The sequence below is a fragment of the Pseudomonas batumici genome (assembly GCF_000820515.1).
Classification (GTDB): domain Bacteria; phylum Pseudomonadota; class Gammaproteobacteria; order Pseudomonadales; family Pseudomonadaceae; genus Aquipseudomonas; species Aquipseudomonas batumici.
This window is the reverse complement of the sequence record NZ_JXDG01000012.1, coordinates 1-115,343: the sequence shown is the minus strand read 5'-3', so window position 1 is coordinate 115,343 and position 115,343 is coordinate 1. Positions and strand designations below refer to the sequence as shown.

87 protein-coding genes and 4 pseudogenes (1 of these 91 running past the window's edge) are annotated in these 115,343 nt (G+C 63.4%); 27 read left to right on the top strand and 64 right to left on the bottom strand.

Annotated features, from left to right (window positions below; translation table 11 throughout):
- Window positions 1-271: the start of a LysR family transcriptional regulator gene (locus UCMB321_RS06260; RefSeq protein WP_040064584.1), read on the bottom strand. The gene continues 593 nt to the left of window position 1, outside the view; the window shows 271 of its 864 coding nt (coding positions 1-271); it begins with the start codon at window positions 269-271; its stop codon lies beyond the left edge, outside the window.
- A 95-nt stretch (window positions 272-366) separates the two neighbouring features.
- Between UCMB321_RS06260 and UCMB321_RS06255 the strand changes: the two genes are divergently transcribed.
- Entirely contained in the window at window positions 367-1,353 is a 987-nt protein-coding gene (locus UCMB321_RS06255; protein ID WP_040064586.1) for a threonine ammonia-lyase, read from the top strand.
- Window positions 1,354-1,412: 59 nt separating this feature from the next.
- Here the strand turns inward: UCMB321_RS06255 and UCMB321_RS31335 are convergent, their stop codons facing one another.
- Window positions 1,413-1,655, bottom strand: a complete 243-nt coding sequence (locus UCMB321_RS31335) for a helix-turn-helix domain-containing protein (RefSeq protein ID WP_483414360.1) — start codon at window positions 1,653-1,655, stop codon at window positions 1,413-1,415.
- Window positions 1,632-2,357: pseudogene (locus UCMB321_RS31330) on the bottom strand (AAA-type ATPase lid domain-containing protein); the annotation flags it as partial. The pseudogene UCMB321_RS31330 and the gene UCMB321_RS31335, both read right to left, overlap by 24 nt.
- 125 nt (window positions 2,358-2,482) lie before the next feature.
- On the opposite strand from UCMB321_RS31330, the gene UCMB321_RS06245 reads away from it, so the two are divergent.
- Both UCMB321_RS06245 and UCMB321_RS06240 read left to right on the top strand, forming a co-directional pair.
- On the top strand, window positions 2,483-3,373 hold the full coding sequence (locus UCMB321_RS06245) for an ATP-binding protein (protein ID WP_040064691.1): 891 nt from the start codon (window positions 2,483-2,485) through the stop codon (window positions 3,371-3,373).
- The gene (locus UCMB321_RS06240) at window positions 3,370-3,852 is read left to right on the top strand and encodes a GAF domain-containing protein (RefSeq protein WP_040064690.1); all 483 of its coding nucleotides are present in this window, start codon (window positions 3,370-3,372) and stop codon (window positions 3,850-3,852) included. Before UCMB321_RS06245 ends, UCMB321_RS06240 begins: the two co-directional genes overlap by 4 nt.
- A 6-nt stretch (window positions 3,853-3,858) precedes the next feature.
- Here UCMB321_RS06240 and UCMB321_RS06235 read toward each other — a convergent pair whose 3' ends face one another.
- From UCMB321_RS06235 to UCMB321_RS06195, 9 genes are all read right to left on the bottom strand, one after another.
- A complete protein-coding gene (locus UCMB321_RS06235; protein WP_040064688.1) occupies window positions 3,859-6,810 on the bottom strand; it encodes an HD domain-containing phosphohydrolase in 2,952 nt (983 codons plus the stop codon).
- A 62-nt stretch (window positions 6,811-6,872) separates the two neighbouring features.
- Window positions 6,873-10,520, bottom strand: coding sequence for a transporter substrate-binding domain-containing protein (locus UCMB321_RS06230; RefSeq protein WP_052451085.1), 3,648 nt, complete (start codon window positions 10,518-10,520; stop codon window positions 6,873-6,875).
- 8 nt (window positions 10,521-10,528) lie between these two features.
- Complete coding sequence (locus UCMB321_RS06225; protein ID WP_040064687.1) at window positions 10,529-11,158, bottom strand: response regulator transcription factor; 630 nt, start codon at window positions 11,156-11,158, stop codon at window positions 10,529-10,531.
- 304 nt (window positions 11,159-11,462) lie between these two features.
- The gene (locus UCMB321_RS06220; protein WP_084614816.1) at window positions 11,463-11,915 is read right to left on the bottom strand and encodes a response regulator; all 453 of its coding nucleotides are present in this window, start codon (window positions 11,913-11,915) and stop codon (window positions 11,463-11,465) included.
- Window positions 11,916-12,155: 240 nt separating this feature from the next.
- Window positions 12,156-13,487, bottom strand: a complete 1,332-nt coding sequence (locus UCMB321_RS06215) for a deoxyguanosinetriphosphate triphosphohydrolase (RefSeq protein ID WP_040064686.1) — start codon at window positions 13,485-13,487, stop codon at window positions 12,156-12,158.
- 81 nt (window positions 13,488-13,568) lie between these two features.
- Entirely contained in the window at window positions 13,569-14,732 is a 1,164-nt protein-coding gene (locus UCMB321_RS06210) for an EAL domain-containing protein (RefSeq protein ID WP_040064684.1), read from the bottom strand.
- Between the two features lie 113 nt (window positions 14,733-14,845).
- On the bottom strand, window positions 14,846-15,187 hold the full coding sequence (locus UCMB321_RS06205) for a hypothetical protein (RefSeq protein ID WP_040064683.1): 342 nt from the start codon (window positions 15,185-15,187) through the stop codon (window positions 14,846-14,848).
- On the bottom strand, window positions 15,184-15,561 hold the full coding sequence (locus UCMB321_RS06200) for a phage holin family protein (protein ID WP_040064682.1): 378 nt from the start codon (window positions 15,559-15,561) through the stop codon (window positions 15,184-15,186). The genes UCMB321_RS06205 and UCMB321_RS06200 overlap by 4 nt, the downstream gene beginning before the upstream one ends.
- Window position 15,562: 1 nt before the next feature.
- Window positions 15,563-15,877, bottom strand: coding sequence for an ElaB/YgaM/YqjD family protein (locus tag UCMB321_RS06195; protein ID WP_040064680.1), 315 nt, complete (start codon window positions 15,875-15,877; stop codon window positions 15,563-15,565).
- 345 nt (window positions 15,878-16,222) lie between these two features.
- On the opposite strand from UCMB321_RS06195, the gene UCMB321_RS06190 reads away from it, so the two are divergent.
- From UCMB321_RS06190 to UCMB321_RS06165, 6 genes are all read left to right on the top strand, one after another.
- Window positions 16,223-17,431: an ammonium transporter gene (locus tag UCMB321_RS06190; RefSeq protein ID WP_040064677.1), complete on the top strand. Its 1,209-nt coding sequence runs from the start codon at window positions 16,223-16,225 to the stop codon at window positions 17,429-17,431.
- Between the two features lie 72 nt (window positions 17,432-17,503).
- Entirely contained in the window at window positions 17,504-18,598 is a 1,095-nt protein-coding gene (locus UCMB321_RS06185) for an acyltransferase family protein (protein ID WP_040064676.1), read from the top strand.
- 74 nt (window positions 18,599-18,672) lie between these two features.
- Window positions 18,673-18,912, top strand: coding sequence for a glutaredoxin family protein (locus tag UCMB321_RS06180; RefSeq protein ID WP_040064675.1), 240 nt, complete (start codon window positions 18,673-18,675; stop codon window positions 18,910-18,912).
- Window positions 18,913-19,076: 164 nt separating this feature from the next.
- Window positions 19,077-19,277 carry a hypothetical protein gene (locus tag UCMB321_RS06175; RefSeq protein WP_040064674.1) on the top strand — a complete coding sequence of 67 codons (201 nt, stop codon included), beginning with the start codon at window positions 19,077-19,079 and terminating at the stop codon, window positions 19,275-19,277.
- Between the two features lie 150 nt (window positions 19,278-19,427).
- Window positions 19,428-19,760 (top strand): hypothetical protein, encoded by a 333-nt coding sequence (locus UCMB321_RS06170; RefSeq protein WP_040064672.1) that lies wholly within the window; start codon window positions 19,428-19,430, stop codon window positions 19,758-19,760.
- A gap of 62 nt (window positions 19,761-19,822) precedes the next feature.
- Window positions 19,823-20,713 carry a pseudouridine synthase gene (locus UCMB321_RS06165; RefSeq protein ID WP_040064671.1) on the top strand — a complete coding sequence of 297 codons (891 nt, stop codon included), beginning with the start codon at window positions 19,823-19,825 and terminating at the stop codon, window positions 20,711-20,713.
- 12 nt (window positions 20,714-20,725) lie between these two features.
- Here UCMB321_RS06165 and UCMB321_RS06160 read toward each other — a convergent pair whose 3' ends face one another.
- The 3 genes from UCMB321_RS06160 to mobA all read right to left on the bottom strand — a co-directional run bounded on the left by UCMB321_RS06160 (window position 20,726) and on the right by mobA (window position 22,261).
- Window positions 20,726-21,169 carry a type II 3-dehydroquinate dehydratase gene (locus UCMB321_RS06160; RefSeq protein ID WP_040064670.1) on the bottom strand — a complete coding sequence of 148 codons (444 nt, stop codon included), beginning with the start codon at window positions 21,167-21,169 and terminating at the stop codon, window positions 20,726-20,728.
- 156 nt (window positions 21,170-21,325) lie between these two features.
- Window positions 21,326-21,547 carry a YgdI/YgdR family lipoprotein gene (locus UCMB321_RS06155; RefSeq protein WP_040064669.1) on the bottom strand — a complete coding sequence of 74 codons (222 nt, stop codon included), beginning with the start codon at window positions 21,545-21,547 and terminating at the stop codon, window positions 21,326-21,328.
- A 99-nt stretch (window positions 21,548-21,646) separates the two neighbouring features.
- On the bottom strand, window positions 21,647-22,261 hold the full coding sequence (gene mobA / locus UCMB321_RS06150) for a molybdenum cofactor guanylyltransferase MobA (RefSeq protein ID WP_040064667.1): 615 nt from the start codon (window positions 22,259-22,261) through the stop codon (window positions 21,647-21,649).
- A 92-nt stretch (window positions 22,262-22,353) separates the two neighbouring features.
- Here mobA and moaB point away from each other — a divergent pair, with 92 nt between their 5' ends.
- Both moaB and UCMB321_RS06140 read left to right on the top strand, forming a co-directional pair.
- A complete protein-coding gene (gene moaB, locus UCMB321_RS06145) occupies window positions 22,354-22,893 on the top strand; it encodes a molybdenum cofactor biosynthesis protein B (protein ID WP_040064666.1) in 540 nt (179 codons plus the stop codon).
- Between the two features lie 22 nt (window positions 22,894-22,915).
- Window positions 22,916-24,103, top strand: coding sequence for a molybdopterin molybdotransferase MoeA (locus tag UCMB321_RS06140; protein ID WP_167337426.1), 1,188 nt, complete (start codon window positions 22,916-22,918; stop codon window positions 24,101-24,103).
- A 47-nt stretch (window positions 24,104-24,150) separates the two neighbouring features.
- On the opposite strand, the gene fnr is transcribed toward UCMB321_RS06140, so the two are convergent.
- The 16 genes from fnr to UCMB321_RS06060 all read right to left on the bottom strand — a co-directional run bounded on the left by fnr (window position 24,151) and on the right by UCMB321_RS06060 (window position 47,244).
- The gene (gene fnr / locus UCMB321_RS06135; RefSeq protein ID WP_040064664.1) at window positions 24,151-24,885 is read right to left on the bottom strand and encodes a fumarate/nitrate reduction transcriptional regulator Fnr; all 735 of its coding nucleotides are present in this window, start codon (window positions 24,883-24,885) and stop codon (window positions 24,151-24,153) included.
- A 127-nt stretch (window positions 24,886-25,012) separates the two neighbouring features.
- Entirely contained in the window at window positions 25,013-26,395 is a 1,383-nt protein-coding gene (gene hemN, locus UCMB321_RS06130; protein ID WP_040064663.1) for an oxygen-independent coproporphyrinogen III oxidase, read from the bottom strand.
- 82 nt (window positions 26,396-26,477) lie between these two features.
- Window positions 26,478-27,161, bottom strand: a complete 684-nt coding sequence (locus tag UCMB321_RS06125; protein ID WP_040064661.1) for a sulfite exporter TauE/SafE family protein — start codon at window positions 27,159-27,161, stop codon at window positions 26,478-26,480.
- A complete protein-coding gene (gene ccoS, locus UCMB321_RS06120) occupies window positions 27,154-27,360 on the bottom strand; it encodes a cbb3-type cytochrome oxidase assembly protein CcoS (RefSeq protein ID WP_040064659.1) in 207 nt (68 codons plus the stop codon). The genes UCMB321_RS06125 and ccoS overlap by 8 nt, the downstream gene beginning before the upstream one ends.
- A gap of 22 nt (window positions 27,361-27,382) precedes the next feature.
- Complete coding sequence (locus UCMB321_RS06115) at window positions 27,383-29,833, bottom strand: heavy metal translocating P-type ATPase (RefSeq protein WP_040064657.1); 2,451 nt, start codon at window positions 29,831-29,833, stop codon at window positions 27,383-27,385.
- A 168-nt stretch (window positions 29,834-30,001) separates the two neighbouring features.
- Window positions 30,002-30,541 carry a FixH family protein gene (locus UCMB321_RS06110; RefSeq protein WP_040064656.1) on the bottom strand — a complete coding sequence of 180 codons (540 nt, stop codon included), beginning with the start codon at window positions 30,539-30,541 and terminating at the stop codon, window positions 30,002-30,004.
- 11 nt (window positions 30,542-30,552) lie between these two features.
- Complete coding sequence (gene ccoG / locus UCMB321_RS06105; protein WP_040064654.1) at window positions 30,553-31,968, bottom strand: cytochrome c oxidase accessory protein CcoG; 1,416 nt, start codon at window positions 31,966-31,968, stop codon at window positions 30,553-30,555.
- Window positions 31,969-32,304: 336 nt separating this feature from the next.
- Window positions 32,305-33,279 carry a cytochrome-c oxidase, cbb3-type subunit III gene (gene ccoP, locus UCMB321_RS06100; RefSeq protein WP_040064653.1) on the bottom strand — a complete coding sequence of 325 codons (975 nt, stop codon included), beginning with the start codon at window positions 33,277-33,279 and terminating at the stop codon, window positions 32,305-32,307.
- Window positions 33,276-33,461 carry a CcoQ/FixQ family Cbb3-type cytochrome c oxidase assembly chaperone gene (locus tag UCMB321_RS06095; RefSeq protein ID WP_040064652.1) on the bottom strand — a complete coding sequence of 62 codons (186 nt, stop codon included), beginning with the start codon at window positions 33,459-33,461 and terminating at the stop codon, window positions 33,276-33,278. The genes ccoP (UCMB321_RS06100) and UCMB321_RS06095 overlap by 4 nt, the downstream gene beginning before the upstream one ends.
- 5 nt (window positions 33,462-33,466) lie before the next feature.
- On the bottom strand, window positions 33,467-34,075 hold the full coding sequence (ccoO, locus tag UCMB321_RS06090; RefSeq protein ID WP_040064650.1) for a cytochrome-c oxidase, cbb3-type subunit II: 609 nt from the start codon (window positions 34,073-34,075) through the stop codon (window positions 33,467-33,469).
- Window positions 34,075-35,517, bottom strand: coding sequence for a cytochrome-c oxidase, cbb3-type subunit I (ccoN, locus tag UCMB321_RS06085; protein WP_040064649.1), 1,443 nt, complete (start codon window positions 35,515-35,517; stop codon window positions 34,075-34,077). The genes ccoO (UCMB321_RS06090) and ccoN (UCMB321_RS06085) overlap by 1 nt, the downstream gene beginning before the upstream one ends.
- Before the next feature lie 332 nt (window positions 35,518-35,849).
- A complete protein-coding gene (gene ccoP / locus UCMB321_RS06080) occupies window positions 35,850-36,788 on the bottom strand; it encodes a cytochrome-c oxidase, cbb3-type subunit III (RefSeq protein ID WP_040064647.1) in 939 nt (312 codons plus the stop codon).
- Window positions 36,785-36,982: a cbb3-type cytochrome oxidase subunit 3 gene (locus UCMB321_RS06075; RefSeq protein ID WP_040064645.1), complete on the bottom strand. Its 198-nt coding sequence runs from the start codon at window positions 36,980-36,982 to the stop codon at window positions 36,785-36,787. The genes ccoP (UCMB321_RS06080) and UCMB321_RS06075 overlap by 4 nt, the downstream gene beginning before the upstream one ends.
- Before the next feature lie 3 nt (window positions 36,983-36,985).
- The gene (gene ccoO, locus UCMB321_RS06070; RefSeq protein ID WP_040064642.1) at window positions 36,986-37,594 is read right to left on the bottom strand and encodes a cytochrome-c oxidase, cbb3-type subunit II; all 609 of its coding nucleotides are present in this window, start codon (window positions 37,592-37,594) and stop codon (window positions 36,986-36,988) included.
- A 10-nt stretch (window positions 37,595-37,604) separates the two neighbouring features.
- A complete protein-coding gene (gene ccoN / locus UCMB321_RS06065; protein ID WP_040064640.1) occupies window positions 37,605-39,029 on the bottom strand; it encodes a cytochrome-c oxidase, cbb3-type subunit I in 1,425 nt (474 codons plus the stop codon).
- A gap of 223 nt (window positions 39,030-39,252) precedes the next feature.
- On the bottom strand, window positions 39,253-47,244 hold the full coding sequence (locus UCMB321_RS06060) for an Ig-like domain-containing protein (protein WP_209437130.1): 7,992 nt from the start codon (window positions 47,242-47,244) through the stop codon (window positions 39,253-39,255).
- 189 nt (window positions 47,245-47,433) lie between these two features.
- On the opposite strand from UCMB321_RS06060, the gene UCMB321_RS06055 reads away from it, so the two are divergent.
- Window positions 47,434-48,114 carry an alpha/beta family hydrolase gene (locus UCMB321_RS06055; protein ID WP_040064638.1) on the top strand — a complete coding sequence of 227 codons (681 nt, stop codon included), beginning with the start codon at window positions 47,434-47,436 and terminating at the stop codon, window positions 48,112-48,114.
- Window positions 48,115-48,155: 41 nt separating this feature from the next.
- On the opposite strand, the gene UCMB321_RS06050 is transcribed toward UCMB321_RS06055, so the two are convergent.
- From UCMB321_RS06050 to UCMB321_RS06040, 3 genes are all read right to left on the bottom strand, one after another.
- Entirely contained in the window at window positions 48,156-48,881 is a 726-nt protein-coding gene (locus UCMB321_RS06050) for a hypothetical protein (protein ID WP_040064637.1), read from the bottom strand.
- 32 nt (window positions 48,882-48,913) lie between these two features.
- The gene (locus tag UCMB321_RS06045) at window positions 48,914-50,719 is read right to left on the bottom strand and encodes a hypothetical protein (protein ID WP_040064636.1); all 1,806 of its coding nucleotides are present in this window, start codon (window positions 50,717-50,719) and stop codon (window positions 48,914-48,916) included.
- 119 nt (window positions 50,720-50,838) lie between these two features.
- Window positions 50,839-52,743 (bottom strand): hypothetical protein, encoded by a 1,905-nt coding sequence (locus UCMB321_RS06040; RefSeq protein ID WP_040064634.1) that lies wholly within the window; start codon window positions 52,741-52,743, stop codon window positions 50,839-50,841.
- Window positions 52,744-53,157: 414 nt separating this feature from the next.
- Between UCMB321_RS06040 and UCMB321_RS06035 the strand changes: the two genes are divergently transcribed.
- On the top strand, window positions 53,158-55,320 hold the full coding sequence (locus UCMB321_RS06035) for an autotransporter outer membrane beta-barrel domain-containing protein (RefSeq protein WP_245220730.1): 2,163 nt from the start codon (window positions 53,158-53,160) through the stop codon (window positions 55,318-55,320).
- 77 nt (window positions 55,321-55,397) lie between these two features.
- On the opposite strand, the gene UCMB321_RS06030 is transcribed toward UCMB321_RS06035, so the two are convergent.
- The 5 genes from UCMB321_RS06030 to acnA form a co-directional block, all read right to left on the bottom strand.
- A complete protein-coding gene (locus UCMB321_RS06030) occupies window positions 55,398-56,915 on the bottom strand; it encodes a hypothetical protein (RefSeq protein WP_245220729.1) in 1,518 nt (505 codons plus the stop codon).
- A gap of 690 nt (window positions 56,916-57,605) precedes the next feature.
- On the bottom strand, window positions 57,606-59,171 hold the full coding sequence (locus UCMB321_RS06025) for a methyl-accepting chemotaxis protein (protein ID WP_040064630.1): 1,566 nt from the start codon (window positions 59,169-59,171) through the stop codon (window positions 57,606-57,608).
- 215 nt (window positions 59,172-59,386) lie between these two features.
- Window positions 59,387-60,178 (bottom strand): CPBP family intramembrane glutamic endopeptidase, encoded by a 792-nt coding sequence (locus UCMB321_RS06020; protein ID WP_040064629.1) that lies wholly within the window; start codon window positions 60,176-60,178, stop codon window positions 59,387-59,389.
- A gap of 130 nt (window positions 60,179-60,308) precedes the next feature.
- Window positions 60,309-65,189, bottom strand: coding sequence for a hypothetical protein (locus tag UCMB321_RS06015; RefSeq protein ID WP_040064628.1), 4,881 nt, complete (start codon window positions 65,187-65,189; stop codon window positions 60,309-60,311).
- 247 nt (window positions 65,190-65,436) lie between these two features.
- A complete protein-coding gene (gene acnA / locus UCMB321_RS06010; protein WP_040064627.1) occupies window positions 65,437-68,178 on the bottom strand; it encodes an aconitate hydratase AcnA in 2,742 nt (913 codons plus the stop codon).
- 163 nt (window positions 68,179-68,341) lie between these two features.
- On the opposite strand from acnA, the gene rlmM reads away from it, so the two are divergent.
- Complete coding sequence (gene rlmM / locus UCMB321_RS06005; protein ID WP_040064626.1) at window positions 68,342-69,409, top strand: 23S rRNA (cytidine(2498)-2'-O)-methyltransferase RlmM; 1,068 nt, start codon at window positions 68,342-68,344, stop codon at window positions 69,407-69,409.
- A gap of 26 nt (window positions 69,410-69,435) precedes the next feature.
- Window positions 69,436-69,687, top strand: coding sequence for a sulfurtransferase TusA (gene tusA / locus UCMB321_RS06000; RefSeq protein ID WP_040064622.1), 252 nt, complete (start codon window positions 69,436-69,438; stop codon window positions 69,685-69,687).
- A gap of 102 nt (window positions 69,688-69,789) precedes the next feature.
- Here tusA and UCMB321_RS05995 read toward each other — a convergent pair whose 3' ends face one another.
- Window positions 69,790-71,160 carry an MATE family efflux transporter gene (locus UCMB321_RS05995; protein ID WP_209437132.1) on the bottom strand — a complete coding sequence of 457 codons (1,371 nt, stop codon included), beginning with the start codon at window positions 71,158-71,160 and terminating at the stop codon, window positions 69,790-69,792.
- Between the two features lie 250 nt (window positions 71,161-71,410).
- Here UCMB321_RS05995 and pdxB point away from each other — a divergent pair, with 250 nt between their 5' ends.
- Window positions 71,411-72,553 (top strand): 4-phosphoerythronate dehydrogenase PdxB, encoded by a 1,143-nt coding sequence (gene pdxB / locus UCMB321_RS05990; RefSeq protein WP_040064619.1) that lies wholly within the window; start codon window positions 71,411-71,413, stop codon window positions 72,551-72,553.
- Window positions 72,554-72,614: 61 nt separating this feature from the next.
- Here the strand turns inward: pdxB and UCMB321_RS31020 are convergent, their stop codons facing one another.
- Entirely contained in the window at window positions 72,615-72,788 is a 174-nt protein-coding gene (locus UCMB321_RS31020) for a PA1571 family protein (RefSeq protein WP_040064618.1), read from the bottom strand.
- A gap of 264 nt (window positions 72,789-73,052) precedes the next feature.
- Here UCMB321_RS31020 and UCMB321_RS05980 point away from each other — a divergent pair, with 264 nt between their 5' ends.
- Window positions 73,053-74,858 (top strand): ABC transporter ATP-binding protein/permease, encoded by a 1,806-nt coding sequence (locus tag UCMB321_RS05980; protein WP_052451082.1) that lies wholly within the window; start codon window positions 73,053-73,055, stop codon window positions 74,856-74,858.
- A gap of 54 nt (window positions 74,859-74,912) precedes the next feature.
- On the opposite strand, the gene ppnP is transcribed toward UCMB321_RS05980, so the two are convergent.
- From ppnP to UCMB321_RS05950, 8 genes and pseudogenes are all read right to left on the bottom strand, one after another.
- A complete protein-coding gene (gene ppnP, locus UCMB321_RS05975; protein ID WP_040064616.1) occupies window positions 74,913-75,194 on the bottom strand; it encodes a pyrimidine/purine nucleoside phosphorylase in 282 nt (93 codons plus the stop codon).
- Window positions 75,195-75,308: 114 nt separating this feature from the next.
- On the bottom strand, window positions 75,309-75,851 hold the full coding sequence (locus UCMB321_RS05970; protein WP_040064847.1) for a 3'-5' exonuclease: 543 nt from the start codon (window positions 75,849-75,851) through the stop codon (window positions 75,309-75,311).
- Window positions 75,852-75,920: 69 nt separating this feature from the next.
- A pseudogene (locus UCMB321_RS31700) lies at window positions 75,921-76,247 on the bottom strand (acyl-CoA carboxylase biotin carboxyl carrier protein subunit); the annotation flags it as partial.
- Window positions 76,233-76,430, bottom strand: a pseudogene (locus UCMB321_RS31970) (3-methylcrotonyl-CoA carboxylase); the annotation flags it as partial. The pseudogenes UCMB321_RS31700 and UCMB321_RS31970, both read right to left, overlap by 15 nt.
- Window positions 76,415-77,888, bottom strand: a pseudogene (locus UCMB321_RS05965) (acetyl-CoA carboxylase biotin carboxylase subunit); the annotation flags it as partial. The pseudogenes UCMB321_RS31970 and UCMB321_RS05965, both read right to left, overlap by 16 nt.
- Window positions 77,889-77,920: 32 nt before the next feature.
- Window positions 77,921-79,078, bottom strand: coding sequence for a citronellyl-CoA dehydrogenase (gene atuD / locus UCMB321_RS05960; RefSeq protein ID WP_040064612.1), 1,158 nt, complete (start codon window positions 79,076-79,078; stop codon window positions 77,921-77,923).
- A 24-nt stretch (window positions 79,079-79,102) separates the two neighbouring features.
- Window positions 79,103-80,719, bottom strand: a complete 1,617-nt coding sequence (gene atuC / locus UCMB321_RS05955) for a geranyl-CoA carboxylase subunit beta (protein ID WP_040064611.1) — start codon at window positions 80,717-80,719, stop codon at window positions 79,103-79,105.
- 73 nt (window positions 80,720-80,792) lie between these two features.
- Entirely contained in the window at window positions 80,793-82,583 is a 1,791-nt protein-coding gene (locus UCMB321_RS05950) for an acyclic terpene utilization AtuA family protein (protein ID WP_040064610.1), read from the bottom strand.
- Between the two features lie 282 nt (window positions 82,584-82,865).
- Between UCMB321_RS05950 and UCMB321_RS05945 the strand changes: the two genes are divergently transcribed.
- Window positions 82,866-83,489: a TetR/AcrR family transcriptional regulator gene (locus UCMB321_RS05945; RefSeq protein WP_040064609.1), complete on the top strand. Its 624-nt coding sequence runs from the start codon at window positions 82,866-82,868 to the stop codon at window positions 83,487-83,489.
- 100 nt (window positions 83,490-83,589) lie between these two features.
- On the top strand, window positions 83,590-84,399 hold the full coding sequence (locus UCMB321_RS05940; protein WP_157015855.1) for a substrate-binding periplasmic protein: 810 nt from the start codon (window positions 83,590-83,592) through the stop codon (window positions 84,397-84,399).
- Window positions 84,400-84,406: 7 nt separating this feature from the next.
- Here UCMB321_RS05940 and dsbG read toward each other — a convergent pair whose 3' ends face one another.
- The 3 genes from dsbG to dsbD are packed head-to-tail and all read right to left on the bottom strand — an operon-like array spanning window position 84,407 to window position 87,764.
- Entirely contained in the window at window positions 84,407-85,186 is a 780-nt protein-coding gene (gene dsbG, locus UCMB321_RS05935; protein ID WP_040064607.1) for a thiol:disulfide interchange protein DsbG, read from the bottom strand.
- Entirely contained in the window at window positions 85,162-86,031 is an 870-nt protein-coding gene (locus UCMB321_RS05930) for a TlpA disulfide reductase family protein (protein WP_040064605.1), read from the bottom strand. The genes dsbG and UCMB321_RS05930 overlap by 25 nt, the downstream gene beginning before the upstream one ends.
- On the bottom strand, window positions 86,031-87,764 hold the full coding sequence (dsbD, locus tag UCMB321_RS05925) for a protein-disulfide reductase DsbD (RefSeq protein ID WP_040064603.1): 1,734 nt from the start codon (window positions 87,762-87,764) through the stop codon (window positions 86,031-86,033). Before dsbD ends, UCMB321_RS05930 begins: the two co-directional genes overlap by 1 nt.
- Before the next feature lie 200 nt (window positions 87,765-87,964).
- Here dsbD and UCMB321_RS05920 point away from each other — a divergent pair, with 200 nt between their 5' ends.
- A complete protein-coding gene (locus tag UCMB321_RS05920; RefSeq protein WP_040064602.1) occupies window positions 87,965-88,645 on the top strand; it encodes a response regulator in 681 nt (226 codons plus the stop codon).
- A complete protein-coding gene (locus UCMB321_RS05915) occupies window positions 88,642-89,967 on the top strand; it encodes an ATP-binding protein (RefSeq protein ID WP_209437129.1) in 1,326 nt (441 codons plus the stop codon). Before UCMB321_RS05920 ends, UCMB321_RS05915 begins: the two co-directional genes overlap by 4 nt.
- 15 nt (window positions 89,968-89,982) lie before the next feature.
- Here UCMB321_RS05915 and UCMB321_RS05910 read toward each other — a convergent pair whose 3' ends face one another.
- The gene (locus tag UCMB321_RS05910; RefSeq protein WP_157015854.1) at window positions 89,983-92,829 is read right to left on the bottom strand and encodes a membrane-targeted effector domain-containing toxin; all 2,847 of its coding nucleotides are present in this window, start codon (window positions 92,827-92,829) and stop codon (window positions 89,983-89,985) included.
- Between the two features lie 112 nt (window positions 92,830-92,941).
- Window positions 92,942-96,424: a hypothetical protein gene (locus UCMB321_RS05905; protein WP_052451080.1), complete on the bottom strand. Its 3,483-nt coding sequence runs from the start codon at window positions 96,422-96,424 to the stop codon at window positions 92,942-92,944.
- 432 nt (window positions 96,425-96,856) lie between these two features.
- On the opposite strand from UCMB321_RS05905, the gene UCMB321_RS05900 reads away from it, so the two are divergent.
- Entirely contained in the window at window positions 96,857-97,480 is a 624-nt protein-coding gene (locus UCMB321_RS05900; RefSeq protein WP_040064601.1) for a response regulator transcription factor, read from the top strand.
- 4 nt (window positions 97,481-97,484) lie between these two features.
- Here the strand turns inward: UCMB321_RS05900 and dkgB are convergent, their stop codons facing one another.
- The 3 genes from dkgB to UCMB321_RS05885 form a co-directional block, all read right to left on the bottom strand.
- A complete protein-coding gene (dkgB, locus tag UCMB321_RS05895; RefSeq protein ID WP_040064599.1) occupies window positions 97,485-98,288 on the bottom strand; it encodes a 2,5-didehydrogluconate reductase DkgB in 804 nt (267 codons plus the stop codon).
- A 187-nt stretch (window positions 98,289-98,475) separates the two neighbouring features.
- Complete coding sequence (locus UCMB321_RS05890) at window positions 98,476-99,612, bottom strand: thiolase family protein (RefSeq protein WP_040064598.1); 1,137 nt, start codon at window positions 99,610-99,612, stop codon at window positions 98,476-98,478.
- Between the two features lie 136 nt (window positions 99,613-99,748).
- Window positions 99,749-100,288: a PaaI family thioesterase gene (locus UCMB321_RS05885; protein ID WP_040064597.1), complete on the bottom strand. Its 540-nt coding sequence runs from the start codon at window positions 100,286-100,288 to the stop codon at window positions 99,749-99,751.
- Window positions 100,289-100,483: 195 nt separating this feature from the next.
- Here UCMB321_RS05885 and UCMB321_RS05880 point away from each other — a divergent pair, with 195 nt between their 5' ends.
- Window positions 100,484-101,350: a pirin family protein gene (locus tag UCMB321_RS05880; RefSeq protein ID WP_040064595.1), complete on the top strand. Its 867-nt coding sequence runs from the start codon at window positions 100,484-100,486 to the stop codon at window positions 101,348-101,350.
- Window positions 101,351-101,473: 123 nt separating this feature from the next.
- A complete protein-coding gene (locus UCMB321_RS05875; protein ID WP_040064594.1) occupies window positions 101,474-102,916 on the top strand; it encodes a mechanosensitive ion channel family protein in 1,443 nt (480 codons plus the stop codon).
- 4 nt (window positions 102,917-102,920) lie between these two features.
- On the opposite strand, the gene pdxR is transcribed toward UCMB321_RS05875, so the two are convergent.
- Window positions 102,921-104,357: a MocR-like pyridoxine biosynthesis transcription factor PdxR gene (gene pdxR, locus UCMB321_RS05870; RefSeq protein WP_040064593.1), complete on the bottom strand. Its 1,437-nt coding sequence runs from the start codon at window positions 104,355-104,357 to the stop codon at window positions 102,921-102,923.
- 176 nt (window positions 104,358-104,533) lie between these two features.
- Between pdxR and UCMB321_RS05865 the strand changes: the two genes are divergently transcribed.
- Entirely contained in the window at window positions 104,534-104,974 is a 441-nt protein-coding gene (locus UCMB321_RS05865; RefSeq protein ID WP_040064592.1) for a carboxymuconolactone decarboxylase family protein, read from the top strand.
- A 143-nt stretch (window positions 104,975-105,117) separates the two neighbouring features.
- Here UCMB321_RS05865 and UCMB321_RS05860 read toward each other — a convergent pair whose 3' ends face one another.
- Genes UCMB321_RS05860 through UCMB321_RS05850 form a run of 3 tightly spaced genes read right to left on the bottom strand, consistent with a single transcriptional unit; the run spans window position 105,118 to window position 108,096 of the window.
- On the bottom strand, window positions 105,118-105,939 hold the full coding sequence (locus UCMB321_RS05860) for a sulfite exporter TauE/SafE family protein (protein WP_040064591.1): 822 nt from the start codon (window positions 105,937-105,939) through the stop codon (window positions 105,118-105,120).
- Window positions 105,936-107,195, bottom strand: coding sequence for an NAD(P)/FAD-dependent oxidoreductase (locus UCMB321_RS05855; RefSeq protein ID WP_040064590.1), 1,260 nt, complete (start codon window positions 107,193-107,195; stop codon window positions 105,936-105,938). The genes UCMB321_RS05860 and UCMB321_RS05855 overlap by 4 nt, the downstream gene beginning before the upstream one ends.
- Before the next feature lie 16 nt (window positions 107,196-107,211).
- Window positions 107,212-108,096, bottom strand: coding sequence for an MBL fold metallo-hydrolase (locus tag UCMB321_RS05850; RefSeq protein ID WP_040064588.1), 885 nt, complete (start codon window positions 108,094-108,096; stop codon window positions 107,212-107,214).
- A 285-nt stretch (window positions 108,097-108,381) separates the two neighbouring features.
- Here UCMB321_RS05850 and UCMB321_RS05845 point away from each other — a divergent pair, with 285 nt between their 5' ends.
- Window positions 108,382-109,701 carry a sigma-54 interaction domain-containing protein gene (locus UCMB321_RS05845; protein ID WP_040064587.1) on the top strand — a complete coding sequence of 440 codons (1,320 nt, stop codon included), beginning with the start codon at window positions 108,382-108,384 and terminating at the stop codon, window positions 109,699-109,701.
- Window positions 109,702-109,760: 59 nt separating this feature from the next.
- On the opposite strand, the gene UCMB321_RS05840 is transcribed toward UCMB321_RS05845, so the two are convergent.
- Window positions 109,761-110,747, bottom strand: a complete 987-nt coding sequence (locus tag UCMB321_RS05840) for a threonine ammonia-lyase (protein WP_040064586.1) — start codon at window positions 110,745-110,747, stop codon at window positions 109,761-109,763.
- 95 nt (window positions 110,748-110,842) lie between these two features.
- Here UCMB321_RS05840 and UCMB321_RS05835 point away from each other — a divergent pair, with 95 nt between their 5' ends.
- Entirely contained in the window at window positions 110,843-111,706 is an 864-nt protein-coding gene (locus UCMB321_RS05835) for a LysR family transcriptional regulator (RefSeq protein WP_040064584.1), read from the top strand.
- A gap of 35 nt (window positions 111,707-111,741) precedes the next feature.
- Here the strand turns inward: UCMB321_RS05835 and UCMB321_RS31325 are convergent, their stop codons facing one another.
- Window positions 111,742-112,695: a hypothetical protein gene (locus tag UCMB321_RS31325; protein ID WP_040064583.1), complete on the bottom strand. Its 954-nt coding sequence runs from the start codon at window positions 112,693-112,695 to the stop codon at window positions 111,742-111,744.
- Window positions 112,686-115,343: toxin VasX (locus UCMB321_RS31015; RefSeq protein WP_040064581.1), on the bottom strand; the 2,658-nt coding region annotated here is incomplete at its 5' end. The genes UCMB321_RS31325 and UCMB321_RS31015, both read right to left, overlap by 10 nt.

Genomic DNA, 115,343 nt, shown 5'->3' with positions numbered 1-115,343 from the left:
GGCCGGCCGGCAGCACGCCGCTGGAGGCACTGGCGCACAGGTCGCGGGCTTCGCGGACAATCAGCCGGGCCCGCTCGACGATCCGATGGGCCGCCGGGGTCGGCTTCACGGTATGGCCGCTGCGCCTGAGCAAGGCATTGCCAAGCTGTTTTTCCAGGGCCTTGATCTGCTGGGCCACGGTGGTCGGCGCCAGGTCCAGCTGGCGCGCCGCCGCCGCGATGGAACCACAGTCGATCACGGCCAGGAAGGTTTCGAGAAATTGAGTATCCATCGACGGATTTTACGTTTTTCAATAGCGCTAACAAGCGCTTTTCAAGGGTCGTGGAAAACCGCAGATTAGCCCTTTGCAAACCTCAGGAGCGCCATATGACCTCACATCCCATTCAACTGGCCGATATCGAACAGGCTGCCCAGCGTATCCAGGGACACGCCGTGGAAACCCCACTGCTGGAATTCCACAGCCTGAACGAACAGTGCCAGGGCCGGGTGCTGATCAAGCCGGAGGTGTTGCAAAGAACCGGTTCGTTCAAGTTCCGGGGTGCCTACAACACCCTCGCCAGCCTCAGCCCCGAAGAACGCGTACGTGGCGTGCTGGCCTTCTCCTCCGGCAACCACGCCCAGGGCGTGGCCTGCGCGGCCAGGCTGCTGGGCATCGGGGCAACCATCCTGATGCCCAAGGATGCGCCACCATTGAAGATCCGCCGCACCCGCGAATATGGCGCACAGGTGGTGCTGTTCGACCGCGAGACGGAAGACCGCGAGGCCATCGCCGCGACGCTGACCGCCGAAAGCGGCGCGGTGCTGGTCAAGCCCTACGACGACCCACGGGTAATGGCCGGCCAGGGCACCCTGGGGCTGGAAATCGCCCGCCAGGCCCAGGCGCTTGGCCTGCGCCCCGAGGTGGCCCTGGTGCCCTGCGGCGGTGGAGGCCTGATTGCTGGCGTCAGCGTGGCCCTGCACAGCCAGTTTCCACAGATCGCGGTGTATGCGGTGGAGCCGGACGGCTTCGACGACACCGGCCGCTCCCTGGCCGCGGGCAGCCGACAAACCCTCGCACCGGGCGGACACTCCATCTGCGACGCTATCCTGACCGCGGCACCGGGCGAGTTGACCTTCGAGATCAATCGCCGACTGCTCAGCGGCGCGCTGACGGTGACCGACGCCGAAGTCCGCTTCGCCCTGAGATGGGCGTTCGAGAACCTCAAGCTGGTGGTCGAGCCGGGCGGCGTGGTCGGCCTCGCGGCCCTGCTGGCCGGACGCATCGCGCTGGAGGGCCGCTGCGCGGTGGTGGTGTTGTCGGGGGGCAATGCCGACCCGGCGCTCTTCGCCGAGACATTGTTGACGACCGATTGAACGCCGCCGTTGCAGGAGCCCCGAACGGCGGTTCCTGCACCTGGGCGGATCCGCGACCGTCAGCCCTTCCCTTCCAGCGCCTGCAAGCGCCGATACAAAGTGCGCTCGCTCATCCCCAGGGTTTTCGCCAGTTCGCTGCGCGGTCCGTCGAACACCGCCAGCGCGTGGGCCAACTGTTCCAGCTCGTTACGCCCGCGCCGCCCCTGCGCTGCCACCATCGGTGTTTCACGGCGCAGTTCGGCAGGCAGGTCGGCTACGCGAATCACCCCGTCATCGGTAAACAGGCGGGCCCGCTCCAGCACATTGCGCAGTTCGCGGATATTACCCGGCCAGTCATGCAGCCCCAGGGCCTTCATCGCCGACGGATCGATACGCGGCACCGCCGTCGGCGCCAGCCGCTGCAACAGGCTGTCGAGCATCGTGTAGAACAGCACGAGCAGGATGAGGGTCAGGATCAGGCTGCGGGCAAAGCCGTTGATCAGGGTGACCTCGGCCCGGTGCAGGAAACGGATGCCGAAGGTGTAGGTGTCGATATCAAGGTGCAGGGTGCCCAGGGATTCGTCGGGCAAATGGCTGAGAAAAAGCCGGTCTTCGAAGCTGCGATTGGCGCCGAACAGCCAATCGCTGATCAGGCGGTAGCTGCCTTCCTGGCGGGGCCGTTCGACGCTGGCCAGGACGACATTGTTGTTATCGATCAATTGCGCGCGCAACACGGCCGGCGAGCGTAGCAGTCCCAGGGCCAGTTCCTGCGCCAGTTCGGCGTCGATGTTGTAGGCGATCCTCGACGCCGGGTTGTGGCTGATTTCCATCAGGGAGAGGATTTCACCGTTGATCGAGGCGCTTTCGCTGGCATAATCGATGCCGATTTGCAGCAGACTGAGCAGTGTTCCCAGAATGAAACCGACCAGTACCGTCAACCGGGCTTGCTTGTAGGACAAGCGGTGGGTGAATTTTATATCCATGGGGTGCTGTACCACTTTCCTTTCCCTTCGCCCGGCAAGCATAGCCGATCCGGTATGCGCACCGTCAGGGGGGAACTCGATACGCGTGGCGTGCGGTCTGCCAGCGCTTGCCGGCGCCCGGGGGCGCCAACGCGACATCATCGTATGAATTTGCCTGAGGAAAAGTCGTGGATTCTCGATTGAATGCCTTTCTTGAGCGTGCCGAGGCGGTGCTCGCCCGTCTCGAACCGCTGTTGCCCGCACCGCGCCAGGCCATCGACTGGAGCGGCTGCCTGGCGGCCCGCTGGCAGCGTGAAGGGCGCAGTGGCTATCTGTTGCCGCTGGAGGTCAGCCTGGACATGCGTCTGTCCGACCTGATCGGTGTCGACAAGCAGCGCGAGCAGTTGGCGCGCAACACCCGGCAGTTCCTCGACGGCTTGCCGGCCAACCATGCCTTGCTCTGGGGTTCGCGCGGGACCGGCAAATCCTCGCTGGTGCGCGCCTTGCTCGCCGAACATGCCAAAGCGGGCCTGCGCCTGATCGAGATCGAGCGCGATCACCTGGCGGACCTGCCGCGGGTGGTGGAACAGCTGCACAAGCTCCCCCAGCGCTTCGTGCTGTTTTGCGACGACCTGTCCTTCGAGGCCGGAGAGGGCGACTACCGCGTGCTCAAGAGCGTGCTCGACGGGTCCCTCGAACAGGCTCCGGACAACGTCCTGCTGTATGCCACCTCGAACCGCCGGCACCTGGTGCCGGAGAAAGAGAGCGACAACGAAAACTGGAAGCGCGTCGACGGCGAGCTGCACCCCAGCGAAGCCGTGGAGGACAAGATCGCCTTGTCCGACCGTTTCGGTCTGTGGCTGTCGTTCTACCCCTTCACCCAGGAGCACTTCCTCAGCGTGGTCGAGCACTGGGTGGGCGAGTTGGCGCGCAAGGCCGGGCTGACCTGGCAGCGTGACGAAGAACTGGATATCCAGGCGGTCCGTTGGGCGACCGGGCGGGGCAATCGCAATGGGCGCTGTGCCTATCAGTTTGCGCGCTACTGGGTGGGATTGAAGTTGTTGGAGCAGACACCATGATCGATTTGCAGAACGCGGGTGCGGGCCTGGACGGCTACGGGCTGTTGCACGCCCAGTTGGAATCGCTGCTGGCGGATGAGCGGGATTTCATCGCCAATGCCGCACAGTTCTCGGCCTTCCTGTTCAATCAGCTGGATGACCTGAACTGGGCCGGTTTCTACCTCAATCGCGACGAGGAGCTGGTGCTCGGGCCGTTTCAGGGCCAGATTGCCTGCGTGCGCATTCCCTTCGGACGCGGTGTCTGCGGCACGGCCGCGGCCAGCCGGCAAACCCAGCGGGTCGAGGACGTGCATGCGTTTGCCGGGCATATCGCCTGCGACAGCGCCTCGAACAGCGAACTGGTGGTGCCGCTGGTCAAGGACGGCCGCCTGATCGGTGTGCTCGACCTGGACAGCCCGCGGCTGGCCCGGTTCACGCTGGAAGACCAGGCGGGTATCGAGCAACTGGCGGCGATTTTCCTGCGCCTGACCGACTGCTGAGGCGGTTCAGGCGACCAGGCCGGCCTTTTCCAGCAGCGACTCGGCATCCACCGTGTCGATCTGCTGGGGCGGGACGTACTGCCGGGCGTATTCCAGGTAGATTTCTTCGCGGATAAACAGCTGGAACAGTTCCGGATCGATATGGGCATCGCGGCACATGCCGGCCATGATGCCCAGCGCTTCGCTCAGGGTCTTGCCCTTCTTGTACGGGCGATCGGCGGCGGTCAGCGCCTCGAAGATATCGGCAATCGCCATCATCCGCGCCGGCAGGCTCATGTCTTCGCGCTTCAGGCGCTTGGGGTAACCGGTGCCGTCCATTTTTTCGTGGTGGCCGCCGGCGATCTCCGGAACGGCGGTCAGGTGCCCGGGAAACGGCAATTGATCGAGCATCAGGATGGTCTGCACCATGTGATGGTTGATGATGTAGCGCTCTTCGCGGGTCAGTGTCCCGCGGCCAATGCTCAGGTTGTACAACTCCCCTCGATTGAATTTGTAGGGCGGCACGTCCAGTTGGAAACCCCAGCGGTTGTCGGTGGGGATCAGTTCGGCCTCGTTGCGTTCGAACAGGTGCTCGGGCTTGTCCGCCAGCAAGCTTTCGGTGGCCGGCAAGGGGACGGCCGGGCGGCGTTCCTGGCGTTGCTTCTCTTCCCAGGAAACCCCGAGGCGGTCGTCCAGCGTGCGGGTCCAGGTGCGTTGGGCAATGCGCTCCAGGCGTTCCTGGTCGGCCTCGGCCATGGCTTCGCCGCCCAGGTTGCAGTGAGCGACGAAGGCGAAATCCTCGTCCAGGGCAGTGAGGCTGGCATCACGGGCCTGGCTCAAGGCCGCTTCGTTGCCACCTTGCGCCCGGCCTTGCCAGTAATCGACCCAGGCATCGCGCTTGAGCACTTCGAAGCGGGTGCGGATTTCGTGAATGCGGTCGTACAGGGTTTCCAGCTTGGTGGCCTTGTCGACCACGTATTCGGGGGTGGTGACCTTGCCGCAGTCATGCAGCCAAGCGGCGACGTGCAGGGCCTCCCATTCGTCTTCCGTGGGTTGGTAGCCCTTGAACGCGGGCGTCTGGCTGGCCGCGGCGGCCTCGGCGAGCATCAGCGTCAGCACCGGGACGCGTTGGCAGTGGCCGCCGGTGTAGGGACTCTTGGCATCGATGGCGCCGGCCAGCAACTGGATGAAGGCGTCCAGCAGCTGTTTCTGGCGGGCTTGCAGGCGCTGGCTCTCGATGCAGGCGGCCGCGGTGCCGGAAATCGCGCTGATGAAGGCGATCCGGTCGGGCTGCAGGTTCTCCAGGTCCGCCTCGGTGCCGGTGTCCGGCAGCAGCAGGGTGAGGACGCCGACGGTTTCGCCATGGCGGTTGTGCAGGCGAATACCGATCAGGTGAATGCGCGGACTTCCTAGGGCGAGCATCACCTGTTGCAGGTCGGCCGCCTGCTCGAAGCCCAGGGTGGCGACCACATTGTCTTGCTTATCGAGTGTCTTGAGCCAGGCCGGGCGCTGTTCGTCGGCCTCGGCGGCGTTGCGGATATCGAATCGTCGGGGCTCCTGCGACAGGCCATCGATGACCAGGGCATGGGCCTCCAACTGGCGGCTGTCGCTGTCCAGCAGGTAGATCAGGCCGGCCCGGGCCTGGGCGATTTTCAGGGTCTCTTCGAGCACCCGTTGCAACAGCGGGTCGAAGCGGGTCTGCGCCGAGAGGCTGGAGGCGATTTCGAAGAAACTCGCCAGGGTCTGCTTCATGCGGGTCATCGAGATCGCCAGCCGGTCCACTTCCAGCACCGGCGAGCGCGGCGTCGCCGGGTGGTTGAAGTTGAAGCTGCGAATCGCATCGGCCTCCTGCACCAGGGCGTGCAACGGCTTGACCAGCAGCCTGGAGGTCAGCCAGCCGAGGGGCAGGCACAGCAACAGGATCGTCAGGGTGATCAGCGCGCCTTGCCAGCGGATCCGGTAGGCGTCCGCCAGAAGCTCATCCTCCGGCACCAGCAGGGCCAGTTGCAGGCCCTTGGGACCGCCTTCGGCCAGTTGCGTATGGGCGACTATCCATTGCCGCTGCTGGGTGTCCAGGTGGTGGTCGGTGGTGCTGCCCGGCTCCATGAAGCGCCGCAGGATCGGGCTCAGGTCCCGGACCCGGGGCAGGTCTGCGTAGTGGCTGCCGCCGATCAGCCTGGCGTAGTCGGGGTAGGCCACCGCGGTGCCGTTTTCATCGAACAGGACGATCTCGGTCGAGGGCGTGACCTTGTGCTTGTCCAGGGTGGCGGAAAGCTCGGCCAGGGTCAGGTCGGCGGCGATCACCACGTTCGGGCCGCCGCGCCGGGCAAGGGTGGTACCGACATTGTGGGTGGAGAAAAACAGGTAGGGCGCGGTGGTGATCTGGTCGCTGTCGTTCAGGGCGCTGTTGAACCAGGATCGCACGCGGGGATCGAAGGCTTCGCGGTGATTGTCCTGGCGGCTGATCAGTTGCAAGGCCGCGTCGTAGAACAGCGATTCGGACTTGACCTCGTCGACCCCGGGGTCGCGCTCGATGCTCCAGACCTGGAAGGCGGCGTTGTCCGGTGCCTTGAAATAGGCGCGCAGGGCGCTGTCGCGCAGCGGCCGGACCATGAAGAAATCGCCATCGGCGTAACCGAGGTACAGCGACGCCAGGTTCGGATTGTCCTCCAGTGCCTGGGTGAAGGGCTTGAGCAGTGCCAGCCGTTGCGCAAGCGTCAGGGCCTGGGTGCGATCGTCGATGGCCAGCAGGCTCAGCAGATGGCGAATCGGCTGGTAGGTGTTCTGCAGATCAAGCTGCACATCTTCCTGGACCCTGCCGAAGAGCTTCTCGCTGCTGGAGAGAATGATCTGCGTGGTTTGCCTGTAGTTGAACAGCCCCAGCAGGGTGCCGGTCAACAGCAGCAGGCAGGTGAACAGGATACTGATGTGCACGTGCAGCGCCAGCCGACGTCTTTCGCGTTGCATGGGACGGGGCATCGCCTATCTCCCTGGGTGATGGGGTGCACTGCTCAGCGCCCAAGGATAGTCAATGTCGGCTGTCAGGTGGTGTCCTGGCCGGGCATTTTTTCAAGTGGCCGATCCGTGTGTTCGCGCAGGGCCGTTTCGAGTTCGCGCAGCGTGCGCACAATGGCCTGCCGGGCGGCTTCGATCCTCGCTGTCGGGGCTTCCTGCTGGCATTGCTGTTCCAGGGTTTCGCAGTGTTCCACCAGGTCGTTGGCCTGGGCGATTCGTGCCGCGCCCTTGATCTTGTGGGCCATGTCGATCAATGGAATCAGGTCGCCGCTGATGGGCAGCACTTGCAGTTCCTCGCGGTCGGACTGGCAACTGCTCAGCAGCTCGTCGATCAGGCGGCGCAGCAGCAGCGGTTCGCCCCCGGTCAGGGCGTTCAGGCCGTCCAGGCTGAAGGCGCTCTGGCGTGGGCGCGGTGTGACGTCGGCCAGCTTCTGGTTGAGGGTGGTCAGGCTGATGGGTTTGAACAGGCAGTCATCCATGCCGGCTTCCTTGCAGCGGGTGCGTTCCTCGGGTTGGGCGTTGGCGGTGAAGCCGAACACTGCGCAGGGCGCGAGCCCCTGGCTGGCTTCATGTTGGCGAAGCTGGCGGGTCATCTCGTAACCGTTCAGGACCGGCATGTTGCAGTCGACGATCACCAGGTCGAAATGCCCGTCTTTCCAGGTCTGCAATCCGATCGCGCCATTCTGCGCGGTGCTGAACGAGTGGCCGAGAAATCCCAGCTGCTGGCACATCAGCAAGCGGTTGGCGGGATGGTCGTCCACCACCAGGACATTCAGGGCCTGGAGCGGCAGGGCCAGCTCCGGATCGCGGCTGGCGACGCCTTGCGTGGCTTCGAGGCTGTCCAGCTCCAGGGTCACCACCACGCGGGTACCTTCGCCGGGCTGGCTGGAGAGGCTCAGGGTGCCGCCCATCATTTCGCACAGGCTGCGGCAGATCACCAGGCCCAGGCCGGCCCCGCTGCGGGCCAGGTGTCCCGAGTTGTCGGCTTGCACGAAGGGTTCGAAGAGCCGGGCCTGGTCGGCGGGGGTGATGCCGATGCCGGTATCCTGGACGGTCAGGGTCATGTTCGTCCGTTGCGCGACACCGGTGGGCTGCATGAGCAGCCCGATCGTGACCTGGCCCTGCTCGGTGAACTTGATGGCGTTGCTGATCAGGTTGGAAAGGATCTGCTTGAAGCGCAAGGGATCGATCAGGATGTCGCCGATGCTGTGCCGTTCGGGCAGCTGGACCACCAGGTCCAGCTGCTTCTGGCGCGCCAGGCCATCGAAGACCCTGACCACCGACTCCACCAGCTCGCTCAGGTTGACCCGCTCGGGGGACAGGCTCAGGCGTCCCGACTCGATGCGGGCGATATCGAGGATGTCGCCGATCAGTTCCAGCAGGTCCTTGGCCGAGTTGTAGGCGACTTCGATCGCAGGGCGATCCAGATGGCCCTGGTCCGCCCGCTTGAGGGTCAGCTCGAGCATGCCGATCACCGCGTTCATGGGGGTGCGGATCTCGTGGCTCATGGTCGCCAGGAACGTGCTCTTGGCGCGGTTGGCGCTGTCGGCCTGATCCTTGGCCGCGCGCAGTTCTTCGAACAGTTCGCGGCGGTCGCTGATGTCGATCCAACCGCCGATGATGCCTTGCACCTCGCCCAGCGAGTTGCGGTAGGGCAGGATCCAGTGATAGAGGGTCAATCTCCGGTCGCCGATATGCAGCGTGCGGTCGCAGATCTGCGCGGTGCCTTCGTCCATCACCCGCTGGTAGTCGGCCTGGTATTCCCGGGCTTCGAAGGCATTGCCCTGGTAGGCGTCCGTGACCCGCTTGCCGATCACATCCTCCAGTTTGCTCGAGAAGGCCTGCAGGTAGCTGTCGTTGCAGGTCTGCAAGCGGCCTTCGCGATCACGCACATAGATCGGGTGCGGCGTGCCGTTGACCAGCGCGCGCATGAATTCGAACTGGTCGCTCAGGGCCCGTTCGGCCAGTTGGCGTTGCCGGATCTGCCGGCGCATGTAGGCGTTCCAGCCCAGGGAGAGCAGCAGCAGCGCACCGGCCCCGATGACGATCTGCAGGATCAGCCGATGGTAGTTGCGCCAATAGCTGTCGGAGGCCGGTGAGTAGCCGCGCCAGCGGCTGTTGATGATGCCCAGTTCGTCCGGGGCGATGCTCAGCAGCGCCTTGTCGAGAATCGAGCTCAGTTCCGTGGCGCCACGGGCGGTGGCCAGGGCGAAAATGGCCTGCTGGGTGCCGATGGTCGCGCTGATCTGCAGCTTGTCGTCGAAGGTCTGCGAGGCGATCAGGTAGTTGGCGATCACCAGTGAACTCACCGCGCCGTCTGCCTGGCCCTGGGCGAGCAATTCGACCGCCTTGAGGCTGTCGTCGGTTTCGATCAGCTTGATCTGCGGGAAGTCGTTGCGCAGGTAGTCGAGCAGCGGGTTGCCGCGGATAACGGCCAGGCGCCGGCCTTGCATCTGCTCCAGGTTGCTGGCGCTGTCACGACCCTTGGCGGTCAGCAGCACGAACGAGTTTTCCATGTAGGGCCGGCTGAAATGCAGGACGTTCTCGCGTTCATTGGTCGGGCTGACGGCGGCAATGATGTCGGCCTGGTTGTTGTTCACCCGATTGATCATGTCTTCCAGGCTGCGCGAGCGTTGTATTTCGAAACGCAGGCCGGTGCGCAGGCGGATCAGTTCCAGCAGGTCGGCGGTGACGCCACGGAAGGTGTTGTCGGCGTCGAAGAACGTGATCGGCGCCAGGGCTTCGTTGACCACCACGCGAACCACCGGGTGCTCCTTGAGCCAGCGCTCTTCGCGCGCCGTCAGTTGCAGCTTGTGGTCGGTCAGCAGGATGTCGCTGCCGGCGCTCCAGCGGTGGGCGATGCTCTCGCGTTCGCTGGTGGGGATCGCCTTGAGGGTCGCGTTGACGGCGCCGAGCAGGGCGGCATTGTCACCGCGTACGGCAAAACTGAAACCGTAGGCCTCGTGCTTGCCGAAATTGGCCATTTTCACATTGCGCAAATAGCCCTTGTTGATCAGGTAGTGGGTCGAGATGGTGTCCCCCAGGAACACGTCGGCCTGGTCGAAGGCCACGGCGTTGAGCGCGTTCAGGTAGGAGGGGTAGAACTGCAGCGTGGCATTGGGATACAGCGCCTTGATCTCGTCCAGCGGCAGGTAGTGGTAGACCATGCTCAGGCGCATCCCGGCCAGGCCATCGCTGAGGGTGCGGGTCTCGTCTTCACGGGTGACCAGCACCGGCTGGTCGATGGCATAGGGGGTCGAGAGCGCGATGTTCTTGTTGACGGCCTCGAAGCCGTTGGCGCTGCCGAGCAGGTCGATCCGGCCTTGTTCGAGGGCGCTGATGGCGGCTTCCCGGGTGGCAAAGCTCTGGACCTTGATGGACAGGCCCAGGGCCCTGCCCAGAATGCCGGCGTAGTCGGCGGTGATGCCTTCGTAGTCACGCCCGCTGACGGTCATGTCGAAGGGCGGGTAGTCCGGGACGGAGGTGCCGAGCACCAGTTCACGCCTGTCCTGGATCCAGCGCCGCTGATCCTTGTCCAGCGCGACCTCCATGTGGCTGGCGCTTGAGCGGCTGAGTAACGAGAAGTGGGTGACACCTTGGGTATCTGCAAGCGCTGACAGGCACAGGCACAAGCCTGTGATCACCATCAGATAGTCCTTTATGCGCATGGGCATTGGTTTTCTCACACTACCGCGTTGCGTTTGGCCATCTCGATAAGCTCTACCAGGGATTTGGCCTTGAGTTTTTGCATGAGTCTCTTCTTGTAGGTGCTGACAGTCTTGTTGCTGAGAAACATGCCCTTGGCAATTTCCTTGTTGGTCCGTCCCTGGGCGAACAGTTGCAGGACCATCAGTTCCCGGTCGTTCACGAGTTTGAATAATTCGATCTCCGGGTTTTCCGGCCCCTCTTTTCGCGCACCGATCAGCGCCTGGCTCGGGAAGTAATTGTAGCCGGACAACACCGCCTTGATCGCGCTCAGGAGTTCGCTCAAGTCTTCGGCCTTGCAGACATAACCCGAGGCGCCGGATTGCATGCAGCGCATCGCGAACAGGTTGGGCGTCTGGGCGGTCAGCACCAGGGTCTTGAGTGGCGAGTTCATGGCATTGAAGCGGGCCAGGACCTCCAGGCCGTCCAGTTTGGGGATGCTGATATCCAGGATCACCAGGTCCGGCATGCACTCGCGGACCATTTGCATCGCGTCGACACCGTTATCGGTTTCCCCGACTATTTCATAACAATCCTCCTGTTCCAACAATATCCTGATGGCCAGGCGGACAACGGGGTGGTCGTCGACGATAAAAACCGAGTTCATAATAAAGTCCCATACGAGCTGCTTGGAAAGCGCGAACCTTAGCTCAGTTGGACAAGCAGGCGCATGAAGGGAGGGCCCTACAGAGGTAGTATAGGAATATTCCTACTCTAAATAGGGTTTTGACTTACGATTGATACAAGTTTGAAAGAGAAGAACTATTTAAGTCTTGAGTTAAATGGTTATACGGAAAGATGAGTTCTTTGTAAGGTCTTAGGGTTCTTTGGGAAATATCCTACTTATAGGTCGGCGTGCTTTTGCAGTGATCCGCCCCCGGGGTAGAAACCCGGGGGCTGGCGAGTGGGCGTCACGAAGACGCGGTGGGGCGAGGCAGGTCGGACCGTTCGGGAGGAGCGGCTGTCCCATGGGCATCGTTGTCCAGGCCCAGTGCGGCCTCCAGGGCGTCGCCGTTCAGCGGTTTGCTCAGGCAGCCGAGCAACGGCAGGCGCCGCTCCAGCGCAAGCGCGCTGAGGACAGCGAGTTCTTCGCTGCTGAGACTGCTGAGCAGGATCGCTTGCTTGATCATGCCGCTACGGCAGGCGGTTTCGATCAGGTCCAGCCCCAGCACGTCCGGCAGGCACTGGTCGCACAGCATCAGGTCGAACGGCGTGTGTGCCGAATCCAGCGCGTTCAAGGCTTCCCGGGCCGTGAGCGTCGGTGTCAGGGCGTGGAAGCCATAGCTGTTGAGCAGGCTCTGTGTGGCGGCCAGTTGAAAGGGATGATCCTCTACCAGCAACACGCGTAAGTTGTGTTTGGGCATGGTGTTTTCCGGGCGACCTGTCGACTCGGGAAAGGCTACATAGGTAGGCGCTGTGTAGGAAAATATGCCTGGAATCGGGCGCTTGTTGAATGGCAGGTCAGCTTGAGTGTGGGCGGCAGACATAAGAGGACAGCAATTATTTCAGTGGGCCGGAGCCACGATCAATCAGTGGATTCTCTCGCCTGTGTAGGCGTTGTCGCGCCAAGCGGCCCGCCTTGATCAAAGGCGGGCGCCATGGGCTTACACCGGACTGGAACGACCGGTCATTTCCCGGGCCATTTCACTGGCGTAGCTGTCCGTCATCCCCGCGATGAAATCGATCACCCGCAGGAACGAAGTGTGCAGTGGCCACTCGGGCCGTGGGGCGTTGTTGCCCAGCAAGTCGAGGATGCGCCGATGCTTGAACGATGGCGTACGTCCGCCGTGTTGTTCCAGGGCGGCGCCACAGAAGGCGTTCAAGAGGATTTCCAGGGTGGTGTAGGCACCGATCTCATGGAGCGTCTTGCGCTTGTCCTGGAAGATCTTCTTGCGGGCGATGTCCTTGGCATTGAGGACGCAGCGTTTGGCCGGACCATGCATGTGTTCGACCAGGTCCCCCGGCAGGGTCCCGGCCAGCAGCGCGTCCTGTTGCTCGACGAAGGCCCTGGCCGCGGCGTTGGTCAGGTGTTCGATGGCCTTGCCGCGCAGGATCGCCAGCTTGCGCCTGCGCGAATCCTGCGGCCCGAGTTGCCGGTAGGTTTCCGGCAGGTCGTCGCCCACCAGGCCCAGCAGCAGGGATTCGACCTCGGCATAGTCGAGCAGCCCCATTTCCAGGCCGTCTTCCAGGTCGATCAGGGCGTAGCAGATATCGTCGGCGGCCTCCATCAGGTAGACCAGCGGGTGGCGTGCCCAGCGTTGCTCCTCCAGCTGCGGCAGACCGAGCTTGTGGGCGATCTGCTCGAGGATCGGCAACTCGCTCTGGTAGCAACCGAACTTGTGCTTCTTGTAACCCAGCGAATCGGCGTGCCGCGCGGTCCACGGGTACTTGAGGTAGGTGCCGAGGGTGGCGTAGGTCAGGCGGGTACCGCCTTCGAACTGGTGATACTCCAGCTGGGTCAGCACCCGGAAGCCCTGGGCATTGCCTTCGAAGTTGAGGAAGTCGTTGGCCTCGGCCGTGCTCATGGCGTCCAGCCAGCCGCGTCCGGCCGCCTGATGGAACCAGTGGCGAATGGCGTCCTCGCCGGAGTGGCCGAACGGCGGGTTGCCGATGTCGTGGGCCAGACACGCCGATTGCACCACCATGCCCAGGTCGCTGGGCTCGCACCAGTCCGGCAGGGCGTCGCGCAGGGTTTCACCGACGCGCATGCCCAGGGAGCGTCCGACGCAACTGACTTCCAGCGAGTGGGTCAGGCGCGTATGGATATGGTCGTTACTGGTCACCGGGTGCACCTGGGTCTTGCGTCCCAGGCGGCGGAAGGCACCGGAGAAGATGATGCGGTCATGGTCTTTGTGGAAGGGGCTGCGGCCCAGTTCTTCAGGGCTGTGCAGCGATTTCCCGAGGCGTTCGCGGGTAAGCAGGGTGTGCCAATCCAAGGCGGGGCTCTCCGTTGGTGACTGATGCCCCAGCTTCCCGTTTAGTACGCCTGCCTGCAAGCAAAACCATGCAAGCAAACATTATAAGCCGGCGGCATCGATGTCGATCAGCAACAGCCGCTGGCCGTTGTCGAAGAATTGCCCGGCGGTCAGGCAATACTGGTTGCTGGTGGCGTCGCGATAGGTGCTGGACAGGATCAGCCGCCGTTCGTCCCAGCCTTCGGCCAGCAGCTGATAGAAGTAGGGCCGCCAGGACCAGTTGTGGCCCAGGTAGCTGTTGTCGGCCTGCCAGGCCTGGTTGCGCCATTCCAGGTTGGGGGTCAGTTGGGTGCCGTGGCGATCGCATTGGTAGAAGCGCAGCAACCAGGGGTAGCTGTCGGGCCGGGGCAACTGGCTGAGCGGCGCCTGGGCCTGGGCCCAGCCCTGCAGCGTGGCCATGAGACCGACCAGTTGCTGGCGCAGGGTCATCAGGCGGGCGCGTTCGGCCAGCTTCTGCCGCACATAGCGCTCCCTGAGTTCGGCGAAGCGGGCGACAAAGGCATCGGTGGCGAAGAACTCAAGCTCCGCCTTGGCGAACAGATAGCCCTGGACGTAGCGCGAGCCGCATTCCAGGGCGAAATTCAGCTCGGCCTCGGTTTCCACGCCTTCGGCGATGATCCAGCAGCCGGTCTTTTCCGCCATTTGCGCCAGGGCCTTGACCACTTCGCTGCTGGGGCCGCCACGGGCCGCGGCCTGGAACAGGCGCATGTCGAGCTTGAGGATGTCCGGCTGCAAGGCCAGCACCCGATCGAGTTGTGAATAACCGGCACCGAAATCGTCGATGGCGATGCGCGCGCCGGCGGCACGATAGCGGCTGACCACTTCGGCCAGGCGCAGGCTGTCGCCCCCCAGTTCGGTGATTTCGAAGACGATGCGCCGTGGATCGACATCGTACTGCGCCAATTGCTTGAGGCTGGGCAGGGCCTGGCCGTTGCTCAGGCGGCTGATCCAGCGTGGCGACATGTTCAGGCTCAGGAACCAGTCCCGGGGCGCTTCGTGCAGCCGGCTCAGGGCGTTGTCGCGGATCTGCCGGTCCAGGCGTCGCAGCGCGGCCGAAGGGCTGCGCGGATCGGCGAACAAGGGTCCCACGGAGGTCAGTTGGCCGTTGGCCTGGCGCAGTCGGCCGAGGGCCTCGACGCCGGCGATACGGCCGGTGGCGGTATCGATGAACGGCTGAAAACAGGCGAGCGGTTGCCCGTCGATCACGGAGCCTCCTTGGACTGGGTCTGGTTGCGGCGGGCAGGGCCGACGGAGCGCGAGCCCGAAGGCTCGCACTCGATCCGCTGGCTACTGCAAGAATGCAGCCAGCTTCGCCGCCATCACTCTTTGGGGGAGGTTGCGCGCAATGCCAGCCGAATCAGCGGCAACAGGCCGGCACCCAGGCGGACCCAGCGTGACAGGCGCTCCACGCCGCCACCCTTGGCCCCCTTGGCGCCGAGGAACCCCAGCAGCGCGACGATACCGATTCCCCACAACGGCGCGTGCTTGAGGCCGAGGTTGGCCTGCCAGTTCCGGCCCAGGCCACGCATATGCTGCAAGGGCTGCAGCAGGTCCCGGGACTCATGGCGGATTTCCTGGCGATGCAGTTCCATGCGCAGGCGGATCAGTGCCTTGCGCATATCCCGGCGTGAATGGACGTGGGTCAGGTCGGGCAGGCTCATGGCAGCAGTCGCTCGCGGTCGTTGGCCAACTCTTCAAGGGTGGCCTGGAAGGGCGACGACTCATCGGCGACCAGCGCTTTCAGACGCAGGGCGCAGAACAGCGCGGCCAGGCAGTAGAAGACGCACAGGCCGATGATGCCGGCCAGGCGCCAACTGTCCCAGAGCAGGATCAGCACCAGCGCCGACAGTCCCACCATCAGCAACAGGGCGAATACCAGGGTCAGTCCGGCGCACAGCAACAGGCTGACGGTCCGGGCTTTCTGCTCCTGGAGTTCGATGCCGAACAATTCGACATGACTGTGCAACAGACCGAGGAAGGCCGCGCCCAGGCGGCGTGTCGAGGAGCCGCTGGCGGTCGATTCATCACCCGCCATATCAGCGCCGCGTCGCCAGCAGGCCGACGATAAAGCCGATACCGGCGGCAATCCCGATGGACTGCCAGGGCTTGGCCTGGACGTAGGCTTCGGTCGCCTCGACCGCCGCCTGGCCGCGATCGCGCAGGGAGGCTTCGGTCAGTTGCAGGGTCTCGCGGGCCTTGAGCAGGCTTTCGCGAATCTGCTCGCGCAACTCGTCGGCCTGCTCGCCAGCCAGGCTGGAGGTGTGCGCCAGCAGGCGCTCCGTGTCATTGACCAGGGTTTGAAAATCCGCCATCAGGATTTCTTGAGTCGTCTGTGCCGTTTTGCGGGTCATGGGGTTGTTTCTCCGTGAAAAGCCATCCGTGAAAAGCCTGTACAGGTTTCGAGTGCGGACCTTGAGTGAAGGTTCACCGCGATTGTCTGGTACAGCTTTTGCTTTGTGCTGGTGCGTTGCGCCGGGCACGTGCGCTGTATTTGGGCGCCCTGGAGCCTTGGCCTGCGAAAACCATACCTTAAATAATCAAAAAACGCGGAAAAAACCCAAGGATGGCTCACGCTTCGTTTTTCGCCCTGCGCCAAACCGGTTCGCCATCGGTTTTGGGTGGCGCCAATCTGGTGCGAAATGCGCGGCGAGCGAACTGCTTTGGTGCTTTTCCCTGACTTCAGGTCTGCCGTCTCCATGGAAAACTTGCAAAGCGCTGTGGACACTCTGGTCCATGGTTCCAACACCCTGTTCATTCTGATCGGCGCGGTCATGGTTCTGGCCATGCACGCCGGTTTCGCCTTTCTTGAGGTTGGGACCGTTCGGCAAAAGAACCAGGTCAACGCCTTGTCGAAAATCCTCAGCGACTTCGCGATCTCGACCCTGGCCTATTTCTTCATAGGCTACTGGATTTCCTACGGCGTCAGCTTCTTGCAGCCGGCGGCGCAAATCAGTGGCGACCACGGTTATGGCCTGGTGAAGTTCTTCTTCCTGCTGACGTTCGCGGCGGCGATTCCGGCGATCATTTCCGGCGGGATTGCCGAGCGGGCGCGTTTTGCCCCGCAGTTGTGCGCCACCGCGTTGATCGTGGCCTTCGTCTATCCGTTTTTCGAAGGCCTGGTCTGGAACGGCAATTTTGGCCTGCAGGCGTGGCTGCTGGCGCGCTTTGGCGCCGGCTTCCATGATTTCGCCGGCTCCGTGGTGGTGCACGCCATGGGCGGCTGGCTGGCGCTGGCGGCGGTGCTGTTGCTGGGGCCGCGCCAGGGTCGCTATCGCGAGGGGCGGTTGGTGGCGTTCGCGCCGTCGAGCATTCCCTTCCTGGCCCTGGGGTCGTGGATCCTGATCGTCGGCTGGTTCGGTTTCAACGTCATGAGCGCGCAGACCCTGCAGGGGGTGAGCGGGCTGGTGGCGGTCAACTCGCTGATGGCAATGGTCGGCGGCACCGTGGCGGCGCTGATCATCGGGCGCAATGACCCGGGCTTCCTGCACAACGGTCCCCTGGCCGGTCTGGTGGCGGTCTGTGCCGGTTCCGACCTGATGCACCCGGTGGGTGCGCTGGTGACCGGCGCGGTGGCGGGCGGCCTGTTCGTCTGGTGCTTTATCGCGACCCAGAGCCAATGGAAGATCGACGATGTGCTGGGTGTCTGGCCGTTGCACGGCCTGTGTGGGGTCTGGGGCGGGATTGCCTGCGGGATCTTCGGCCAGCAGGCGTTGGGCGGCCTGGGCGGTGTCAGTCTGGTCAGCCAGTTGCTCGGCACCGCGCTGGGGGTGGTGGTGGCCCTGGTCGGCGGCTTCGCGGTGTACGGTGTGATCAAGGCGCTGCATGGCCTGCGGCTGAGCCCGGAAGAGGAGTACCATGGCGCCGACCTGTCGATTCACAAGATCGGCGCGGTGAGCCAGGACTAATCCGCCCCGGTTCGTTATGCTCGACCCCTGCCTGGGGACATGCGGCCAGGTCCCCCTCGAACGGAGAGGTCTATGGAACGTCTGTATTCACTGCAAGGGTTGAGAGGCATGGCAGTGCTGGGCGTGGTGCTGTTCCACATGGCGGCGGTCGAGCACAAGTACTCCGGCGGCGATACGTTGCTGCCAGGGTGGGTGGACTTTTTCCAGTTGGGCGTGGACCTGTTTTTCGTCATCAGCGGCTTCGTCATGGTGATCGTCACCCGCGGCCGCTTCCAGGACCGGGTCCAGGCCCAGCGTTTCCTGTTCAACCGGCTCTCGCGGATCTACCCCAACTACTGGCTGTACTTCTTTATCACCCTGGCGATCTATCTGGTCCAGCCGATGCTGGTCAACAGTTCCCATGGCGGCTCCAACCTGTGGCTGTCGTTCCTGTTGCTGCCCAATGACCGGGTACTGCTGGTGATGGTGGCCTGGTCGCTGGTGTTCGAGCTGTGGTTCTACCTGGTCTTCACCCTCCTGCTGGGGTTTCGCGAGCGCGGCCTGCCGTTGCTGCTGCTGGCCTGGGCGATGGTGCTGCTGGGGTTCAACCTGCTGGACTCCTGGCGCGACTATTCCTCGGCCCTCAAGATCGTGCTGCACCCCTATGGGCTGGAGTTCATCGTCGGCAGCGCGGCGGCCCTGTTGTTCTATTCCCGTCACAGCGCGAAGGTGCCGGACGCCGTGCTCTGGCTGGTTCTGGTCATGGCGCTCGGGCCGGGTTTCGCCTTGATCGGGCACTATGAGCTGTTCTCGACCGAGGGCTTGCCGAGGATGGTCCTGGTGGGGCTGGTGTTCGCTGCCCTGACCTTGTCCCTGGCATTGCTGGAGCGGCGTCAGTTGATCCATTGCCCACGGTTTCTGGTGTTCACCGGTGACATGTCCTACACCATCTATCTTTCGCACCTGCTGGTACTCGGGGTGGTGGGGCGCGCCTGGCAGATCATTGGCAACTGGCCGACCCATCTTGAGGACAATCTGCTGTTCCTGGTCCTGATGATGATTGCGGTGTGGTGCTACGGCTGGGTCGGCTACAGCTTTTTCGAGAAGCCGGTGCTGGACCGGGCGAGCCGCTATGGCCAGCGCAGATTCCGGCCGGCGGCGTCGGGCAAGCACTACGATGCGGTCTGAGCGGGCGTCCCTGGCTCGACGGTTGCTCGACCCCGGCCTAAAATACAGGTCTCTCTTGTCCCGGACCTTGTCCCATGCCTTCTGAATGCCAGTTGTTCGGCACCTTGGGTTGCCATCTCTGCGAACTTGCCGAGGCGCAGCTGATGCCGTTGGTCGTCGAATACGGCCTGATGCTGGAACTGGTGGACATTGCCGACGACGAAGCCTTGTTCGAAGCCTATGGCTTGCGTATCCCGGTCCTGCGCCGCGTGGACACGGGGGCCGAACTGGGCTGGCCGTTCGACGTCGAGCAGGTCGTGGCCTTTCTGAGCTGAACCTCTTCCTGCGCGTCGGCAGCGGATCGGTTGACCCATTGCCCGCTTGCCGAGCCCTTCTGTTTCATCAAATTACCCGCGGTTGCGCTTGAAAAACGACTGTGCTTACGTCGCTGCATGACGTTTGACGCAGCACGTTCCGGTGCTGCAAGGGAGGAAATGAAATGAAAGGGAGGTCGATTCTGCTGGTCAACCAACTGGGCGGTCGCAAGTTTCTGGCCACCGTGGTGGTTGGCGTAAGCACCGCGACGTTGACCTGGTATGGAAAGATCGATGGTGGGACCTACGCCATGGTGATCCTCGGCACGGTGGGCTCGTTCATCGGCGGCAACGTCTATGGGAAGGTCCATCCCAGGGAATCCTGAGGGCTGCCGGCGGGCGGCAATCGGTTGGCGGGTCATCAGAAAATCAGTTACTGTATGTTCATACAGTTTTCGTTCCGGTGTTGGGACAGGATGCCCACCCTGGCGTGCGCACCCGGGAACGGAATCCAGAGAGATAAAGAGGGTTAAAGCATGCTCAATGTCGAACAATTGAAATCCAGCGTGAACCGCATGTCCGCTGATGTGGTGCGTGAGGCGGTCCTGGAGTTGCGCCTGGACGGGTTGGTCACGGAAGGCAAGACGCCGTTCAACAAGTTGCACTTCAATACCTGTTTCGCTGAAATCGAAGCCCTGTTCCAGCGCGCGGGCTATCACCGGCAACTGGACGTGGTGGGCTACCAGGGGTTGTTGTACGCACTCTATGACCCGGGGCGTTGGGAGGCGGTGGATGTGTTGCGCTGGCTGAAGGACTACACCGAGGCGGCGGGCGCCGTTCGGCTGGGCAGCAAGATCGCCTCGGGTTGAGACTAGGTTCTGTTGGGAGCTTGCTGGATAATGCAGGCTTGCCCAACCGTTCGAGTCCTGTCATGTCCGCCTTGCCCTTCAATGCTGCCGAGCACCAGGCCAGCACCTTGTACCTGCCACCCGGTTCGTGGACCACGGTGCTGGACTGCCTGTGCGAACACTTCAAGGCGATCAGCCGTGAGCAATGGCTCGACCGCATTGCCCGCGGTCGGGTGCTGGACGCAGCGGGCGCGGCGATCAATGTGCAGTTGCCTTATCGCGAGGGCCTGCGCATCCACTATTTTCGCGAGGTGCCCAACGAGACGCCGATTCCGGTCAGCGAGACGATTCTCTACGCCGATGAGCATCTGGTGGTGGCGGACAAGCCGCATTTCCTGCCGGTGACGCCGGCCGGTGAGTATGTCGAGCAGACCTTGTTGCGACGCCTGATCCGCCGCCTGGACAACCCGCACCTGGTGCCGTTGCACCGGATCGATCGGCACACGGCGGGCCTGGTGTTGTTCTCGGCCAATCCCGGGAGTCGCGCGGCCTATCAGGCGCTGTTTCCTACCAGACAGATTGAAAAACGCTACGAGGCGATTGCCCGGGCCTTGCCGGACCTGTCGTTCCCCCTGGTCCATAAAAGCCGGCTGGTGGAAGGCGAACCGTTTTTCCGGATGCGCGAAGGGGCCGGTACCAGCAATACCGAAACCGCGGTCGAGGTGGCGGAAAAAAAGGGTGAGCTGTGGCGCTATGGGCTGTATCCGGTCACGGGCAAGAAGCATCAACTACGGGTACATATGGCGGCCCTGGGGGCGGGGATCTGCAATGACCCGTTTTATCCACAGGTGCTCAAGGATGCCGAGGACGACTACGCCAACCCGCTCAAGCTGCTGGCCCAGGGCTTGCGTTTCATCGATCCGGTCGATGGCCGGGAGCGCCGGTTCGAGAGTGAGATCGTCCTGCATTGGTGACGCCCACTGCCGTCAACGGCAGTCCTGTGCCGCATTCACCGCCGCCCGCAGGCCCAGCAGGTAGCTGTCGAGGCCAAAACCGCAGATCTGCCCGCGGGCCACTTCGGACAGTACCGAAGGCTGGTGCAAGGGTTCGTTGCGATGGATATTGGCCATGTGCAACTCGATCACCGGTACCGACAGGTGGGCCAGGGCGTCGCGAATGTCGTAGCTGCTGTGGGTCCAGGCGCCGGCATTGATCAGCACCGCGTCCACCTGTTCGCGGGCACCTTGCTCGATGCGTATGCACATCGCCCCTTCGTTGTTGGTCTGGAAACTGGTGAGGTCCACGTCAAGCTCCCTGGCCAGCGCCCGCAGGCGGTCGTCGATCTGTTCCAGGGTGATGCCGGCATGACGGATCGGTTCGCACTTACCGAACAGATCGTGATTGATGCCGTGCAGCATGAGGACTTTCATGGTTCAGCTCCCGGAAGGGGAATGAGCCCGGGTGAGGGATTTTCATAGAATAGGCCGTCGCCGGGCGTTATGCCCACGGGCGGCGGCTGCCGTCGGGCGGAAACGACGGAGCCCGCGCAAGGCGGGCTCCGTGCTGCCAGCGTATGGGGGCAGGGCTTACAGCTCCTTGACGGTACGCACCTGGTCCTTGTTGATGCGGGTCTTTTTACCGTCCAGTTGCTTGAATTCGTAGAACCCTGAGTCCTCGTCGTATTTCGGGGTGTCCACCGCCTGGATTTCACGTCCGTCGTTCAACGTGATCACCGTCGGCGACGAGCAGCCGGCGAGGGCGGCGAGGCCGGCGGTCAGCAGGAATGCGGCAAGGGTCCGTGGCGTCATGGTACTTCTCCGGAAAAGGATTTCTCTTGAGGATAGCGTTGATTGATGTCAGAACTGATGGATTGCAACGCTCATTGATAGTTTCTGACGGCCATAGGCTCAGCAAGTTCCTTGCGAATGCCTATCATCAGGCGAATGATTCGCGGATTGCAGCAACTGCGGCGTGTTCAGATTGGCCAACCTGGGATCATCGGGCAGGCACTCCAGGGCCTGCGCCTGGAGTTGCAGCATGACCTTGCGCGGGCTGCGTTCCCCCAGGGTCCAGGCGTTTTCGAAGGCCCCGGCCAGCGCCGTGGGGATCACGCACAACAGCGGTTCCCAGTGTTCGCCCTGGCGCAGCATCAACGGTTTTGTCGGATCGCGGCGAACGGCATCGAGCATGGCCGTGAGCAAGGCGCTGTCGATCTGCGGCACATCGCAGGGCAGCACCAGCAGATGTCCGTGGCGAGCCGCCGCGAGCCCTGCGCGGATCCCGGCCAGGGGGCCGGGAAAGTCGTCGCTGTCGTCGGCCACCAGCCGGTCGGCGTAGGTGGCGTAGCGCGCCTGGTTGCGGTTGCAGGAAATGATCAGGTCATCGGTGAGCGGCCGTGCCACGGCGTGCAGGTGCGCGATCAGCGGCTGCCCGCGCCAGTCCAGCAGGCCTTTGTCCTGGCCGCCCATGCGTTGGCCGCGACCGCCGGCCAGGAGCAGAATGGAAAGGTCGTTCTCGGGCATGGGCACTCTCGATGGCAGCGATGACAGCAGTGAGGAAAAGGCACGCTGTGATATAACACCGGGCTGTTCCTCCTTACAACCGGACCGAGCCTATGAAAGCCAAGGCTGATACACCTTTCGTACCGCTGAATATCGCGGTCTTGACCGTCAGTGACACCCGTACCTTCGAAACCGACACCTCGGGACAGGTCTTCGTCGACCGCCTCATCGCCGCCGGGCACCGTCTCGCCGAGCGGGTGTTGCTCAAGGACGATCTCTATCGGATTCGCGCACAGGTCGCCAGCTGGATCGCCGAAGACGTGGTCCAGGTCGTGCTGATCACCGGCGGCACCGGCTTTACCGGGCGCGACAGCACCCCGGAGGCCGTCGCCTGCCTGCTGGACAAGCAGGTCGATGGTTTTGGCGAGCTGTTCCGGCAGATCTCCGTGGCGGACATCGGCACCTCCACCGTGCAGTCCCGGGCGCTGGCCGGCCTGGCCAACGGCACCCTGGTCTGCTGCCTGCCGGGTTCGACCAACGCGGTGCGCACCGGCTGGGACGGGATCCTCGCCGAGCAGTTGGACGCGCGCCATCGCCCGTGCAACTTCGTCCCCCATCTGAAACAGGCGGCGCCTTGTGAATCCCGTGGGTAAGCCGGGCAAGAGCGGTGCGTTGATGCCGGTGGAAGTCGCCCTGGCCCGCCTGCTGGCGTTGGCCGAGGCGACGCCGATCCGTGAGGTGCAGCGCGTGTCGTTGGCGCAGGCCGACGGGCGGGTGCTGGCCGAGGACCTGGTGTCCAGCCTCGACCTGCCGCCCTGGCCCAACAGTGCCATGGATGGCTACGCCCTGCGTCTGTCCGATTGGCACGGCGAGCCGCTGCCGGTCAGCCAGCGCATCTTTGCCGGGCAGGCCCCCGAGCCTTTGCAACCGGGAACCTGCGCGCGGATCTTTACCGGCGCCCCGGTGCCGGCGGGGGCCGATTGCGTCGAAATGCAGGAAAACGCCGAGGTGCTCGCCGATGGGCGGGTACGCTTCATCGAAGCGTTGGCGGTTGCGCAGAACATCCGGCCCCAGGGCCAGGAAACCACGGTGGGCGAAGTGGTGCTGGCCGCCGGAACCCGGTTGGGGCCGATCGAGCAGGGCCTGGCGGCGTCCCTCGGCTGCGCCGAACTGAACGTGGTGCGGCGGGTGCGGGTGGCGGTGCTGTCCACCGGCGACGAACTGGTCGAGCCGGGCCAGCCATTGGGGCCGGGGCAGATCTACAACAGCAACCGCGTGTTGCTGTGCGGCTGGTTGACGCGCCAGGGCTGCGAGGTACTGGACGCCGGGATCCTCCCGGATGACCTGGAGGCGACCCGCCAGCGCCTGGCGCAGCTGGGTGATGTCGACCTGATCCTGTCCACGGGCGGGGTCTCGGTGGGCGAAGCCGATTTCCTTGGGATCGCCTTGCGCGAGGCGGGCGAGCTGGAGTTGTGGAAACTGGCGATCAAGCCGGGAAAACCCCTGACTTTCGGGCATTTTCGCGGCGTGCCGGTGATCGGCCTGCCGGGTAATCCGGCTTCGACCCTGGTCACCTTCGCCTTGTTGGCACGGCCTTATCTGCTGCGCCGCCAGGGCGTGCAGGCGGTCCAGCCGTTGCAGTTCAAGGTGCTGGCCGGCTTTGTCTGGCCCAAGCCGGGCAATCGCCGCGAATACCTGCGCGCGCGCCTGGAAAACGGCCGGGCGACGATCTATCGCAACCAGAGTTCCGGTGTGCTGCGCAGTGCGGCCTGGGCCGAGGGCTTGGTCGAGGTGCTGGAGGAGAGCACTTTGGTGGAGGGGGACTGGGTGAACTTTATTCCGTTGAGCGAAGTGCTGGGCTAGCCCTGATACTGTTCAGTTAAGGGCTAACCTCAAGTCTCGGCCCGACTTCAGCCTTCCAGCGAGCCGCCAGCCAGGGCGCAGAGCTGGATCGGGTCGAGGATGTGCACTTCCTTGCCTTCGGCGGCGATCAGCTCGTTGCTCTGGAAGCGGGTGAAGACCCGCGAGACGGTTTCCACGGCCAGCCCCAGGTAGTTGCCGATCTCGTTGCGCGACATGCTCAGGCGGAACTGGTTGGCCGAGAACCCCCGGGCACGGAAACGCGCCGACAGGTTGACCAGGAAAGTGGCAATGCGCTCGTCGGCGGTCTTTTTCGACAGCAACAACATCATTTGCTGGTCGTCGCGAATCTCCCGGCTCATCACCCGCATCAACTGGCGACGCAGTTGCGGCAGTTGCAGGGCCAGTTCGTCCAGGCGCTCGAAGGGGATTTCGCAGACCGAGGTGGTTTCCAGCGCCTGGGCCGAAACCGGATAGGTCTCGGTGTCCATGCCCGACAGGCCGACCAGTTCGCTCGGCAGATGAAACCCGGTGATCTGTTCTTCGCCGCCGTCGCTCAGGCTGAAGGTCTTCAGCGCACCGGAGCGCACCGCATAGACCGAGCCGAAGGTATCGCCCTGGCGAAACAGGAACTCGCCCTTCTTCAGCGGGCGGCCACGCTTGACGATCTCGTCCAGCGCATCCATGTCCTCCATATTCAGCGAAAGTGGCAGGCAGAGAGGGGCCAGGCTGCAGTCCTTGCAATGGGCCTGACTATGGGTGCGCAATTTCACTGGGTCGGACATTTCTTAAATCCTTGTGGGAGAACACACATAAGACGTAAGGGTAACCCAGCAAGGGCCGCTCGGGCCAGCCTGCGCCAAAATGGCGCACCCGTTCAGATGGTCTCACTGCCGAAAGCGGCTCGAACCGTCAGATCACCCGCGAAAAGCGCTGGCGGTTCTGCTGTTCCAGGTAGGCATCGAAGACCATGCACACCGAACGGACCAGCAGGCGTCCCGCGGGCAGGACCGTCAGGCGCTCGCGGTCCAGTTCGATCAGGCCGTCCCCGGCCATCTCCATCAGGCGCGGCCAGAGCGCGGCGAAATAGCCGCCGAAGTCGATATTGAACTGCTGCTCGATGTGGGCGAATTCCAGGCTGAAGTTGCAGATGATCTGCTGGATCACTGCCCGGCGCAGGCGGTCGTCGGCGTTGCACAACAGGCCCCGGCTGGTGGCCAGTTGCGCGCCGGCGAGGGTGTTCTGGTACTGGTTCAGGTCGCTGCTGTTCTGGCAGTAGAGGTCGCCGATCTGGCTGATGGCCGACACCCCCAGGCCGATCAGGTCGCAATGGCCGTGGGTGGTGTAGCCCTGGAAATTGCGTTGCAGGGTCGATTCTTCCTGGGCAATCGCCAGCTCGTCGTCGGGCAGGGCGAAGTGGTCCATGCCGATATAGCGGTAGCCGGCGGCGGTAAGCTGCTCGATGCTGCGGTGGAGCATTTCCAGCTTGTCGGCCGGCGTCGGCAGTTCGTTGCCGTCGATCCGCCGCTGCGGCATGAAGCGCTCGGGCAAGTGGGCGTAGTTGAACACCGACAACCGATCGGGCTGCAGGTTGATCACTTCGTCGACGGTGCGGGCGAAGTTGTCCGGGGTCTGCCGGGGCAGGCCGTAGATCAGGTCGATATTGATCGAACGGAACTGCAGGGTGCGCGCCGCCTCGATGATCGCCCGGGTTTCCTCCAGGCTTTGCAGGCGGTTGACGGCGCGCTGCACGTTGGGGTCGAGGTCCTGCAGGCCGATGCTGACCCGGTTGAAGCCCAGTTCGCGCAGCAGGCCCATGGTCGACCAGTCGGCTTCCCGTGGATCGATCTCGATGCCGTAGTCGCCGGAATCGTCGTCCAGCAGGTTGAAGTGCTGGCGCAGCCGGGTCATCAGTTGCCGCAGTTCGTCGTGGCTGAGAAAGGTCGGGGTGCCGCCGCCCAGGTGCAGTTGCTCGACTTTCTGCGCCGGGTTCAGGTGGCAGGCGACCAACTGGATTTCCTGTTCCAGGCGTTGCAGGTAGGGCAGGGCACGGCCACGGTCCTTGGTGATGACCTTGTTGCAGGCGCAGTAGTAGCAGATGTTCGCGCAGAACGGCACATGCACGTACAGGGACAGGGGGCGCAGGGCCTTGCGACTGTCGCGCAGGGCGTGGAGCAGGTCGAAGGCCCCGACCTGGCTGTTGAACTGCACCGCGGTGGGATAGGAGGTATAGCGCGGTCCCGCGAGGTCGTAGCGGTGGATCAGGTCTGGGTCCCAACGGATGGCGTCGAGCATGCGGGCATTCCCCCGGATTGGCTGCAATATCCGGAGTCTAGGGGCTGCGGGGAGGGACCATCTTGACCTGTATCAACGGCTGTCAGTGCCCCATCAGCCAGTGCTGGTGCGGCCCCGGCAAGGTCCACAGGCCGAACAGCAGCACCAGCAGGCCGCCGCTCATGCGCACGCTGCGTTTGCGCAGCAAGGCCGTGACCCGTTCCGCCGCCAGGCCAGTGGCCAGCAGCACCGGCCAGGTGCCCAGGCCGAAGGCCAGCATCAACAGCGCACTGTCGAGCGCATTGCCCTGGCTCGCCGCCCAGAGCAGGGTGCTGTAGACCAGCCCGCACGGCAGCCAGCCCCACAGCGCGCCCAGCAGCAGGGCGCGGGGCAGGTTCGACACCGGCAGCAGGCGGTTGGCCAGCGGCTGGATATGCCGCCACAGGCCGCGTCCGAGGCTTTCGATACGGGTCAGGCCGCTCCACCAGCCGGCCAGGTACAGGCCCATGGCGATCAGCAGCAGTCCGGCGATCACCCGCAGCAACAGCGCCGCCGGGCTGCTGGCCACGGCCCAGCCGGCCAGGCCGATCAGCAGGCCGGCGGCGGCATAGCTGAGGATCCGCCCCAGGTTGTAGGCCAGCAGCAGGCGAAAGCGCCGGCTGCGTTGCTCCGGGGGAATCGCCAGGGTCAGGGCGCCCATCAGGCCGCCGCACATGCCCAGGCAATGACCGCCGCCGAGCAGGCCGAGAATCACCGCCGAGACCAGCAGGGGCGCCAGTTCAAGCATGGGGTGGGGCCTTGTCGTGCTTGTCCGTGGTGTCTTCGACGGCGGCGGTGTGCTTCGGGTCCTGGTCGTCGAACAGGATGCTGTGGGCCGGGCCTTCCAGGTCGTCGTACTGGCCGCTGTCCACGGCCCAGAAGAAGATATAGACGGCGATGGCCACGATCAGCAGGGCGGCGGGGATCATCACGTAGAGAGCTGGCATGGGAACTCCATGCCCGCGCGGCTCAGGCCGGCAACGGGCGGGTATCTGGCGTGGCAGTGAGCACCGGCGCGCCGGGCAGGCGAGTCAGGCGCAGGGCATTGAGTACCACCGTCAGCGAGCTGATGGACATGCCGACCGCGGCCCACACCGGGGTGATCCAGCCGAGGGCGGCGAACGGCAACATCAGGCCATTGTACAGGCTGGCCCAGATCAGGTTCTCGACGATGATCCGCCGGGTCCGCCGGGCCAGGCCGATGGCTTGCACCAGGGCGCCCAGGCGGTTGGACAGCAGCACGGCGTCGGCGCTGGTCTTGGCCAGGTCGGTGGCCGAGCCCATGGCCACGCTGATATCGGCGGCGGCCAGGACCGGGACGTCATTGACGCCGTCACCGAGCATCAACACCTTGCGGCCCTGTCGATGCAAGTCCCACAGCATCTGCAATTTGTCGTCCGGACGCAGGCCGCCGCGAGCTTCGTCGATGCCCAGTTCGGCGGCGACACTGGCGACCATCGGCGAGCTGTCGCCGGACAGCAGCAGCGTGCGCCAGCCCCGCGCCCGGCAGGCCGCCAGCAGCGCGGGGGCGTCGTCACGCAGGCGGTCGTCGAGGACGAACCAGGCCAGCGGCCCGTGGCTGTCGCCCAGCAGCAGCCATTGTCCGGCTTCGTCTGGCGTCGGTGGCAGCGGGCAGGCCGCGAGCGCGCAGACATACGCCGCCTGGCCGATGCGCAGGCATTGCTCGCCCACCCGGCCTTCAAGGCCCAGGCCGGGGCTGCCGTGGACCTCCTCGGCGGCTTGCGGGGCGCGGCCAAAGGCCCGCGCGATCGGGTGTTCGGAGCGGTTTTCGAGGGCGGCGGCGAGGCCCAGGCAGCGCTCGCTGTCCAGCTCGCGCAGCGGGCGGATGGCGCGCAGGGTCAGGCGGCCTTCGGTCAGGGTACCGGTCTTGTCGAAGATCACCGTATCGATCTGGTTCAGGCCTTCGAGCACATGGCCGCGGGTCAGCAGCAGGCCGAGCTTGTGCAGGGTGCCGGTGGCGGCGGTCAGGGCGGTGGGCGTGGCCAGCGACAGGGCGCAAGGGCAGGTGGCGACCAGCATCGCCAGCACGATCCAGAACGCCCGGGACGGCTCCAGCTGCCACCAGACCAGGCCGATGACCGCCGCGGCGATCAGCGAGAACAGCAGGAACCACTGCGCGGCGCGGTCGGCGATCTGTGCCAGGCGCGGCTTTTCGCTCTGGGCGCGATCGAGCAGGCGGACGATGGCGGACAGGCGGGTGTCCTGGCCGAGGGCCAGGACCTCGACGGTCAGGGCGCTGTCGACATTCAAGGTGCCGGCGGTGACGGCATCCCCCGTTGTGCGCGGTTGCGGCAGGTACTCGCCGGTCAGCAGGGACTCGTCGATGCTCGAGCGGCCTTCGACAATCCGTCCATCGGCCGGCAGCACGGCACCGGGATGCACCAGCACCCGCTCACCCAGGCGCAGCTCACTGAGCAGGATGCGTTCGCTCTGGCCGTCGGCCCCCAGGCGCAGGCAGGACGCCGGCAACAGGTTGACCAGTTGCGCGGTGGCGGCGGCAGTGCGCTCGCGGGCGCGGCGCTCCAGGTAGCGGCCGGCCAGCAGGAACAAGGCGAACATGCCCACGGCGTCGAAGTAGAGTTCGCCGACTCCGGTGATGGCGGTCCAGATGCCGGCGCAGTAGGCGCTGCCGATGGCCAGCGAGACCGAGACGTCCATGGTCAGGTGGCGGGTGCGCAGATCACGAAAGGCGCCGCGAAAGAACGGCGCACAGCTGTAGAAGACGATGGGCGTGGTCAGGAACAACGCCACCCAGCGCAGGATGGTGTGCAGTTCCGGGCTCAGGTCGATATTGAATTCCGGCCAGGTGGCCATGGTCGCCATCATCGCCTGGAACCACAGCAGGCCGGCCAGGCCCAGTTGGCGCAGGGACTTGCGGTTCTCGCTGGCAAGCTGTTCGCAGGCCTGGTCGGCCTGGTAGGGGTGCGCGGCGTAGCCGATCTGGCGCAGTTCGCCGAGGATCCGGCTCAACGGCAGTTGGCTGTCCGCCCAGCGCACCTGCAGGCGGTGATTGGACAGGTTCAGTCGCGCCTCGGCCACGGCGGGCAGGCCGAGCAGGTGCTTCTCGATCAGCCAGCCGCAGGCGGCGCAACTGATACCCTCCATCAGCAAGGTGGCTTCGGCGAGTTCGCCATCGTGGCGGACAAAGGGCTTCTGCACCTCGGCGCGGTCGTACAGCGCCAACTCATCCGCCAGTTGCACCGGCAGGGCCTCGGGGTTGGCCGAGGTTTCGCTGCGATGGCTGTAATAGTGCTCCAGGCCGCCGGCGACAATGGCCTGCGCCACCGCCTGGCAGCCCGGGCAGCAGAACTCGCGGGGTTCGCCCAGGACGACAGCGGTGAAGCGACTGCCGGTAGGGACGGGCAGGGCGCAGTGGTAGCAGGGTGTCGGGGTCGTCATAGGCGCCATCGGAGAATGTGACTTTGCACCGCTCCCCCCTGTAGGAGCGAGCTTGCTCGCGAAAAGAGCGTCAACGATAACGCGGGGCATTTGAATGACCGCGGCGGGGCGACTTTTTTCGCGAGCAAGCTCGCTCCTACAGGGGAGAGAGGCAAGCAGGTTACATGTTTACTTGCCCTGGCTTTCAGCGCCTTGCAGCGGTTCGTCGCCCAGCTTCAGGTCCTTGTCGTGGCTGATCTGCTCTTCTTCGAACAGGCGCCAGGTCTTGTCGCCCTCGACCCCCAGCAACTCGACGAAACGCCGGCCCTCGAGCTTGTCCGCCAGTTGCCCGATATAGCGTCCCGGTTCGCTGTCACTGCGGCTCAGGGTGACCTTGCGGTCCTTGTCCGGCTGGGTTGGCGAGATCAGGTTCAGCTCCAGGCTGGACGGACGGCTGTCGCCCGTCAGGCGCAGGTCGACTTCGCCGGTGACCTCGTCCAGGTGCACCTTGGCATGCAGCTTCAGGCCCTGGGCCAGCAGCTCGCGGTCCAGGGAGCGGTTGATGCCCTTGCCGGCCTCGTAGTAGTTGTCGTTGACCAGGTTGTCCGGGTTGTTGACCGCGATGGTGACCATCGACAGGGTCAGGGTCACCGAGCAGGCCATGATCCCGATCAGGATCCAGGGCCAGAGGTGCTTGTACCAGGGGCTTGCGGCAGTGGCTGCGGGCATCGGGTCTTCCCTTAACGGATTTGCGGGCCGATGAATCGGCTCTTGGCTTCAATGTGGACGCTGGCGTCATCGGCGTCGCGCAAGGTGAATTTCACCTCGTTGGTGCTCGACGGCAGTTGATCGGGGGCGCTGGACAGCTCCATCGGCATGTTGAAGATCTCGCCGGCGGGCACGTGGATTTCGCGCTTGCCCTGGAGTTTCAGGTCGGGCAGGCCGCTGGCGTCCAGTACATAGGTGTGGTCGCGCTGATCCTTGTTCATGATCTTCAGGCTGTAGACGTTTTCGATCCGCCCTTCGGCATTCTCGCGATACAGCACGCGGTCCTTGCTGACATCGAAGCCCACCAGCGAACGCATGAGGAACGCTGTCACCAGCAGGCCGATCATGGTCAGCAGGACCAGCGCATAACCGATCAGGCGCGGCCGCAGCGTGTGGGTCTTCTGCCCGGAAAGGTTGTGTTCGGTGGTGTAGCTGATCAGTCCGCGCGGGTACTGCATCTTGTCCATGATGCTGTCGCAGGCGTCGATGCAGGCGGCGCAACCGATGCACTCGATCTGCAGGCCGTCGCGGATGTCGATGCCGGTGGGGCAGACCTGCACGCACATCGTGCAGTCGATGCAGTCGCCCAGGCCCTGGGCCTTGTAGTCGATGCCTTTCTTGCGCGGGCCACGGCCTTCGCCACGACGCGGGTCGTAGGAGACGATCAGGGTGTCCTTGTCGAACATCACGCTCTGGAAGCGCGCATAGGGACACATGTAGATGCACACCTGTTCGCGCAGCCAGCCGGCGTTGCCGTAGGTGGCGAGGGTGAAGAAGCCGACCCAGAAGTAGGACCAGCCATCGGCTTCGCCGATGAAGAAACTGATGGTCAGGTCGCGAATCGGCGAGAAGTAGCCGACAAAGGTCATCCCGGTGACAAAGCCGATCAGCAGCCACAGGCTGTGCTTGCTGAACTTGCGCAGGAACTTGTTGGCGCTCATGGGCGCCTTGTCGAGCTTGATGCGCTGGTTGCGGTCGCCTTCGGTGACCTTTTCGCACCACATGAAGATCCAGGTCCAGACGCTTTGCGGGCAGGTATAGCCGCACCAGACCCGCCCGGCATAGACGGTGATGAAGAACAGGCCGAAGGCGGCGATGATCAACAGGCCCGAGAGCAGGATGAAATCCTGGGGCCAGAAGGTGGCGCCGAAGATGAAGAACTTGCGTTCGGGCAGGTTCCACCAGACGGCCTGGTGACCGCCCCAGTTCAGCCACACGGTACCGAAGTACAGCAGGAACAGGACGGCGCCGCCGGTCATCCGCAGGTTGCGGAACAGGCCGGTGAAGGCACGGGTGTAGATTTTCTCGCGAGAAGCGTAAAGGTCGACGGTGTCGTTGGCAGGTTTGGCAGGTGGAGTGACGTCGTGCAGCGGAATCTGGTTGCTCATTATTGCGTCCCACGGCTGGGGGAAATGCCTCGGTCAGTACATGCCGACCGCGATCAGAAAGCGTAGTGCAGTGGCGCAATGATACGCCGGTCCCTGTGGTCCAAGGGTGCGACCTTTGGTCGCGTTGGGTGACGCGTCCGGATGGTGTAGCAGATGTAACAAAGCATGATGCAGGTCAATTGACTATAGCTGATGGATCGTGTTCGGGCCTGGTCATGGTGGCGTGCGATAGCCGGGGTGGCGGGGTGTTTTTCAGCCGATGAAGAGGGCTCGCACCTAATGAAAACGGCCCCGCCAGGGGGGCTGGCGGGGCCGTCGGTTGTGGCTCGAGCGCACTTACTCGGCGGGCTTGTTGTCGCCGTGGGACAGGCTGTAGACGTAGGCGGCCAGCAAGTGGACCTTGTCGTTGCCCTGCAACTGCGCCTGGGCCGGCATCTGGCCCTGGCGACCATGGCGGATGGTCTGCTGCAGTTGCGCAAAGCTCGAACCGTAGATGAACGCGCCCGGGTTCGTCAGGTTCGGCGCGCCCATGGCCGGGGTGCCCTTGCCTTCAGGGCCGTGGCAGGCCACGCAGTTGCCGGCGAAGATCTTCTGGCCCGCCACCGGGTCGGCCTTGGCGCCTTCCGGCAGCTGGCGATGGTGGAAGTTGGTCAGCACGAACGAGGCGACATCGGCCACGCCCTGTTCGCCAATGACGTCGACCCAGGCCGGCATCATCGCGTGGCGACCGCCCATGATGGTGGTCTTGATGGTTTCCGGCTCACCGCCCCAGCGCCAGCCCACGCCGGTCAGGTTGGGGAAGCCGTAGGCGCCCTTGGCATCGGAACCGTGGCACACCGAGCAGTTGGAGGCGAACAGGCGACCGCCCATCTTCAGTGCTTGCGGGTCCTTGGCCACGTCCGCGATGGGCATGGCGGCGTACTTGGCGAAGATCGGTCCGAACTTGGCATCCGACCGGGCCATTTCCTTTTCCCATTCGTGCACGCCGGTCCAGCCGGTCTGGCCGTTGGCGAAGGCGGTCTGCTTGTCGTTGTCCAGGTAGGCGTAGCCCGGCAGCAGGCCTTTCCAGTTGCCCAGGCCCGGATACAGGACCAGGTAGCCGAGGGCGAAGACGATGGTGCCGACGAACAGCATGAACCACCATTTGGGCAGCGGGTTGTCGTACTCCTCGATACCGTCGAAGGAGTGGCCGACCGTCTCCTCGGTCTGATCGGCGCGCTGACCCCGGCGGGTGGAGAGCAGCAGCCAGGTCAGGGCGAAGATGGTACCCAGGCTGAGGACGGTGACGTACAGACTCCAGAACGTAGTCATTCTTTGTTACTCCTAGACGCTTTTTCGACCTGCTTGATGGCTTCGGGATCATCCGCGAAAGGCAGCAAGGTCGCGTCGTCGAACTCCGACTTGCGCCGTGGGCTGAACACCCACAGCGCCAGGCCGATAAAGGCCACCATCACCACGAGGGTGCCCAGGCCACGAATCATCCCGATATCCATCCAGATCACCGTTTGCTTTTGATGATGGTGCCCAGGCCTTGCAAGTAGGCCACCAGCGCGTCCATTTCGGTCTTGCCCTTCACGGCGTCCCTGGCCCCGGCGATGTCTTCGTCGGTGTAAGGCACGCCCAGGCTGCGCAGGACTTCCATTTTCTTCGCCGTGTCCTTGCCGTCGAGCTTGTTTTCCACCAGGAACGGGTAAGCCGGCATTTTCGACTCGGGCACCACGTTGCGCGGGTTGTACAGGTGCGCGCGGTGCCAGTCATCGGAGTAACGACCGCCGACCCGGGCCAGGTCCGGCCCGGTGCGCTTGGAACCCCAGAGGAACGGGTGGTCCCAGACGCTTTCACCGGCCACCGAGTAGTGGCCGTAGCGTTCGGTCTCGGCGCGGAACGGCCGGATCATCTGCGAGTGGCAGCCGACACAACCGTTGGCGATGAAGATGTCGCGGCCTTCCAGTTCCAGCGCCGGGCGCGGCTTCATGCCTTCGACCGGCTTGTTGGTGACGTCCTGGAAAAACAACGGGACGATCTGCGTCAGGCCGCCGATGCTCACGGCGATGACCATGAAGAAGGCCAGCAGGCCGATATTCTTCTCTACGGCTTCGTGCTTCATCAGTGAGCTCCAACGACAGCGATCTGAGCGGCGGCGTCTGCATCAGCCGGGTTCGAGGCGCGAACGGTACGGAACACGTTGTAGGCCATCAACAGCATGCCGCTGGCGAAGAACGCACCGCCCAGGGCGCGAACGATGTAGCCGGGGTGGCTGGCCTGCAGCGCTTCGACGAACGAGTAGGTCAGCGTGCCGTCGTCGTTGATCGCCCGCCACATCAGGCCCTGGGTGATGCCGTTGACCCACATCGAGGCGATGTAGAGCACGGTGCCGATGGTGGCGAGCCAGAAGTGCGCGTTGATCAGGCCGATGCTGTGCATCTGCGGACGGCCGAAGATTTTCGGGATCATGTGGTAGATCGCGCCGATGGAGATCATCGCCACCCAGCCCAGCGCCCCGGCGTGAACGTGGCCGATGGTCCAGTCGGTGTAGTGGGACAGCGAGTTGACGGTCTTGATCGCCATCATCGGGCCTTCGAAGGTCGACATCCCGTAGAACGCCAGGGACACCACCAGGAACCGCAGGATCGGGTCGGTGCGCAGCTTATGCCAGGCGCCCGAGAGGGTCATCATGCCGTTGATCATGCCGCCCCAGCTCGGGGCCAGCAGGATGATCGACATCGCCATGCCCAGCGACTGGGCCCAGTCCGGCAGGGCGGTGTAGTGCAGGTGGTGGGGACCGGCCCAGATGTACAGGGTGATCAGTGCCCAGAAGTGCACGATGGACAGGCGATAGGAGTAGATCGGCCGTTCGGCCTGTTTCGGCACGAAGTAGTACATCATCCCGAGAAAGCCCGTGGTCAGGAAGAAGCCCACGGCGTTGTGGCCGTACCACCACTGGATCATGGCGTCGGTCGCCCCGGCATAGGCCGAGTAGGACTTGAAGAAACTCACCGGCAGGGCAATGTGGTTGACGATGTGCAGCATCGCGGTCACGACGATGAAGGCACCGTAGAACCAGTTGCCGACATAGATGTGCTTGGTCTTGCGCTTGACGATGGTGCCGAAGAACACCAGGGCGTAGACCACCCAGACAACCCCGAGCAGGATAGCCAGGGGCCATTCCAGTTCGGCGTATTCCTTGGTGGTGGTGTATCCCAGGGGCAGGGTGATGATGGCGCCGATGATCACCGCCTGCCAACCCCAGAAGTGGAAGGCCGCGAGGCTGTCGGAAATCAGTCGTACCTGGCAGGTTCGCTGCACGACGTAGTAGGAAGTGGCAAACAACGCACAGCCCCCGAAGGCGAAAATCACCAGGTTGGTGTGCAGCGGGCGCAGGCGTCCAAAACTCGTCCAGGGCAGACCGAAGTTCAATTCCGGCCAGACCAGTTGCGAGGCGATGAAAACACCGAGCCCCATGCCAAGGATCCCCCAGACCACCGTCATGATGGCGAACTGGCGGACTACCTTATAGTTATAAGCAGTCGGACTGATTGCTGTGCTCATTCTAAGGTTCCACGGTTTGGTATATTTATTAGGCGTAAAATCGGTCGCAAGTATGGATAAAGTGTAGGGTCATTGCAACGCGCCATGACCTGGGTCAATACCGTGCGACGCTGATTCTGCGGCCTTTCCATGCTCGGAGTAAGGTCAAAACGCACCCTCGAAAAGGCCGGGATCGACCGGCAGGCGGGGGGATACGGTTCGATCGGAATTCGCAAAGCTTAGTACCGATTCCCGGGAGTGGGTAGGCGGACTAAAAGAGAGGTGCGACACTGGGTCGCGTACAGGCGGGGAACTGCCGCATCCTGATCGATGCGGCAGGAAACATCCGGTATTTATTGAGCTTTCTTTTCTCCTTGACCGCCGTGGGAGAGGCTGTAGACGTAGGCGGCCAGCAAGTGAACCTTGTCGTTGCCCTGCGACTGCGCCTGGGCCGGCATCTGGCCCTGGCGACCATGGCGGATGGTCTGTTGCAGTTGTGCCAGGCTGCTGCCGTAGATCAGCCCGGCGGGCCGGGTCAGGTTCGGCGCGCCCATGGCCTGGGTGCCCTTGCCTTCAGGGCCGTGACAGGCCACGCAATTGCTGCTGAAGATCTGCTGGCCGGCTTGCAGGTTGGCGTCGTTGCCCTCGGGCAACGGCTGGTGGCCCAGTTCATGACGCACATAGGCGGCGACGTTCTTCACGCCGTCTTCGCCGAGGATTTCGCCCCAGGCCGGCATCGCCGCGATACGACCGCCCATGATGGTTTGCTTGATGGTGTCGGCACTGCCGCCCCAGCGCCAGGTGGTTTCCACCAGGTTCGGGAAGCCGTAGGCGCCCTTGGCGTCCGAGCCATGGCACACCGCGCAGTTGGAGGCGAACAGGCGCCCGCCCATTTTCAGCGCTTGCGGGTCCTTGGCCACTTCTTCCACGGGCATGGCGGCGAACTTGGCGAAGATCGGCCCGAACTTGGCATCGGCCTTGTCCATCTCCTTTTCCCACTCGTGAACGCCGGTCCAGCCGTTCTCGTAGCCGGGCAGGATACCTTTCCAGTTGCCCAGGCCCGGGTAGAGGATCAGGTAGCCGACGGCAAACACCAGGGTCCCGGCGAACAGCATGAACCACCACTGCGGCAACGGGTTGTCGTACTCCTCGATGCCGTCGAAGCTGTGGCCCATGGTCTGGTCGACGCTGCCCTTGGTTTCACCCTTGCGCGTGCCGATCAACAACCAGGTCAGGCCGATCAGGCTGCCGATGGTCAGTACGCAGATGTACGTACTCCAGAAGGTGGTCATGGCCGGGGGCTCCTTGTCGCAGTAGGGTCTTCAGGGGTGTCGGGAAGCGGCTCGCCGTCGGCGAAGGGCAGCATGCAGGCCTCGGCGAACTCGGGCGCGCGCCGGGCGTTGAACACCCAGAGGGCCAGGCCGACGAAGGCGATAAAGACCACCAGGGTGCCGAGGCCACGGATCATTCCGGTACTCATCTCCATGACTCACCTCTTGCTCTTGATCGCAGTGCCGAGCACTTGCAGGTAGGCGACCAGGGCATCCATCTCGCTCTTGCCCTTGACGCTGGCCACGGCACCGGCGATGTCGTCGTCGGTATAGGGCACGCCGAGGGTGCGCATGGCCTTGAGCTTGGTTTCGGTCAGGCTGCTGTCCAGTGGGTTGGCCACCAGCCAGGGGTAGGCCGGCATTTTCGACTCCGGGACCACGTTGCGCGGGTTGTACAGGTGCGCGCGGTGCCAGTCTTCCGAGTAGCGGCCGCCGACCCGGGCCAGGTCCGGCCCGGTGCGCTTGGAGCCCCAGAGGAACGGGTGGTCCCAGACGCTTTCACCGGCCACAGAGTAGTGGCCGTAGCGTTCGGTCTCGGCGCGGAACGGCCGGATCATCTGCGAATGGCAGCCGACGCAGCCTTCGCGGATGTAGATATCGCGGCCTTCCAGTTGCAGCGCGGTGTAGGGCTTCATGCCTTCGACCGGCTTGTTGGTGATGTCCTGGAAGAACAGCGGGACGATCTGCGTCAGACCGCCGATGCTTACGGCGAACACCATCAGCAGCATCAGCAGGCCGACGTTCTTTTCAATCACTTCGTGTTTCATGGCGAGCTCCTCAGGCCATCTGCGCGGCGGCGGTCACGGTGGCGGGTTGCGCACTGCGCACGGTGCGCCAGGTGTTGTAGGCCATCAGCAACATGCCGCTGAGGAAGATCGACCCGCCCACCAGCCGGACGACGTAGCCGGGATGGCTGGCCACCAGGGTTTCGACGAAGGAATAGGTCAGCGTGCCGTCCTCGTTGACCGCGCGCCACATCAGGCCCTGGGCGATGCCGTTGACCCACATCGAGGCGATGTAGAGCACGGTGCCGATGGTGGCGAGCCAGAAGTGCGCGTTGATCAGGCCGATGCTGTGCATCTGCTGGCGGCCGAAGACTCTCGGGATCATGTGGTACAGCGCGCCGATGGAGATCATCGCCACCCAGCCCAGCGCCCCGGCGTGAACGTGGCCGATGGTCCAGTCGGTGTAGTGGGAGAGGGCGTTGACGGTCTTGATCGCCATCATCGGGCCTTCGAAGGTCGACATGCCGTAGAACGCCAGGGACACCACCAGGAAGCGCAGGACCGGGTCGCTGCGCAGCTTATGCCAGGCCCCGGAGAGGGTCATCATGCCGTTGATCATGCCGCCCCAGCTCGGTGCCAGCAGGATCAGCGACATCACCATGCCCAGGGACTGGGCCCAGTCCGGCAGGGCGGTGTAGTGCAGGTGGTGGGGACCGGCCCAGATATACAGGGTGATCAGCGCCCAGAAGTGCACGATGGACAGGCGATAGGAATACACCGGCCGCTCGGCCTGTTTCGGCACGAAGTAGTACATCATCCCGAGAAAGCCCGCAGTCAGGAAGAAGCCCACGGCGTTGTGCCCGTACCACCACTGCACCATGGCGTCGGTGGCGCCGGCGTAGACCGAGTAGGACTTGGTCAGGCTGACCGGCAGTTCCAGGTTGTTGACGATATGCAGGATCGCCACGGTGATGATGAACGCGCCGAAGAACCAGTTACCGACATAGATATGCTTGGTCTTGCGTTTCATCAGGGTGCCGAAGAACACGACGGCATAGGCGACCCAGACGATGGCGATCAGGATATCGATCGGCCATTCCAGTTCGGCGTACTCCTTGGAGCTGGTGTAGCCCAGCGGCAGGCTGATGGCTGCCAGGACAATCACCAGTTGCCAACCCCAGAAGGTGAACGCCGCGATCTTCGGCGAAAACAGCTGGGTCTGGCAGGTGCGTTGCACCGAGTAGTAGGAGCTGGCGAACAGCGCGCAGCCACCGAAGGCGAAGATCACCGCATTGGTGTGCAACGGGCGCAGGCGACCGAAGCTGGTCCACGGCAGGTTGAAGTTGAGTTCGGGCCAGACCAATTGGGCGGCGATGAAGACACCGAGCCCCATGCCGACGATGCCCCACACCACCGTCATAATGGCGAATTGGCGGACCACCTTGTAGTTGTAGGCGGTACTGATTGAAGTGTTCATGGTTCCCCATCCACGGTTCAGACCCGGCCGGCGCTGTTGCATTCGCAGGATCTGGAGTTATAGGCAGACTAAAAGCCAGCCAAGCATGGGCAAATAGCCAGCGGGGGGTATTGACGGGGGTCAATGGGGTAGGCGTTGCCGGTGGCCAGGGGGCCACCGGCGGGGTGCTCGGCTGCGGGCATGGCCTTGCCACAGGCCGCTACCCGCTATCGAAGACTTGGGCTCAACTCAGGCCCAGGCCATAGGCACTGCTCAGATCGAACAGGATCGACTCCTTGCCGCTGGGCAGGTGCACGACGTAGTACTTGATCGGCGGCACCACGGTCGCCCGCGCCGTGGACCAGGTCAGGCCGAAATCCCGCGTGGTCGTCGACTCCGCTTCCCGCGGGGTGTCCGCCAGCCATTCGCGCTGGGTACCCAATGGCCAGCGGTGGGCGTAGAGGCGATGGATCTCCGCGAGTTCGGCGCGGGTCGGCAGCCGCTGATGACCGGCGCTGGCCTTGGCCTGCATGTTGGCGAAGGTTCCCAGTCCCAGCCCATGGCAGTGGATCACGCCGCTGACCGACAGGCTGTAGCTTTTCGTCTGTCCGCCGCGATCGCGCACCGTGATGCGGGTGCTGCCGTTGCCGCGCACGGTGACCAGGCCGGACGTGTCGACCACGGCAATCGCCGGATTGCCCGAGGTGTAGCTATAACCGGGGGTGCCGCCGCTGGCCTGGCGCCTGAGCGAAGTCGTCGGGCCGAAGGCCGGCAAGACGGTCGGGTGGCTGGGGATCAGGTAGATCTGGCCGCTGAGGGTTGCCGGGCGTTGGTCGAACGCCAGTTCCGGACGCTCGCCGCTTGAGAGTCGCAGCTTGACGGTGACCGGTTGCGAGGGCGCCGACAGGTTGCCCGCCCGGTCCCTGATCCGGTAGGACACCGGCCAATCGGCATCCGGCCCCAGCGAGACGAGGAAGGCGCGGGAAAACTCGATGACGAGGGTCTTGAGTTCCGTGACCAGCATGCCCGGTCCCTCGACATCGCCCCAGAAGGTCGTCACCTGGTCACCGATCTCGAAACCGTTGTAGCTGGCGATGGTGCCCGGTAGTACATTGCCCAGTCGGGTCAGCTCCGCCGAAGTGAGGCCGTCGCTGATCCGGGGTGGAAAGGCCATGGCCGCCAGCAATGGCTGGCCGGGTTGTTCGCGGTCGACCTCGATCAGGGTGGGGAACGAATCCGTCGAGGTCTGGCTGACGGTGCTGTAGGCCCGGTACCTGAGTTCATGCCGGCCGTGGGTGAGGGCCGCGACGGGAATGTCCAGGCTGAGGGTGTCGCCGGGGTTGTCGCCCGGGGCAATGAATACCGGGCTGCCGAGCAATTGCGTCCCCAACAGCAACTGATAGGTCTCGTCCGTGGCGGGGTTGGCCCAGACCGGGAAGGTCACTGCGACCGGAGTGTCGAGCGCGCTGACCGGCAGCAGTCCCTGGCCGTCGTCCAGGGCGGCCTCGACCCTCGGCCTTTCCAGTTCGCGGGCATCCGCGGGCAGGCTCCGGGCGGTTTTGCAACCGGGGAGCCGCGCGGGACCGATGCCCAGGCCGCTGGCCTCATGGATCAGGCCCAGGCCGGCGGTGATCTTGATATAGGGACCTTCCGGCTCGACGACATCCAAGGTCATGTCCAGCACCGCATACACCAGTCCCAATGGCGTCTTGGTGGTCGATGACCAGGTTTTCGGCTTGAGCGGCGACTGCAACGGCCAGCGCTTGCCGTAGGCCGTGCGGATGCTGATCAGTTCGTCCAGTGACGGGATGCTCAGGCTTTTTTGTTGCGCCTTGCGCAGGGTTTCGTCACTGGTGCCTTCGCCCAGGTTGTAGCACTGCACCACGCCGCTGACGCTGACCTCGTAGCTTTTGCGTTGCCCGGCGCTGTCGCTGACCCGGATAGCGGTCTTGCCATTGCCGCGCACGGTGACTGTGCCGCTGTCGTCGACCACGGCGATCCGTGGGTCGTCGCTGCTGTAGTGATAACCGGGCACACCGCCGCCGGCCGCGCGCTGGATCGTTGTGCCGGGGCCGAAGGCGGGCAGCACCCGCGGGTGGCAGGGGATCAGGTAGATCGTGCCGGGCAGGCTGACGGGGCTGGTGTCGAAGATCAGTTCAGGCGCCCGTTTCCTGGCCCTGAGCGTCAACGACAGTCGGGGGAATGCCAGGGCGTCCGCTTCATCGCGACTGCCGTCGAAGGCCACCTTGAAGATGAAGGTCAGGCCGCTCAGATCGCGCAATTGATCGAGGTGGGTGCGTGCAAGCAGGCCTTCGATCACATCCGAGATACTGCTGACTTCCTCGGCATTCCACAGCGTCAGGGTGAAAGGCCTGCCGTTGCTCAGGGTGCCCTCGATCCGTAGCCATATCCGCTGGCCGACCTGGATATGCGGCCATTTCCTGACTTCGACATGGGCATCGCCGGCAAAGGTGTTGAGGTCCAGCAGCAGATTGTCCGGCGCCTCGCGAACGAAGGGCGGCCGCAGGTCTTCGTGGGCGATGGGCAGCACGTCCAGCGGCAGGCTTTTTGAGGGCGCCGGGATACCCTGGCGGGTGACGCTATAACCGACCTCCACGCGCTTGCCGATATTGGCACTGACGGCGCTGGCGGGCACGGCAAAGTCGACGGTGCCACTGGCGCTGCCGGGCTTGACCTCGATCGCCGGGGTTCCGTTGCCGGGCGTGCCGCGCCAGTAGGCTTGAATGCTGTCCCGGGTCTCCATGGCATAGCTGACCCGAATCGTCGCGCCGTCGAGCGCCTGGAGTGGGAACAGCACGCTGTCATGGGCCTCCAGCACCCTGGGCGGACCGAGGTCCAGTGGCCTGGCGCTGACCGGCAGCAGGCGCGCCTGCGAAGCGAAGGGTTCCGGAGCCTCGGTCTTGACGTCATAACGCACCACGACAGAGCCGCCGGCCAGTATGCTGACCTTGTCGTCCGGGATCGTGAAGTCGATGTCCTTGCCTATGTCCATGACAGGCAGGGTCTGTTCGTGGCGGATCTCCGTGCCCATGGCAGTCGTACCGATCCAGACCAGGGTCACCGTCTGGCCCGGCGCGATGAACGAATAGCGCTCCACCCGGGCAATGACCCCGGTGGCCGTCGGGTCGAGCACATTGCCGTTCTGTTCGGCCACGGGCACCCGTGGCGGCTTGAGCGTCAGGGCCTGGCCGACGATTTGCAGCGACAGGCTCTTGGAACGGCGTGAAGGCCGGTCGGGTTCCTCGACATAGTAGTAGAACCGCGCCTGTCCCTGGATGATCAGGAGGAACTGCTCGTTCGGCACCTCGAAGGATACGAACGCATCGCTGTCGTGGCCGGGCATGGCCGCGCTGTACGCGGGCAGCTGTGCGCCGAGGGCGGTTTCCCGTTCAACCAGCAGGCGCAGGGTCTGGGCGCTGCTCATGCCTTCATAGCGCAGCACCAGGGTCTGCACGTCGGCGCCATTGAGTTGATCCAGGTTCAGCAGCATGCCCTGGGCACGCGGGACCACCGGGGCACGCAGGTCCGGATCGCCGATGCCGACTTCGACCAGGGCAGGGCGTGACCATCTCGACCAGTTGTTGACCACATCGCGGATCTCATAACGCACCAGGATCGCGTCGGAGTTGCCGGCCTCGCGGATGATGGCCGGATCGATCGGCACCACCACTTCGTCGCTCGGTTCGCTCAAGGGCGGATGCTGCACGAGGCGGCCATGCCAGGAGACGACGAGCGCATCGCCCGCGGCCATGTTCGCATAGCGCTTGACCACCACGCTGACGCCCTCCGGGTCTTCGATCACCCCGGGCGGCAACACCACGGGCAGTTCGAGCTTGTCGTTGACGGTGGGCGTCGCGGATTGGGTGTCGGGGTCGCCGGGCACGTCCAGCTTGATCCGCACGCGGGTCTCGGCGGTTTCCGGGGTGCCGCCGGGGAAGGGCGTGAGGACATAGCGCACCGGCACGTCTTGCGCCGACATGATCCAGTGGGTGGCGACCCGCAGGGTGAGGTGGCTGGCGCCGGGCTCGCTGCCCTGGGTATGGCTGGCGACGGGATCGGGATGGCTGCCCCAGTACAGGTCAATGCGATCCCTGGGTTTCAGGTCCAGCGGGGCGATCACCACGGGCAGGGGCCGTTGCGGGTCGATCACGTCGGTGGCCCCGATACCGCCGATATTGAAACTGTTGATCAGCGGTGGTACCAGGTCGCGGGTGGCGCGCGGGCGTCGATCCTCGACGGCCCATGCCGGTGTCCAGCCGGGTTCGACCGGGCCAGGTTCTGGCCAGAGCCGGCTGGTTTCCAGCACGCTCAGCTTGCCCGCAGCGGCGACTGCATTCACCAAACGGACATCGGGTGGGGTAATGCTTTTGCCGGGATCCCTGTCCGATTCGCTCGGCACGCACAAATCACGTTGTGCACTGGAGTCCCGGGGCTCGTACTTGAGCAGGGCGCCTTCCTGGCTGGAGTAGTAGATGCCGTTGAGGAAGAGGTTGTCCTCCAGCAGGGTCCTGGTGACGAAGCAGATATCCTCGGCGCAGAAGAAGTCGACAGTGGGAGTATCGCTGGTCTGGTACCGGGTAGGGGCGACCGGCTTGGCATAGTGAATACTGTCCAGCGGGGTTTTCCCCAGGGTCAACTCCAGGCGTTGCTTCTCCAGTTCCTGTGTCTTCAGGTCGGCCAGGGTGCGGGTGACCTTGATCGCCTGGCCATCGACGAAAGGCTCAAGGGTGACATAGCCATCGGGGGCGGATGTTCGGTAGATCGCGTCGACCAACAGCGCGCCGCGACCGCGGCCGATCTTGCCATGGGTATAGCGGGCGGCATCGTCCGCGTGAGCGAACAGCGGGCTGAGGGCATAAGGTTGCGTTTCGCTCGAGGCATCGTCGGACGCGTCCCAGGTGGCGCTGACCAGGCCTTTGCGCCGCCACAGCGTACCGGGTTGCAAGACGCTCAATTTACCGCTCGCCGCCACGCGGCGAACATAGTCACGACCGGACAGCGAGCCGTTCTCCAGTTGGCCCTGGGTATCAATGCCGTCGTTGTGAAAGACGCCGCCCCGTAGCACTTCGTCGGCATCGGGGACCAGCGGCACCTGATAGTCCAGCAAGGCTCCGTCGACGGTCGACAGATAAATCCGGGTGCTGCTCAGATGCCCCGGCACGATCGCCGTTTCACGCGCGGTCTTGATGGCGTGGGCGAAGTCGCGCGCGGAGATGAAATGCTGGTAGACCGGGTCGCTGGGCGGTGCCTCCAGCCGGGGTGCCGCCACATAGAGGCCGTCGAGGAGATAACCGGGAATCAGGCTGAGGACGGCGATCTCCGGCGGCAGTATGAGCGTTCGATCGAAGTTCGCGCCGGTATCGAGGGCGGGGGCGGTGGCGACGTATTCTTTCTCGGTTTTCTTGAAAATGAAGCCGAAGCTGCGCCGGGTTCTCTGGTTGGTGTGCCTGAGCGCATGGCGCACGGCATCCTCGGCCGCGATGAACACCGGGCTGAACGCGGGGGCATGGCGGGCGACGAGTGCCTGGTCAGTCTCGACCCGCACCCCGGCGGCGGTGTCACGAATCGACAGCACTTTCCCCGGGGTTGTCCAGATATCGCGACCACTGACCAGCACCCGCAGCTCGGCGGCTTTTACCAGGTCGCGGACGAACGCCAGCACGGCGCCCTTGTCTGCGTCCCTGCCACTCTTGAAACGCTGCTCCGTGGGATTGTCCGTCAGGTTCAGCGGGTTTTCCGGTGACGGCAACAGCGTCTTGTACAGCTCGATTTCATCCGGGGAGTGCTTGCTGGTGTAGCGGATCAACGAACCATCCTGGCCTGAGAAATAGCGCAATGGAATCGAACGATCCTTGATCGCCCGATAGATATCCCAGGTTGGAAACAGGTTCAGGTAAAGCCGGCCCTCGGTTTCCGGCAGCGAGAAATCCAGGGTGCCCAGGCGGGAGCTGTAGGTCCCGACAATCGTGTGATCTTCCAGGGGAAAACCATTGCTGATGGGGAATATCAGCGTGTGATCGAAGATTTCGGTGGCCGAGACCCGCGGTGCCGTGGCGACGAACAGGCCGTCCTCGCGTTTCAGGATCACCCCGCCATGGACCTTGTCGTAGCGCCGGGCTATCTGCCCATGGGCGTGGCGCGCCGCGTCATCGGCGCTGGCGAAGAGTGGGCCGAGAGGGCGCCGGCGCAGTTGACGATAGGCGTGCCATTCGCTGCTGACCCGACCTGGCGGGCCCCACAGTTCACTGGGATGGAGCACGCTCAGTTCACCGCTCCCGGCCAGCGAGTGAATGAAGTTCAGCGGGTCGAGTATGCCCTTGACCAGGCGTTCGCCGTAGCTCGGAACGTTGCCGGAGCCGGCGAGCAGCAGTTGGTCGAAGCGGCTGTCCAGCGACCGGTATTTCAGTTGCGCGCCATCGAGGGTGCTCAGGTACAAGGGTAGGGCGCGCGCGCCCGGGGCTGGACGATAGGCTTCGATCTGTTTGAGCGCCGCCAGCAGCTCATCGGGCAGAAAGCAGTTGCGGTACATCCAGACGTCCTTGCACGGCAAGCGTTGCGGATACAGCGCCGCACTGTAGTAGAGGCCGGCCAGGCGATAGCCGGGCGGTAATGACAGTGAACCGTCGGCGGCGGTGGGCAACAGCGGGTCGGCTGTAAACAGCGGTTCCCTGGCCGCCACCGGTTCGCTGGCCACGTAGCGGTTGTGGTGATCGGTGATGATGAAGCCGACCCGCCGGTCGCGGTATTGGCCGTTGATGCGTTCGTGGGCATACAGGGCGGCGGCATCCGCGCTGTCGAGCAGCGGCCCGAAGGTTGGCAAGGCGGGCCCCGAGGCTTTCCTTGGTGGGTAGGGCATCCAATCGCCGGGCACCTTGCCTGGCGGCCCCCAGTAGCTATCGCCGCGGACGACATGGAGCCCGCCGGTCTTGGCCAGGGACTTGATGAATTCGCTCGGCAGCAGTTGGTCAAGGTCGCTGAGGTCATTGCCCGGCAACAGGCGCGGGATCAAGGCGTCCTCTTCGTCAGAACCGCTGGGCATGTATTTGATGATGTTGGTGTCGGTCATCAGTACATAAAACGCCTGTACACCTTTCGACCGGGCCAGGAGGGTCGTGAGCACTTCGTCAGGGGTGATGCTTTTCAGCTTGAGGCGTGGCTCTTGTTCGGAAAGCGTCGATGGCGTGTCGAGGTGTTGCTCCCTGATCGCCGACAGGCTGATGTTGGAGCGGTACACGGCATGTAGCCGGTGCCCGGGGGGAAAGCTGGCCATACCGGTTTCGGTGATCGAATACAGGCTTTCGCTGTTGAAGCGGCGGTTGTTGCCGGTGGTGGGTACCGTTGCGACAAAGGCCCCATCCTGGCGCTGGAAGATCAGCCCGCCGAACTCCTTGTCGGTGCCGCCCTGGATGAGCTGCTGGGCATGGCGAGCGGCGTCGTCCGCCGAGAGAAAGGCCGGACCCAGCGCGGGGAGCATGGCGTCGGCGAACGGCGTCCACTTGAACGGGTCTACCTCGCCCAAGCGATTCCACAGGTGGCTGGTGCGCAGCACCCGCAGCTGGCCGGCGGCGGCGAGGGTGCGGACGAACTGGTTGGGGGGCAGTACACCGCTCAACAGTTGTTCGCGGTAGTGCCCGGCCCGCGCCTGCCAATCCGCGCCTTCGGGCAGCAGCGCTTGCTCCAGCTCGCTGTCCTCGGATCGATAGGCCAACAGCGCACCGTCGGGGGGGCCGAGGAATAACGCCGGTGGGTGCGCGGCGGACGCTGATGGACGTGAGCGGCGTGCATGATGGAGCCCCGCGAGCAAGTCGTAGGGGCTGAAAAAGTTTTCGTACAGCCCGCTTTCCCTGGGGGGCAGTTGCTCGTGGGCGGTCTCGGCCTGGCAGTAGAGGCCGGCGAGGATAAAGCCTTCGGGCAATTGCAGTACGCCCTGGGTGTCCCGGCCGAAGACGGCGGCTGGGTCGAAGGGGGCCGTTCCCGGCGCCTCGGTTGCCTTGAATTCATCGCGTTGCGCCTGCTTGAGGATAAACCACGACTGTCGACTCGAACCTTTGAAAGCGGCCTGGCCGTGGGCATACTGGACGGCTTCGTCGAGGCTGGCGAAGGCGCGGCTGAGCTGCGGTGCAGCCGTCTTCCGGCGCACTGGCGCGAGCGGACGATCCGGTTGAGGGCGACTGGCGCCGGGTTGTTCGGCGTGGGTGAGGGCGTCTTGAGGCATGGCAATACTCGTCTGAAAATGGACCGGGGAGTCCCGTGTCGGCGCCGCCGGCCTTGCAGTGTCTGGGCTGGCAGATAAGGTGTTTTCATTTTCAGGAAAAGCGGCGCAGCGATGCGTTACATATCTAGCTTGCCGACGCGGCCCCATCCGGGCCCTGCTTTCGGCGCGGACAGTGAAATGAGAGGTGACATGTCGACCCTGCAAGCAACCCGCTCCCCGGCACCCTGGGCCGCGGACTCGGGCTATCTGTACAACGCCGCCGGGGAAGACGGCCCGGTTGCCACGCTGATCCTCGCCCACGGTGCCGGGGCACCGATGGACAGTGACTTCATGAACGCCATGGCCGAACGCCTGGCGCTGCAGGGTATCGCCGTGCTGCGCTTCGAGTTTCCCTACATGGCCCAACGGCGCCTGGACGGTGGCAAGCGTCCGCCGAACCCGCAGGCCCGCTTGCTGGAATGTTGGCGCGAGGTGTACGAGGGGGCGCGGCGGCAGGTCCAGGGGCCGCTGTTCATCGGCGGCAAGTCCATGGGCGGACGCATGGCCAGTCTGCTCGCCGATGACCTCGGCGCGCAGGGGCTGGTGTGCCTCGGCTATCCGTTCTACGCGGCAGGCAAACCGGAAAAACCACGGGTGGCACATCTGGCCGATATCGCCACGCCGACTCTGATCGTGCAGGGCGAACGCGATGCCCTGGGCAATCGGGAGACGGTGCCGGGTTATGCGCTGTCGGCAGCGGTGCAGGTGAGCTGGCTGGCAGCGGCCGATCACGATCTCAAACCACTGAAGGCCAGCGGTTTCAGCCATGAGCAGCATCTGGACACGGCGGCGCGGCAAGTCCACGACTTTATCCGGCACCAAGGAGCGTAAAACGCCGGTTGCCTGGCTTGGGGCAACCGGCGTGGGTGGTTTCAGTGCGCGCCGAGACTGACCACGACCTCGGTGGCGGGTGAGCGCTTCGACCAGTTGCCGACCACATCGCGGATCTCATAACGCACCGGCAGGGCGCTGGCGTTGCCGGCGGCCTCGATGATTGGCGGCGGGATCGGGATGACCACCTCCAGTTCCAGGTCCGCTGCCGTCAAGGCCGGGTGGTGGATGCTGTGCTGATCCCAGGCCACGCTGATCCGATCGCCTTCGCTCATGTGCGGGTAGGGCGCGACGATCACGCTCACTCCCTGCGGATTGACGATAACGCCGGATGGCTGTACCCGTGGCGGGCGCAGGGCTTCGTTCTCATAGGGTGTCGCCGGGTCGATGTCGACGCCGCCGGGGGATTCCAGTTTTACCCGGATGCAGGTGATATCGGACTCTTCGGCAGTGCCGCCGGGAAACGGCGTGAAGCGGTAGCGAACCGGCAGCGGATCCTTGGCTGACTCAAGACTTCGGGTGTCGACGGACAGGGTCGCGAAACCATTGTCCGGTGGGGCATCCAGGGGATGCTCGTAGCTGACGGTCGGCTCCGCGGCGTGTCCCCAATACAGGTCGATACGATCCCCGGGTTTGAGGTTCAACGGCCCGACCAGCACGGCCAGGGGTTTTTCCGGGTTCTCGACGTCGATGGCACCGACACCGGCGGGGTTGGCGCTGAGGACCAGGGGGCGGTCCAGGTTTCGCGCTTGGATGGGCTTGGACATGATGAGGTCTCCGGGGGAAAGGGGCGGGCGGATCATGGGTGCAAGGCTGCCGGACAGACGCCGGCCACACGCATGTCCACATAGGCGTTTTGCCGTTTCGAACGACCGGTTCCGGTCACGCTGTCGACGCTGAACGAGGCTTCCGTGTGGCCATAGCAGGTGGCGTCCAGCACTGTTCGCGGAATCCGCAGGTCGTAGCCGTTGCGGGTCTGTTCCTCGGTCAGGGGCTCGGAGGTGTGCGGCCACTGGTTTTTCGGGTTGCCGCCAATCAGCTGGTCGAAGCCTTCGTAGAGAAAATGGATGACATCGCCTGCCTTGATATTCAGGTACGGGGCAATGTGGACCGGCGCGCCGTCCTGGCCGTTGACCGGGTTGATCGCGCCATGCTCGTTCAGCTCGGTGAACACTGGGGCCTCCGGTCCGACCGGTCCTCCGGGCAGTTCCTCCCGGGAGCGGACGATGATGCTTTGCTCCAGCGATCGCGAGGTATTCGGATTGCCGGCCTGGGTGACGCTGTACTGCACGCGGATATCGGTGCCGGTGCCCAGCGGACGGAAGCGGCTATTGAGGACCGGGCGGTTCAGGTCGCGGGCAGCGGCGACATCGCTGGCGCTGATGGGATAAGGCGGTTCGAACATTGGTTGTCCGCCCCAGTACAGCTGAATCAGCTGCCCTACGCTGAAACCGGGATTCCAGGCAATGACCGCGGTTGCATCGCGTTCGAAGTCGTTTTCATCGATCAGGTTGTCCGTGGCCCCGGGCGAGGCGCCGCGAATGACGGGGCGTTGCATGTCGCCGGGCACCGGCAGCCTGGCCCTGACGACGATATCCAGTGGCAACGAGTAGCCGATGGGACGACCGTCACGGCTGAGGTCATAGCTCAGGCGGATGGCATCGTCGCCGGCCTGTTCGATACTCTCGAAGGCTACGTCGATGCGCAGGATGATCGGTTGGCCGATGGACTCGGCGTCGAAGGGACCGAGGGGCACGCTGCCCCAGTGCAAGAGGATCTGGTCGCCGGCTTGCGCCAGGTCCGAACTGGGAATCCACACTTCGATACCAGCTTGCGCCTGTTCGTGGTCGATGGGCTCGATATAGCCGTCGATGATCGGCGCGGGGAGGTCTGTCACCGGTTCGTTGAGTAACAGGAGCACATCGATGGCGGTCGAATCCTGGGAGATATTCCCGGCCCGGTCCGTGACCGAATAGAACACTGGGCCGTTGAAGTCGTCCAGGGATTCGAGAAAGGCGCGGGGAAACTCGATGATGACTTCCCGGGGTTCCTCCATGTCATCTTCCTCGACCTCGCCGCCGGGACCTTCGGTGGCGCCCCAGAAGGTCCTGACCCGGTCGCCGATGGCGAAGCCGCTGTAGCCGTGGACGGTGCCCGGCAATACATCGCCCAGTTGCGTCAGTTCTTCCGAGGTGAGGCCGTCCTTGACGGCTGGGGGGAAATCAAGGGGGGCGAGGGTGGTGGGATAGCCGGGGGCGGTGGTGTCGATTTCGAGGGGGTAGGGGAACGAGTCTGTGTATTCTTCGCTGAGTGAATCGGTGACACGATAGGCCAGTTGATACTTGCCCTCGATCAGTGCTTCGACGGGAATATAAAGTTCCAATGTATCACCGGGTTTGTCTTCGGCTTTGATGAGCTCGCTATCACCGATCGGTACTTCGTTCCAGAGCAACTGGTAAGTTTCGCTGGTTGAAGGATTGTCCCAGACTTTGAAGGTGACAAGGACCGGAGCATTGAGTGCACTGATGGGTAACAAGCCATCTTCGAAAGCGGCGGGAACATCGGGGTGATCGAAAACGGGCGTGCTGGAAGTTGTCAGGGTCATAGTCATTTCCTTGTTTGAATGCGGCCTTCCAGAGAAGGCCGCAGGCACACTGAGGCGCTTGATAAGCGTTAACTTATAAAGGGCTTGTCGAGTTTTTCGGTGGGTGTAACTTTGTAGTGTTAACTGCAACCTATGCCGGGCCGGTTCATACTGACCGGGGCCGAACCGGGCAGCGAGTTGGCCGGTTCCTGATTATGTTCAGGGCGCGGTTCGACCCGATAAGTGACTACTGCATAGCCTTTGCAAATGCTGATCAAGTTGGCCAGTGGAATCTGAAAGGTCAGGCCGGTGTCGATATTGGTCGGGTTGATGGTGTCGGTCTTTTCCCAGTGGGCTGCCGGGATGGGCGTTCCATCCAGCTCGAACCCATCGAACGTCAGGGCAATGTCGTGGTAGAGCTTGATGTTGTCATATGGCCTGACCAGTACCGGCGTGCCGTCCGGATTCAGGCCGGGAATCACATGGCCGGCGTCGGACAGGCGGGTGAATACCGCTTCCAGAAGGCCAAGCTCGCCACCGGGTTGTTCCATTTTCGAGCGCACCACCACCGCTTGGGTCGGCGCCGGTGCCGGGTTGGGGTTGGTGACGCGGGTGACGGTGTAGGTCACCGGGATGGCGGCACCGGTACCCTCGAGTTTGATGACCAGGTTGCTCACTGGAATGTCGATATCGACACCGGCATTGAAGTCCGCCTGGGTGATCTGATACCACTGATCCACCACTTGCTGGCCCCAGCGCAGGTTGATGTAGTCGTCTACTCGCAGGCCGTTTACCCAACGGAAGATGGCCCGCCCATCCAGCTCATAGTCGTCCGGGTCGATGAAGTTGTCCTGGCGGTTGGGGTTGTCGCTGGTGCCCTGGATCGTCAAGGGCTGCAGGCGTTCCTCCGGGACGGGCAGCGTCAGGTAGACCTCCACTGGCAGAACCAGCGAAGTACCGACCAGTTGGCCGTTGCGGCGCACTTCATAGTGGACATTGACCGTGGCCTCGGGGAAGCGGTTGATAACGTCGAATTGCAGGACTGGCGAAAGAATCGGATCGTTGTCTTCCTCGCCGTCCTGGACCGGAATGGCCGGCAACGGGTTGCTGTCGCCCCAGTAAAGTGTCACCAGATCCTCGGGCTCGGCGCCCAGGTAATGGGGAATGTCGACGGTGACGCCCGTGATCGCGTCGCTGTAACTGATCAGCCCGCCTTGCCCGGGGCTGGCCTGTTCGACGATAGGTCGCGGCAGATCGTCCGGGATCTCGGCCAGCAGCAAGCGGATCTGCCGCGCCAGGGAGGGCGGCGAGACGTTGCCGGCGCGGTCGGTGATGATATAGGTCACATCCGACAGGGCGTTGCCGACCTGGGACTCGACGTTTTCAAGAAAGGCGCGACTGAAGGAAAGGGGGACTTCCTCCAGCTCGATATCGTTCGTCTGCACGGTGGCCGTGGGACCTGGGATGTCACCCCAGAACGTCTCGATGAAATCACCCTCATCCATGGTGCTGTAGCTGCTCACGATGACATCGAGTGTATTGCCCAGCGCGGTCAATTCCGCCGAGGTCAAGCCATCATCGACCTCCCTGGGGAAGGCCATTGGGCCATGGCTCGGCAGGCCTGGACGGGTGGTATCGATCTCGATCAGGGTGTCGAACGAAGGGGTTGTCTGTTCACTTTCTTTGTCATAAATCTGATAGCGAAGCTTATATTTTTTATCGGTTGGATTCGCTGGATCATTCTTTTCAACCAGCAGTTCCACAGGAATATCCAGGCTCAGGCGGCGCTCCGGGTTTGACAGGTCATCTTCCAGGACATCGGTGGGAGTGCCAATGGCATTATTATCCCAGAACAATTGATAGGTTTGTTCGGTGCTGGCGTCATCCCATAACTGGAACGTCACGGGAAGTGGTGCATTGAGTGCACTGAGGGGGAGCAGGCCGTCTGGAAATGCGCCCTCTACATCTGGTTTGTCCAGGTCCTTGTGATGGGCTCGGATGTAGTTGTTTTGCGTGAGAATAAGGCGTTTCTTGTTCGTGCACATATTTCTATTCCTGATTGACGTGAATAATGACAGGGCGACTGACTGTGTCGGATGTTGATAAGTCAATGTCGAGTCATTTCGAGTTTTATCGATAGGTGTTTTCCTATCTGGGTTTCACGTAATAGGGGTTTTTGAAGGGTGTCAAGTGTTGTTTCTGGTTTTTTCATGAAAGTAAATGCGTGAAGAATGAATGCTCTGTAAGTTAATGTCTTGTGTGATTTGGGAAAATTCCGACTTTTTTGACGGCCTTTTTTAATATTAAATCGTGGTCGCCGCTCATCAAACTATGAGTTCTTGTTGTTTGGTGGAGAGGAAGTAATGCTACGCACGACTTATCGATTGACCCCGTTCTGCTATCGATATAAAAGCCTCGGGAAAGTTGCTTGCTTCATGGGCGCTGTGTTGGGAGCCCCGGTGAGCCTGGCGCAAGATTCGTCGGACAGTGAAACCCAGGGAGTAGTGGACAATCGCCGGGAAACGGTCTCGGCCGAGAGCGAGGTCACTTCATGGCAGGTGTTCAATGGCGGCATATTGGAAATTGTCGACGGAGGAGCGGCAACTAGCATCAGGGCCGATGGCCCGACCTCTCAGGTGAAAGTCAATGGGGGGCAGGTCACCGAAGGGATCCACCTGGCTGCCGCGAGGGCCACTCTCGATAATGCGGATATCCGCAACGATACCGGGACGGCACTGGTGCTGAGCGCCGTGACGTTCGCGGGTACGACCACCGGCTCCCGGGCGGATATCCGGGGCAGTATGCTGTCCGGGGCTGGGATAGGGATTGCGGTGGCGACTCAGGGGCAACTCAGCCTCGACAATACCCGGGTGATCGGCAGTGGCGTTGACGGTGTCGGCGGCGTGGGTATCCGCCTGCTCGGCGCCACGCTGAACATGAGCAACAACAGCTATGTGCAGGGCGATTCGATCGGCTTGCAACTCGATGGCCGAACCGCAGCGCCGGGACAACCGATCGTTCCCCGGGAGGCCGACATCGTGGTCGACAACTCGACGATAGAAGGTCTTGCCGGCCCGGCCATCTCGACGGAGAACGGCACGATTGCGCGGATCACGGTGCAGAACGGTACGAGCCTGCTGACCGGCAACGGCATTTTGCTGGATGCCACGGGCGCCAGCACCGTCGGCTTCACCGCTGACAACAGCCTGCTGCGCGGCGACCTGGTGGCCGACGACACCAGCACCCTGGATGTCACCCTGCAAAACGGCGCGCGACTGTTCGGCAACCTGATCAACAGCAACAGCGTGGCCATCAACAGCAACGCGAATTGGACGCTGGCTGGCGATGCCGAGGTCAAGTCGCTGGCCATGGACGGTGGCAGCGTGACGCTGGGCTCGGCCGAACAGTTCTACACCCTGTCGTTGGGCGAGCTGTCCGGGACCGGCCTGTTCAATATGCACGTCAACCTGCTGGACAACAGCGGCGACCGCCTGGATATCAATGGCCAGGCCAACGGCAACTTCCTGCTGAATGTCCAGAACACCGGGCTGGAGCCCAACTCCCCGGAGATCACCCCCCTGCACCTGGTGCATACCGAAGGCGGCGATGCGCTGTTCGAGGTGGTCGGTGGCAGCGTCGACCTGGGCGTCTATTCCTATCAGTTGGAGAAGCAGGGCGACGACTGGTTTATCGTCGGTTCCGGCAGGACCATCAGTCCCTCGACCGAGGCCTCACTGGCGCTGTTCAGCGTCGGCCCGACCCTCTGGTACGGCGAGCTGGCCACCTTGCGCAGCCGCATGGGCGAAGTGCGCACCAGTGGCGAGGGTGGGGGCTGGATCCGTGGTTACGGCAACCAGTACAACGTCACCGCCGAAGCGGGCTTCGGCTACAAGCAGCGCCAGAGGGGATTGTCTTTCGGGGTCGATCTGCCCGTACCGGTGAGCGACGGGCAACTGCTGGTCGGGGTCATGGCCGGCCACAGTCGTTCCGATCTGAGCCTGAGCCGCGGCACCTCCGCCACGGTGGACAGCTACTCCCTCGGTGCTTACGGCACCTGGCTGCGGGAGGACGGCTATTACCTCGACGGCGTGCTCAAGTTGAACCGCTTCGATAACCAGGCCGATGTCTCGATGACCAACGGCACCCGGGCCAAGGGCAGCTACGACAACTTCGCCTACGGCGCTTCGCTGGAGTTCGGCAAGCACATCAAGTTGCGTGACGATGTTTTCGTCGAACCTTATACCCAGCTGTCCTCGGTCCTGGTCAAGGGCGACAACTACCAACTGGATAACGGCCTGCGCGTGGATAACGGGCGTACCGTCTCGGTGCTCGGCAAGGCCGGCGCGACCCTGGGGCGCAACCTCGAACTGCGCGACGGCGGTTTGCTGCAGCCGTACCTGCGGGTGGCCATGGCCCATGAGTTTTCCCGCAACGACAACACCGTGAAGGTCAATGGCACGGCCTTCGACAACAACCTGTTCGGCAGCCGCGGCGAATTGGGGGCGGGGGTCTCCGCTGCCTTGTCGAAGAACCTGCAGCTGCATGCGGACTTCGACTACATGAAGGGCGAGCACATCGAGCAGCCCTGGGGAGCCAATATCGGCCTGCGCTACGCGTTCTGATACCGCTGGTCACTGAGGACAGCGTTTACCGAAGCCCTTGACGGAGAATCGTCGAGGGCTTTTTTCATCGCTGGCGCTCAACGCGCGGTGACGGTTGCCCGTGAGGAGACATAGACATCGGCGGGTAATGAGGTGATCCGCCCCAGCTCGCTGATCACCTCATAACGCGCGCGGCCACGACCATGTTCGATGGCCATCAGGCACGCCAGCGGCACGCGGATCCGGCAGCCATTGCGCAGCTCGTGCTCGCTGACCCGGCGTTCGGCGCTGAAGGTCGCGGCGTCGATCTCGTTGCCCCCGGTGAGGGCGTCGAAACCGCAAAAGCGCAGGACGACCCGGTCGCCGACTTTCATGTTGCGATAGGGGCTCACCAGCACCACGGTGCCCTCCGGGTCCTTGCGCGGGTCCACTACATTCAGCACGTTGGCCCCGGTGAACACCGGCTCCATCAGGCCCGCCGAGCCGCCCGGCAGCTGCATCTGGAAAATCACCGCGACCGATTGCTTGGGGGAGTAGGAGGTGTTCGGATTGCCCTCCCGGGTCACGGTGTACTGCACGTTGATCGCCACGCCGCAGCCCTGCTCGACAATCAGGCTGCTCGGTACGTTGATTACCAGATAGCAGGCGGCGTCGACATCCTTCTGGGTGATCGGGCGTACCAGCGGCCGGCTGGACTGGCCCCAGAACAGGTTGAGCTGGTCGCCGGCGCGGAACGCCTTGCGCCAGGCAATGACCGCGTCGGCCGAGAGTTGCGCGTTGTCTTCATCGAGGTAGTTGTCCTGCCGGCGGCCATTGGGGTTCTTGCCCTTGATCAGCGGCGCGGCCAGCGCCTCGTTGACCACCGTCTGCGGGGTCGGGTCCTGCGGGCCGGGCAACTGCAAAAAGACCTCGAGTTCCAGCTCCGCTGAAGTAAACACCTGGCCATTGCGCCGCACCTGGTATTTGACCCTGGCCGGGCCGTCGCCGTGGCGGGAGATCACCAGATAGCGCGCCACGACGTTCAGCAGCAACGGCTTGTCCAGTTCGTGCGCGCTGATGACGCGCCTGGGGGCGGCCCGTTCGTCGTTCCACAGCACGCAGATTTCGTCACCGATGGCGACATGGGTGTAGGTGGGAACCGCGATCTTCACGCCCACGCGGGCATGGGCGTCATGCACCCGGCCATGGTCGAGCTGCAGGGCAATGGGCGCCTGCAGGTTGGCCGGTACTTGCTGCAACTGCAACTTGAGCATGACCGCTTGCGAGCGCACTGAGGTATTGCCGGCGCGGTCGCGGACACTGTAACTGAGGGCGAACTCGCCATTGCCCAGGCGTTCGAGGAAGCTTCGCTCGACGCTGAGCTGGATTTTGTCGCTGCCGAGTTCATCGGCCCGGACCCGATGCGTGGGGCCGGGCTGTTCACCCCAGTAGCTTTGAATCACATCGCCCCATTGCATGTCGAAGTAGCCGGGGACGGTGACGCTGAGTTGGTTGCCCAGTTCGACCAGTTCAGGGTCGGTCAGGCCGTCCCGGGCGACTGGCGGGAGGATAAGGGCCGCCAGAAGAGCGCCGCCGGGAGGGCGGCGATCAATGATAATGGGGGTGGTTTGAGACATATAAGCTATATCGCTTGAACCTGCCATTATTCGGTAACCGAGTTGATACGTTCCTTCGACGGCGAGTGTGGCGACAGGGATGTGCGAATAGAGGATATCGCCAGGTTGCAGAGCGGGCGCAAGTTGAATGGGTTCGCCAATCAATGAATGGTTCCAGGTGAGTTGATAGGAGTCATCGGGTCTTGCATTTGGCCAGAGCGGTAAAGACACCGTGATCGGCGCGTCAAGTTCGCTGGCCGGCAGCAGCCCATCCTCCGGGGCGGCTTGCTCGACACGTGGGGCGATAAGGTCCTCTTTCATGAAGCGAGACTGTAGAGTGTTCACTAGATCCATCATAAGGATAGTCCTGCTATCTAATTGAGTGTTGTCAGGTGTTTTCACGGTCAGACGCTTTACCGATTATTGTGAGTATTTGGCGTCGTCACGTGTGGGGCTGGCAAATAAGGCATGAAAATCTCAAATGGGTAGTAACTATCTATGCGATGTCATGCCGGAGTCTCAACGAATAGCAAGTGCGATGGCTTGTCAAGAGTTTTGCGTGAGTGGATTTAATAGGGTGTTTTGTGTCAGTGCAAAGTTTGCAAATGTTGGGATATTTCTTACTTTAAAAAAGGAACCTGTTCGCTTTTCTTTGGGTAATAAAAAACCCGATGACTATTAATCATCGGGTTTTGTACGGCTCTTTAACGATCAGCGGTTAAAGCGCTCCACCAACGAATACTGCGTGTTGGCCGTGCGGGTCAACTCCTCGCTCAAGTGCGCGGAGTCGTGCGCCTGTTCCGAGGTCTGGTCGGCCAGTTGCGCAATGGTGCTGATGTTGCGGCTGATCTCTTCGGCCACCGAGCTTTGCTCTTCGGTGGCGGCGGCGATCTGGGTGGTCATGTCGGTGATATTGGCCACCGCTTCGCTGATCCCCACCAGTGCGGCATCGGCTTCCATGACCCGGGCCACGCCTTCCTGGGCCTGGCGGTGGCCGGCGTCCATGGTTTGCACGGCATTGCCGGCGGTCTGTTGCAGCTTGGCGATCAGGGCGTGGATCTGCCCGGTGGATTCGCTGGTGCGTTGCGCCAGTTGCCGCACTTCATCGGCGACCACCGCAAAACCACGACCCATTTCCCCGGCGCGGGCCGCTTCAATGGCCGCGTTCAAGGCCAGCAGGTTGGTCTGGTCGGCAATGCCCTTGATCACATCGACCACGCCGCCGATCTCGTCGCTGTCCTTGGCCAGTTGCGTCACCGTGCTGCCGGTCTCGCCGACCACCACCGACAGGCGCTCGATGGCCTCGCGGGTTTCGCCGGCGATATCGCGACCGCGACCGGTCAGGCGATTGGCTTCCTGGGTCGCATCGGCGGTGCGCTGCACGTGGCTGGCCACTTCCTGGGTGGTGGCGGCCATCTGGTTGACGGCGGTGGCCACCTGCTCGGTTTCCTGGCGCTGGCGATCCAGGCCGGTGGAGCTTTTCTGGGCCAGTTCGTCGGACGTCTTGGCCTGGTTGGTCAGGTGTTCGGCGGTGTCCTGCAGGCGGGTCAGGCAGGTTTTCAGGCGTGCCTCCTGGCTGAGGATGGACATTTCCAGGCGGGCCTGGGCGCCCCGGCTGTCGGTGTACATCTGGGCGATCAGCGGGTCGGAGGTGGTCTGCTCGGCCAGGCGCAACAGGCGCTTGAGACCGCGCTGCTGCCAGCTCAGGCCCAGCAGCCCCAGCGGTACCGAGACCGCCGCGGCGAGGGCGAAGCCCCAGTAGGAATTGAGCCAGACGCCGATCAGGAAGCTGACCTGGCTGACCAGGATGAACGGCAGCCAATCCTGCAGCACCGGCAGCCACTTGTCGCGCCGCGGGATGGCCGACTTGCCCTGGTTGATGCGCTGGTACAGCGCCTCGGCGCGGCGGATCTGCTCGGCACTGGGCTTGACCCGCACCGACTCGTAGCCGATCACCTGGTTGCCTTCGAAAATCGGCGTCACATAGGCGTTGACCCAGTAATGGTCACCACTTTTGCAGCGGTTCTTGACAATGCCCATCCATGGCAGGCCTTGTTTCAGCGTGTTCCACATATGCGCGAACACCGCGGTCGGAACGTCCGGATGCCGCACCAGGTTGTGGGGTGCGCGGATCAGTTCTTCGCGGGAAAATCCACTGATCTCGACAAAAGCGTCGTTGCAGTAGGTGATCACGCCTTTGGCGTCGGTAGTGGAAATCAACCGTTGCTGAGCGGGGAAGGTGCGTTCGCGTTGGGTAATGGGTTGGTTATTACGCATGGTTTTTCAATCCGCAAGGCTTTGACAGGTTTTCGGCAAGGCAGGGGAAATATTGAATAGTTTTTTCAACTTTCAGCGCCGGTTCACATGTTGGTCCTTGCGCACTCGTACTCGTCCTTGAATACGAGTCGAATACGCGTGAAGTTAACGAGCTCATTTTCCGTTTTGGGGTCTGACAGAACGAAAGCACCCATTGGGTACTTCCGTTCCATTTATCACGGTTGCAACATCGGATAAGTAAAGAATACGAAGTGCAATGTATTGAGCGCGACATGGGTGGCGATGGCTGCGGCCAAACCGCCAGAACGGTAGGCCAGACCATAGCCGACACCGGCCAGTGTCGCCAGTAGCATCCATTGCCAGCCGGCACCCAGATGCGTCAGCCCGAAGATCAGCGCAGCGCCCAGTAGCGCCAGGGCCTGCCCCTGTGGCAAGGAGCTGAAGCAGCGGCTCAGGCCGCCCTGGATATAGCCGCGAAACAGGACTTCCTCGACCAGGCTCACCAGCAGCAGGTTGTTCAGCAGCCAGAGTCCTCCCTGTTCGGGCCATTTCGGCGCCCAGCCGACGATGCCCAGGGTGATGGCGCCGCCCAGGGCCAGCAACGATGTCACCGCCCAGGCAAGCGCCGTGGTGCTCAGCACCCGTCCCGGCGAGCGGCGATTGACCAGCCACGGGCAGACCAGCAGCAGCCAGAAGCCGATCAACGGTTTATCGAGGTTGAGGTACATCGTGAAAGGCACGGCGTCCGGGGTGAAACGCACCGCGCTGATCATCCGGCCATTCTCGAAGCCCGGCAGCCAGTGCAGGGCCAGGCCGATGGCGACCAGCAGGAACAGGCCGTGGCCCAGGTAGCGCACAGGGCGATTGCGCTGCTGGAGTGCCGCGGCACCAGCGGCCAGCAGCAGGGCGAAGGCGATCAGGCTGGGCAGAGCCAGATGGCCCACGCTCAATGCCAGGGCATAACCAAGGGAAAGCAGGGCCAGGTAGGCCCAGGGTAAAGCAGGCATGCAGGGTCCTCGAGTCGTTGAACAGCAACGCCCGGTCGTGTGGGCGAGCGATTATAACGTGCGGCCCAGAGCGCCTGGATAATGAAAAACACCGGACTGGCCGGTGTTTTTTCAACTGTGGTTGAGGGGGTTACGGTTGTGCGGCGGGCGGGTACTTCCCGTGGTTTGATACGATCTTGAGTGGCTCCTTGAATTTTGAACCTTTCAAGGGCAGGTCAGGCATGACGCCATTCTGGAGAGGGCCTTTGATCAGGAAAATATTGTCACCCGAGAGCCCCGGGCCGGAAATCTTGTGCAGTGTCCAGCCTTCCGGCAGTTCGGAAGTTCTCAACTCGAAGTAATGAGAGGCGCGTGCCTTCTGTTGCGTGCGACCGCGCAACTTGCCAAAAATACTCTGGGAGAGTTGCTCGTGGGGGAGGCTGCCCGGTGCCAGGTCGGTCACATAGATGCCGTAGTCGGTGCGGGTAAAGTCGCCCAGCGGACTTTGCCGGGTGACAGGCAGGTGCATGTGCAAGGCGGTACCGTATCCACCTCCGCAAATAGCGGCGTATTTGTCCCGGCCCATGTATTTGTACATGAACTCGCTCCACTCCGATCTTGGAATCTCTCGGCTTCTCAGGTCCGGGCAGTGAGGGACACTGTCGAAATGCCGGGTTGTCGCGGGAGGCGATGCGGGGCTTTCAGGTGCGGTGCGTTTTAGCCTTGAAGTCGCGGGTGTGCGTGCTTCATGCAATGTTGTCTCATGAAGTTTTTTCCACGAGGGTGACTGAAATGTGCCTCCTTGCATGTGCAAATAGAATTTACCGCGCAATGCACGACTTGGAAGAATGCTTTCTATTTTTTCATGGTAAAGCGTGAGTTGTCTGGAGGTGAGCGCCGCCCAGGCGTTATCCCGATCACGGACGGCAATGCTCCAGGTCTCGTCCGGACTCTTCACCAGGAATTTTTGCGTGAACACGACATCCGACTGACTATTGGCTTTCTTTTTATAGGCCGCATGTACGTCGACCGAGTTTGCCTCCGGCAGCCGTTTCACCAGGATTTCCGGGCTATCCGAGCCAAGGAAGAAGTCGATCCTGGAAGCGGGTCTGATAGGCAGCGTGTCCTTGAGGGCAACGCAGTCAAGGACTCGAATGGAAAGCACTTTATCGAATGGCAGCGTGGTCGCACGCGGGGCGCGACGAACAGGTAGCGGGCAGCCGTTGTTCTTCTGGAACCTGCTGGTGATGCGGCTTCCTGCCGAGTCAAGTTGCTGTCTGAACGCCTGCCTGGCGTTGTTCAATGCTTCCGTCGCCTGGCCCCCGGCATTGCGGATGTTCTGCCAGAGCTTGTTGGCGGTACGCGCGAGGGTCCGCGGGCTGTACAAGGGAATGGGCGAAGCGGAAAAAATGCTCTCGCCAACGGCATAAGTCAGTTGCAGGCCGCTTTTGCGCAAGCCTTGCCGGAATGCCTGATCCGCCAGGCCCGCGCTGACGCTGCTGCCCACATTATTCAGGGTCTGCCACAAACCGCCAATGGCGGTTCTGCGGACAGTCGCTCCCGCCGAGGTCGTGAGCGTGTGTTGTCCAATGGAAAAAAACGGCCTTTTCAGCCCTTGGCCAAGGGCTGTTTGCAGGCCCGCCCGGACGGCCGTGCCCAATGTCTTGACGGCTGTACCCGCGCCTTTGGCTCCAGGCAGCGCCGTGAGTACGATCTCCAGCGTGAGGCCCAGGTGATCTTCGTTGTTTCGCTCGGCGGCGGGTTTTGAAAAATAGTCATAGAACGGGATAAGCGACAGGAGGTTGAAGCGTTCTCCTCGATTCCGTGCCGGCAGGATATCTTGCTCCTTGGAATAATCGACCTCCCATATCATGGGCGCATCCCATACGGGCGTGATCAGTTTGTCGATTATCTGGTAGGCCGTGCTGCTGGGGTCGCTTGGGCAGAGCCTGCTCTGGTTCAGTCCGGCATGCCATTCGCCGGCTTCCAATCCGACACCGGCGGGGATGCCCGACCTGATCAGCCGGCCTCCAACGGAGGGTGGTTTGGGCAGCAGCATGGCGGAGCGGCTCCAGATATCAATCCAACTGGTCCCCAGCCCTTCATTCGACTTCAGAATATTCAGAAACTGGCGTTGATTGCCTTCCGCGGGTTCGAATTCGACGATGGCCAATGTTCCTGCCTTGTAGAATAACGAGTTGCGTGACGAAGGGGAGAGGATGCGCCAGCGGCCTCGATCAAGGGTATGCAGTTTCAGCAGTGGCAGGTCCTGGAAGATCAATTCGAGCTGCGACTTGATAATGGGGTGGTATCTCTCTCTGTAGTGGGTCGAATCAGTCGTGAACTTTTCGAGGAGAGCGTTTCTCTGGGCTTGGAAATAGTCGTACTGCACGGTGTTCAGGCCGCACAGGAAAGCGTCCAGCATGCTGATGTCCTGATCCCCGAAGCGCGCCTCAGGATCCGTACCCAGGACCCAGAGTTGCGTGCTTGCCATGCTGCGCAGATCCGGCGCCTGCTCATGTTTCACTGACAGCAGATGCGCCTGGTTGCGTTCTTCTGCTTCCTTTGTCAGGTTGAGCCACTCCAGGGCGTTTTCATAACCCCAGGCGCGCGCGGTGGCGGCGGTCTGTTCGCCGAGGATGAGTCCGCTCAACTCACTGAGCGGGTTCTGTGCCGGGGACAGCATTTCGGCGTCGTTCATTGCCTGCGAGTCGATATCGATACCGTTCTGCCTGGCGATATCCTTCGCCATTGTCACCACCTCGGCGATCGAACAGGCCATGGAGGTGCGGGGACTGATTTCGTTCAGCAGCCTTGCCGCCCAGCGCAGGGTGATCGCGGCAGGATCACTTTGATAATTCAGGGTCAGGCTGTTGCTGTCCTGCAGGAACAGCTCCGGGCGTGCACGTTGCAGCAGAAGACCGGCGAGAAAGCTGGCGTGCCCTTCCTGGTCGGTCACTTTCTTGTCCATGAGGCGTTCATGGATGGACGCAATCAACCGCTCCTTGAGGTTTCCCCATGTCTGGCCTTCGGGGCTCGGGACCGTGCCGCAGAGCGCGGGTCCCAGTTGCCAGAGGTCTTGCACCGCTGGCCAGGCGATATTCAGTAGCGTTTCCACGAACAGGTAGGCTTGCTCGCCTGGTGTCAACGCCGTTGGCGTCGAAGACGCGGGGTCGCGTACCATGTTCGCGGCCCATTCAGCGAATTTCGGCATGCCTTGAAGCAGTTGGTAGTGCTCGAGCGTACCCCATGCCGGCAGTGCCTGGATAAAGGTGGCACTCAAGCCGATCTTGTCGAGCAAGCGCGAGGCGAATGCCGGTGTCGAGGCCGTTTCCTTGATGGTGTCCTGCAACTGCTGTCGATTGGCCGCGAAAGTGGCGTCCGGATCTTCCAGAAAGAGCAAGGTTTCGGGCAAGGGAATTTCAGCCGGTTTCGGCGATTCGCTGCCGGGTCTCCAGGCACTGGCAGGGATGTACTGTCGTGTCAGCAGGGTGCTTCTGAAAATAAGCTCCAGCAAATCCGTTTGCGGATCAGCGGCGACCCACGGCGCGATAAAGGCCGGCATCGAGGAAAACCCGTTATCGGCAATAGTCCCCGCGGGGGCTACAAGGCAGCGCACCAGTCGACGAAGAATATCCCAGCTCCCTTCAGCCGATTGAATCCGCATGCCGGTGAAATCTGACAGGAGGACGTGCAGATCGGCTTTGCGACAGAGATACGAGAGTGCCCGGGTGGCGTCATCGATGGTCGGTACCTGTTTCAGCGCCATCAAGGGTGTCGGCGTTATCCCCGTCATATCCTGGTGCATGACCACGTAAGGGTAGAAATCGTAGGGGTAGAGCGCCACGGTAAGGCTATTGATCTGTCCCCAGCGCTCATTGGCCATGTCACGCAGTTTTTCCTCACTGAGCACGCTGGCACAAGGATCCTGGGGAAGGGTTGAAAAAAACGACTCGCCGTTTGCGCCCGACAGAGCCTTGAACGTGCTGTCGACTTGCCTCAGGCCTCCGGCATGGGCGTCCAGTGCGATACGCTGGAGTCCCCGTGCGAAATGAATGTCCACCGGCTCCGCAGCGGGCGGGATCGGCAAGTCCAGCACATCACTTGATTGTCTGTTTTCAGCGCCTTCGATATTTTCCGGGGCGGAGGACCAGAGTTCGCCGTCGATATGAAAAGGCGCCAGCGTATCGTCGTATGACCAGCGGGCCATGGCATAGGCGGTCAATCGCAAGTTGGTCCGGCTGCCGATCTGATTGGAATATTCAGGGATCATTTCCTTGAGCAGTCTGGCCGCGAATATTTGCACGTCCGCACGTTCGAGAAAGTGCAGGCAGCGCTGCAACAGGTCTTTTTCGTCCTTGAAGGGAGTTTTGTCGATACTGCCCAGGTTTTTGCTGATCCAATCACTGAACAGTAAATACGGCTCCCGGTAATTTCCATGTGCCGTGGCTGCATCGACTGCATCCATGAACGCCTCCCGTGATGAATACAAGAGGTTGTTGCGCGCGGAGGCGTACCAGGGAGTTTCAACCTTGCTTGCCGTGTAGAGATGCCCATCGGGCAGGGGGCGTGAGCTGTTTTCTGTCGCGCCGGCGAGCAAGGCTCGCGCCTGGTTGGCGATCTTGATCAGGGGGTGGCTGATGTCGGCCCAGTAACTCTTCGGACCCTCGTAGTGATCATCGGACAGGAAGTTATCGGGCAGGTCGTTTTCAGTCTTGAACAGGCTGAAGGCGTGGGTGAGACCGCTATCTGTCTTGCTGAGCAGTGTGCGCAGAGTGGCCGAGGGCTGGCGGTATTCATCTTTCACGGTGAGTAATGTCGAATGGACGACATCGCTGAGCGATGCTGAAAGACCACCGGTTATACCGGCCTGATCGACCATCGACAGAAAAGAGGCTTCGACGATGGCAATGCAGCTTTCCGCCGTGTATTCCAGTGTCGAAAGTTCGGCCTCGGGTTGTGACTGCGAAGTGACCTGGGTTTGATCTGTTTTCAGGAGTGTCTGTTCATGTTGTGTTGAAATTGTATTCATGGGCGTTCTCTTTTTCTGGTTGTGGCGTGTTGTCTCCAGTTTATGAGTTGGCGAATTTTAATTGAAGGCGTGGGAAGTTGTGCTGTGTTACCGGTTTGCGTGCGAGAGAATATCGAGGAGAGAAAGAAGTTGTTTAGTTGCTTGTAAGATAATATTCGAGAGTCAAGGGCGAGGGCGGCGATAACCACGATCTGGAATACGCACCGGCCAGCGCCGGTGCGTATTCGCGCCCTATTTCATGGAACAATCAAGAAGCAATGAGTTGCCGCAATACATAATGCAGGATTCCCCCGGCCTTGAAGTATTCCACTTCATTGAGCGTGTCGATCCGACACAGCACGTCGATTTTTTCCTGGCTGCCATCCTCACGGGTCAGGGTCAGTGGCAGGTTCATTCGCGGTTGCAGTTCGGTGCTGCTCAGTCCCCCGATACTCAGGGTTTCCTTGCCGGTGAGGTTCAGGCTCTTGCGGTTCTGGTCGAGCTTGAATTGCAACGGCAGTACGCCCATGCCCACCAGGTTGGAACGGTGGATACGCTCGAAACTCTCGGCGATCACCGCCTTGACCCCCAGCAGGTTGGTGCCCTTGGCGGCCCAGTCACGGCTCGAACCGGTGCCGTACTCCTGGCCGGCAATCACCACCAGCGGCGTGCCTTCGGCCTGGTAGCGCATGGCCGCGTCATAGATCGACAGCTTCTCGCCGGACGGCACATGGAAGGTATTGCCGCCTTCCTCGCCGCCGAGCATCTCGTTGCGGATACGGATATTGGCGAAGGTGCCGCGCATCATCACTTCGTGGTTGCCGCGGCGTGAACCGTAGGAGTTGAAATCCCGCGGTTCCACGCCCAGCTCGCGCAGATAACGTCCGGCGGGGCTGTCGGCCTTGATATTGCCGGCGGGGGAGATGTGGTCGGTGGTCACCGAATCGCCGAGCAGGGCCAGCACCCGTGCGTCCTGGATGTCTTCGATCACCGGCAGGGGCCCGGCGATATTGTCGAAGAACGGTGGGTGCTTGATATAGGTCGAGTCCTTCTGCCAGACGTAGGTGGCGGCCTGTGGCACTTCAATCGCCTGCCACTGGGCGTCGCCGGCGAAGACTTCGGCGTACTCCTTGTGGAACATGGCGGTATCGACCTGGGCCACCGCGTCGGCGATTTCCTTCTGGCTGGGCCAGATATCCCGCAGGTACACCGGCTTGCCGTCCCGGTCCTCACCCAGCGGCTCGCGGCTGATATCGATGCGCACGCTGCCGGCCAGGGCATAGGCCACCACCAGCGGCGGCGAGGCCAGCCAGTTGGTCTTCACCAGCGGATGCACCCGGCCCTCGAAGTTGCGGTTGCCGGACAATACCGAGGCGACGGTGAGGTCCGACTGGGTCACGGCCTTTTCAATCGGTTCGGGCAGCGGCCCGGAGTTGCCGATGCAGGTGGTGCAGCCATAGCCCACCAGGGCGAAGCCCAGTTCGTCGAGGTAGCGGTTCAGGCCGGCGGCCTTGTAGTAGTCGGTCACCACCTTGGAGCCGGGGGCCAGGGAACTCTTGACCCAGGGTTTGCGTTTCAGGCCTTTTTCCACGGCCTTCTTCGCCACCAGGCCGGCGGCCATCATCACGCTGGGGTTGGAGGTGTTGGTGCAGGAGGTGATGGCGGCGATCACCACGGCACCGTTCTTCAGCCGGTAGGTCTGGCCTTCGTCGCTATAGTCGACTTCACCGACCAGATCGGCATTGCCCACCGCGACACCGCCGCCGCCTTCGCTTTCCAGGCGGCCTTCGTCCTTGTGCACCGGTTTGAATTGCAGCGCCATGAAGTCGCTGAAGGCTTGCGCGACATCCGGCAACGACACCCGGTCCTGCGGGCGCTTGGGCCCGGCCAGGCTGGCTTCGACGCTGCCCATGTCCAGGGCCAGGCTGTCGGTGAAGGTCGGTTCATGGCCTGGCAGCCGCCACAGGCCCTGGATCTTGCTGTAGGCCTCCACCAGCTGGACCGTTTCGCTCGGCCTGCCGGACAGGCGCAGGTAGTCCAGTGTCACCTGGTCCACCGGGAAGAAGCCGCAGGTGGCGCCGTATTCCGGGGCCATGTTGGCGATGGTCGCCCGGTCCGCCAGGGGCAACTCGGCCAGGCCGTCGCCATAGAACTCGACAAACTTGCCGACCACGCCTTTCGTGCGCAGCATCTGGGTCACCGTCAGTACCAGGTCGGTGGCGGTGATGCCTTCCTTGAGCTTGCCGGTGAGCTTGAAGCCGATCACTTCGGGAATCAGCATCGACACCGGCTGGCCGAGCATCGCCGCTTCCGCCTCGATGCCGCCGACGCCCCAGCCGAGGACGCCGAGGCCGTTGATCATGGTGGTGTGGGAGTCGGTGCCGACCAGGGTATCGGGGAAGGCATAGGTGCGGCCGTCCTCGTCCTTGGTCCAGACGGTGCGGCCCAGGTATTCGAGGTTGACCTGATGGCAGATCCCGGTGCCCGGCGGGACCACGCTGAAATTGTCGAAGGCGTTCTGGCCCCAGCGCAGGAAGGCGTAGCGTTCGCCGTTGCGCTGCATTTCGATATCGACGTTCTGGCCGAAGGCCTGCGCCGTGGCGAACTTGTCGACCATCACCGAGTGGTCGATCACCAGGTCGACGGGGGAGAGCGGGTTGATCCGCTGCGGATCGCCGCCGGCCTTGGCCACGGCGGCGCGCATCGCGGCCAGGTCGACCACCGCCGGCACCCCGGTGAAGTCCTGCATCAGCACCCGGGCCGGGCGGTACTGGATTTCCCGGTCGGAGCTTCGCCTCTTGAGCCAGGCGGCGATGGCCTTGAGGTCGGCGCCGGTGACGGTCTTGCCGTCTTCCCAGCGCAGCAGGTTTTCCAGCAGGACCTTGAGCGACATCGGCAACTTGTCCAGGTGGCCGAGGGACTTGGCGGCAGCCGGGAGGCTGAAATAGTGGTAGGTCTTGCTGCCTACATCCAGGGTTTTAAGGGCTTTCAGGCTATCGAGGGAAGACATGAAATGACTCCTTGGAGGCCCGCACGGCACGGGCCGGGTGGAACGAACAGAGCCTTAAACCTAGCTCCGATTGGGACATCTGGCTAATGACTGGACTCTATGGACACGTCCAAGGTTCCGAACTCGGCTATGATGCGCCGGTTTCTGTGACAGGCTGAGCCCAATGAATACCCTCTTTATGCATTGCCGACCCGGCTTCGAAGGCGAAGTCTGCTCGGAGATCGCCGAGCATGCCGCGCGCCTGGACGTTCCGGGCTACGCCAAGGCCAAGCCCAACAGCGCCTGCGCCGAATTCGTCTGCACTGACGACGACGGCGCGGCCCGTCTGATGAACGGCTTGCGCTTCGCCGAGTTGATCTTTCCTCGGCAGTGGGCGCGGGGGCGTTTTATCGACCTGCCGGAAACCGATCGCATCAGCGTGATCCTCGCTGAACTCGCGGCGGGACCGACCTTCGGCAGCCTCTGGCTGGAAGTGGTCGATACCAACGACGGCAAGGAACTGTCGAACTTCTGCAAGAAATTCGAAGGGCCGTTGCGCAAGGCCCTGACCCAGGCCGGCAAGCTGCTGGAGGATCCCCGCAAGCCGCGCCTGCTGCTGACCTTCAAGAGCGGTCGGGAAGTCTTCCTTGGTCTCGCCGAGGCGGACAATTCGGCGATGTGGCCCATGGGCATTCCCCGGCTCAAGTTCCCCAAGAGCGCCCCGAGCCGCTCGACCCTCAAACTGGAAGAGGCCTGGCACCATTTCATTCCCCGGGACCAATGGGACGAACGGCTGCACAGCGACATGACCGGCGTCGACCTCGGCGCCGCGCCTGGCGGCTGGACCTGGCAACTGGTCAACCGCGGCATGCTGGTGACCGCCATCGACAACGGCCCCATGGCCGAAAGCCTGATGGACACCGGCCTGGTCCAGCACCTGATGGCCGACGGCTTCACCTTCAAGCCGAAACAGCCGGTGGACTGGATGGTCTGCGATATCGTCGAGAAACCGGCGCGCAACGCCGCCTTGCTGGAGACCTGGATCGGCGAGGGGCATTGCCGCGAGGCGGTGGTCAACCTCAAGTTGCCGATGAAGCAGCGCTACGCCGAAGTCCGGCGCTTGCTGGAGCGTATCGAGGAGGGCTTCAAGGCCCGTGGCATCAGGGTCGCCATAGGCTGCAAGCAGCTGTATCACGACCGTGAGGAAGTGACCTGCCACCTGCGTCGACTGGATATGAAAAAAGCTGGATAATGCCGACCTGGTTTCAGGAGTGAAGAATGACCCAGCCCCACGACCCCGCCGTTGACGGCACCCTCGACGCCACCGGGCTGCATTGCCCGGAGCCGGTGATGATGCTGCACCAGCACATCCGCGACCTGCCGCCCGGGGGGCTGCTCAAGGTGATCGCCACCGACCCGTCGACCCGTCGCGATATCCCCAAGTTCTGCGTGTTCCTCGATCACGAACTGGTGGAACAACGGGAAGAGGCCGGCACCTACCTGTACTGGATCCGCAAGAAACTCCAGTAGGACGGTCAACGCCAGGCCACTGAAACCCAGTGACCTGTAGGAGCCGGCTTGCCGGCGATGGCGGCGGTGAATGTTCCATCGCAATCGCCAGCAAGCTGGCTCCTACAGGGTTCGCGGCGATCGAGCCGAATGCATCCGGATCCGTCGGCGCGCACTGCGCACCAGGCGGATCGAGAGCATCAGCGCCGCGCACGACAACCCGACGATCAAACCCTGCCACAGCCCGCTCGGGCCGCTTGGCGCCCCCAGCCAGTCGGTCAGGCCCAGGGCGTAGCCCACCGGCAAGCCGATGCCCCAATAGGCGAACAGCGTCAGGATCATGGTCACCCGGGTGTCCTGATAACCGCGCAACGCCCCGGCAGCCGTCACCTGGATCACATCCGAGAACTGGAACAGCGCCGAATACACGATCAGCATGGTCGCCACCCGGATCACCAGCGGGTCGCTGGTATAGACGGTCGCCAAGTGCTCCCGGAACAACAGCATCAGGCTGGCCGACACACAGCCATAGGCCAGCGCCGTGGCCACCCCTACCCCGGCGGTGAAGCGCGCTTCGCGCGGCTGTTCGCGGCCCAGGGCCTGACCGACCCGCACAGTAATGGCCATGCCCAGGGAGTAGGGGATCATGAACACCAGCGAACTGATGTTCAGGGCGATCTGATGCCCGGCCACCACCGTGGCCCCGAGGCTGCCGATCAGCAGGGCGATCACCGAGAAGATGCTCGCCTCGGCGAACACCGCAATGCCGATGGGCAGGCCGATGTCCAGAAGCCGCTTGATAACCGCCCACTGCGGCCAGTCGAACCGGCTGAACACCTGGCTCGGCCGATAGACCTTGGCCCAGCGCACCCAACCGGCCATGCCGAGCAGCATGCACCACATCACGATCGCCGTGGCCCAGCCGCAGCCCGTGCCGCCCATGGCCGGCACGCCGAAGTGCCCGTAGATGGACACCCCGTGGATGAACAAGTAGTTCAGCGGAATGTTCAGTGCCAGCCCGCACAGGCCCAGGACCATGCTCGGGCGGGTGCGGCCCATGCCGTCGCTGCAGCAGCGCAGCACGTGATAAAGCGCCACCGTCGGCAAACCGGTGCCGATGCCGCGCAGGTAGTCCATGCACGGGCCGATCAGTTCGGGGTCGACCTTCATCAGGTGCAGGACCGGTTCGGCGTTGTACAGGATCACCCCCGCCGCCAGGCCCACCACCAGCGCCAGCCACAGCGCCTGGCGCACCAGCGGGCCGATCTCGGCGGGTGTCCCGGCGCCATGGCGCTGGGCGACCTTGGGCGTGGTCGCCAGCAGGATGCCGGTCATCAGCAGGAACACCGGCACCCAGATCGAATTGCCCAGCGCCACCGCCGCCAGGTCACGCGGGCTGACCCGGCCGGCCATCACCGCATCGACGAAGCCCATGGCGGTATGCGCCAGTTGGGCAATGATGATCGGCAGGGCCAGGCCCAGCAGGTTGCGCATTTCCAGGCGTACCCGGGCCGGGCGACTCAGGAGCGGGGTGTCAGGCGTTGCAGTGAGGCTGTTCACCGATGATGTATCCAGGTATGACGCGAAAAGCCGCGAATTCTACCTGTTGACGGAATAGTCAGGAAATGTCCGGTTGTAGCGCATTTGTAAGGCTCCGATCAGCGGCCGACGCGGTCGCTCGACGCGCGGCTGGCTCTCGGACGCCGACTGCGCCTACACTGCGCCCTCGCCAAAGGAGCCTGCCATGTTGATTGTTGCCGACGAAAATATCCCCTTGATCGATGCCTTCTTTGCCGGCTTCGGCGAGATCCGCCGTCTGCCGGGGCGCGCTATCGACCGGGCGGCGGTGGCCGAGGCGGATGTCCTGCTGGTGCGCTCGGTGACCCAGGTCAGCCGGGAGCTGCTGGAAGGCAGCGCGGTGCGCTTCGTCGGCACCTGCACCATCGGCACCGATCACCTGGACCTGGACTACTTCCAGCAGGCCGGTATTCACTGGTCCAGCGCTCCTGGCTGCAATGCGCGGGGGGTGGTCGACTATGTGCTGGGCAGCCTGCTGACCCTGGCGGAAATCGAAGGGGCCGACCTCGGCGCGCGCACCTACGGGGTGATCGGCGCGGGTGAGGTCGGCGGCCGGCTGATCAAGGTCCTGCGTGGGCTGGGCTGGAACGTCCTGGTCTGCGATCCGCCACGCCAGGCGGCTGAAGGCGGCAATTATGTCAGCCTGGAGCAGATCATCGAGCGGTGCGATGTGATCAGCCTGCACACCCCATTGACCCGCACGGGGGCGCAATCCACCTGGCATCTGCTGGATCGCCGGCGTCTGGAGCAACTCAAGCCCGGTACCTGGCTGATCAACGCCGCGCGCGGCCCGGTGGTGGATAACGCCGCGTTGCGCGAGGTGCTGCTGGCCCGCGAAGACCTGCAGGCGGTGCTGGACGTCTGGGAAGCCGAGCCGGAAGTGGATGTCGCCCTGGCCGAGTTGTGCGTGCTGGGCAGCCCGCATATCGCCGGTTACAGCCTCGACGGCAAGCAACGCGGGACGGCGCAGATCTATCAGGCGTTCTGCGCTTTCATCGGACAGGCCGCCAAGGTCCATCTCGAGGACCTGTTGCCCGAACCCTGGCTGGCTCAGGTCACCCTCAATGCCGGCAGCGATCCGGCCTGGGCCATGGCGATGATCTGTCGCGGTGTCTACGACCCGCGACGCGACGATGCGGATTTCCGCCGCAGCCTGGCCGGCAGCGTCGCCGAGCAGAAAGTGGCGTTCGACCTGCTGCGCAAGAACTATCCCGAGCGCCGGGAAATCGAAGGCTTGCCGGTGAAGATCAACGGCGACGACGAAGGGCTGCGCAAGCTGGCGCTGGCCCTGGGTGCCGTTGTGCTGTAAGCGGGAAATCGGGCAGAAAAAACCCGGCGTCAAGGGCCGGGTCAAGGAAGAGTTCGGGCTGTCAGTCTTGCTCGGCAGGCTTGACCAATCGTTGTTCCAGTTCGCGGCAGGCGTCCTGGATCATTTCTTCGGTGATCGGGACTTCACGACCCTCTGCGTCGATAATCGCGCAGCCCAGTTTCTGGGAGCAGGTACGAATCACCGGAATCTCGTTGGTGCTGTTTTGCAAGTCCATGGCCTGTCTCCTCACTCAGGTTTCGTCGTCAGGTTCAGTTAAAGGTTATATTCGTCGCATGACCAGGCTGTTACAACAGGCTACAGGCAAGGCGACGGCACCAGTGCAGCAGAAACCGTCCGACGCCGCCAGAGAGGCTTTAGACCAATAGTCTCTAGGGATTAGCATGCACGGTCATAATTAATCCGATTGATTGCGTTTTGCACAAGTTCCTTCCCGGTTCGGTGTAGGCTCTGTCTTCATCGCCTAATGGATTCATTGCCCATGCTCTCTGCCCGCCATCGCCGCGCCATTCGCCTGGCCAGTCGTTTTGTCGCCCCTTATCGCTGGCAGGCGGTCGGCGCGCTGCTGGCGTTGATCGTCACCGCCGGCATCACCCTGTCCATGGGCCAGGGCATCCGCCTGTTGGTGGACAAGGGCTTCATGACCCAGTCGCCGCAGTTGCTCAACCAGTCCATCGGCTTGTTCATGCTGTTGGTCCTGGGTTTGGCGGTGGGCACCTTCACGCGGTTCTACCTGGTGTCCTGGATCGGCGAGCGGGTGGTCGCCGATATCCGTCGGCAGGTGTTCAACCACCTGATCTACCTGCACCCGGGGTTCTACGAGAACAACCGCAGTTCGGAGATCCAGTCGCGCCTGACCGCCGACACTACGCTGTTGCAGTCGGTGATCGGCTCGTCGCTCTCGCTGTTCCTGCGCAATGCGCTGATGGTCATCGGCGGGGTGGTGCTGCTGTTCATCACCAACCCCAAGCTCACCAGCATCGTGGTTATCGCCTTGCCGCTGGTGCTGGCGCCGATCCTGGTCTTCGGGCGCCGGGTGCGCGGCCTGTCGCGCCTGAGTCAGGATCGGATTGCCGATGTCGGCAGCTACGTCAGTGAAACCCTCGGCCAGATCAAGACGGTGCAGGCCTACAACCACCAGGCCGAGGACGAACAGCGCTTCGCCGTGACTGTCGAGCAGGCGTTCCAGACCGCCCGCAAGCGCATCGTGCAGCGGGCCTGGCTGATTACCCTGGTGATCGTGCTGGTGCTGGGCGCGGTGGCGGTGATGCTCTGGGTCGGCGGCATGGACGTGATGGCCGGGAAGATTTCCGGCGGCGAACTGGCGGCCTTCGTGTTCTACAGCCTGATTGTCGGCAGCGCTTTCGGCACCCTCAGCGAGGTGATCGGTGAGTTGCAGCGGGCCGCGGGGGCGGGGGAGCGGATTGCCGAACTCCTGCAATCAAGCAATGAAATCACCGCGCCGGTGGTCGGCGGCGTGAAGTTGGCCGAGCGGGTCAGCGGCAACCTGGTGCTGGAGAACCTGCGCTTCAGCTACCCCTCGCGCCCGGACAGCCATGCCATCGACGGCCTGAGCCTGACGGTCAGGGCCGGGGAGACCCTGGCCCTGGTCGGTCCGTCGGGTGCGGGCAAGTCCACCGTGTTCGACCTGTTGCTGCGTTTCTACGACCCGCAGCAGGGCCGCCTGCTGCTCGATGGCCAGCCCTTGACCGCGCTGGACCCGCAGGACCTGCGCCGTTGCTTTGCGCTGGTCTCGCAAAGTCCGGCGCTGTTCTTCGGCAGCGTCGAGGAAAACATCCGCTACGGCAACCCGGCCGCCAGCGACGCCCAGGTCCGCGACGCGGCGCGCATCGCCCACGCCCACGAGTTCATCGAAAAAATGCCCGATGGTTACCGCACGCACCTGGGTGACGCCGGCCTGGGGTTGTCCGGCGGCCAACGGCAACGGCTGGCCATTGCCCGGGCCTTGCTGGTGGACGCGCCGATCCTGCTGCTGGACGAGGCCACCAGCGCCCTCGATGCCCAGAGCGAACACCTGATCCAGGCGGCGCTGCCGAGCCTGATGCAAGGCCGTACCACCCTGGTGATCGCCCACCGCCTGGCCACGGTGCAGAACGCCGATCGTATCGCGGTGATGGACCAGGGCAAGCTGGTGGCGATTGGCACCCACGCCGAGCTGATCGCGAGCAACCCGCTGTATGCGCGGTTGGCGGCGTTGCAGTTCAATGCGCGGGGGACGGAGTCCGTGGCGGGGGAAGCAGCGGGTGATCCTGTACCGACCAAGTAGTACGTCATGAAAAACGGCGCCCGCAGGCGCCGTTCGGCTGCTACACCGCCGGACTCAGCGGTATTCGCACAGATAAGCGGTGTCCACGGCGACTTTCAGCTGGAACTTGCTGTTGGCCGGAACGTTGAAATGGCTGCCGGTTTCGAAGGTTTCCCAGGTGCTGCTGTCGGGCAGCTTGACGGTCAGTTTGCCGGAGACCACGTGCATGATCTCGCGCTGGGCGGTGCCGAACTCGTATTCGCCCGGGGCCATCACGCCGATGGTGGCAGCGCCTTCGGCTTGTGCGAAGGCAATCGACTTGACGGTGCCGTCGAAGTACTCGTTGACTTTAAACATGGGCGGTTCCTCGAAATGAGCTGAAAAATTGGGTCGGCCAGTATGCCCAAGTTCCTGTGGGCGCGGCAAACCCGGATGGCTCGACGCGCCACGCCCGATCGCCGCGGCCGGGCATCACGCCAGCAGGCTCAATGGCAGCAGGCGCGCGGTATTGCGTGCATCCTCCAGCGCCCGGTGCTGCTGGCCGTTGAATTGCAGCCCGGCCAGTTGCAAGGCGCCGTTCAGGCCCAGCGGGCGCTCCAGGCGTCGCGCCTTGGCGAAGCGCTGCTTGAGGTTGATATGTGGCACCTGGCCCAGGGCGCTCGACAGGCCGTGTTGCCGCCAGTCCTGTTCCAACTGCCGACGGTCGTAGTCGCCCCAGCTGACCCAGCCTTCCAGCGGGGCCTGGTGCCGGGCCAGCCAGCGTTCGAACAGTGGCCAGACCTCGCCCAGTGGCGCGGCACCGTCGATCTGGGCCTGGGTAATGTGGGTCAGTTCGCGGCAGAAGGGGGTCAGCAACGGTCGGCGCAAGGGCCTGACAAAACGCTGGAAGTGGTCCAGCTCCCGGCCTTCACGGTTGACCAGGGTGGCGCCGATTTCGATGATCTCCATCTCGGTCACCGGCCAGCCCCCATCGTCCGTCGTGGCTTCCAGATCAATCACCAGCCAGTGGGGCATCGCAAGCTCCGAATACAGCATCCTAGTCGGGCTCAAGCGTAGCCAAAGGCGCCGGATCCGCCTAGATGCTTATTCGACTTCCAGCAAGATCTGGCGGTTTTTTACCTGATCGCCCCGGGCAACCCGCACCTGGCGGACCACACCCGCCCGCCCGGCCTTGAGCGGATGCTCCATTTTCATGGCTTCCAGCACCAGCAGCGCCTGGCCTTGGCAGACCTGGCTGCCTTCGCTGACCAGCACCTGGACAATGGCGCCGTCCATGGGGGCTGTCAGCGTGCCGCAAGCGGCGCTCTGCGAGGCTTGTACCGGCGCGAGGGTGCAGTCGCGCAGGTGCAGGCTGCCGGGGCCGGTGAAGAGCCACAGCTGGTCGCCGTCGAGGCGATAGGCGTAGCGCCGGACCACACCGTCGATCTGTGCCCGCACCCAGTGCGCATCCCGCGCCAGCACTTGCAGCTCGATGCGTTCATCGGCCCGTTGAATCACCAGCGCTTGTCCGGGGCCGTCGGTGAGCAGCAGGTCGAAGCGGGTTTCTTCCAGCGCCAGTCGATACGGGCGCGGGACACTGGCGGTGTTGCGCCAGCCGGAGAGTCCGGGTGGATGCTGGTCAGCCGTCTGCTGATAGAACAGCGCGGTGGCCAGGGCCAGCTCGATCGTCGAAGGAACGTAGGCTTTCAGGCTCGGATGATCGCTGAAGTGTTCGTCGATAAAGGCGGTACTGAAGCGGCCCTCGATAAAGCCCGGATGGGCCAGCAGATTGGCCAGCAGCCGCTGATTGCTGGCAACGCCCAGCAGCACGCAATCCTCCACCGCCCGCAACAACTTGCGCCGGGCTTCTTCGCGGGTCGCGCCATGGGCGATCAGCTTGCCCAGCAACGGGTCGTAGAACGGGCCGATGGTCTGGCCCTCCACCAGGCCGTGGTCGATCCGTACGCCCGCCGTCAGTGCCGGCGCCGGCTCCCAGCCGAGGACCTGCCCGGTCTGGGGGAGGAAGTCGCGAGTCGGATCCTCCGCATACAGGCGCACTTCAATGGCATGGCCGTTGAACACGACCTGCTCCTGGCGCAACGGCAGCGGCAGGCCGGCGGCGACGTTGATCTGCCAGGCCACCAGGTCCAGGCCGGTGACCATTTCGCTGACCGGGTGTTCGACCTGCAGGCGGGTGTTCATCTCCAGGAAATAGAACCGGCCGTCAGCGTCCAGCAGGAATTCCACGGTGCCGGCGCCGACATAGTTCACCGCGCGAGCGGCTTTCAGTGCCGCTTCAGCCATGGCCTGGCGCTGTTCGACGGTCAGCACCGGGCAGGGGGCTTCCTCGATGACTTTCTGGTGCCGACGTTGGATCGAGCAGTCGCGTTCGCCGAGATGGATCAACTGGCCATGCTGGTCGCCGAACAGCTGGATTTCCACATGGTGCGGTTCGATCAGTGCCTGTTCCAGGATCAGTTCGTCGCAGCCGAAGGCGCTCAGCGCTTCCGAGCGGGCAGCGCGCAGTTGTGGCGCCAGTTCCTCAGCCCGGTCTACCCGGCGCAGGCCGCGTCCGCCGCCGCCGGCGCTGGCCTTGATCATCAGCGGATAACCGAGGCGCTCGGCCTCACGGGCGAGGCTCGCGTCATCCTGCTCGGCGCCCTGGTAACCGGCGATGCACGGTACGCCGGCGGCGAGCATGGCGATTTTCGACAGGCGCTTGCTGCCCATCAGGGCGATGGCTTCGGGGCTGGGGCCGATAAAGGTCAGGCCGGCGTCCAGGCAGGCCTGGGCGAAGGCGGCGTTTTCCGAGAGCAGCCCGTAGCCGGGATGCAGCGCGTCGGCGCCGCTGCGGCGGGCGGCGTCGAGCAGGGCGGCACCGTTCAGGTAGGACCGGGCGACCTGGGGCGGACCGATGCACACCGCCTCGTCGGCCAGTTGCACATGGCGGGCCCGGGCATCGGCTTCGCTGAAGACGGCGACGGTGCGATAGCCCAGGGCCTGGGCAGCGAGGATGATCCGGCAGGCGATTTCACCGCGGTTGGCGATGAGGATCTTGTGGAAGGCCGGCATGGGGCTCATCTTCTGGCACACCGGCAGGCCACTCACCGCCTTTTCCCCGGCAGGCTGCCCATCAGCTTGCAGATGATCCCCAGCATGATCTCGTCGGCACCACCGCCAATGGACACCAGGCGCATATCGCGATACGCCCGGGCCACCGGGTTGTCCCACATGAAGCCCATGCCGCCCCAGTATTGCAGGCAACTGTCGCTGACCTCCCGGCCCAGGCGCCCGGCCTTGAGCTTGGCCATGGAGGCCAGTCGGGTGACGTCCTGCCCCTGGATGTACTGCTCGGTGGCCTGGTAGACCAGCGCCCGCAGGCATTCGATCTCGGTCGACAGCTCCGCCAGGCGGAAGTGGATCACCTGGTTGTCGATCAGCGGCGCGCCGAAGGCCTGGCGCTCCTTGCAGTAGTCCAGGGTACTGTCGACGCAGTACTCCAGCCCCTTGATCATGTTCGCCGCGCCGAACAGCCGTTCCTCCTGGAACTGCAACATCTGCATCATGAACCCCGCACCTTCCTGACCGATGCGATTGCGTTGGGGGACGCGCACGTTGTCGAAAAACACCTGGGCGGTTTCCGAACTGCGCATGCCGAGTTTGTCCAGGTGCGGGCTCAGGCTGATCCCGGGGCTGTCCATCGGCACCATGATCAACGACTTGTTCAGGTGTGGCGGGTCGTCCGAGGTGTTGGCCAGCAGGCAGATGAAGTCGGCGCTGGGGGAGTTGCTGATCCACATCTTGCTGCCGTCGATCAGGTAGTCGTCGCCGTCCTTGCGCGCGCGGGTCCTGAGCCCGGCGACATCGGAGCCGGCAGCCACTTCGGAAACGCCGATGCAGCCCACCTGTTCGCCACGGATGGCCGGACGCAGGAACTGCTCGCGCAGTTCATCGGAACCGAAGCGTGCCAGGGCCGGGGTGCACATGTCGGTCTGCACGCCGATGGACATGGGAATCCCGCCGCAATGGATGGCGCCGAACTCTTCGGCGGCAACGATGGAGTAGCTGTAGTCCAGGCCCAGGCCGCCGAAGGCCTCCGGTTTGGAGATACCCAGCAGGCCCAGCTCACCGGCCTTGCGGAAAATCTCGTGGATGGGAAAGCGTCCGGCCTTCTCCCACTCGTCCACATGGGGATTGATTTCGCCTTCGACGAACTGGCGCACCGTGCGCCGCAGGGCTTGGTGTTCCTGGGTGAAGATCATTGCCTTGTTCTCCGTGATCGTTGATCAGAACCGTGCCACGCCAAAACTATTGGGGTGTAGCTGACGAACCTCGGCTTCGTGGCAGATATCCAGCAAATAACCCAGCAGCGTGCGGCTGTCCCGGGGATCGATCAGGCCGTCGTCCCACAGGTTGGCCGTGCCGTAGAGTGCGGTGGACTGGCTGTCGAGCTTCTGCGCGGTCAGCTGTTCGAGCCCGTCGAGCAGCTTGGCATCGGGGACCAGGCCGTCCTTGAGCTGGCGGGCCTCGGTGACGATCCGCAGGACCTTGCCGGCCTGGGCGCCGCCCATCACCGCGGTGCGGCTGCCCGGCCAGGCGAAGATGAAGCGCGGGTCCAGGCCACGGCCGCACATGGCGTAGTTGCCGGCGCCATAGGAGCCGCCGACCACCAGGGTGAGTTTCGGCACCCGGGCATTGGCCACCGCCTGGATCATCTTCGCCCCGTGCTTGATCACCCCCTGTTGCTCGGCCTCGGTGCCGACCATGAAGCCGGTGGTGTTGTGCAGGAACACCAGGGGCGTGCGGCTCTGGTCGCAGAGCTGGATGAACTGCGCCGCCTTGCTCGCGCCCTTGGGGGTGATCGGGCCGTTGTTGCCGATCAGGCCGCAGGGCCGGCCCTGGATCTGCAGGTGGCCGCAGATCGTCTGGGCGTCGAACTCGGCCTTGAATTCGAGAAAGTTCGAGCCGTCGGCCAGCCGGGCAACGATCTCGCGCACGTCATAGGGTTTTTTCGGGTCGTCGGGGATCAGTCCGAGCAGTTCTTCGATGGGGTAGAGCGGTTCGGTCCAGGTCCTCGCGGGGGTGACCGGCAAGCGCTGGTTCCAGGGCAGTTGGGCGATGATTTCCCGGGCGATGCGCACGCCGTCGGCGTCGTTTTCCGCCAGGTACTCGGCGGTGCCGGCCACCTGGGCGTGCATTTGCGCGCCGCCCAGTTCCTCGTCGCTGGCCACTTCACCGGTGGCGGCCTTGAGCAGTGGCGGGCCGGCCAGGAACAAGCGGGCCTTGCCGCGGACCACCACCAGGTAATCCGACAGTCCCGGCTGATAGGCCCCGCCCGCCGTTGCCGAGCCATGGACCACGGTGATCTGCGGCAGGCCCATCGCCGACATGCGCGCCTGATTGGCGAAACTGCGTGCGCCTTCGACGAAAATCTCCGCCGCGTAGTGGAGGTTGGCGCCGCCGCTCTCGGCCAGGGTGATCACCGGCAGTTTGTTTTCCAGGGCGATCTGTTGCAGGCGCAGGGTTTTTTTCAGGCCACTGGGGGAAATGATCCCGCCCTTGATCGCGCTGTTGTTGACCACGACCAGGACCCGCACGCCGCAGACATGGCTGATGCCGGCAATCAGGCCGCCGCCGGCCAGGCTGCCGTCCTTGTCGTCATGCAGTTTGTAGCCGGCCAGGCTGGCCAGTTCGAGAAAGGGCGCGCCAGGGTCCAGTAGCAGGTTCAGCCGTTCCCGGGGCAGCAACTGACCGCGGCGGGCGAATTTCTCCCGCGCACCGTCGGCCTTGTCCAACAGGTTGCGTTCCAGCCGGCGGATCTGCTCAAGGCCGTCGAGCATGGCCTGGCGATGCCGGGCGAAATCCTCGCCGTGGCCATCGAGTCGGGATTCGATCACGGGCATGCCGGACTCCTTGGCGCCGGGTCGGCGTGCGGTTTGGATCTGAACGTGGATGCACCCGTCACGGTAACGGCCCTCAAGCCAGTTGATCGGCAATGTGTTGCGGTACGGGAATCTGGATTTCCAGCAGTTGCTGGGCGAAGGCCTTGCCTTGCGGGTCGATGCGCAAACTGGCGATACCGCCGCCGCCCAGGGCGTTCTCCAGCAGGAAATTCAGGCTGTGGGTGCCGGGCAGGTACCAGCGCTCGACCCGGCCGTGGATCGGGTCGAGGACATGCCCCATCCAGTCCACCACGACCGCCGGCGTCAGTGCCTCGGCGATCCACGGCAGATAGTCGGGATGGCGCGCCATCACCCCGATATTGCCGTGATTGCCCTTGTCGCCGGAGCGCGCCACCGCCAGTTTCACCAGCGCCACGTTGGCTTCGGCACGGCCCTGGGGCCGGGGGGGCTGCCGGTCTTCGGCAACGGCGGCGGCTTGCCTGGGGGCTGGGGCGGGCAGGGTGACGGCATGCAGTTGCCCGTCGAGAGACACGCTCAACGTGCAGGCATTTTTATCGATCAGGAAGGAAAACAGGCGGATCAGCGGCGACACTGCGGGCCGCCCGCCAAGGATGCCGGTCAGCCCCGGCGCCATGCCGGTGGCGGCCTGGGCGATCTCCCGGGAAAACAGCAGCAACGCCTGCCGCTCGGGGTGACGCACCGCCAGCTTGATCACCACCTCGCGGCTGTCCTGGCGGCGGCCATGGGGACCGTAGGTGGCTTCGCTGCCGAGCAGTTCGCCGTTCACCTCGCTGTAGGGCGGCCAGCCGCGGGCCTGGAACAGGTGCGCGGTCTTGTCGATGATCGCCTGGCTGACCCGGCGGGCCTTGTCCACCGCGTCGATCCCGGCGATCAGGCAACTGGCGGTGCTGCGAAACCCATCGGGGTAGGTGGCGCAGACCTTGTACTGCGAGGTGGGCGGCAAGCCGGTGGCACCACTGACGCCGACGCTATCGGCGGTCTTCTGGACGAGGCGGACCCGGGTGAAATCGCAAATCACGTCCGGCAGCAGATAGGCCCTGGGGTCGCCGATTTCGTAGAGCAGTTGTTCGCCCACGGTCAGTGGGCTCACCAGGCCGCCCGAACCCTCGGGCTTGCTGACGATGAAGTGGCTGTCGGCACTGACTTCGACAATGGGAAAACCGATGTGCGCGTAGTCTGGAACCTCGCGCCAGTCGGTGAAGTTGCCCCCGGTGCACTGTGCGCCGCACTCGATGAGATGTCCGGCGAGGGCGGCCTGGGCCAGCTTGTCGTAGTCCTGCCAGGACCAGCCGAACTCGTGCACCAGGGCGGCGCTGACCAGTGCGCTGTCGACCACGCGCCCGGTGATCACCACATCCGCGCCCAGGCTCAGGGCGTGGACGATGCCTGGGGCGCCCAGATAGGCGTTGGCTGACACACAGTGCGCCGGCAGCGGCGCGCCGTTGAACATTTCCCGGATACCGTTCGCGGCCAGTTGAGGGAGTTGCGGTTGCAGGTCGTCGCCCAGCAGGACGGCAATCTTCAACGCTACCCCGGCGGCCGTGCAGGCGGCTTGCAGGGCCGTGGCGCAGGCCTGTGGATTGACTCCACCGGCATTGCTGATCACCCGGATCCGCTGGCGGGCGATCTCGCCCAGCAACGGCCGCAGCACCTCGACGAAGTCCGGCGCATAGCCGGCGGCGGGGTCCTTCATCCGCGCCCCGGCCATGATCGACATCGTGACTTCCGCCAGGTAATCGAACACCAGGTAGTCCAGGCGTCCGCCTTCGACCAACTGCGCCGCCGCGGTGCTGGTATCGCCCCAGAACGCACTGGCGCAACCGACACGAACCCTTGCCTTCATCAGAGCTGCCTCCGAAAGTCCTCGGACGAGGCTACCAAGCAAGCGCTTGGTTTGTAAATCCCGCCGGTCTGGTCGGCCCAAGCGCTTGCTTGGCTGTGCCTGTAGGCTTAAATTGCGCGCAACCGCCCTCTCCATGTAGGAGCGAGCTTGCTCGCGATGGACGTCAACGATAACGCGATAAGCCTGATACCCCGCGGTGCCTCGGCCACCATCGCGAGCAATCGAGCGTCGACCGGCTGCTCCTACAGTGGGGGAGAGGCAGTGAGTCATGAGGGGAATGCCGTGAACGAGCAACAAGCCCAGCGCGTCATGCGCGACCTGGTCAGCGCCGGGCAACTGACCGACCCGGACAGCGCCCGTGGAAAACTGCTGCAGACCGCGGCCCACCTGTTCCGCAACCAGGGTTTCGACCGCACCACGGTGCGTGACCTGGCCAGTGCCATCGGCATTCAATCCGGCAGCCTGTTCCATCACTTCAAAAGCAAGGATGAAATCCTGCGCGCGGTGATGGAGGAGACCATCGTCTATAACACCGCCCTCATGCGTGCGTCGCTGGCCGAAGCCGGCAGCGTGCGCGAGCGGGTGCTGGCCCTGATCCGCTGTGAACTGCAGTCGATCATGGGCGGCACGGGGGAAGCCATGGCGGTGCTGGTCTACGAATGGCGCTCATTGTCCGAGCAAGGGCAGGCCAAGGTCCTGGCGCTGCGCGACCTCTACGAGCAGATCTGGCTCGAGGTGCTGACTGAAGCCCGCGACGCCGGCTATATCAAGGGCGATGTGTTCATCACCCGACGCTTCCTGACCGGGGCCTTGTCCTGGACCACGACCTGGTTTCGACCCCAGGGCAGCCTGACCCTGGATCAACTGGCCGAAGAGGCTTTGATATTGATTCTCAAAGATTTATGACGGACCGGTCGGGGAGTGATTAATTCATGTACGAACAGTTGTCGAAGTCGACAAAACCGCCTAGTTTGGATCCATGAATTTTTCTTCCTGAGGTGTGCCCTTGAACGTCCTGCCTGTGCGCACGGTTTCCCGAGTCCTGTCGTTGGCGCTTTGCGCGTTGGTGGCCTTGCCGGTTTCGGCGGCCCAGTTGGTTCGGATCGGCGCCGCGCATTTCCCGCCTTACACCATCCGCCCCGAGCAGGGCGCCGATACCGGCCTGCTGCCGCAACTGGCCGAGGCCCTGAACAAGCTGCAGAGCGATTACCAGTTCACCTTGGTACCGACCTCGATTCCCCGGCGCTTCGGCGATTTCCAGCAGGGGCGTACCGACATGGCGATCTTCGAGAATCCGGCCTGGGGTTGGAAGGATATTCCGCACACCGCGGTCGACATGGGCCTGGAGGATGCCGAGGTGTTTGTCGCCGAGCGTGAGCCGGGTCGCGACGAAAGCTATTTCGCCGATCTCAAGGGCAAGCGCCTGGCCCTGTTCAGCGGTTATCACTATGAGTTCGCCAACTTCAACGCGGACCCCAAGTACCTGGCCGATACCTACAACGCCACCCTGACGTATTCCCATGACTCCAACCTGCTGATGGTGCTGCGCGGGCGTGCCGATATCGCCCTGGTGACCCGCTCCTACCTGTCCGATTACCTGATCCGCAACCCGGATGTGGCCAAGGACCTGCTGATTTCCGAGCGGATCGACCAGGTCTATCACCACTATGCGCTTCTGCGGCCGCAAGCCCCCATCAGCGCCGAGGCGTTTGGCAAGCTGTTGCAGCGCCTGCAGGACAACGGCGACCTGCTGAAGATCTTCCAGCCCTATCGCATCAAGGTGATGCCGGTGGCCAATCCGGTGGCGGCCCAGTAGCCTCCCATCACTTCGGCCCGAGAATCTTCACCAGCTTGTTCGCTGACGGTGCGCCCTGCTGCTGTTGCAGGTCGCCGTTTTCATCGAGATAGAAAATCGCCGGCGTGGCCGACAGCTCCAGGTCTGCCATCAACTTCATGTTGGCATCGAGCTTGGCCTGGATCGGTGCCGGGATCGCGTCCAACGGCTTGAGCGAACTACCCTTGCCGGCCTTTTCATGGTCGTGCAGGGCGCCTTGCGGGTCCTTGGCGGTCAACAGCGCGGCGGCCTTGGCGGCACTGTCCTCGCGGATGATGCCGACCATGATGTGGCGCAATTGCACCTTGCCGGACTCGACCCACGGCCGTGCCTGCTCCCAGAACATGTTGCAGTACGGGCAGTTCGGGTCGCTGAACAGATAGACGACGCGCGGTGCGTCGGCCTTGCCGTCGGCGATCCAGTTGCTCTTTTCCATCTGCCCCCAGACCTGCTTGGCCATCGGCGCATACACCAGCTTCTGCAACGGCGCCTGGCTCAGGTCCTTGCCGTCGGCGTCATACAGGTTGCCGGCGATCACGTGCTGACCGTCGGCGGTCAGGTACAGCGCCATGCCTCGGTTCTGGTACTGGGCGGCATAGCCGCGCAGGCCGTCCGGGGCGTCGAAGCTGCCGACGATTTTTGCCCCTTTGGCTTCGATGCTCTTGATCGGCGCGGGCAGTTCCTCGGCCTGCAACACAGGTGCTTGCAGCAGCAACGCGGCCAGCGCGGTGCCCAGGCTCAGGTTCAGCAGGTGGCGGTTGAAGGACATGACGGTTTCCTTGCTGTGGCCGGTACGGCCGAAGTGGAGGGGGGCGGGCCGAAGGTTTCCAGGGCCCGGGCCAGGCTGGCCTCGGACAATTCGCCCAGGTGGGTGCCGAGCAGGCGGCCTTCGGCGTTGTAGAAAAGGCTGGTGGGCAGGGCCATGGAACCGACGCTCTGGGCCATCTGGCCGCTGCCGTCGAACAGCACGTTGTTCAGGTTCAGGCCCTGGGTCATCAGGAAGGTGCTGACGCTCTGCAGGCTTTCGGCCTGGTTGACGAACAGGAAGGTGACGTCCTGGCGTTCGTGCTGGGCTTTCTGCAGCACCGGCATTTCCCGGCGGCACGGCGGACACCAGGTGGCCCAGAGGTTGATCACCAGCGGGCCGCCCTGGTAGTCGCGCAATTGCACCGATTGGCCCTGGGCATCGCGCAGGGTCAGTTCCGGCAGGCGCGTACCCTGTTCATAGAGGTTGAGCGACAGGCTGCTGAGCAGCCAGAACACCAGGCCAGTGCCCAGGCCCAGGCCCAGCGACCGACGCAGGGTCGGACGCCGCCAGCAGAACACCGCGCAGCCCAACAGCAGGGCCAGCAACCCCGGCCAGGGCAGGAAGCCGCCGTCGCGGATATCGAGCATCTGCAACGGGTCGTCGCGAAAATACGCCCAGTAGGCGATCACGAAGCTGATCCGCGCCACCAGCATGCCGAGCATGAATAGGCCGAACAGCACCGACTCCGGGTTTTCCCCGCCGCCCTTGGCCACCCGCCAGCCCACCAGCGTCGCCAGGGCGAGGGCGAGCAGCAACAGCAGGTGGTGGATCGACAGGGCAAAGGTGCCGAGGGTCAGGGTGAGCATCAAGGCGCGTCCCGTGTGCTGTTCCAGTTCTGCAGGAAGGCCTTGGCGTCGACTTCACCGGTGATACGGCTGGCCCGGCGTTCCTCGCCGTTCGGGGCGACCCACAACAGGGTCGGCGGCCCGGGTACCTCATAACGGCCGAGCAATGCGCGGCTGGCGGCGTTGTCGTCGGTCACATCCAGGCGTACCAGCCGTACATCGCGCAGGGCATCTTGTACGTCAGCCCTGGAGAAGACCTGTTTCTCCATGATCTTGCAGGACACGCACCAGTCGGCGTAGTAGTCCACCAGCACCCATTGGCCCCGGGCCTTGGCGGTGTCCAGTTCGCGCTGCAAGGCGGCCGGGTCGTTGACGGTGACGAAGGTATCAGCGCCCTGGGTCGCGCCGGTATACACCTGCAACGGTCGCCACGGGTCGCTGCCGCCGCCCACCGCGCCCACCACCAGCAGCGCGCCCCAGAGGCCGAGCAGGACGCCGGCGCAGCCGCTCGGCAGGGCGCCACGCTCCAGTTGTCGGGCCAGCCGCCAGGCGCCGTAGGCGATGATCAGCAACCACGCGCCCCACAGGCCCATCCACAGCGATTCGCTCACCACCGGACGGACCATCAGCACCGCGATGCCGAGGAACAGGAAGCCGAACAGCGCCTTGACCCGGTCCATCCAGGCCCCCGGCTTGGGCAGGAAGCGGTTGCCCACGGTCACCAGCAGCAACAGCGGCAAGCCCATGCCGATGCCCAGGGTGAACAGCACCAGGCCGCCTTCGACGATCTTGCCGCTCTTGGCGATGTAGAGCAGGGCACCGGCCAGGGGCGCGGTCATGCACGGGCCGACCAGCAGGCCGGAGAGGGCTCCGAGCACCCCGGCCCCCACCAGGCTGCCGCCGCGCCGCCCGCTGCCGGCGCTTTCCAGGCGATCGCGCAGGGCCGCCGGCAATTGCAGTTCGAAGAAGCCGAACATCGGCAGGGCCAGTACCACGAACAACCCGGCGAAACTGCCCAGCAGCCAGGGCTGTTGCAGCAGCGCCTGCAGGTTGCCGCCCAGCAGGGCCGCGAGCATGCCCAGCACGGCATACACCAGCGCCATGCAGATCACGTAGCTGCCGGCCAGGGCAAAGCCGCGCCGTGGACTGGCGCCACTGCCCACCACCAGGCCGGCGAGGATCGGCAGCATCGGCAGCATGCACGGAGTGAAGGCCAGCAGCAGGCCCAGGCCGAAGAAGGCCAGCAGGCTCCAGCCCAGGGCGTTGTGTTGCAGGTTGGCGGCCAGGGACTGGTCCTGCGCCTGGCCTTGCCCCTGTCCTTGAGCCGTGGACACGCCGGTTTTGCCGCCCAGATCGACCGTCTGGCTTTGTGGCGGGTAGCACAGGCCGGCGTCGGCGCAGCCTTGCCAGCCGACGCTGACCTGGCCGCCGGCACCGGCCGGGACCAGCAGTTCGAGCTCGCCGCGATAGACCTGCTGGTCGCCGAAGAACTCGTCGTTGTGGTGCTCGCCCTCGGGCAGCGCCGGCCGCTGCGCCGGGTCCAGACCGTCGAACTTCAGGCGCTTCTGATACAGGTAGTAGCCGTCGGCGATCTGCCAATACAGTCGGGTCTGTCCGGAGGGCAGGGCCTCGGCGCTGAAGGCGAAGGCCTTGCCGACGGGGAGGAAGTCCGGCTTCTTCACCGCGAATGGATCGTTGCCGGCCTGGGCGAGACCGGCGAAAAGAACAAGGACAAAGGTCAACAACCAACGCATAGAAAAGCCTTAGAAACGTGGCGAGTCGTACAAGCCTGCAAGCAGGCGATTAACCGATCATTAACCCGGTTTTTTCCCGGGTCGAATGCGGATCTTACAGGCCTCGGACGGGTGGTGATTAACTATCCTCGAGGCATTGGCGGCATAATCGCCGCTTAATCCACTTGCGTTTCAATCGACGCATTTGCACAGGTGTCCCCATGCACGTACTGGTTTGCGAAGACGACGAGCTGATCGCCAGCGGCATCAAGGCCGGCCTGACCGCCCAGGGCATGACCGTCGAGCATGTCGCCAGCGCCGCGGCCGCGCGTGCCATGTTGCGCGCGGCGGAGTTCGACGTGATGGTGCTCGACCTCGGCCTGCCCGACGAGGACGGCCTGAAACTGCTGGCGCAACTGCGCCAGAAGGGCCTGGAGCTGCCGGTGCTGATCCTCACTGCCCGCGACTCGGTCACCGACCGGGTCGACGGCCTGCAGGCCGGCGCCGACGACTACCTGCTCAAGCCCTTCGACCTGCGCGAACTCTTCGCCCGCCTGCAAACCTTGCTGCGGCGCGTGGCCGGGCGTAGCGTCAACCTGATCGAGCACGGTGTCCTGAGCTACGACCCGAGCAGCCGCGTGACCCTGCTCGGCGGCCAGCCGGTGGACCTCTCGCGCCGCGAACAGGCGCTGTTGCAGGCACTGCTGCACAACCGCGGCCGGGTGCTCTCCAGCGAGCAACTGAAAGACAGCGTCTACGGCTTCAGCGACGAACTGGAAAGCAATGCCTTGAACGTGCATATCCACCACCTGCGGCGCAAACTGGGCAACGGCATCGTCGAGACCGTCCGTGGCCTCGGTTATCGCCTGGGCCCGGCGGGTAACGAGGACAGCGGGTCATGATGAGCCTGCGTTTGCGCCTGAGCCTGACTATCGGCTCGGCGTTCATCCTGATCTGGGCCCTGGCCGCGACCTGGATGCTCAGCGACCTGCGGCACCAGATGATGTTTTCCCTCGACCAGCGGCTGGTGGCCTCGGCGCGCATGGTCGCCGGCTTGCTGGAGCAATTGCCGCCGGTGCCGAGCAAGGGCGACGGTACCCATTTCAGCGCCGAACAGTTGAATATCCCCGGGGGCATGGCCTGCCAGGTCAGCTCCCTGCGCGGCGAGATCCTCGCCCGCAGCCACAACAACCCGGATCAGGCCCTGGAGGCCCAGACCGCCGGTTTCCACGACCAGACGATCGACGGCGCGCCCTGGCGTACCTTCACCCTGGTGCGCGGCGATGTGCATATCACCACCGCCGACCGCCAGGTGGAACGCGAAGCCCTGAACCTCTCGGTGCTGCTGGCGGCCTCGGTGCCGGTCGGCGTGGCGCTGATGGGCTGCCTGTGCCTGCTCTGGCTGGGCATCGGCCAGGGCCTGGCGCCGCTCAACCGCATGCGCGACGCCTTGATGCGCCGCAGCGCCGACTCCCTCGAACCCTTGCAGGTGCAGCCGCTGCCCCGCGAGCTGCAGCCGTTGCTGGAGACCCAGAACCAGCTGTTCCAGCGCATCGGCAAGACCATCGAGCGCGAGCGCCGGCTGACCGGCGATGCCGCCCATGAACTGCGCAGCCCGCTGACCGCGATCAAGACCCACCTGCAAGTGGCGCGCATGACCGAGGGCGCGGCCCGTGACCAGTCCCTGGCCCACGCCGAGGCCGGTGCCGACCGCCTGCACCGGACCCTGGAGCAGTTGCTGCTGCTGGCGCGGGTCGAGGGCAGCCTGTCGTTCGACGACGGCGTGCAGTGCAATGCCGAACAGGTGGCGCGCCTGGCCATCCAGGATGCGGCCAATGGCGACCGTGAGCGTATCGCCTTGCACTTGGCAAAGGACTTCTCCCGGGCACCGCTGGAAATGCCTTCGACCCTGTCCATCGCCGCCTTGCGCAACCTGCTGGACAATGCCCTGCGTCACACCCCGGGCGATGCGCCGGTGGAGCTGAATGTGGAAACCATCGGCAACCGCGTGCACTTCCAGGTGCGCGACCACGGCCCGGGCATCGCCCCGGACGATCTGCAGCATCTGACCCAGCGCTTCTGGCGCAACAGCACGAGCAACGGTTGCGGACTGGGGCTGGCGATTGTCAACGCCATCGTCCAGCGCTGCGGCTGCGTGCTGCAGTTCGACAGCCGCCCCGATGGGCTGCGGGTCGAGTTGAGCATGCCGTTGCAGGCGGTCTGAACCCCCGCTCTTTTTTCAGAGATCGACATGGGCTATGTAAGGGACCAGATTCTTCGTATAGATCAATTCGCGCTTCAAATGCTCGAGATCGTCAAAGACTTCTGATCCGTCGTAGCCCAGTGCTTGCGCTTTGATGCAGAGCTTGCCGGGCCTCTCGCTCTTTTGCAGGATGGCGATGACCTTCAGTGAACGATCCGTTGCGCGATAGACCAGTACGGGGCCGTTCTCGACCTGGCCGAACAGAAACATTCCGGGTCGATTGAGTTGTGGATGGGTATCGAGCCTGAGCGTTCCGGGCAGGCCCCCGGGCGTCCCGGCCACCTGCACCATGCCGGTGCTCTTGAGTCGCCATACCAGATCGCCAATGCTGCTGAATTTTTCGCTGTCGGGAATACCGGATCCGGCAGGGGGGGAGAACAGCCCTTCGCTGGCAATCAACGGGGTCTCCTTGTAGGGACTGTCTTTGGGTTTCTGGACAAGCATGAACCCCTCGTTGGTTGTTTCAATCAGGAAGTCCGACGGCTTGTGCAGACACTCCCTCGGGTTCCGCCGGGTGGGGTGCAGGGGAGCGGATTGAATACTGATCTCCACCTTCAGGTCTGCGCGGACTTGATGAACCCCATTGGAAAAAAGTGCCACTTCGCCGCTATCGGGGGTGATCCGTAGCGCCGGCTGTCCCCCCGTGGCGACAGTGCGCAGCCCCACCGCGCCTTGTAGTTCAGCCAGACCGGGTATCTCTCTGAGGGTGTTGACATGGATACTTTCCACCAGCGCTAGCCATCGATGCGCGCCATAGTGCTGTTGGTCGGCGCTGATCAGCTTGTGGGCAATATAGTTGAAGGTGGGCAAGCGCCTGGGGCTCGGGCTCCAGGCCGGGTCCGGGTCCTGAGCGCGCCTCCCTTCGGGATAGCTGATGGCCGTGTCGAGTGCCTGGATCCTGATGCCTTGTTGGCGAGCGCTGACCAGCAATTGCCGCAGTGAATACTTGCCCTTCGGATCAATGGATTCCTTGTTGTCCTCGTTGCGAAGGATATACGTCAACTCATCGGGCATCACACCCTTGGTGTGAAAGTCGTCAAGCAGCTGTTGGTCGAAGTCTTTCATCAGATGCTGTACATAAAGCCTTTGCACCTTGAGCCTGGAGAGAACGGGCAGGTTGTCGATCAGCAGTTTCCTCGCGCTGATTGACTTGGCGCTGGCCCCCAGTACCAGTCCATGGCTGTTTTCGTAGATTTTTTCAAGGAACTGCGCCGCCGGGCTTTCTGCCGGTAACTGAGGCACCGGGCGTTGGCCTGGGATGACCTGGGTGTGCGAAAAGAAGGTCTGGGAGGTTTCCTCCAGGAGTTCCTTGCGGCGAAAGAATTCGCTGCGGATATTGCGGTTGACGCTATTCGCGGCGTTGCCGGAGTCCATCAGCTCGACACCCCTTTTGTTGCGGATTTCGGGGTTGAGCAAGGCCCTGAATCGGGGCGACGCTTCAAACGAGATATTCCATGGCACTTTTACCGACAGTGTCAGGTCGGCGCGGATGAAGTTGGTATGCGTGGTGCTGGCAGTGACCGGAATGAGTGTTTGTACCGCAGGCCCGATCACCACATCCTCGACCTGCAGGCCGATGACGCCTTGCACCATGGCCAGCCCTGGCGCAAAGCTGGTGAGGCGACCATTGGCGTGGCTGTTGTCCAGCAGGGCAATCCATTTACCCCCTGCGCCATTCAGCCGATCGGCGTGGATGACCTGATTGGCATGGTGGCCTATCACCCGTCCATGGTCGACCCGGGCGCGTTCGTCTTTCGAGAGTGAGTAGCTCGCCGCACAATCGAGCGCCTGAACCCGAATACCGCGGGTCTGCGCGGTGCTGACCAGGCGGTAGTAACTGTAGAAGCCCGGCGAGGAGCTGCCATACACGGTACCCAGTACTCGCAAGTGGGTATCCAGTTCGCTGCTCATGATTCCGGTTTTATGGAAGTGGTCCAGGTGAACCTGTTCGATATCGGTTCTGAGGTGTTCCAGATAAAGGGTTTTCACGCCATTTTCAGCCAAGGTGGCCATGTTCTCGATCAGGAACACTTTGCTGCCCGGGCTGGTGAGAAGTTCGCCGATGACCAGCCCTTCGGCGTTTCGATAAAAGGTCTCGATCATTGCGCGGGGGCTGTCGCCGCGGCTTGGCTGGGCGCGCGTGGGCGCGGGCGGCAGTGCGTGGGTCTCGAAGTAGTGAGCGGCATCCGCCAGTAGCCGTGAGCGCAGCTCCATGAGTTTCTGCTTCGTGGCGGTTTGCGCGAGGGAACTGCTGGTGTTCGCCCAGGCTGGCGCCTGAGCGACAATCGCTCGGTGTTCCTCAGACAGTTGATATTGGCGCAATGCCGTTGCGGCGCCGTTTTCTTTCCAGATATCGCTACCCGCGACCCGGTACAAGGCCGGGCCAGAGGGCCGGTATTCTTCCCTGGCCTGGGCGCAATAGGACCTGACGCTTTCGTCATAGCGGACCATCACGACCCGGCCATCTTCGAGATTGACGAACTGGCGTTGCTGGGCCACGCGAAAGCCGTCGCTGTCGGGGGGCGGCAGGCCTTTGGGCGCGGGCCTCGAGTAAGCGCTCAAGGGGCGGCCCGGCGACAGGCTGTTGGCAACGGGACCGGCGAGGGTGCTGATGGCAATGGGGGCCGCGCCGGGGATCGGCGCGACAGGAGCCGCTGTCGGCCGGGCGACCGGTATGTTCCCAGGTGCGTTCGGCAGCAACGGGGCGACGGTGCGGGGAAGGCGATTGCGTATCGTTGGGCTGATCTCGGGTGGTCTGATTGTTGGCAGATCGGGTTGTCCGGTGCCGGAGATGCCGGGGCGAATCGGTGTTCTGGGGGACATGGCGGAATCCTTTCGTTGATCGTGGTCTCACTGGGACCGGCCAACGGCGCGTCTTGCGCCGCGGGCAAGCCCTGTCCGGTTATGCTCGGGTCGTGTTGGAGGCCCCGTGCGGCTAGCGCGGGGTATGGATAAACAGGTCCGCAGGGTCGACGAGGGACGATTCGTCGTTGTCCGTGTGCCACTGCTCCGTCAGCGTGTCGTAGATAAGCGCGTCGTAGGCCGCCAGGGCCGGTGTGCTTGAAGTCGACGAGCTTGTCACCCTCAACCCGCTGACCCTGATGCGATGACTGGCCAGTTCGTTGTCGGCCTGATGCTGTTTGATAGCGCTTTCTATGGCGGCAATATCGGTATGGGCGCGGGCATCCAGTTCTTGCAGCAAAAGCTGCTCGAAGATCCGGTCCAGCTCATACCTGGCGCCGGATGTCAGGACGATGTAAATCAGGTCCATGGGCTGCGAGGGATCGTCGTCCGCCGGCAGCAGCAAGCGGATATTGCCGACCCATAGCTGCTGGCTGGCGATCCTGATATCGCTGCGCGTAATGATCTGGGCGCTTGCGCTGGTATGGATGTACCAGGTCGACGCATTGGCGGTTTTCGCCAGGGCGCCCGGCGTTGACAGGCTGATGGTCGCCCCGGCGCAGGGGTAGAGTTCATAGGTTGAACTCATGCCCTCCAGGTTGTAGATCGCCGAGTCGCTGCCGGCTTTGAAGTCGACACGCTGCGGGTGCTCTTTGAGCAAGGCGGTCTGGTTTTCTGGCGAGCGGAACAGGCGGTTGCCGGTACGCCTGCGTAATGCACCACGGCCATCGAGGGTCCTGATGCCCGGGTTGCGGTGGTCGTCGAGATAGCTGGAGGTTGGAGCGCCGACCTGGTACGAACTGCCATCGCGCAGTACCAGGACAATCCCATGGTTCAGGTCGAACCCCGCGGTGTGCAAAGAGGCACCGACATCGGTCGGTTTGCCTGTGCCCTTGACCACCCAGTCCTTGAGCGTCAGTTGCGTCTGGTCGTTGAGCCGTACGGTCAGGCTGGCGTCGCTGTAGTCCAGGTAGTTGAAGGCGCCGACTCTCTTCGATTGCACGTGGTAAAGCGCGCTGACCTGCTCGATCTCATCGCTGTCATAGTCGAGGAACAGCGTGGTTGACGGTCGTGTGTCGTCAGCTGTGATCTGGAAGGTTGTGTCCAGCGTCTTCCTGGCGATGAAGTAGCTGCTCGTCGAGGCTCCGGGAAGCCTGTACTCGCCGCCATTGACGGGTTGCGGGGCCGGCGGGAGTTGTCCGAGGGTCAGCACCGTGACCTGGATGTCCTGGTCGTCGGTACCTTCCAGCGTGGCCGGCAGGTCGGGTTTGAGCAGGTAGCCCTCCTGGGTGACAAACAACAACAGGTCATTTTGCAGTTGCCGCCCCCCGTCGTGCTGATAGACACCCCTGACGGTCAATTGGTGACTGGGCAGCTCGCCATTTTCGTCACGCAACGAGGTGACGATCAACGCGGTGTCGACGATGCGCCAGCTCTGGATGCGCTCCATGGGCCAGTCCAGTTCGAGGGTGCTGGGCTCACGCCCGTCCTCGTCGAGTATCACGGTTCTTCCCGTCGAGGCCATCCGGTAGTGGTCCTTGCCGGCGCCTCCGGCGACCCGGCTCTCAGTGCCCTTGAGTATGAAGGTGTCGTCGCCGTCGCCGCCGCTCGCCTGGTCGTCCAAACCCTGCAGCGTGATTTGGTTGGCCTGCGGGTTGCCGGTCACGCGACTGCTGCCACCGGCAAGGGTTTCGACATGCTCGATGGAGGCCAGCGTGGCGTAGGCGACCGGGTCGAGGTCAGCGGAGTTGCGCCGCAGACCCAAGGTGCCGCTGTTCAAGTCAACCGCGTGGCCGACGAAGTGGAAGCTGTGGCGCGACGGGACCTGCCCTTGCAGCGACAGCGTATCCTGGCCGTCTCCACCCTGTAGCGTACTGAGGGCGGGCACGCTGGGGGAGGTCAGGGTTGCCTGGGCCTGGAACAGAAAGGCGTCATCCTGATCGCCGCCGGTCAGGGTCTTTTTGCCGGTCGAGAACGCAAAGTAGTTGGGTTTGTCGCGCACGCCGACGACCTGGTCGTTGCCGCCGCCCAATTGCCAGAGCACGGCCTTTTTTTCCCCTGGCGTTCCGCTGACCAGGCCCGGGACTTGCTCCAGGCCCCTTGAGGCGTCGATGACATCGTCACCCTCGCGGACAACGGGCGTATTGACGGTCGTATGGGGCTGTTCCTCGCCCTCATCCCAGCGAAGTGCCCAGTGTTTCACGGGCTCCAGCTCGACGTGAAAACGGCCGTTCACGACCCCCGCGAGGGTTTCCTTCATCTCCACGTCGAGCAGAGCCCGGGCGCGGGTTTCCAGGGCTTTGCCATAGTCGACCCGGGTGCGCTCGATCAGGTAGCGATCCATGACCTCCTTGTCCAGTGCCTGTCCGGTAAAGGCGAACCATCCCGAACGCCAACGTTCGTTGACGCTCAGTTCGATATAGTCGTCGATATCGTCGACCTGGCGTACGGCGCTGTAGATCTTCGCGCCGACGATCAATACCGCGCAGGCCACGAGCCCGAGAGGGCCGGCGGAGCTGAAGCCGGCGGCCGCTGCTGCGCCGAGTGCCAGTGACAAGGTGGCGCTGGCAACACTGAACCCGGCCGTGACGTAATGATCCATGGCCTCCTTGCCGCTGGCCTTGGCGGCATTATTGAAAGCAACCACAGCGCTGTGGATATCGAACGGCAGGGTCAGCACATTGCCCAGCAAGCCGGCACTGCGGCTGACCAGCAGGCCGGCGGAGGTGGCGCGAAAGCCCTGGAAAATCCTGCCGCCCTGGCTGAGCAGGGCTTCCCCGGTTTTCCTCAAGCCGCGTTCGACCAACACGGATGTCAGCTCTGCGCCAATGCTGCCGGCATTCACGGCCGCGTCGGTGGCGTCGCCCTTTTTCAGCGCTTCGCGGATACCGACCAGGCCGCTGTAGATCCCGTAGGCCTGCATGCCTGACCCTGCCGTGAGCAGGCTGCGGCTCTTGGCGGTATTGATCCAGCCCGGAAGGCTGAAGGTGACATATTTGTGCGCGAGGACTTGCAGGTTCTGCAACCGCACGAGCAACTGATTGAGATGTTTCATCAGGTTGTCGGCGAGCGCTGGTTTTTTTGTCCCGAGCAAGGGCGGTGCTTGCAAGGAGCGTTGCGAGGTTATTTCAAACAGCACGTCGATCGGGCGCTGATCGGCATCGGCTGTCGTCTCCAGATGGTGTTGCAGTTCAGCCGGTTCGAACTGCAAGCCATCGACCAGGGCCCGGCCACTGCCCTGGAGTTGCGGGTCGGCACTGTCGAGGGCGCGTCCGTTGAGTCTGGCGCCCATGTCGTAGAGTTCCACGCGACTGATGACGAAGCTATCCAGGGTGACCGGCCCCAGGCGCGCGTCCAGTTCGGCGAGGCCGGCCCTTCCCCTGGCCGGCGAGGGCGCGCGAGCCGTGGCGGGGTGGGTGGAGATCTCCTTGAAGGCAGGATTTGAAGCAATGTCCGAGATGACAATGCGGTCGATGGGCCGGGTGCCCCATTCATTCCTGCTGGGTGTGTTTGCCATGGATAAGTCCTTTTATCGTGAGCGTCGAAGAGACGCACGAAGGAGTGTCGCCGGAGGTGCTTTTGCGCATGAGGTATTTATTTGTCGTGTCGGTGGCAGGCGAGTTGAGCCGCGGGCGCTGACATCATCGCGGGCATCGCCCAGCCGCTGTCGCACGCGGCTGGGCGATAGCAGGCTTCCTGGAAACGGCGGGTATCTTGGGATTTCCCCTACAGATGCCTCTGAGTTCTCTCGATAAAGTGGCCGGCGTTGTTCAGCTCTCACCCTCTGAACGTCCTACCCATGGGCCGGAATGGCCTGACTTCCACTGTTCAGCCACAGCAGAAATTGAGATTTTTCCTATACTGTATTCCGCTCTTTCCCTCTCTGTTTTTTCGATGCAAGCACGTTCCCGTCTCAAGCAGTGGCTGGCGTACTTCTTGAGGATTTGTAATGCGCACAGCTCTGATAGTTGACGATCACCCGTTCATTCGCATGGCCATCAAGGTCTTGCTGGAAAAGGAGGGGTTCCAGGTCGTCGCCGAGGCTGACAACGGTGTCGATGCGGTGCAATTTGCCCGGGAACTGGCGCCCAGCCTGATCGTCATGGACCTGAACATCCCCCGGCTCGACGGTCTGGAAGCGATCAAGCGGCTCACCGATCTGCAGCTGCCAAGCAAGCTGGTGGTGCTCACCGAACAGGCGCCGGAGTTCTACTCCGAACGCTGCATGCGCGCCGGCGCCATGGGCTATATCTCCAAGACCGCCGAGTTGATCGAACTGCGCCTGGCGATCCAGGCGGTCATGCTCAACAAGAGTTTCTTCCCGCGCCTGGACGGGCACGTCCAGGGGCAGGGCGGTGCCGTTTCGGAGCCGGTGCTGATCGACAGCCTGAGCAACCGCGAGCTGAGCATCCTGCGTTATATCGCCCGCGGGATGAAGAACAAGGACATCAGCGAACTGATGCTGCTCAGCGACAAGACGGTCAGCACCTACAAGACCCGCCTGATCGAAAAGCTCAACCTGAAGTCGGTGGTGGCGCTGGCCGAGTTCGCCAAGCGCAACCAGTTGATCTGAGCCCTCAATCCCACTTCGGCGCGAGGCCCGGCGGGCTGGTCAGGCGATGGGCGCGTTCGAGGCCGGCGATCTTCGCCATCTCTTCGTCACTCAGGCGCAGCGCCCGGGCCTTGAGGTTGCTCGCCAGGTTCTCGCGTCGGGTCGACGAGGGGATCACCGCATAGCCCAGTTGCATGGCCCAGGCCAGGGTCACCTGCGCCGGGGTTGCCTGGTGCTGCTCGGCGATCTGGCGGATCAGCGGGTCCTTGAGGACTTCACCGTAGGCCAGGGTCATGTAGGAGGTGATCCGGATGCCCTGGTCCCGGGCCGCCGCCACGACCTTGCGGTTCTGCAGGTACGGGTGCAGTTCGATCTGGTTCGTGGCGATCTGATCGGCACCGACGGCGGCAATCGCCTGCTGCATCAGGTCGACGGTGAAGTTGGAAACGCCGATCTCACGGGTCAGGCCCAGTTGCTTGGCCTCCAGCAGTGCGTCCATGAATTCGCCGACCGGTACCTGGTCCTGCGGCGATGGCCAGTGGATCAGGGTCAGGTCCAGGTAATCGGTGCGCAGTTTGCGCAGGCTTTCCTTGAGGCTGGGGATCAGGGCGTCCTTGCCGAGGTTGGCGATCCAGATCTTGCTGGTGATGAACAGCTCGTCACGGGGGATGCCGCTGGCGGCGATGGCCTGGCCGACTTCGGCCTCGTTTTCATAGATCTGCGCGGTATCGATGACCCGGTAGCCCAACTCGAGGCCGGTGCTGACCGAATCGATGACGACCTGGCCTTGCAAACGGAAGGTGCCGAGGCCGAAGGCGGGAACAGACATGGGGGACTCCTGAAGTGACAGTGGGAATGAGCAGGAGTATCCCCATCGCGATCTTTGAGAAAAAGTGGGGGTAGGGAAAAGGACTCTTTACCGGCACGCACGAATGACCGGAGGGGGCAGGGAGGGAGCAACATCCGCTGGAGCCGCTGCCTTGGGGATGCAGCGGCTCCTGTCTGGGTGGGGTGGATCAGGCCTCTACAGCCTCAAGCAAGGTCGCAATGCCCTGGCCGCCGGCGATGCATTGGGTGGCAATGGCGTAGCGCCCGCCGGTGCGCTGCAGCAGGGCCGCGGCCTTGCCGGTAATGCGCGCGCCGGTGGCTCCCAGGGGGTGACCGATGGCCAGGGCGCCGCCGTCGAGGTTGATCCGGCCGCGGTCCAGGTCGAGTTCCCGCAGGCAGGCCAGGGACTGGCTGGCGAAGGCTTCGTTGATTTCCACCAGGTCGATATCACCGATCTGCAAGCCGGCCCGTTGCAGCACCTTGCGGGTCGCGTGGACCGGGCCCATGCCCATGATTTCCGGCGGGCAGCCGGCCACCGCCACCGCCTTGATCCGTGCCAGGATCGACAAGCCACGGTCGCGGGCGAAGGTTTCGCTGCACACCAGCACGGCGGCGCTGCCATCGGTCAGCGGCGAGGCGGTGCCGGCGGTGACGCTGCCATCGAACGCCGGCTTCAGCCCGCCCAGGCCTTCCAGGCTGGTGCCCGGGCGAATGCAGCCATCCTCCTTGATCCAGCCGTTGGCGGTCTGGATGGCGATGATTTCGTCCGCCAGGCGGCCCAGTTCGCGAGCCTGGGTGGCCTTGGCATGGGACTCGACGGCCAGGCTTTCCTGCTCGGCCCGGCCGATACCGTAGCGACGCGCGACTTCTTCGGCGGTGTAGCCCATGGGCATGTACACCTCGGGGTGGTCGCGCATCAGGGTCGGGTTCGGCGAGATATTGAAACCGCCCATGGGCACGCGGGTCATGGACTCCACGCCAGCGCAGAGAAAGGCCTCCCCGGCCCCCAGCAGGATCTGCCCGGCGGCGTAGTGCACGGCGCTCATCGAAGAGCCGCAGAAGCGGTTGATCGTGGCACCACCGAGACTGTCCGGGAAACCGGCGCGGAAACTGGCGATGCGGGCGATGTTCATGCCTTGCTCGGCTTCCGGGTAGGCGCAACCCATGACCAGGTCTTCGAGGTCGGCGGGGTCGATGTCGAGTTTATCCACCAGGCCGCGCAGCACCTGGGCGGCGAGGTCGTCGGGGCGGATATCGATCAGGGCGCCTTTTTTCGCGAAATGGAAGGGGGAACGGGCGTAACCGGCGATCACGATGGAGGTCATGGTGAAGCTCCTGTGGAATGATGACTGCAATTTAGTTGGGCGCCGCCTCTCTTGTGGGAGCCGGCTTGCTGGCGATATCGCCCTTAAGGACGCCATCGCTGGCAAGCCAGGCTCCTACAAGAGAGGCGGCGGTTTCTCAGCCTCGTGGTTCGAGAATCATGCAGGTGGTGGAACCGGTGGCATAAAGCCGTCCATCCACGTCATAGATCCGGCCTTCGGCCAGGGCCGTCGAGCGCCCGAGGTGGACGATCTTGCCCTCGGCGCGGATCGGCCCGCTGCTGTCGGTCAAGGCCCGCACATAGCTGATGCGCAGATCCAGGGTGGTATAGCCCTGGCCCTTTTGCAGGCGGGTGTGGATGGCGCAACCCATGCACGAGTCGAGCAAGGTCGCGGCGTAGCCGCCATGGACTACGCCCAGCGGGTTGTAGTGCTGGGCGTCCGGGCTACCTTGAAACACGAAGCGCCCCTCGGACCATTCGATGGGGATGAAATCCAGCAAGGCGCCCATCGGCGGCGAGGGCAGTTCGCCGTTGCCGATGCCGTTGAAGAACTCTGCCGGAGTCAATTGGCTGACCTGGGCCAGGGTCAGGCTGCCGGGGCCTTGCAGGCGCTCGCGCATGGCCTGCTCCTCGGCGATCCATTGGGCTAGCGTGGCGTTACGATCGGGGGTTTGCATGGCGCCTCCTGACAAGGATAAAAAATTACGTGCGTAATATTTTCATTCATATTATGTTCGAAATATAAATTAATCCAGCACTCTGCAGACGAGTGGAGGATCGTCCTGCCAATGGAACGCTGAAGCTGTTTTTTACCGTCTAGCGCCAAAAACCAGCTGAATCTAAGCTGTGCCCCATGAATGATGGAGGTACCCATGAAAAAGATTCTTGGTCTCTACACCAGCCCCAGGGGCCACTGGGTCGGCGACGGTTTTCCGGTGCGCACGCTGTTTTCCTATGACGGCCTGGGCCAGCACATCAGCCCTTTCCTGATGCTGGACCATGCCGGGCCGGCCGAATTCACTCCGACCACGCAACGCCGCGGCGTCGGCCAGCACCCCCATCGCGGTTTCGAAACCGTGACCATCGTCTATGACGGCGAAGTGGAGCACCGCGACTCCACCGGCGCCGGCGGCGTGATCGGCCCGGGCGACGTGCAATGGATGACCGCTGCGGCGGGCATCATCCACGAGGAGTTTCATTCCGAAGCCTTTGCCAGACGCGGCGGGCGCTTGGAAATGGTCCAGCTGTGGATCAACCTGCCGGCACGGGACAAGTCGGCGCCGGCCGGTTACCAGGGCATTCTCGACAGCGATATTCCCCGGATCGCCCTCAAGGACCAGGCCGGCAGCCTGCGCCTGATCGCCGGTGAGTTCGACGGTCAGCGGGGGCCGGCGCGGACCTTCACGCCGATGGATGTGTGGGATATCCGTCTGGCCGGCGGCAAAACCCTGGCCCTGGACCTGCATGAAGGGCACAGCACGGTGCTGGTGGTCCTGCGCGGCAGTGTGCGGGTCAATGGCGAGCAGGTGGCGCGCCCGGGACAGCTGATGGTGTTCGAGCGTGCCGGCCGCGAAGTGTCGTTGCACGCCGATGAAGAGGCCACGGTGCTGTTGCTCAGCGGCGAGCCCATCGACGAGCCGATTGTCGGCCACGGTCCTTTCGTGATGAACAGCGAAGCCGAGATCTACCAGGCCTTCGCCGACTTCCAGGCCGGGCGCTTCGGGCAGATGCATGACTGACGATACTGCGTGCTCCCCGCTCCCGCGGGGCCGCTCCGCCGCCGCGAATATAAAGCTATAACTCCATGAAGCCGTTCTGTGCGATCTTCGCGACGTGACGGTTTCTTTTCATGGAGTGGCTCGATGCTTGACCTGTTGTCTGAACATCCCTTGCTGTGCGCCTTGCTGCTGATCGTGGTGGATTTGTTGCTGTGGCACCTGATCGGCAGCAAGAGCGCCACCTGGAAACTGGCCATGCGCCTGACGGTGTTCTCGCTGTTCAGCCTGCTGCTGTTCAACGAGGGCATGAATCCCCTGCAGACCGCGCCCTGGCCGGATGACGTGCCCCGGCACCTGGCGGCCACCGGTTTGCAGATCGGCTGGTGGCTGTTCGGCGCGCGGACCCTGACGGTGCTGCTCGGCACGGTGATGATGCAGCGGGTCGGGCATGCCGGGCGGCTGGTGCAGGATGTGCTCGGGGCGATCATCTTCCTGATCGCCGTCGTCGCGGCGGCGGCCTATGTGCTCGACCTGCCGGTCAAGGGCGTGTTGGCGACGTCCGGCGCCCTGGCGATCATTGTTGGCCTGGCCTTGCAGAGCACCCTCAGCGACGTGTTTTCCGGGATCGTGCTGAATGCCACCAAGCCCTATCAGGTCGACGACTGGATTTCCATCGACGGCACCGAAGGCCGGGTGGTCGATATCGACTGGCGCGCCACCCGTCTGCAGACCTCCCAGGGCAGCATGGCGGTGGTGCCCAACTCCCTCGCGGCCAAGGCCAAGATCATCAACTTCAGCCGGCCCAGCGACATGCATGGGCTGTCCATCAGTGTGCAGGTCAGTACGCATTCCCGGCCCCAGGTGGTGATCGAGGCCCTGGAGCGCGCGATGCTCGGTTGTCGCGCCTTGCTGCCGACCCCGGCGCCTTGCGTGACGCTGAAAAGCTCCGGCGCCGACGGTGCCGAATATGAAATCAGCGGCTTCGTGGTCTCCATGGGCGAGAAGCGCGCCGTGCGCAATCAGCTCTACGACCTGGCGTTCCGGCATTTGCGGGCCTCGGGTGTGAGCCTGTTGTCCACCGGGGAAAGTGTCGCACCGGTGGATTTCTCGCGCTCGCGCCGGTTGCTGGAAAGCTCGGCGATTTTCTCCACCCTGCGTTCTGAGGAAAAGGACACCTTCAGCGAGAACATGCGGCCCGAGACGTTCCGCGCCGGCAACCTGATCCTGGCGCGTGGAGAGATCAGCGATCACCTGTTCATCGTCGAGTCCGGCGTGGTCTCGGTCACCCTGTTGCGCGGCGAGGTGCCGGTGGAGGTCGCGCGGATGGGGCCGGGCGAGGTGATCGGCGAGGCCGGGGTGGTGGCCGACAAGGCGGTGGTGGCGGACTTCACCGCCAAGACCGACTGCGTGCTCTACCGCATCGAGAACGAGTACCTCAAGCCGTGCCTGGAAGCCCGGCACGACATCGGCGAAGCCATGAAGAACCTGCTCGACCATCGTTTGAGCGCGGTGCAGAAATTCAACCGCGAAGAGCCCAAGCCGGTGGAGAAACGCGGGTTCCTGCAATGGTTGCGCAGCCGGGCCTGACGCTTCAGGCGCGCGGGCTCAGCTGCTGCAGGAGCTCGCGCAGCCGGTCGAGCGACGGCGGGATATCCAGGGTGTCGATACAGCCGTAGCCCATCAGCAGGCCGGTGCGGGGCGTGGCGCTGTAGTAGAAGGGCGCCAGCGGGTACAAGCCGACCTCGACCTGTTTCGCCAGCTCGATCAGCAGCGGTATGTCCAGCCCGCCCTTGTCGAGGATCGCCAGGTGAAAGCCGGCGGTGGCGTGGATCCGTTCGAACCAGGGCGCGAGGTCGCCCTCCAGGCGCTCGATCAGTTGTTCGCGTCGGCTGCTGTAGGCGGCGTGGCAGCGGCGGATATGCTTGAGCAAGTAACCGTCGAGGATGAACTTGGCCACGGCCCATTGGGTCAGGGTCGCGGTGTGGCAGTCGGTCAACTGCTTGGCCGACAACAGCGCCTTGCGCAAGCCGGGTGGGGCCACCAGGTAGCCCAGGCGCAGCTCCGGCAGCAAGGTCTTGGAAAAGGTCCCGACGTAGGCCACCAGGCCGTGGCGATCGAGGCTTTGCAGGCAGTCGGTGGGGCGGCCCTCGTAGCGGAACTCGCAGTCGTAGTCGTCCTCGATGATGATCGCCCCCAGTTCCCGCGCCCGCTCCAGCAACGCCAGGCGGCGTTCCAGGCTCATGGGCATGCCGAGGGGGAACTGGTGCGCCGGGGTGACATAGATCAGCCGCGTGCCGTCGGGAATCAAGGCCACCTGAAGGCCCTGGTCGTCCACCGGCACCCCCACCACCCGGGCACCCTGGGCGGCGAACAGCAGGCGTGCCGGCGGGTAGCCGGGATCTTCCACCGCCACCGTGCAACCCGGTTCCACCAGCACCCGGGCGACCAGGTCGAGGGCCTGTTGCGCGCCATTGGTCACCAGCAGGTCGTCGCTGCCGCAGCGCACCCCCCGGGAGAAACCGATATGCCGGGCAATGGCTTCGCGCAGCATCGGCAAACCTTCCGCCTGGCCGTACAAGCCCCGGGACTGGGCGCCCTGGCGCAAGGCGAAGAGCACGCAGCGGCGCCATTCGTCATGGGGAAACTGATGCTTGCCGGTGGCCCCGCCCAGGTAGTCGTAGCGCAGGGTGTGGGTCGGGTGGTGCATCGACATGAACGCATCGCGCCAGTGCCGGATCACGCCGGCCCCGGCCAGTTCGTTGTCCTGCAGGGGCAGCGCGACTGGCGGCACGTGCGGGTTGACGAAGGTGCCGGCGCCGACCCGGCCGACCAGCAGGTTGTCGTAGGTCAGGTGGGCATAGGCGTCGGCGACGGTCTTGCGTGACACCCCCAGCTGTTCGGCAAGCAGCCGGGTCGGCGGCAGTCGTGTGCCGGCGGCGAGCTTGCCCTGGGTAATGGCGTCGCGTAGTTGTTCGGTGATCTGTTTCGCCAGATCGCGAGTGCCCTTGAGGGTGATGTGCAATTCCATGTCGAAGCTCGGCTGGAGAAGGCGGGGCGTGTGCGCACCGATGGGCGCATCTTAGCCTGCCGGCGGGGCTTCGACACGTCGGGATTGGCATCCCGATCTTTGCCGGAATTGGCTATTTGTCCTGCTGCCGGCCGGGCTTACCTTAGCCTCATTCCCAACCTGTAAGGAGCACCACCATGCAACCTCGTGTCGATTTCTACACCGCCTCGCCCGATGCCCTGAAAGCCATGCTGGCGCTGGAAAGCGCGGTCAGCAAACTGCCTTTGGAGAAGTCGCTGCTCGAACTGGTCAAGCTGCGTTCTTCGCAGATCAATGGCTGCGCCTTTTGCATCGATATGCACACCACCGATGCGCGCAAGCTCGGCGAGACCGAACGTCGCCTGTACTGCCTGTCGACATGGCGTGAAACACCGTTCTTCACCCCGCGTGAACGCGCCGCGATGGCCTGGACCGAGGCCCTGACCGAACTCTCGCGGACCCATGCGTCGGATGAGGATTATGCCTTGCTGAGCGCCGAGTTCAGCCCGAAGGAAATGGTCGACCTGACGCTGGCGATCAACACCATCAACAGCTGGAACCGTCTGGCGGTGGGGTTCCGCAAGCTGCCGGCCGAGTGAGATACGGGTTCGAAGGCAACACCTGACCTGTAGGAGCCGAGCTTGCTCGCGATGAGGCCCGCAAGGCTTGCATCGAGCTTGCGGACGCCATCGCCGGCAAGCCGGACTCCTACAGGGGTTGCGGTGTTCCATAGTCCGGTTGGTCAGAAAGACAGACCCAGCGCCCCCAGTGCCAGCAGCACCGCCGCCATCACACCGACCAGGGCGAACAGCTGCTGCAGCCTGGGTCCGGCCAGACGCGCGGCGACCTGGCGCCCGAGTACCAACCCCAGCACCGCCCCCGCCGCAAACGGCCCGCCCACCGACCAGTGCATCGCCCCGGACAGTGTCGCCGTGACCACGCTGCCCAGCGACACCAGTGCAATCACCGCCAGCGACGTGGCAACGATGCTCTTGCTGTCCAGGTTGGTGTAGCGCGTCAGCGCCGGGATGATGACAAACCCGCCACCGACCCCGAGCAACCCCGACAACAGCCCCGAGAGCATGCCGGTGACGGTCAGCGCGCGGGCGCAGGGCAGGGTCCAGCGCAACCGGCCCAGGGGATTGAGCACGCACGGCTGGAAATCCGGCCGTGGCGCCGGATGCCCATGCTGCAACTCCCGGTGTGCCTTGAGGAAGATCCGGCCGCAGGCATAGACCATCACCACGGCAAACCCCAGGGCCAGCGGCTCGTTGGGCAGGTGATGGGCCAGCCACAGGCCCAGGGGCGTGAGCAGCACGCCGATCCCGGCGATATAGGCCGCCGCCCGATAGCGCACGATCCCCTGGCGCAAGCCGAGCAAGGCCCCGACGCTCGCCGCCAGGCCCACCGCGAGCAAACCGATGGGCGCGGCCTGGACCATCGACAAGCCCAGCCCGAACACCAGCAGCGGCACCGCGAGGATGCCGCCGCCGGCCCCGGTCAGGGCGAGGATGGCGCCAATCAGCGTCCCCAGTCCCGCGCCCAGCAACAGATGTTCGTTCATGGTTGGGTTCTGGCCGCCGTCAACTTCGGTCGCGCCAGCCATTCGCGACCCTTGAGCATGCCGCGCCAGTACAGTGGCGGCAGGATGCGCTCCTTCAGCCACCAGGCCAGGCGCGTCGGCTTGCGCCCGTCGAGCAACCAGGGGGCGAAAGTCGGTGCCAGCTTGCCGCCGTAGGTGAACTCGGCGAGAACGATCTTGCCGCGCTCCACGGTCAGCGGGCAGGAACCGTAACCGTCATAGGTGGCCTGGGTCGGCAGGCGCCCGAGGGCCACCAGCACGTTGTTGGCCACCACCGGCGCCTGCTTGCGCGCGGCGGCGGCGGTCTTGGCATTGCCGGTGTTGGTCACGTCGCCCAGGCCGTGGATATTGGCGAATTGGCGATGCTGCAGGGTGGCCGGATCGACATCGACCCAACCGGCCGCATCGGCCAGGGGGCTTGCACGGATGAAGTCCGGGGCCACTTGCGGCGGCACCACATGCAGCATATCGAACGGCCGCACCAGGGTTTCGCGGCTGCCATCGGCCAGGGTGCGGGCGAAGGTCGCCTGCTTCGCCGGCCCGTCGACCGCCACCAGGCTGTGGCCGAATTGCAGGTCCACGGCGTACTTGCGGATGTATTCCATCAGCGCCGGCACGTAGTCGGCGACGCCGAACAGCACCGCACCGGCGTTGAAGAAGCGAGCGTTGATCCGCTCCAGGCGCCCGCTCCTGAGCCAGTGGTCGCAGGACAGGTAGAGGGCCTTCTGCGGCGCGCCGGCGCATTTGATCGGCATCGGCGGCTGGCTGAACAGGGCCTCGCCGTCCTTGAGCTCCTGCACCAGTTTCCAGGTGTAGGGCGCGAGGTCGTAGCGATAGTTGGAGGTCACGCCATGGCGCCCGAGGGTCGCCTCGAGCCCGTCGATGGCCGCCCAGTCCAGCTTCAGGCCGGGGCAGACGATCAACTGTTCGTAGCCGACCCGGCTCTGGTCGGTGAGCACCACTTCGTGGCCGTGGGGGCCGAAGGCGCTGACGGCCGCCTTGATCCAGCGCACGCCACGGGGAATCAGCGAGGCCATGGGTCGGGCGGTCGACTCGGGGCGAAACACCCCGGCGCCGACCAGGGTCCAGCCGGGCTGGTAATAGTGGGTGTCGGCCGGGTCGATAATCGCGATATCCAGGTCGGGCGCCCGGGCCAGCAGGCTGGAGGCCACGGCGATGCCGGCCGCGCCGGCGCCGACGATCAGGATCTGGTGATGGGAGACGCTAGTCGCGGACATGGTGTCGGGTCCTGGTTCAGAGGGCATTGAGCGGGATCTTCAGGTAGCGCACGCCGTTGTCTTCCGGCTCGGGCAATTGGCCGCTGCGCATGTTGACCTGCACCGACGGCAGCATCAGCACCGGCATGTCGAGGGTGGCGTCACGGGCCTCGCGCATGCGCACGAAGCTGTCTTCGTCGATGCCCTCATGGATATGGATGTTGTGGGCGCGCTGTTCGGCCACGGTGCTCATGTAGCGCAGCTCGCGGCCGCCCGGCAGGTAGTCATGGCACATGAACAGTCGGGTCTGGGGCGGCAGTGCCAGCAATTGGCGGATCGAGCGATAGAGGGTGCGGGCATCGGCGCCGGGGAAGTCGCAGCGGGCGGTGCCGTAGTCGGGCATGAACAGGGTGTCACCGACGAAGACGATGAGTTCGTCGCCGGATTCGATCAGGTAGCTCATGCACGCCGGTGTATGTCCCGGCGTGTGTAGGGCCCGGGCTTTCAAGGTGCCGATGGTGAATTCGGCGCTGTCGCCCAGCAGCACGTCGAACTGGCTGCCGTCGCGGCGAAAGTCGCTGCCTTCATGGAACAGTTCGCCGAACACCTGCTGGACCAGGGTGATACGGCTGCCGATGGCGACCTTGGCGCCGAGCTGTTCCTTCAGGTAGGCCGCCGCCGAGAGGTGGTCGGCGTGCACGTGGGTTTCCAGGATCCACTCCACCCCGGCGTCCAGTTCGCGGACCCGGGCGATCAGCCGGTCGGCCGACTGGGTGCAGGTGCGCCCGGACTTGGGGTCGTAGTCGAGCACGCTGTCGATCAGCGCGCAGCGGCGGGTGCCGGTGTCCAGCACCAGGTAGCTGATGGTGCCGGTGCCGGGGTCGAAAAAGGCTTCTACAGCCAGCTTGTCGCCAAAGGTCATTGTCTACTCCAGACGGCTTTTTTTGTAGGAGCGAGCTTGCTCGCTCCTACAGGTGTAGTTGGCGGGCATGGGTTTGTCCCTGTCTGTCAGAGAGTTCAATAAGCATGCCAAACCAGGATTTTTGATTTTTTTGCCAGATGGCTGATTTATATCAACCTGTTCGCCGACGTTTTCTGCTTGGGAAGATTGTTTAATCCGGATTGGCAGTCATTTTGGCAGTTCGTGGCAGTCAATGGCAGAAAGCGTCGGCATGCATTAAGCTCCTGCCTCCATCCGGGAGTTGCCATGACCATCCTCGCCACCGACCTTGCCCGGCCCGACATGCGGGCCCTGGTGTCCTATCTGGAACACGACCTGCAGCCGACCATCGTCCTCGATACCGACTACAACATCGTCGCCGCCAACACGGCCTACCAGCGCCAGTTCGGCGTGGAGGGCCGTCCCCATGTGGGGGCGAAATGCTTCCGGGTCTCGCACCAGTTCGCGGTCCCCTGCGACCAGGCCGGCGAGCATTGCCCCATGCGCAAGGCCCACGAAAGCCGCTTGCCCGAGCGCGTCCTGCATATCCATCACACGCCCCGTGGCCCCGAGCATGTCGATGTGGAGCTGCGACCGTTGCTGGACGAGCAGGGCGAAGTGGTCGGTTATGTCGAGCGTTTGAATACGGTCACCGTGGCCTCGGCCCAGCCGCAGCACCAGGGCCTGGTCGGCCGCTCGGCGCCGTTCAAGGAGGCGCTGGGCGCCTTGCAGCGGGCTGCACCGTCGCCGATTCCGGTGTTGTTGCAAGGCGAGTCCGGCACCGGCAAGGAACTCTTTGCCCGGGCGCTGCACGAGGGCAGTCCGCGGGCCGGTGGGCCGCTGGTGGTGGTCGACTGCACCGGCCTGACCGAAACCCTGCTGGAGAGCGAACTCTTCGGTTACGAAAAGGGCGCCTTCACCGGCGCCTTGCAGCGCAAGATCGGCCTGGCCGAGGCGGCCCATGGCGGCACGCTGTTCCTCGACGAGATCGGCGAGGTGCCGCTGGCGATGCAGGTCAAGCTGCTGCGCCTGATCGAGTCTGGCAGCTTCCGTCCGGTGGGCAGCCTGCGCACCGTGCACTCGGACTTCCGCCTGGTGTGCGCGACCCATAAGCCGCTCAAGGACATGGTCGCGGCCGGCAGTTTTCGCCAGGACCTGTTCTACCGCATCAGCGCCTTTCCGATTCGCCTGCCGGCCCTGCGCGAGCGCAGCGACGACCTGCCGCTGCTGATCGACAGCCTGTTGCAGCGGCTGGCGCCGACGGCGGTGCCGCGTATCGATCCGTCGGCGATGAAGGCCCTGGGGCTGCATGACTGGCCGGGTAATATCCGCGAACTGCGCAATGTGCTGGAGCGGGCCCGCCTGTTTACCGATGACGGGGTGATTCGCGTAGCCGACCTGCCTGCCGAACTGCGCCGTGAAACACCGATGGTGGCAGCGCAGGGGCGGCGCGGGCGTAACGAGCTGGAACAGTTGGCCCACGCGCTGGCGGTGTTCGACGGACCGCGCAGCGAACTGGCGAAAACCCTGGGGATGAGCGAGCGCACTTTGTATCGGCGCTTGCAGGCGCTGGAAGGGAAGGGCTGACGGTCGCGGATCCGCCCAGGTGCAGGAACCGCCGTTCGGGGCTCCTGCAACGGCGGCGTTCAATCGGTCGTCAACAATGTCTCGGCGAAGAGCGCCGGGTCGGCATTGCCCCCCGACAACACCACCACCGCGCAGCGGCCCTCCAGCGCGATGCGTCCGGCCAGCAGGGCCGCGAGGCCGACCACGCCGCCCGGCTCGACCACCAGCTTGAGGTTCTCGAACGCCCATCTCAGGGCGAAGCGGACTTCGGCGTCGGTCACCGTCAGCGCGCCGCTGAGCAGTCGGCGATTGATCTCGAAGGTCAACTCGCCCGGTGCCGCGGTCAGGATAGCGTCGCAGATGGAGTGTCCGCCCGGTGCGAGGGTTTGTCGGCTGCCCGCGGCCAGGGAGCGGCCGGTGTCGTCGAAGCCGTCCGGCTCCACCGCATACACCGCGATCTGTGGAAACTGGCTGTGCAGGGCCACGCTGACGCCAGCAATCAGGCCTCCACCGCCGCAGGGCACCAGGGCCACCTCGGGGCGCAGGCCAAGCGCCTGGGCCTGGCGGGCGATTTCCAGCCCCAGGGTGCCCTGGCCGGCCATTACCCGTGGGTCGTCGTAGGGCTTGACCAGCACCGCGCCGCTTTCGGCGGTCAGCGTCGCGGCGATGGCCTCGCGGTCTTCCGTCTCGCGGTCGAACAGCACCACCTGTGCGCCATATTCGCGGGTGCGGCGGATCTTCAATGGTGGCGCATCCTTGGGCATCAGGATGGTTGCCCCGATGCCCAGCAGCCTGGCCGCGCAGGCCACGCCCTGGGCGTGGTTGCCGGAGGAGAAGGCCAGCACGCCACGTACGCGTTCTTCGGGGCTGAGGCTGGCGAGGGTGTTGTAGGCACCCCGGAACTTGAACGAACCGGTTCTTTGCAACACCTCCGGCTTGATCAGCACCCGGCCCTGGCACTGTTCGTTCAGGCTGTGGAATTCCAGCAGTGGGGTTTCCACGGCGTGTCCCTGGATACGCTGGGCAGCCTGTTCGATATCGGCCAGTTGAATGGGATGTGAGGTCATATGGCGCTCCTGAGGTTTGCAAAGGGCTAATCTGCGGTTTTCCACGACCCTTGAAAAGCGCTTGTTAGCGCTATTGAAAAACGTAAAATCCGTCGATGGATACTCAATTTCTCGAAACCTTCCTGGCCGTGATCGACTGTGGTTCCATCGCGGCGGCGGCGCGCCAGCTGGACCTGGCGCCGACCACCGTGGCCCAGCAGATCAAGGCCCTGGAAAAACAGCTTGGCAATGCCTTGCTCAGGCGCAGCGGCCATACCGTGAAGCCGACCCCGGCGGCCCATCGGATCGTCGAGCGGGCCCGGCTGATTGTCCGCGAAGCCCGCGACCTGTGCGCCAGTGCCTCCAGCGGCGTGCTGCCGGCCGGCCCCTTGCGGCTGGGGGCGACCCAATATGCCTTGATGCAGTTGCTGCCGCCGGCGCTGCATGAGTGGCGTCGGCGTTATCCCGAGATCGAAATCTATATCGAGCCCGGCAACTCCCAGGAACTGATGGAACAGGTGGTGGGGGGGGACCTGGATGCGGCGTTGATCGTGCATCCGTTGTTTGCCTTGCCCAAGAGCTGTGACTGGATAGCGCTGGTGGAGGAGCCGCTGGTGCTGATCACCCCGGCGACGATGCAGGTCGATGATGTGCTGGCGACTATCGCCAGGGAACCCTTTATCCGCTTCAGCCGCAAGGTGGTGGGTGGCAAGCTGGTGGAGACGTATCTGCAAGGTCATGGCCTCAAGCCCAAGGCCCAGTTCGAACTGGATGGCATCGACATCATCGTCAAGTTCGTCGCCGAAGGGCTGGGGGTGGCGCTGGTGCCGGACCGGCCGGCGGCCAATCACGAGGCGCAGGGTGTGCGCCGTTGTGAGGTTCCGGGGCCCCGGCTGTTTCGCACCTTGGGGATTGTCTGGCAGCGTGCGTCAGTGCGTGCGCCGTTGGTGGTGGCGCTCAATGAGTTGATGGCCGAGTAAGTGGTATGGGCGGGGCAGGCCCGAGCGCGTACAGGTTAAACCTCCAGCCCTCGCTCGCGTTCCAGATCGATTAGGCGCGTGGTCGGGCCGTCGGGGCGCAGGCGTTCCAATACGATTTCTGGCCAGCAATTGCGGGAGCGGCGTTTGGCGATGTTGTAGGTGAGGTCTTGAACGACATATGCAGGGTGGAATACGAATGTGGAGATCAATAGGAAAGCATCTGTCCCGCTGAGATAGTTTTTACCCTCAGCAGCGGCTTTTTTTTGAGCTAAATCTTGACGCGTATTTGCTAAAAAGCTCGACCCTCGTGTGTCTATGGACAAGTGGCTTCTTATGAATGTATCGGATTCACTGTGATTTCCATTCTCATCAAACCAGGGGCCGTTATTCATATAGGCGCGGAGGTACTCCCAGAAGCCTTTTTGCATTTCCAAGTTCTTACCCATAGGGGCACCTAAACTCAGCATCAGCGCAGTCTCTGGTTCACCAAGGCGGCGAATCAATATTTCAAGAGAGGCATTGCTCATACTGCCGACATAGGGGCTAAAGACCTCGAACTCATAGGCAAGGGCCTGAATGTTATCCCAAGGTGTATGGAACAGCTTTCCATTGTGGTCGAAGTAGACCTCACGAGTTCGGCGGTTGAAAATGATCGGTAAAGGGATTTTTCTTCTGGACTCCCAAAGGAAAGGGATCAGTGCTAGAGGTGTTCCATAAAGCACTAGTAATCCGGCGCTTTCCCATTTTCCAATAAATGCAAACAGTAGTGCTAGTATAAAACCACTCAGCGAAGTCAAACTTAAAATTCCGGTGAGAAGTCCATGGTTTGACTCTGAGCCTGTTTTTAGTGTGAGAAAGTATTCGGTATGCTCGTCAGTAATGAATAACTCCATAGGTGGCTCACCAGTGGGCTCGTCGGCTTTCAAAATTGCAGGTGGCACACCGTTATAAAAAGATTGTATTTTTTCACTAAAGGTTTTCATATCCATGCCAACTCCTCGATGTCTATAGCCGGTAGAGTCAAACCATCCATTGGAGAGTAAAAAAGCCGGCCTTGAATCTCGTTCAACTCCAAGCCTAGTTGGTTTTTATGGTAAACACGTCTATAGGTGTTTAGGCCCTTGGTCAGAGGTGTTCGTGTGCCGATATGAGCTTGAAAGTCATCGCCAGTCCAGAGCACGGGTTGACGGTATTTTTTTGAGTCGTAGGATCCACCCCAAATTTCGGCACCTTCGAATCGAATAGTTTCGTCACGCAGTTTGTGTTCCCCCGGCAGGTGAAGGAACAGATAAGTGGAATATATCGGGCCATTATAGGGGTGTATTTCGTTGACTCGACAAGCTTCAATATGAATGGGGAAGAGAGCTTTGTATAGCTCGGTCATTGATTTTTCATAGTCGTTTTCCCACGTTTCAGGACGAATGCCAAAGCGGTTGTTTTTTAACCATTTTTCTAATGGTGTGTCCGTCGTATAAAGACGAGCGATAACACCACTGACTATTATGATCGTCAGTGCGATCGCCCAGCAAAATAAGTGGTTGGCTCTGCTTATTGCTTGGGCGGCTGCAAGGGCGTTGCCCATTGCACTAGCCGCACGTGCTGCACGCACGGCACGGAAAGCTTTTACGTAGATGACAACGTTTGTTGCCGACGCTGAGCTCAACCCTAAATTTATTGTGGCGGTGTCTAAATCCCCGGCTTTGTATGCTTCCAGTGTTTCCAGACCAAATATAATGACATCTATCGCTGCTACGGCAGAGTTTATAAGCGCAACCGTAGACCCTCTTGTAAGTGCTTCAAGTAAGATTTTCTGCGCACCATGCGCTTTTTTTTCTGTGGCTTTAGACGCAGCTGCCCACTGTATCTCTGACGCTTTTTGCGCTATCGCAGTTCCAGCGGCAAAAATTCCCACAAAACCGCCTAGGACATTGAAGGCGTTTTTTGTGGAGCTATTGCTCATTAAGTCTTTCACGGCTAGGGCGAAACTCAATCCTGCTATCACCAATACCAAGCATTTCAAAGGAGCTTCATTTATTATGTCCCTGCCCATTTTCAGCAGGCTCGTTAAGTCTCCCTCGGGTCTAGCCAAATCGACGAGCGACGGTAAATTTTTCCCCGTGATATTTAGTTGCGATACAGGAACCAAATGAAAAAATGGCAGCATCTCTTGCCCCAAACCTATGACCGGCTTCAATGGTGGGCTTTTGGGCGGTGCTGTCGATTGCGTCTCCATTAAGGAGCTTAGCCAGAGTGCTATCTGTTTAGGTGTGGCGGCTACCAGATCTATTCTTTGTTGACTGCGGCTTAAGGCCGCCCCCATATACAACCGTGCGACATTATTGGCGGACTCTTCGGATTTACGTAGTTGTACCGCGAATACCGGGCTCAAGGCCGTGAATAGTTGTTCTGAAGCTGGAATGGGGTTGTGCTGGGCGAGATGATCGGCACTTTTGTTGAAGGTCCTACTTATGTTCAAAGCGTGCGCGAGCCTTGTACCGAGCTTGAGCAAGGCTTCTGCGTTATCCACGAACGCGTCGCTCATGTCGATCAAACGCTTTATTTCTGACAATCCCGGTTGGTTGGGCAGACCAAGCACTGCCCAGATCAACCACGGCTTTTCCGTTGCTTCCTCTGGATCAAGCGCCTTGCTCAGCGTCTTTACCCCAAAGCTGGTGCTGGAGGCACCGGTACACGCCCGGGCGAATTCCTCTCCCAGCGCCTCCAAGGCAGCAGGTTGGGTTATGTCGAAATGTCCGCAGGCGGTCGCCAGCGTTGCGGGGCTTTTCAGGCTCAGCGTGTTGAACCATGCCCCCCACAAGAGCGAGATATAGCGCAGGTCTGCTTCGTAGCCATGGGTTTCATTGTCATGCTCTTTCCAAGTCCGTTCCAGCAGGTGATAGCGCGTAGCGTCAGGCAGGACTTTGCGAATCTGCTTATCGTTCTCGCTCAATGACCGAATCAACTCGGCGATGGCCCAGTCATCGCTGCGCTCCTTGCGACGATCCTCGAACGCTGCCATTTGCACCTGTAGCAAGCGGGCCAGGTCCTGCAACACGCCCCAGGTGTCGTCGACCACCGCATAGGTCTGGAACTCGCAGGCTTTCATGTCGTCGAGGGTCTTGAGCCAGTCCGGCGGTTGGCTGACGGGATCCTGGCTCCAACCATAACCATCGAGATCCATGTAGTCGCCGATGGACTCATGGATGTCCCTGACCAGCCCACTCATCGGCGCCATGCCGGGGGTAAAGGTCCGCATGACGCGCTCGCGCATCGCCGGATCCGTCTGGGCCGTCTCGAATTGCGCATCGCTCCAGCGGATCGGCGACCAGACCATCATCGCCGGTGCTCCTGCGCTCAACATGAAGAAAGGCTTGTGGCGCGGGTCAATCACGCTGCCGCCGCGTGGCGTTTCCTTCAGCAGCGCTCCGGTCACCTGGAACTCGATCATCATGTTGATGTTCGTTTGCCAGACATACAGCCAGCCATCCCGCAGCAGACGGGCCGTGTAGTGCATCGGCCTGCTGCTGGTATTTTCCGAGCCTTCGCCGAGGGCCGGGAAATTCCCGCTCAGGGGGGCGACTCCATGGCCGCTCAAATCGAGCGGGAGCGAAGGGCCAATGGCGTAGCGCAATGGAAA

Excerpts from the sequence above, each read along its gene's own strand:
- UCMB321_RS06255 (WP_040064586.1), top strand. The coding sequence starts at position 367 with ATGACCTCACATCCCATTCAACTGGCCGATATCGAACAGGCTGCCCAG.
- UCMB321_RS06240 (WP_040064690.1), top strand. The coding sequence starts at position 3,370 with ATGATCGATTTGCAGAACGCGGGTGCGGGCCTGGACGGCTACGGGCTG.
- UCMB321_RS06235 (WP_040064688.1), bottom strand. The coding sequence starts at position 6,810 with ATGCCCCGTCCCATGCAACGCGAAAGACGTCGGCTGGCGCTGCACGTG.
- UCMB321_RS06230 (WP_052451085.1), bottom strand. The coding sequence starts at position 10,520 with ATGCCCATGCGCATAAAGGACTATCTGATGGTGATCACAGGCTTGTGC.
- UCMB321_RS06225 (WP_040064687.1), bottom strand. The coding sequence starts at position 11,158 with ATGAACTCGGTTTTTATCGTCGACGACCACCCCGTTGTCCGCCTGGCC.
- UCMB321_RS06220 (WP_084614816.1), bottom strand. The coding sequence starts at position 11,915 with ATGCCCAAACACAACTTACGCGTGTTGCTGGTAGAGGATCATCCCTTT.
- UCMB321_RS06205 (WP_040064683.1), bottom strand. The coding sequence starts at position 15,187 with ATGAGCCTGCCCGACCTGACCCACGTCCATTCACGCCGGGATATGCGC.
- UCMB321_RS06200 (WP_040064682.1), bottom strand. The coding sequence starts at position 15,561 with ATGGCGGGTGATGAATCGACCGCCAGCGGCTCCTCGACACGCCGCCTG.
- UCMB321_RS06195 (WP_040064680.1), bottom strand. The coding sequence starts at position 15,877 with ATGACCCGCAAAACGGCACAGACGACTCAAGAAATCCTGATGGCGGAT.
- UCMB321_RS06190 (WP_040064677.1), top strand. The coding sequence starts at position 16,223 with ATGGAAAACTTGCAAAGCGCTGTGGACACTCTGGTCCATGGTTCCAAC.
- UCMB321_RS06185 (WP_040064676.1), top strand. The coding sequence starts at position 17,504 with ATGGAACGTCTGTATTCACTGCAAGGGTTGAGAGGCATGGCAGTGCTG.
- UCMB321_RS06180 (WP_040064675.1), top strand. The coding sequence starts at position 18,673 with ATGCCTTCTGAATGCCAGTTGTTCGGCACCTTGGGTTGCCATCTCTGC.
- UCMB321_RS06175 (WP_040064674.1), top strand. The coding sequence starts at position 19,077 with ATGAAAGGGAGGTCGATTCTGCTGGTCAACCAACTGGGCGGTCGCAAG.
- UCMB321_RS06170 (WP_040064672.1), top strand. The coding sequence starts at position 19,428 with ATGCTCAATGTCGAACAATTGAAATCCAGCGTGAACCGCATGTCCGCT.
- UCMB321_RS06165 (WP_040064671.1), top strand. The coding sequence starts at position 19,823 with ATGTCCGCCTTGCCCTTCAATGCTGCCGAGCACCAGGCCAGCACCTTG.
- UCMB321_RS06160 (WP_040064670.1), bottom strand. The coding sequence starts at position 21,169 with ATGAAAGTCCTCATGCTGCACGGCATCAATCACGATCTGTTCGGTAAG.
- UCMB321_RS06155 (WP_040064669.1), bottom strand. The coding sequence starts at position 21,547 with ATGACGCCACGGACCCTTGCCGCATTCCTGCTGACCGCCGGCCTCGCC.
- mobA (WP_040064667.1), bottom strand. The coding sequence starts at position 22,261 with ATGCCCGAGAACGACCTTTCCATTCTGCTCCTGGCCGGCGGTCGCGGC.
- moaB (WP_040064666.1), top strand. The coding sequence starts at position 22,354 with ATGAAAGCCAAGGCTGATACACCTTTCGTACCGCTGAATATCGCGGTC.
- UCMB321_RS06140 (WP_167337426.1), top strand. The coding sequence starts at position 22,916 with ATGCCGGTGGAAGTCGCCCTGGCCCGCCTGCTGGCGTTGGCCGAGGCG.
- fnr (WP_040064664.1), bottom strand. The coding sequence starts at position 24,885 with ATGTCCGACCCAGTGAAATTGCGCACCCATAGTCAGGCCCATTGCAAG.
- hemN (WP_040064663.1), bottom strand. The coding sequence starts at position 26,395 with ATGCTCGACGCCATCCGTTGGGACCCAGACCTGATCCACCGCTACGAC.
- UCMB321_RS06125 (WP_040064661.1), bottom strand. The coding sequence starts at position 27,161 with ATGCTTGAACTGGCGCCCCTGCTGGTCTCGGCGGTGATTCTCGGCCTG.
- ccoS (WP_040064659.1), bottom strand. The coding sequence starts at position 27,360 with ATGCCAGCTCTCTACGTGATGATCCCCGCCGCCCTGCTGATCGTGGCC.
- UCMB321_RS06115 (WP_040064657.1), bottom strand. The coding sequence starts at position 29,833 with ATGACGACCCCGACACCCTGCTACCACTGCGCCCTGCCCGTCCCTACC.
- UCMB321_RS06110 (WP_040064656.1), bottom strand. The coding sequence starts at position 30,541 with ATGCCCGCAGCCACTGCCGCAAGCCCCTGGTACAAGCACCTCTGGCCC.
- ccoG (WP_040064654.1), bottom strand. The coding sequence starts at position 31,968 with ATGAGCAACCAGATTCCGCTGCACGACGTCACTCCACCTGCCAAACCT.
- ccoP (WP_040064653.1), bottom strand. The coding sequence starts at position 33,279 with ATGACTACGTTCTGGAGTCTGTACGTCACCGTCCTCAGCCTGGGTACC.
- UCMB321_RS06095 (WP_040064652.1), bottom strand. The coding sequence starts at position 33,461 with ATGGATATCGGGATGATTCGTGGCCTGGGCACCCTCGTGGTGATGGTG.
- ccoO (WP_040064650.1), bottom strand. The coding sequence starts at position 34,075 with ATGAAGCACGAAGCCGTAGAGAAGAATATCGGCCTGCTGGCCTTCTTC.
- ccoN (WP_040064649.1), bottom strand. The coding sequence starts at position 35,517 with ATGAGCACAGCAATCAGTCCGACTGCTTATAACTATAAGGTAGTCCGC.
- ccoP (WP_040064647.1), bottom strand. The coding sequence starts at position 36,788 with ATGACCACCTTCTGGAGTACGTACATCTGCGTACTGACCATCGGCAGC.
- UCMB321_RS06075 (WP_040064645.1), bottom strand. The coding sequence starts at position 36,982 with ATGGAGATGAGTACCGGAATGATCCGTGGCCTCGGCACCCTGGTGGTC.
- ccoO (WP_040064642.1), bottom strand. The coding sequence starts at position 37,594 with ATGAAACACGAAGTGATTGAAAAGAACGTCGGCCTGCTGATGCTGCTG.
- ccoN (WP_040064640.1), bottom strand. The coding sequence starts at position 39,029 with ATGAACACTTCAATCAGTACCGCCTACAACTACAAGGTGGTCCGCCAA.
- UCMB321_RS06060 (WP_209437130.1), bottom strand. The coding sequence starts at position 47,244 with ATGCCTCAAGACGCCCTCACCCACGCCGAACAACCCGGCGCCAGTCGC.
- UCMB321_RS06055 (WP_040064638.1), top strand. The coding sequence starts at position 47,434 with ATGTCGACCCTGCAAGCAACCCGCTCCCCGGCACCCTGGGCCGCGGAC.
- UCMB321_RS06050 (WP_040064637.1), bottom strand. The coding sequence starts at position 48,881 with ATGTCCAAGCCCATCCAAGCGCGAAACCTGGACCGCCCCCTGGTCCTC.
- UCMB321_RS06045 (WP_040064636.1), bottom strand. The coding sequence starts at position 50,719 with ATGACCCTGACAACTTCCAGCACGCCCGTTTTCGATCACCCCGATGTT.
- UCMB321_RS06040 (WP_040064634.1), bottom strand. The coding sequence starts at position 52,743 with ATGTGCACGAACAAGAAACGCCTTATTCTCACGCAAAACAACTACATC.
- UCMB321_RS06030 (WP_245220729.1), bottom strand. The coding sequence starts at position 56,915 with ATGTCTCAAACCACCCCCATTATCATTGATCGCCGCCCTCCCGGCGGC.
- UCMB321_RS06025 (WP_040064630.1), bottom strand. The coding sequence starts at position 59,171 with ATGCGTAATAACCAACCCATTACCCAACGCGAACGCACCTTCCCCGCT.
- UCMB321_RS06020 (WP_040064629.1), bottom strand. The coding sequence starts at position 60,178 with ATGCCTGCTTTACCCTGGGCCTACCTGGCCCTGCTTTCCCTTGGTTAT.
- UCMB321_RS06015 (WP_040064628.1), bottom strand. The coding sequence starts at position 65,189 with ATGAATACAATTTCAACACAACATGAACAGACACTCCTGAAAACAGAT.
- acnA (WP_040064627.1), bottom strand. The coding sequence starts at position 68,178 with ATGTCTTCCCTCGATAGCCTGAAAGCCCTTAAAACCCTGGATGTAGGC.
- rlmM (WP_040064626.1), top strand. The coding sequence starts at position 68,342 with ATGAATACCCTCTTTATGCATTGCCGACCCGGCTTCGAAGGCGAAGTC.
- tusA (WP_040064622.1), top strand. The coding sequence starts at position 69,436 with ATGACCCAGCCCCACGACCCCGCCGTTGACGGCACCCTCGACGCCACC.
- UCMB321_RS05995 (WP_209437132.1), bottom strand. The coding sequence starts at position 71,160 with ATGCGCAACCTGCTGGGCCTGGCCCTGCCGATCATCATTGCCCAACTG.
- pdxB (WP_040064619.1), top strand. The coding sequence starts at position 71,411 with ATGTTGATTGTTGCCGACGAAAATATCCCCTTGATCGATGCCTTCTTT.
- UCMB321_RS31020 (WP_040064618.1), bottom strand. The coding sequence starts at position 72,788 with ATGGACTTGCAAAACAGCACCAACGAGATTCCGGTGATTCGTACCTGC.
- UCMB321_RS05980 (WP_052451082.1), top strand. The coding sequence starts at position 73,053 with ATGCTCTCTGCCCGCCATCGCCGCGCCATTCGCCTGGCCAGTCGTTTT.
- ppnP (WP_040064616.1), bottom strand. The coding sequence starts at position 75,194 with ATGTTTAAAGTCAACGAGTACTTCGACGGCACCGTCAAGTCGATTGCC.
- UCMB321_RS05970 (WP_040064847.1), bottom strand. The coding sequence starts at position 75,851 with ATGCCCCACTGGCTGGTGATTGATCTGGAAGCCACGACGGACGATGGG.
- atuD (WP_040064612.1), bottom strand. The coding sequence starts at position 79,078 with ATGATCTTCACCCAGGAACACCAAGCCCTGCGGCGCACGGTGCGCCAG.
- atuC (WP_040064611.1), bottom strand. The coding sequence starts at position 80,719 with ATGCCCGTGATCGAATCCCGACTCGATGGCCACGGCGAGGATTTCGCC.
- UCMB321_RS05950 (WP_040064610.1), bottom strand. The coding sequence starts at position 82,583 with ATGAAGGCAAGGGTTCGTGTCGGTTGCGCCAGTGCGTTCTGGGGCGAT.
- dsbG (WP_040064607.1), bottom strand. The coding sequence starts at position 85,186 with ATGTCCTTCAACCGCCACCTGCTGAACCTGAGCCTGGGCACCGCGCTG.
- UCMB321_RS05930 (WP_040064605.1), bottom strand. The coding sequence starts at position 86,031 with ATGCTCACCCTGACCCTCGGCACCTTTGCCCTGTCGATCCACCACCTG.
- dsbD (WP_040064603.1), bottom strand. The coding sequence starts at position 87,764 with ATGCGTTGGTTGTTGACCTTTGTCCTTGTTCTTTTCGCCGGTCTCGCC.
- UCMB321_RS05920 (WP_040064602.1), top strand. The coding sequence starts at position 87,965 with ATGCACGTACTGGTTTGCGAAGACGACGAGCTGATCGCCAGCGGCATC.
- UCMB321_RS05915 (WP_209437129.1), top strand. The coding sequence starts at position 88,642 with ATGATGAGCCTGCGTTTGCGCCTGAGCCTGACTATCGGCTCGGCGTTC.
- UCMB321_RS05910 (WP_157015854.1), bottom strand. The coding sequence starts at position 92,829 with ATGTCCCCCAGAACACCGATTCGCCCCGGCATCTCCGGCACCGGACAA.
- UCMB321_RS05905 (WP_052451080.1), bottom strand. The coding sequence starts at position 96,424 with ATGGCAAACACACCCAGCAGGAATGAATGGGGCACCCGGCCCATCGAC.
- UCMB321_RS05900 (WP_040064601.1), top strand. The coding sequence starts at position 96,857 with ATGCGCACAGCTCTGATAGTTGACGATCACCCGTTCATTCGCATGGCC.
- dkgB (WP_040064599.1), bottom strand. The coding sequence starts at position 98,288 with ATGTCTGTTCCCGCCTTCGGCCTCGGCACCTTCCGTTTGCAAGGCCAG.
- UCMB321_RS05890 (WP_040064598.1), bottom strand. The coding sequence starts at position 99,612 with ATGACCTCCATCGTGATCGCCGGTTACGCCCGTTCCCCCTTCCATTTC.
- UCMB321_RS05885 (WP_040064597.1), bottom strand. The coding sequence starts at position 100,288 with ATGCAAACCCCCGATCGTAACGCCACGCTAGCCCAATGGATCGCCGAG.
- UCMB321_RS05880 (WP_040064595.1), top strand. The coding sequence starts at position 100,484 with ATGAAAAAGATTCTTGGTCTCTACACCAGCCCCAGGGGCCACTGGGTC.
- UCMB321_RS05875 (WP_040064594.1), top strand. The coding sequence starts at position 101,474 with ATGCTTGACCTGTTGTCTGAACATCCCTTGCTGTGCGCCTTGCTGCTG.
- pdxR (WP_040064593.1), bottom strand. The coding sequence starts at position 104,357 with ATGGAATTGCACATCACCCTCAAGGGCACTCGCGATCTGGCGAAACAG.
- UCMB321_RS05865 (WP_040064592.1), top strand. The coding sequence starts at position 104,534 with ATGCAACCTCGTGTCGATTTCTACACCGCCTCGCCCGATGCCCTGAAA.
- UCMB321_RS05860 (WP_040064591.1), bottom strand. The coding sequence starts at position 105,939 with ATGAACGAACATCTGTTGCTGGGCGCGGGACTGGGGACGCTGATTGGC.
- UCMB321_RS05855 (WP_040064590.1), bottom strand. The coding sequence starts at position 107,195 with ATGTCCGCGACTAGCGTCTCCCATCACCAGATCCTGATCGTCGGCGCC.
- UCMB321_RS05850 (WP_040064588.1), bottom strand. The coding sequence starts at position 108,096 with ATGACCTTTGGCGACAAGCTGGCTGTAGAAGCCTTTTTCGACCCCGGC.
- UCMB321_RS05845 (WP_040064587.1), top strand. The coding sequence starts at position 108,382 with ATGACCATCCTCGCCACCGACCTTGCCCGGCCCGACATGCGGGCCCTG.
- UCMB321_RS05840 (WP_040064586.1), bottom strand. The coding sequence starts at position 110,747 with ATGACCTCACATCCCATTCAACTGGCCGATATCGAACAGGCTGCCCAG.
- UCMB321_RS05835 (WP_040064584.1), top strand. The coding sequence starts at position 110,843 with ATGGATACTCAATTTCTCGAAACCTTCCTGGCCGTGATCGACTGTGGT.
- UCMB321_RS31325 (WP_040064583.1), bottom strand. The coding sequence starts at position 112,695 with ATGGATATGAAAACCTTTAGTGAAAAAATACAATCTTTTTATAACGGT.